The 103,086-nt window shown below is 64.5% G+C and carries 97 protein-coding genes and 1 pseudogene (1 of these 98 cut by a window edge); 48 read left to right on the top strand and 50 right to left on the bottom strand.

What is annotated here, in order from left to right; genetic code table 11:
• Positions 1-980, top strand: a pseudogene (locus I6F24_RS30305) (protease); the annotation flags it as partial.
• Positions 981-1,099: 119 nt separating this feature from the next.
• Here the strand turns inward: I6F24_RS30305 and I6F24_RS30300 are convergent.
• The 11 genes from I6F24_RS30300 to I6F24_RS30250 all read right to left on the bottom strand — a co-directional run bounded on the left by I6F24_RS30300 (position 1,100) and on the right by I6F24_RS30250 (position 12,641).
• The gene (locus I6F24_RS30300; protein ID WP_036007439.1) at positions 1,100-2,062 is read right to left on the bottom strand and encodes a UDP-glucuronic acid decarboxylase family protein; all 963 of its coding nucleotides are present in this window, start codon (positions 2,060-2,062) and stop codon (positions 1,100-1,102) included.
• Between the two features lie 156 nt (positions 2,063-2,218).
• Positions 2,219-2,968 (bottom strand): glycosyltransferase family 2 protein, encoded by a 750-nt coding sequence (locus I6F24_RS30295; protein WP_036007432.1) that lies wholly within the window; start codon positions 2,966-2,968, stop codon positions 2,219-2,221.
• Between the two features lie 11 nt (positions 2,969-2,979).
• Positions 2,980-4,383: a capsule biosynthesis protein gene (locus I6F24_RS30290; RefSeq protein WP_036007430.1), complete on the bottom strand. Its 1,404-nt coding sequence runs from the start codon at positions 4,381-4,383 to the stop codon at positions 2,980-2,982.
• Between the two features lie 4 nt (positions 4,384-4,387).
• Entirely contained in the window at positions 4,388-5,776 is a 1,389-nt protein-coding gene (locus tag I6F24_RS30285; RefSeq protein WP_036029826.1) for a surface carbohydrate biosynthesis protein, read from the bottom strand.
• A 23-nt stretch (positions 5,777-5,799) separates the two neighbouring features.
• Positions 5,800-6,732: a hypothetical protein gene (locus tag I6F24_RS30280; RefSeq protein WP_050996163.1), complete on the bottom strand. Its 933-nt coding sequence runs from the start codon at positions 6,730-6,732 to the stop codon at positions 5,800-5,802.
• Positions 6,729-7,619: a class I SAM-dependent methyltransferase gene (locus I6F24_RS30275; protein WP_036029829.1), complete on the bottom strand. Its 891-nt coding sequence runs from the start codon at positions 7,617-7,619 to the stop codon at positions 6,729-6,731. The genes I6F24_RS30280 and I6F24_RS30275 overlap by 4 nt, the downstream gene beginning before the upstream one ends.
• A complete protein-coding gene (locus tag I6F24_RS30270) occupies positions 7,620-9,143 on the bottom strand; it encodes a hypothetical protein (RefSeq protein ID WP_036029831.1) in 1,524 nt (507 codons plus the stop codon). It abuts the gene before it with no gap.
• 10 nt (positions 9,144-9,153) lie between these two features.
• Positions 9,154-9,975, bottom strand: coding sequence for an SDR family oxidoreductase (locus I6F24_RS30265; RefSeq protein WP_036029832.1), 822 nt, complete (start codon positions 9,973-9,975; stop codon positions 9,154-9,156).
• A 13-nt stretch (positions 9,976-9,988) separates the two neighbouring features.
• Positions 9,989-10,690 carry an acylneuraminate cytidylyltransferase family protein gene (locus tag I6F24_RS30260; RefSeq protein WP_036007421.1) on the bottom strand — a complete coding sequence of 234 codons (702 nt, stop codon included), beginning with the start codon at positions 10,688-10,690 and terminating at the stop codon, positions 9,989-9,991.
• Entirely contained in the window at positions 10,687-11,595 is a 909-nt protein-coding gene (locus I6F24_RS30255) for a Gfo/Idh/MocA family oxidoreductase (RefSeq protein ID WP_036007419.1), read from the bottom strand. Before I6F24_RS30255 ends, I6F24_RS30260 begins: the two co-directional genes overlap by 4 nt.
• Entirely contained in the window at positions 11,592-12,641 is a 1,050-nt protein-coding gene (locus tag I6F24_RS30250; RefSeq protein ID WP_036007417.1) for a nucleotidyltransferase family protein, read from the bottom strand. Before I6F24_RS30250 ends, I6F24_RS30255 begins: the two co-directional genes overlap by 4 nt.
• Before the next feature lie 198 nt (positions 12,642-12,839).
• On the opposite strand from I6F24_RS30250, the gene I6F24_RS30245 reads away from it, so the two are divergent.
• On the top strand, positions 12,840-13,451 hold the full coding sequence (locus I6F24_RS30245) for an acetyltransferase (RefSeq protein ID WP_036029839.1): 612 nt from the start codon (positions 12,840-12,842) through the stop codon (positions 13,449-13,451).
• Here the strand turns inward: I6F24_RS30245 and neuB are convergent.
• The 7 genes from neuB to I6F24_RS30210 form a co-directional block, all read right to left on the bottom strand.
• Positions 13,448-14,518 carry an N-acetylneuraminate synthase gene (gene neuB, locus I6F24_RS30240; RefSeq protein ID WP_225150598.1) on the bottom strand — a complete coding sequence of 357 codons (1,071 nt, stop codon included), beginning with the start codon at positions 14,516-14,518 and terminating at the stop codon, positions 13,448-13,450. The genes I6F24_RS30245 and neuB overlap by 4 nt on opposite strands.
• Entirely contained in the window at positions 14,515-15,693 is a 1,179-nt protein-coding gene (gene neuC, locus I6F24_RS30235; RefSeq protein WP_036029841.1) for a UDP-N-acetylglucosamine 2-epimerase, read from the bottom strand. Before neuC ends, neuB begins: the two co-directional genes overlap by 4 nt.
• Positions 15,686-16,912 carry a LegC family aminotransferase gene (locus tag I6F24_RS30230; RefSeq protein ID WP_057028702.1) on the bottom strand — a complete coding sequence of 409 codons (1,227 nt, stop codon included), beginning with the start codon at positions 16,910-16,912 and terminating at the stop codon, positions 15,686-15,688. Before I6F24_RS30230 ends, neuC begins: the two co-directional genes overlap by 8 nt.
• A complete protein-coding gene (locus I6F24_RS30225; protein ID WP_225150599.1) occupies positions 16,905-17,924 on the bottom strand; it encodes an NAD-dependent 4,6-dehydratase LegB in 1,020 nt (339 codons plus the stop codon). Before I6F24_RS30225 ends, I6F24_RS30230 begins: the two co-directional genes overlap by 8 nt.
• A gap of 134 nt (positions 17,925-18,058) precedes the next feature.
• Positions 18,059-19,261: an HAD-IIIA family hydrolase gene (locus I6F24_RS30220; protein ID WP_225150600.1), complete on the bottom strand. Its 1,203-nt coding sequence runs from the start codon at positions 19,259-19,261 to the stop codon at positions 18,059-18,061.
• On the bottom strand, positions 19,255-19,641 hold the full coding sequence (locus I6F24_RS30215; protein WP_225150601.1) for a hypothetical protein: 387 nt from the start codon (positions 19,639-19,641) through the stop codon (positions 19,255-19,257). Before I6F24_RS30215 ends, I6F24_RS30220 begins: the two co-directional genes overlap by 7 nt.
• Complete coding sequence (locus tag I6F24_RS30210) at positions 19,638-20,522, bottom strand: class I SAM-dependent methyltransferase (protein WP_057028706.1); 885 nt, start codon at positions 20,520-20,522, stop codon at positions 19,638-19,640. The genes I6F24_RS30215 and I6F24_RS30210 overlap by 4 nt, the downstream gene beginning before the upstream one ends.
• Positions 20,523-20,966: 444 nt before the next feature.
• Here I6F24_RS30210 and I6F24_RS30205 point away from each other — a divergent pair, with 444 nt between their 5' ends.
• On the top strand, positions 20,967-21,824 hold the full coding sequence (locus tag I6F24_RS30205) for a hypothetical protein (protein ID WP_157784013.1): 858 nt from the start codon (positions 20,967-20,969) through the stop codon (positions 21,822-21,824).
• A gap of 8 nt (positions 21,825-21,832) precedes the next feature.
• Positions 21,833-23,248 (top strand): DUF6418 domain-containing protein, encoded by a 1,416-nt coding sequence (locus I6F24_RS30200; protein ID WP_225150602.1) that lies wholly within the window; start codon positions 21,833-21,835, stop codon positions 23,246-23,248.
• A gap of 61 nt (positions 23,249-23,309) precedes the next feature.
• Here the strand turns inward: I6F24_RS30200 and I6F24_RS30195 are convergent, their stop codons facing one another.
• The 8 genes from I6F24_RS30195 to I6F24_RS30160 all read right to left on the bottom strand — a co-directional run bounded on the left by I6F24_RS30195 (position 23,310) and on the right by I6F24_RS30160 (position 31,985).
• Entirely contained in the window at positions 23,310-24,149 is an 840-nt protein-coding gene (locus tag I6F24_RS30195; RefSeq protein WP_225150603.1) for an SDR family oxidoreductase, read from the bottom strand.
• A gap of 13 nt (positions 24,150-24,162) precedes the next feature.
• Positions 24,163-24,924 (bottom strand): SDR family NAD(P)-dependent oxidoreductase, encoded by a 762-nt coding sequence (locus I6F24_RS30190; RefSeq protein WP_036029860.1) that lies wholly within the window; start codon positions 24,922-24,924, stop codon positions 24,163-24,165.
• Complete coding sequence (locus I6F24_RS30185) at positions 24,921-25,769, bottom strand: TIM barrel protein (protein WP_225150604.1); 849 nt, start codon at positions 25,767-25,769, stop codon at positions 24,921-24,923. Before I6F24_RS30185 ends, I6F24_RS30190 begins: the two co-directional genes overlap by 4 nt.
• Positions 25,766-26,530 (bottom strand): SDR family oxidoreductase, encoded by a 765-nt coding sequence (locus I6F24_RS30180; protein WP_225150605.1) that lies wholly within the window; start codon positions 26,528-26,530, stop codon positions 25,766-25,768. The genes I6F24_RS30185 and I6F24_RS30180 overlap by 4 nt, the downstream gene beginning before the upstream one ends.
• Complete coding sequence (locus I6F24_RS30175) at positions 26,523-27,212, bottom strand: acylneuraminate cytidylyltransferase family protein (RefSeq protein WP_036007390.1); 690 nt, start codon at positions 27,210-27,212, stop codon at positions 26,523-26,525. Before I6F24_RS30175 ends, I6F24_RS30180 begins: the two co-directional genes overlap by 8 nt.
• On the bottom strand, positions 27,212-29,131 hold the full coding sequence (locus tag I6F24_RS30170; RefSeq protein ID WP_225150607.1) for an N-acetylneuraminate synthase family protein: 1,920 nt from the start codon (positions 29,129-29,131) through the stop codon (positions 27,212-27,214). The genes I6F24_RS30175 and I6F24_RS30170 overlap by 1 nt, the downstream gene beginning before the upstream one ends.
• A 22-nt stretch (positions 29,132-29,153) precedes the next feature.
• Entirely contained in the window at positions 29,154-30,530 is a 1,377-nt protein-coding gene (locus I6F24_RS30165) for a CBS domain-containing protein (protein ID WP_225150609.1), read from the bottom strand.
• Positions 30,531-30,761: 231 nt separating this feature from the next.
• On the bottom strand, positions 30,762-31,985 hold the full coding sequence (locus I6F24_RS30160; protein WP_036029869.1) for an AMP-binding protein: 1,224 nt from the start codon (positions 31,983-31,985) through the stop codon (positions 30,762-30,764).
• A gap of 86 nt (positions 31,986-32,071) precedes the next feature.
• Between I6F24_RS30160 and I6F24_RS30155 the strand changes: the two genes are divergently transcribed.
• Positions 32,072-33,223, top strand: a complete 1,152-nt coding sequence (locus tag I6F24_RS30155; RefSeq protein WP_036029871.1) for an AGE family epimerase/isomerase — start codon at positions 32,072-32,074, stop codon at positions 33,221-33,223.
• A gap of 12 nt (positions 33,224-33,235) precedes the next feature.
• Here I6F24_RS30155 and I6F24_RS30150 read toward each other — a convergent pair whose 3' ends face one another.
• The 6 genes from I6F24_RS30150 to I6F24_RS30125 all read right to left on the bottom strand — a co-directional run bounded on the left by I6F24_RS30150 (position 33,236) and on the right by I6F24_RS30125 (position 40,401).
• Complete coding sequence (locus I6F24_RS30150; protein ID WP_036029872.1) at positions 33,236-34,075, bottom strand: ABC transporter ATP-binding protein; 840 nt, start codon at positions 34,073-34,075, stop codon at positions 33,236-33,238.
• Positions 34,076-34,236: 161 nt separating this feature from the next.
• Positions 34,237-35,520: an ABC transporter substrate-binding protein gene (locus I6F24_RS30145; RefSeq protein WP_036015698.1), complete on the bottom strand. Its 1,284-nt coding sequence runs from the start codon at positions 35,518-35,520 to the stop codon at positions 34,237-34,239.
• Between the two features lie 42 nt (positions 35,521-35,562).
• Entirely contained in the window at positions 35,563-36,636 is a 1,074-nt protein-coding gene (locus I6F24_RS30140) for a branched-chain amino acid ABC transporter permease (RefSeq protein ID WP_036015700.1), read from the bottom strand.
• Positions 36,637-36,639: 3 nt separating this feature from the next.
• A complete protein-coding gene (locus tag I6F24_RS30135; protein WP_036029874.1) occupies positions 36,640-37,533 on the bottom strand; it encodes a branched-chain amino acid ABC transporter permease in 894 nt (297 codons plus the stop codon).
• Positions 37,534-37,651: 118 nt separating this feature from the next.
• The gene (locus I6F24_RS30130) at positions 37,652-39,583 is read right to left on the bottom strand and encodes a long-chain fatty acid--CoA ligase (protein WP_036029876.1); all 1,932 of its coding nucleotides are present in this window, start codon (positions 39,581-39,583) and stop codon (positions 37,652-37,654) included.
• A complete protein-coding gene (locus I6F24_RS30125; RefSeq protein WP_036029911.1) occupies positions 39,580-40,401 on the bottom strand; it encodes an ABC transporter ATP-binding protein in 822 nt (273 codons plus the stop codon). The genes I6F24_RS30130 and I6F24_RS30125 overlap by 4 nt, the downstream gene beginning before the upstream one ends.
• Before the next feature lie 333 nt (positions 40,402-40,734).
• On the opposite strand from I6F24_RS30125, the gene I6F24_RS30120 reads away from it, so the two are divergent.
• The 4 genes from I6F24_RS30120 to I6F24_RS30105 all read left to right on the top strand — a co-directional run bounded on the left by I6F24_RS30120 (position 40,735) and on the right by I6F24_RS30105 (position 42,836).
• Positions 40,735-41,415 (top strand): Crp/Fnr family transcriptional regulator, encoded by a 681-nt coding sequence (locus tag I6F24_RS30120; protein WP_036015705.1) that lies wholly within the window; start codon positions 40,735-40,737, stop codon positions 41,413-41,415.
• A gap of 115 nt (positions 41,416-41,530) precedes the next feature.
• Entirely contained in the window at positions 41,531-42,145 is a 615-nt protein-coding gene (locus I6F24_RS30115) for a helix-turn-helix domain-containing protein (RefSeq protein WP_158644890.1), read from the top strand.
• Positions 42,146-42,206: 61 nt separating this feature from the next.
• Entirely contained in the window at positions 42,207-42,425 is a 219-nt protein-coding gene (locus I6F24_RS30110; RefSeq protein WP_036015710.1) for a DUF4287 domain-containing protein, read from the top strand.
• 3 nt (positions 42,426-42,428) lie between these two features.
• Positions 42,429-42,836 (top strand): DoxX family protein, encoded by a 408-nt coding sequence (locus I6F24_RS30105; RefSeq protein ID WP_036029880.1) that lies wholly within the window; start codon positions 42,429-42,431, stop codon positions 42,834-42,836.
• Between the two features lie 19 nt (positions 42,837-42,855).
• On the opposite strand, the gene I6F24_RS30100 is transcribed toward I6F24_RS30105, so the two are convergent.
• Together I6F24_RS30100 and I6F24_RS30095 are read right to left on the bottom strand one after the other, a co-directional pair.
• Positions 42,856-44,118 carry an MFS transporter gene (locus I6F24_RS30100; RefSeq protein ID WP_036029884.1) on the bottom strand — a complete coding sequence of 421 codons (1,263 nt, stop codon included), beginning with the start codon at positions 44,116-44,118 and terminating at the stop codon, positions 42,856-42,858.
• Positions 44,119-44,242: 124 nt separating this feature from the next.
• Positions 44,243-45,085, bottom strand: coding sequence for a uroporphyrinogen-III synthase (locus I6F24_RS30095; protein WP_036029887.1), 843 nt, complete (start codon positions 45,083-45,085; stop codon positions 44,243-44,245).
• Positions 45,086-45,226: 141 nt separating this feature from the next.
• On the opposite strand from I6F24_RS30095, the gene purU reads away from it, so the two are divergent.
• Complete coding sequence (gene purU, locus I6F24_RS30090) at positions 45,227-46,090, top strand: formyltetrahydrofolate deformylase (RefSeq protein ID WP_036029890.1); 864 nt, start codon at positions 45,227-45,229, stop codon at positions 46,088-46,090.
• 72 nt (positions 46,091-46,162) lie between these two features.
• Here purU and I6F24_RS30085 read toward each other — a convergent pair whose 3' ends face one another.
• Positions 46,163-46,444 carry a hypothetical protein gene (locus I6F24_RS30085; RefSeq protein WP_036043309.1) on the bottom strand — a complete coding sequence of 94 codons (282 nt, stop codon included), beginning with the start codon at positions 46,442-46,444 and terminating at the stop codon, positions 46,163-46,165.
• Positions 46,445-47,020: 576 nt separating this feature from the next.
• Between I6F24_RS30085 and I6F24_RS30080 the strand changes: the two genes are divergently transcribed.
• From I6F24_RS30080 to I6F24_RS30055, 6 genes are all read left to right on the top strand, one after another.
• Positions 47,021-48,199, top strand: coding sequence for an ABC transporter substrate-binding protein (locus tag I6F24_RS30080; protein ID WP_036015725.1), 1,179 nt, complete (start codon positions 47,021-47,023; stop codon positions 48,197-48,199).
• A 203-nt stretch (positions 48,200-48,402) separates the two neighbouring features.
• Positions 48,403-49,272, top strand: coding sequence for a branched-chain amino acid ABC transporter permease (locus I6F24_RS30075; RefSeq protein WP_036015727.1), 870 nt, complete (start codon positions 48,403-48,405; stop codon positions 49,270-49,272).
• An 8-nt stretch (positions 49,273-49,280) separates the two neighbouring features.
• Complete coding sequence (locus tag I6F24_RS30070; protein ID WP_225111898.1) at positions 49,281-50,309, top strand: branched-chain amino acid ABC transporter permease; 1,029 nt, start codon at positions 49,281-49,283, stop codon at positions 50,307-50,309.
• Positions 50,306-51,061, top strand: coding sequence for an ABC transporter ATP-binding protein (locus I6F24_RS30065; protein ID WP_225150611.1), 756 nt, complete (start codon positions 50,306-50,308; stop codon positions 51,059-51,061). The genes I6F24_RS30070 and I6F24_RS30065 overlap by 4 nt, the downstream gene beginning before the upstream one ends.
• Positions 51,054-51,770 carry an ABC transporter ATP-binding protein gene (locus I6F24_RS30060; protein WP_036029900.1) on the top strand — a complete coding sequence of 239 codons (717 nt, stop codon included), beginning with the start codon at positions 51,054-51,056 and terminating at the stop codon, positions 51,768-51,770. The genes I6F24_RS30065 and I6F24_RS30060 overlap by 8 nt, the downstream gene beginning before the upstream one ends.
• Positions 51,771-51,789: 19 nt before the next feature.
• The gene (locus I6F24_RS30055) at positions 51,790-52,908 is read left to right on the top strand and encodes a cobalamin-independent methionine synthase II family protein (protein WP_225150613.1); all 1,119 of its coding nucleotides are present in this window, start codon (positions 51,790-51,792) and stop codon (positions 52,906-52,908) included.
• Between the two features lie 160 nt (positions 52,909-53,068).
• On the opposite strand, the gene I6F24_RS30050 is transcribed toward I6F24_RS30055, so the two are convergent.
• Positions 53,069-53,215 (bottom strand): hypothetical protein, encoded by a 147-nt coding sequence (locus I6F24_RS30050; protein ID WP_157784118.1) that lies wholly within the window; start codon positions 53,213-53,215, stop codon positions 53,069-53,071.
• Between the two features lie 319 nt (positions 53,216-53,534).
• Here I6F24_RS30050 and I6F24_RS30045 point away from each other — a divergent pair, with 319 nt between their 5' ends.
• The 6 genes from I6F24_RS30045 to I6F24_RS30020 all read left to right on the top strand — a co-directional run bounded on the left by I6F24_RS30045 (position 53,535) and on the right by I6F24_RS30020 (position 60,706).
• Positions 53,535-54,890: a hypothetical protein gene (locus I6F24_RS30045; RefSeq protein WP_225150705.1), complete on the top strand. Its 1,356-nt coding sequence runs from the start codon at positions 53,535-53,537 to the stop codon at positions 54,888-54,890.
• Positions 54,891-54,950: 60 nt separating this feature from the next.
• Positions 54,951-56,147, top strand: coding sequence for a methionine adenosyltransferase (gene metK / locus I6F24_RS30040; RefSeq protein WP_128266405.1), 1,197 nt, complete (start codon positions 54,951-54,953; stop codon positions 56,145-56,147).
• A gap of 120 nt (positions 56,148-56,267) precedes the next feature.
• Complete coding sequence (gene ahcY / locus I6F24_RS30035; protein ID WP_036015760.1) at positions 56,268-57,689, top strand: adenosylhomocysteinase; 1,422 nt, start codon at positions 56,268-56,270, stop codon at positions 57,687-57,689.
• Positions 57,690-57,848: 159 nt separating this feature from the next.
• Positions 57,849-59,309, top strand: coding sequence for an NAD(P)/FAD-dependent oxidoreductase (locus I6F24_RS30030; protein ID WP_225150615.1), 1,461 nt, complete (start codon positions 57,849-57,851; stop codon positions 59,307-59,309).
• A 142-nt stretch (positions 59,310-59,451) separates the two neighbouring features.
• Positions 59,452-60,114, top strand: a complete 663-nt coding sequence (locus I6F24_RS30025; protein ID WP_225150617.1) for a ParA family protein — start codon at positions 59,452-59,454, stop codon at positions 60,112-60,114.
• The gene (locus tag I6F24_RS30020) at positions 60,083-60,706 is read left to right on the top strand and encodes a phasin family protein (RefSeq protein WP_225150619.1); all 624 of its coding nucleotides are present in this window, start codon (positions 60,083-60,085) and stop codon (positions 60,704-60,706) included. Before I6F24_RS30025 ends, I6F24_RS30020 begins: the two co-directional genes overlap by 32 nt.
• A 121-nt stretch (positions 60,707-60,827) precedes the next feature.
• On the opposite strand, the gene I6F24_RS30015 is transcribed toward I6F24_RS30020, so the two are convergent.
• Both I6F24_RS30015 and I6F24_RS30010 read right to left on the bottom strand, forming a co-directional pair.
• Positions 60,828-61,064 carry a 4-oxalocrotonate tautomerase family protein gene (locus I6F24_RS30015; RefSeq protein ID WP_192893139.1) on the bottom strand — a complete coding sequence of 79 codons (237 nt, stop codon included), beginning with the start codon at positions 61,062-61,064 and terminating at the stop codon, positions 60,828-60,830.
• A gap of 16 nt (positions 61,065-61,080) precedes the next feature.
• Complete coding sequence (locus I6F24_RS30010) at positions 61,081-61,791, bottom strand: SDR family oxidoreductase (RefSeq protein WP_036015767.1); 711 nt, start codon at positions 61,789-61,791, stop codon at positions 61,081-61,083.
• Positions 61,792-62,003: 212 nt separating this feature from the next.
• On the opposite strand from I6F24_RS30010, the gene I6F24_RS30005 reads away from it, so the two are divergent.
• The 3 genes from I6F24_RS30005 (at position 62,004) to I6F24_RS29995 (ending at position 64,301) form a co-directional block, all read left to right on the top strand.
• Positions 62,004-62,927 carry a LysR family transcriptional regulator gene (locus I6F24_RS30005; protein WP_225150621.1) on the top strand — a complete coding sequence of 308 codons (924 nt, stop codon included), beginning with the start codon at positions 62,004-62,006 and terminating at the stop codon, positions 62,925-62,927.
• A gap of 146 nt (positions 62,928-63,073) precedes the next feature.
• Entirely contained in the window at positions 63,074-63,229 is a 156-nt protein-coding gene (locus tag I6F24_RS30000) for a hypothetical protein (protein ID WP_007612486.1), read from the top strand.
• 142 nt (positions 63,230-63,371) lie between these two features.
• On the top strand, positions 63,372-64,301 hold the full coding sequence (locus tag I6F24_RS29995; RefSeq protein ID WP_036043270.1) for an aspartyl/asparaginyl beta-hydroxylase domain-containing protein: 930 nt from the start codon (positions 63,372-63,374) through the stop codon (positions 64,299-64,301).
• A gap of 93 nt (positions 64,302-64,394) precedes the next feature.
• Here I6F24_RS29995 and I6F24_RS29990 read toward each other — a convergent pair whose 3' ends face one another.
• A complete protein-coding gene (locus I6F24_RS29990; RefSeq protein ID WP_036015773.1) occupies positions 64,395-64,943 on the bottom strand; it encodes a periplasmic heavy metal sensor in 549 nt (182 codons plus the stop codon).
• A gap of 166 nt (positions 64,944-65,109) precedes the next feature.
• Here I6F24_RS29990 and I6F24_RS29985 point away from each other — a divergent pair, with 166 nt between their 5' ends.
• Positions 65,110-65,568 carry a nuclear transport factor 2 family protein gene (locus tag I6F24_RS29985; protein WP_225112031.1) on the top strand — a complete coding sequence of 153 codons (459 nt, stop codon included), beginning with the start codon at positions 65,110-65,112 and terminating at the stop codon, positions 65,566-65,568.
• Between the two features lie 72 nt (positions 65,569-65,640).
• On the opposite strand, the gene I6F24_RS29980 is transcribed toward I6F24_RS29985, so the two are convergent.
• From I6F24_RS29980 to galE, 3 genes are all read right to left on the bottom strand, one after another.
• Positions 65,641-66,342: a fumarylacetoacetate hydrolase family protein gene (locus I6F24_RS29980; protein ID WP_036029941.1), complete on the bottom strand. Its 702-nt coding sequence runs from the start codon at positions 66,340-66,342 to the stop codon at positions 65,641-65,643.
• Positions 66,343-66,375: 33 nt separating this feature from the next.
• Complete coding sequence (locus I6F24_RS29975; RefSeq protein WP_225150624.1) at positions 66,376-68,178, bottom strand: ABC transporter ATP-binding protein; 1,803 nt, start codon at positions 68,176-68,178, stop codon at positions 66,376-66,378.
• Positions 68,179-68,297: 119 nt separating this feature from the next.
• A complete protein-coding gene (galE, locus tag I6F24_RS29970; protein ID WP_036015779.1) occupies positions 68,298-69,311 on the bottom strand; it encodes a UDP-glucose 4-epimerase GalE in 1,014 nt (337 codons plus the stop codon).
• A gap of 126 nt (positions 69,312-69,437) precedes the next feature.
• On the opposite strand from galE, the gene I6F24_RS29965 reads away from it, so the two are divergent.
• Entirely contained in the window at positions 69,438-70,475 is a 1,038-nt protein-coding gene (locus tag I6F24_RS29965; protein ID WP_225150626.1) for a glycosyltransferase family 4 protein, read from the top strand.
• A gap of 185 nt (positions 70,476-70,660) precedes the next feature.
• On the opposite strand, the gene waaF is transcribed toward I6F24_RS29965, so the two are convergent.
• On the bottom strand, positions 70,661-71,722 hold the full coding sequence (gene waaF, locus I6F24_RS29960; RefSeq protein ID WP_036029947.1) for a lipopolysaccharide heptosyltransferase II: 1,062 nt from the start codon (positions 71,720-71,722) through the stop codon (positions 70,661-70,663).
• A gap of 158 nt (positions 71,723-71,880) precedes the next feature.
• Between waaF and rfaD the strand changes: the two genes are divergently transcribed.
• The 5 genes from rfaD to I6F24_RS29935 all read left to right on the top strand — a co-directional run bounded on the left by rfaD (position 71,881) and on the right by I6F24_RS29935 (position 78,623).
• Positions 71,881-72,861, top strand: coding sequence for an ADP-glyceromanno-heptose 6-epimerase (gene rfaD, locus I6F24_RS29955; RefSeq protein ID WP_225142539.1), 981 nt, complete (start codon positions 71,881-71,883; stop codon positions 72,859-72,861).
• Positions 72,862-72,874: 13 nt separating this feature from the next.
• A complete protein-coding gene (gene rfaE1, locus I6F24_RS29950) occupies positions 72,875-74,359 on the top strand; it encodes a D-glycero-beta-D-manno-heptose-7-phosphate kinase (protein WP_225150707.1) in 1,485 nt (494 codons plus the stop codon).
• A complete protein-coding gene (locus I6F24_RS29945) occupies positions 74,356-75,642 on the top strand; it encodes an O-antigen ligase family protein (RefSeq protein ID WP_225150628.1) in 1,287 nt (428 codons plus the stop codon). Before rfaE1 ends, I6F24_RS29945 begins: the two co-directional genes overlap by 4 nt.
• A gap of 84 nt (positions 75,643-75,726) precedes the next feature.
• Complete coding sequence (locus I6F24_RS29940; protein WP_225148280.1) at positions 75,727-77,640, top strand: SDR family NAD(P)-dependent oxidoreductase; 1,914 nt, start codon at positions 75,727-75,729, stop codon at positions 77,638-77,640.
• Between the two features lie 35 nt (positions 77,641-77,675).
• Positions 77,676-78,623 carry an NAD-dependent epimerase/dehydratase family protein gene (locus I6F24_RS29935; RefSeq protein WP_225135849.1) on the top strand — a complete coding sequence of 316 codons (948 nt, stop codon included), beginning with the start codon at positions 77,676-77,678 and terminating at the stop codon, positions 78,621-78,623.
• Here the strand turns inward: I6F24_RS29935 and I6F24_RS29930 are convergent.
• Both I6F24_RS29930 and I6F24_RS29925 read right to left on the bottom strand, forming a co-directional pair.
• Positions 78,611-79,630 carry a glycosyltransferase family 4 protein gene (locus I6F24_RS29930; RefSeq protein ID WP_225135851.1) on the bottom strand — a complete coding sequence of 340 codons (1,020 nt, stop codon included), beginning with the start codon at positions 79,628-79,630 and terminating at the stop codon, positions 78,611-78,613. The genes I6F24_RS29935 and I6F24_RS29930 overlap by 13 nt on opposite strands.
• Positions 79,627-80,586, bottom strand: a complete 960-nt coding sequence (locus I6F24_RS29925) for a lysylphosphatidylglycerol synthase transmembrane domain-containing protein (protein WP_225114168.1) — start codon at positions 80,584-80,586, stop codon at positions 79,627-79,629. The genes I6F24_RS29930 and I6F24_RS29925 overlap by 4 nt, the downstream gene beginning before the upstream one ends.
• A gap of 225 nt (positions 80,587-80,811) precedes the next feature.
• On the opposite strand from I6F24_RS29925, the gene I6F24_RS29920 reads away from it, so the two are divergent.
• From I6F24_RS29920 to I6F24_RS29890, 7 genes are all read left to right on the top strand, one after another.
• The gene (locus I6F24_RS29920; RefSeq protein WP_036029977.1) at positions 80,812-81,801 is read left to right on the top strand and encodes an SDR family NAD(P)-dependent oxidoreductase; all 990 of its coding nucleotides are present in this window, start codon (positions 80,812-80,814) and stop codon (positions 81,799-81,801) included.
• Between the two features lie 7 nt (positions 81,802-81,808).
• Entirely contained in the window at positions 81,809-83,221 is a 1,413-nt protein-coding gene (locus I6F24_RS29915) for a mannose-1-phosphate guanylyltransferase/mannose-6-phosphate isomerase (RefSeq protein WP_225150630.1), read from the top strand.
• Between the two features lie 182 nt (positions 83,222-83,403).
• Positions 83,404-84,408, top strand: coding sequence for a Gfo/Idh/MocA family oxidoreductase (locus I6F24_RS29910; protein WP_225150632.1), 1,005 nt, complete (start codon positions 83,404-83,406; stop codon positions 84,406-84,408).
• 38 nt (positions 84,409-84,446) lie between these two features.
• The gene (locus I6F24_RS29905; RefSeq protein ID WP_225150709.1) at positions 84,447-85,598 is read left to right on the top strand and encodes a DegT/DnrJ/EryC1/StrS family aminotransferase; all 1,152 of its coding nucleotides are present in this window, start codon (positions 84,447-84,449) and stop codon (positions 85,596-85,598) included.
• A gap of 214 nt (positions 85,599-85,812) precedes the next feature.
• Positions 85,813-87,339, top strand: a complete 1,527-nt coding sequence (gene murJ, locus I6F24_RS29900) for a murein biosynthesis integral membrane protein MurJ (protein ID WP_225150634.1) — start codon at positions 85,813-85,815, stop codon at positions 87,337-87,339.
• Positions 87,340-87,595: 256 nt separating this feature from the next.
• A complete protein-coding gene (locus I6F24_RS29895) occupies positions 87,596-87,862 on the top strand; it encodes a hypothetical protein (protein WP_225150636.1) in 267 nt (88 codons plus the stop codon).
• A complete protein-coding gene (locus tag I6F24_RS29890; protein ID WP_225150638.1) occupies positions 87,862-87,990 on the top strand; it encodes a DUF1127 domain-containing protein in 129 nt (42 codons plus the stop codon). Before I6F24_RS29895 ends, I6F24_RS29890 begins: the two co-directional genes overlap by 1 nt.
• 14 nt (positions 87,991-88,004) lie before the next feature.
• Here the strand turns inward: I6F24_RS29890 and I6F24_RS29885 are convergent, their stop codons facing one another.
• Positions 88,005-88,346 (bottom strand): hypothetical protein, encoded by a 342-nt coding sequence (locus I6F24_RS29885; protein ID WP_225150640.1) that lies wholly within the window; start codon positions 88,344-88,346, stop codon positions 88,005-88,007.
• Between the two features lie 370 nt (positions 88,347-88,716).
• On the opposite strand from I6F24_RS29885, the gene I6F24_RS29880 reads away from it, so the two are divergent.
• The 4 genes from I6F24_RS29880 to I6F24_RS29865 all read left to right on the top strand — a co-directional run bounded on the left by I6F24_RS29880 (position 88,717) and on the right by I6F24_RS29865 (position 93,669).
• Positions 88,717-88,998, top strand: coding sequence for a hypothetical protein (locus I6F24_RS29880; protein WP_225150642.1), 282 nt, complete (start codon positions 88,717-88,719; stop codon positions 88,996-88,998).
• 183 nt (positions 88,999-89,181) lie between these two features.
• Complete coding sequence (locus I6F24_RS29875) at positions 89,182-91,491, top strand: xanthine dehydrogenase family protein molybdopterin-binding subunit (protein ID WP_057028750.1); 2,310 nt, start codon at positions 89,182-89,184, stop codon at positions 91,489-91,491.
• A 130-nt stretch (positions 91,492-91,621) separates the two neighbouring features.
• Positions 91,622-92,071, top strand: a complete 450-nt coding sequence (locus I6F24_RS29870) for a cytochrome c (protein WP_057028751.1) — start codon at positions 91,622-91,624, stop codon at positions 92,069-92,071.
• Between the two features lie 314 nt (positions 92,072-92,385).
• Entirely contained in the window at positions 92,386-93,669 is a 1,284-nt protein-coding gene (locus tag I6F24_RS29865; RefSeq protein ID WP_225150643.1) for a cystathionine gamma-synthase family protein, read from the top strand.
• 212 nt (positions 93,670-93,881) lie between these two features.
• Here I6F24_RS29865 and I6F24_RS29860 read toward each other — a convergent pair whose 3' ends face one another.
• On the bottom strand, positions 93,882-94,301 hold the full coding sequence (locus I6F24_RS29860; protein WP_036015536.1) for a CHRD domain-containing protein: 420 nt from the start codon (positions 94,299-94,301) through the stop codon (positions 93,882-93,884).
• A 147-nt stretch (positions 94,302-94,448) separates the two neighbouring features.
• Here I6F24_RS29860 and I6F24_RS29855 point away from each other — a divergent pair, with 147 nt between their 5' ends.
• On the top strand, positions 94,449-95,372 hold the full coding sequence (locus I6F24_RS29855) for a cytochrome c (RefSeq protein ID WP_036015538.1): 924 nt from the start codon (positions 94,449-94,451) through the stop codon (positions 95,370-95,372).
• Positions 95,373-95,509: 137 nt separating this feature from the next.
• Here I6F24_RS29855 and I6F24_RS29850 read toward each other — a convergent pair whose 3' ends face one another.
• Both I6F24_RS29850 and I6F24_RS29845 read right to left on the bottom strand, forming a co-directional pair.
• Positions 95,510-95,755, bottom strand: coding sequence for an Lrp/AsnC family transcriptional regulator (locus I6F24_RS29850; protein WP_018642903.1), 246 nt, complete (start codon positions 95,753-95,755; stop codon positions 95,510-95,512).
• 102 nt (positions 95,756-95,857) lie between these two features.
• Entirely contained in the window at positions 95,858-97,837 is a 1,980-nt protein-coding gene (locus I6F24_RS29845; RefSeq protein ID WP_225150645.1) for a PAS domain-containing sensor histidine kinase, read from the bottom strand.
• A gap of 320 nt (positions 97,838-98,157) precedes the next feature.
• On the opposite strand from I6F24_RS29845, the gene thiD reads away from it, so the two are divergent.
• The 4 genes from thiD to I6F24_RS29825 all read left to right on the top strand — a co-directional run bounded on the left by thiD (position 98,158) and on the right by I6F24_RS29825 (position 102,065).
• A complete protein-coding gene (thiD, locus tag I6F24_RS29840; RefSeq protein ID WP_036030282.1) occupies positions 98,158-98,958 on the top strand; it encodes a bifunctional hydroxymethylpyrimidine kinase/phosphomethylpyrimidine kinase in 801 nt (266 codons plus the stop codon).
• 190 nt (positions 98,959-99,148) lie between these two features.
• The gene (locus tag I6F24_RS29835) at positions 99,149-99,961 is read left to right on the top strand and encodes a UDP-2,3-diacylglucosamine diphosphatase (protein ID WP_109143147.1); all 813 of its coding nucleotides are present in this window, start codon (positions 99,149-99,151) and stop codon (positions 99,959-99,961) included.
• Between the two features lie 13 nt (positions 99,962-99,974).
• A complete protein-coding gene (locus tag I6F24_RS29830) occupies positions 99,975-101,018 on the top strand; it encodes a glycosyltransferase family 1 protein (RefSeq protein ID WP_225150647.1) in 1,044 nt (347 codons plus the stop codon).
• 63 nt (positions 101,019-101,081) lie between these two features.
• Positions 101,082-102,065 (top strand): threonine/serine dehydratase, encoded by a 984-nt coding sequence (locus I6F24_RS29825; RefSeq protein WP_225114178.1) that lies wholly within the window; start codon positions 101,082-101,084, stop codon positions 102,063-102,065.
• A 187-nt stretch (positions 102,066-102,252) separates the two neighbouring features.
• Here I6F24_RS29825 and I6F24_RS29820 read toward each other — a convergent pair whose 3' ends face one another.
• Positions 102,253-103,086, bottom strand: partial view of a caspase family protein gene (locus tag I6F24_RS29820; protein WP_225129391.1) — the 3' portion only. 978 nt of this gene lie beyond the right edge of the window; 834 of the gene's 1,812 nt are visible here — the last part of the coding sequence; its start codon lies beyond the right edge, outside the window — the gene reads right to left on this strand; the stop codon is at positions 102,253-102,255.

Raw genomic sequence — 103,086 nt, 5'->3', positions numbered from 1 at the left:
ATGGCGACGGCACGATCGGAGTGCCGATTGCCAGCCCAGTCACGATCGAGGCGTTGGGATCGACCAGCGTGGTGGTGTCCGGCGGCAATTACTATCTGACCAACATCTCGACCGGCGTCGGCCCAACGCTGAAATACCAAGGCAATGTGGTGGACACGGCCAATTACACGACGTGGTCCGTCATTGCTGCCGAGCAGGTGTCCGGTGGCGGCTACGACGTGGTCTGGAAGAACTCGGCCAATGGGCACTACTCGGTCTGGAGCACCGACAGCAGCGGCAATTTCGTGACGACGCTAGCCGCGGCTCCCGAGGTCCTGGGGAGCGATCCGACCCTGAAAGCACTGGAGCCGACGCTGCAGCAGGATCTCAATGGCGACGGCACGATCGGAGTGCCGATTGCCAGCCCCGTCACGATCGAGGCGTTGGGATCGACCAGCGTGGTGGTGTCCGGCGGCAATTACTATCTGACCAACATCTCGACCGGCGTCGGCCCAACGCTGAAATACCAAGGCAATGTGGTGGACACGGCCAATTACACGACGTGGTCCGTCATTGCTGCCGAGCAGGTGTCCAGTGGCGGCTACGACGTGGTCTGGAAGAACTCGGCCAACGGGCACTACTCGGTCTGGAGCACTGACAGCACGGGCAACTTCCTGACCACCCTTGCCGCGGCTCCGGAAGTGCTCGGGTCCGATCCGTCTCTGAAAGCGTTGGAGCCGACGCTCCAGCAGGACCTCAACGGCGACGGCACGGTGGGCGCTGCGCCGACATCCGGCGATGGTTTCGCGTTCGATTTCACCCAAAGTGGGGCGTCGCTGACTGCTCCATCCGAGCCGCCGGACTTTATCCCGGCACCAGCCGATCCGTGGACCGCGTCGGATCAGTGGACTCCACCGGCGGACAGTCACGGCACGGCTGCAATCGACATTCTGGCCGACTTTCTCCAGGCCCGTCACGATTTCGATTTCCAGCTGACCTGAAGGCGATGTCGTTTCCGCGAGGCTTCTCCGGCAAACATCTCTGTCTTGATTCGCCGATGTCCCATCCTGGCGACTAAATTGCAGCTATCCGCAGTGACGGGAATGGCCCGCGAGCGGGATCAGGCGATTTCGAGCGAGTGCTTGAAGTAAGCGATCGTCTCCTTCAGCCCGTCTTCGAGCGCAACCTTCGGCTCCCAGTTCAGCACGGCCTTCGCCTTGGCGAGGTCGGGCTGGCGCTGACGCGGGTCGTCCTGCGGCAGCGGCTTGAACTCGAGCTTGGAGCGCGAGCCGGTGAGCTCGATGACCTTTTCGGCGAGCTCGCGAATCGTGAACTCGGAATTGTTGCCGAGATTGATCGGGCCGGTGACGTCTTCCCCAGTCACCATCAACCGCATGATGGCCTCGACGAGATCGTCGACATAGCAGAACGAGCGGGTCTGGCCGCCGTCGCCGAACACGCTGATCGGCTCGCCCTTCAGCGCCTGGACGATGAAGGACGAGACCACGCGACCGTCATTTGGCTGCATGCGCGGGCCGTAGGTGTTGAAGATGCGCGCGACCTTGATCGGCAGGCTGTGCTGGCGCCAGTAGTCGAAGAACAGCGTTTCGGCGCAGCGCTTGCCCTCGTCGTAGCAGGAACGGATGCCGATCGGGTTGACGTTGCCCCAGTAATCCTCGGTCTGCGGGTGGATCAGCGGATCGCCATAGACCTCGCTGGTCGAAGCCTGGAAGATGCGCGCCTTGAGGCGCTTGGCGAGTCCCAGCATGTTGATGGCGCCGTGCACCGAGGTCTTGGTGGTCTGCACGGGATCGCGCTGGTAGTGGATCGGTGAGGCCGGACAGGCCAGGTTGAAGATCGCATCGACCTCGATGTAGAGCGGGAAGGTGACGTCGTGCCGGACCGCCTCGAACAGCGGATTTGCGATCAGATGGGCGATGTTGCGTCGGCTGCCGGTGAAATAATTGTCCGCGGACACCACCTCGGCGCCGGCATCCAGCAGCCGCTCGCAGAGGTGCGAACCGATGAACCCGGCGCCCCCGGTCACGAGGATGCGGCTGTTCCTGTAGTTTTCAAACGGCATGATCGGTTCCAGATTGTCCGCGGGGAGCAGGCTGAGTGGTATCGGCAACGGCCGGACTCGCCAATAGCCAAATGGGTTTGGATGGAGGTGTTATAGTACCCCTACAGTGCATGGGGTTGTTTTGGCATTTCTTTCCAGCCGGGTCCCGCCATACCTCTAGAATTCCCGCCGTTTCAGCCAGGCCCGCGCCCCCCAATGGGCAAAGCACCAGGCGGACCGGGGCAAGGAGAGCTGCTCGACGTTGCGATAGATTTGCCAGACCCATTTGGCCGAGCGCAGCGGACGACTGGAGACCGAGGAGCCTCTGACCCGGTAACGGGCCAGATCCTCGTTGAGGCCGTGTGCGGTATGGCCGCGCTTGAGGATCGAGAGCCACAGGCAGAAATCGTCGTAGCCCTCGTTCTTCATAGCGACGGGACCTGCGATCTCGCGGTCGACCATCGCGGTCAGCGTCGCGATCGCAGTGTTCTTCAGGAGCTGCCCATAGGCGAGCGAGGCCGGCACCTCGATCAGCCGGCCAGTCACCGTGTTGGTGTCGTTGATGCGGCGAAAGGCGGTGTAGCTGAGTGCGGCCTGCTTTGCCTTTGCGAAGGCGAGCTGCCGCTCGAGCTTCTCGGGCAGCCACAGATCGTCGCTGTCGAGGAAGGCGAGATAGCGGCCCTTCGCCTGGTCGATCGCGGCCTGTCGCGCCAGCGCCGGGCCGCCATTCTTCGCCTGCCGGATCAGCTTGACGCGCGGATCGCGCTCGCCGATGCCGGCGATGATCTGCGGGGTCTTGTCCGTCGAGCAGTCGTCGGCGATCAAGAGCTCCCAATCTGTGAATGTCTGGCTCTGCACCGAGCGGATCGTCTCCTCGATCAGGCCTTCGACGTTCCAGGATGGAGTGATGATCGAAACGAGCGGCATGACGGGTCCGTTCAGTTCGCGCGGTCAGGCGCGGCGATTGCGGTACGCAAGGAGGCCGCAAAGGTGTCGAGCAGCTTGGTGTCGCTGACATAGAGCTCGCCCGGATAAGACCGTCGCCAGGCCGACTCGAAATAGGGCGCGCCTTTGGCGGGATCGAACGGCCCGGCGGCGAGCGCCGCGCGCAACCGTGCGGGTACGTCGGCCAGACGATCGACCGCATAGACCAGCGGACAGGAGCGGTAGAATGCGTCGCCCATCACCACCACCGGCTTGCCGAGCAGCAGCGCTTCGGCGCCCGACTTGCTGTTGACGGAGACGACGGCAGCGGCGCGATCGAGCACAGTGTAATTGTTGGTCTGCGGCGGCAACAGCACGAAATTGTCGAACCGGCGCGCGAGCTCGAACAGGCGGGCGGCCGAGATTGCCCCGATCTGGGCAGGATGCTCCTTCACCACCAGCACATGCGAATCCGGGATCGTGCGCAGCAGGAAGTCGACGGTCGCAACCTGGTCGAGATAGTCCGGCGAGCGAAGCGTCAGCGCCATATCTGCCGGAACGTGGAACGGATAGTAGACGAAGGGCGTTTGGGGAAGCGGCTGGTAGAGCTTGCGCAACCGCGTCGCGTTAAGCGCCATCGCGGCATGCACCTGAGCGTGACGCAGATTGTGCCCGAATTCCTGGTGCTTGCCGAGCGCGAACTGGTCCCAGAGCTTTTCGACGAGACGATTGGCGTTGCGCAAATTGACGACCTTCTTGAAGGCCGCCGAATAATGATGCTGGTCCTTCTTGGGAATGACGATCGCGCGCTGCGTCAGCGTATCGTCGAGATAGGCGCGGACCTCGGATGACACCGTGTCCGCCGGCGTCGGCATCACGTCGGGCGCGCCGAGCGTGTCGGGCGTGAAATACATGCGGCCGCGAAAGAACGACGGCTCGATGAACCAGTTGCGGATGTTGCGGCGCCTTGCGGCGTAGAAGCTCGCGATCACCGAGAGAAAGCCGCCGAGCTCCTGCACCAGCTCCGAGTGCTTGCCTTGCCGCTCCAGCCGGTCGAGCACCGTCTCCATCGCGTTGGAGTAGATCATGAAGCGGCGGCGCAAGGCGGCGCTATCGCGGATCCCGAAAGTGAAGCGCTCATGGCTGAACAGGAAGTTCGTTCCGTCCAACCCGTAAGATGCGACGCGCGTATCGAAGGCGCCGCGATCGTCGGGCGACGGGCCGGCCTTGAGGCCTTCGCGATACATGTTTGTGACCGGCACGCCCTCGGCTACCGACATCTCGGCACTGCGATCGTCGAAGGCAAGCAGCTCCACGTCATGGCCTGCCGCGCGCAAGCGTTGCGCCACCGGAATCCAGAACCGCGTCTGGTATTCGGCAAGCGTGGTGATGAGAATGGTCTTCGCAGATGCTGTCATGGCTCTATTGGGCGTGTTCGATCGCAATGCTCGCGAGCGGCAAGCCCGTCATCGCGCAATGTGCGCGCCTTGCCGTATATTGCGACGGGCTCGCCTGATCGTGCGCGGCAATGCGCTGAAGCAGGGGCTGGACGATGGACGGTGCGATCCGCTTGTCGCGACGGGCCGGATTGAATTGGCTGCGAAGCCGCTCGGTGACGGCCGAGCCGAGCGCGGCGCTGGCGGCGCCCTTGATGATCTGGCCGATGCTCGGCTTGTCGCGCGTGCCCTTCATGGTGGCAAGCAGCGATACGTAGGGCCGGCGCGCGTTCAGCGCGCGCGTCAGGACGTCGGCGACGCGTTCGGCGGCTTGCCCGTCGTTCAGGTGAAAGAATGCCTCGATATCGGCGGCGTGAACGCGGGCGAAATCGAAGGCCTCGGTCTCGCGCTCGATATGGTCGATGGCGCTAAGCAGCTCGTCGAACGAGGCGACCGGCCGGCTCACGCGTGCGGGCAGCGCGGCATGGCCGGCGGTCGTTGGCGTGTTCAGGTATTCGAGCTGGAGCGGGAGCTTGCCGAGCAGGACCGATTCCACGGCCGTTCCACAATTGAGATGAATGACGGCGGCCGCATTGCGGATGCGGTCGAGCACGCTGCCGGTGCCGTCGATCAGGACGTTGGCGTGGCGCGAGAGCGCGCTGCGGTAGACGTCTTCTCTCTCGAAGGGGTGCGGTCGCACGAGAATGTTGCGGTCGGGGCGCGCTGCGGCAAGCCGGTCGATCTCGCCGAGATAGCTCGCGAAGACCTGCTTCAGGTCCGCGATGAAGCGATCGACATAGGTGCCGTCCCAGCCGGCCCGCACCATCGCTTCGCGCTCGCCGCCCGGCCTGCCGGTGAAGCGTGAATTGACCAGCGGAAAGTTGGCGTTGACGAGCAGGTAGCCGCGCGGCTCGCCGTCGAGCAGCGTGCGCCAGCGTGGGGCTGCAAAGTCGAAGCGCGGGCATCCGGTGAGGTGAAGCTGCTCCGGCTTCATCGTTTCGGCGGCGAGAAAGGCGTCGTGCAGCCGGCTGCCCCAGAAGAAATAGCCCGTCAGGATGTCCGCGTAGCCGCTGCCCTTGATGTGGGCCGCCATAGCCGGTGGCGAATTGCCGCCTTTCTCGGCGAGCACGCCGCCCTCGGTATCGAGCACGTAAAGCGCGAGGCCCGCCTTGGCGAAGCTGCGCATCAGGTCGAGATTGACGGCACGCGCGTAGTTGACGACCAGTGCGTCCAGCCCGAGCCGTGGGACATCGACGGCCTGCTCGTACATCGGCACCAGCACGACCGAGACCCCGCGTCGCGCGAGTTGATAACCGAGCATGACCGCCCCCGGCAAGTCACGCTTGGGGTGATCGACCACCAGGCCTATGCGCAAGATGTGACTCCCGGCCGGCCGCGTCAGAGCCGCATTACTGCGCGCTCGAGCTCCGTCAGCGCGCCGGCCGCTCGGAAGCGCGGCGGCGGCTCGGGGAAGATGCGCGGCTGTTGGATGTAGGTTGCCGTGTAGAGGAGGCGGTTGTGATCCGACTGAATTCGGCTTCCCATGTGCAGGCAGCGGGCCGTGTTCACAATGAAGGAAGACAGGCGCGGCGCGATCATTTCCTTGACCGCGTCAGGACCGGTCTTGGCGAACACCTGTGCGTCGCTCATGTGGCTCTTCAGCGTGTTGCGGAAAGGCCTCGACGGGCCGGCCGGGATGAACGTGAACGGACCGTCGGCCGTGTCCCTTACATCGGTGAGATAGATGAAGAGCTTGCACACGCGCTTGTCGTCGTGATCCAGATGCCACAGCTGAGAGTAACTCAGTGCTTGGTTCGGAGTGGGTTGCGACAGCGTCAGCAATACGTCCGACAATTGTGGCAGATCGTGCATGAAGTCGCCGATGATGCGCAGTGCAGCCGGTTGTAGGGCGTAGCGCACGAAAGGATGGTCGGTCGCGAATGCGCCGTTGACGAGGTCTTCGTCCAGCAGACTGACCCAGAAGGACTTATGCCCGAGCTGCTGCTTGCCGGTAAGTTCGTTCAGCCGGCTCACCTTGGCCTCGCCCACCGCAGCGACCGCTTCAGCGAGGCTGCGGTCCACGAGCTCGGACACGTCGACATACCCGTCCGCCGCCAGCTTGCGGCTCGCCTCGGACCATTCGGGCTTCGAGGGAAGCCGATTGAGGAGCTCGATGCGTTTGGCGCGCGCTGGCAACTGCAAGGTGGTCAGAGCTGCCTTTATCGCCCATCCAAGATCAGTGCGATTGACATGCCACAGGAGGCGACGGAATTGGCTGACCTTTGGCTTGCTCGGGGCGGGCCGATCAGTCGTCGTGTCGATGGCTGTCATGTGGGCTCCCAGCAATACAAAAAACCATCATTGTGGATCGTCGGCGCGAACGGCATTCGTTCGCGCGCCAGGACGCGGAGGCGGCCCTGCCGCTCGTAATCGTCGAGCGTCGAGAACAGCTGCGTCTGGTAGTCGACCGAACGGATGTAGAGGAAGCTGACGATATCTCGGGGGCTCGAGAGATTCAGTAGCTCCGTCGTCGGCTCGATGTTGATGACGCGCTTTGGCCTCGCAGCAATGATGTTGTCCACCACCTTGCGCACGTCATAAGGGATTTGCTCGATGCAGAAGTACGTGAAGACGACCTGATCCTTGATGGCGGAATAGTTCGGGTCGTTGCTGTCGGTCAGGTCGATTTTGTCGAGCGATATCCGGTCCGAAAGGCCAAAATGTGCTGCGATCTCCCGGCCCGCAGCAATGCCGTTCGGCGCGATGTCGAACCCGCGGAGCCTCCAGTCGGGATGACTGAGGTGAAGCGACAGCAGATTGATGCCGCAGCCCGCGCCGAGTTCGATGACCTCCGTGGCGCCGCCAGTATGCCGTGCCAGCAGGTCGGCGAGGGCTCTGGCGCGATAGCGATAGTAGTCGTCAGCCGCGGTCCTGCAAATCTGATTGTCCACCTTGCGAAGACCCAGCGCGGGGTTCTTCTGTATCAGGAACTCGTCGACGTTGGCAGCCTTGGTCCATTTCTTTTCTGACAGCATCCGCTGCCAATGCGTCAGATTATACTCGGAATCGACGATGTCGGCCGTGCGCTTCACGCGGCGCAAGGCAAGACGGCCAATGCTCCTTGCTGCGTCGATAGCATAGCTCATGGCCTTGTCCGACAAAGACGCCGGAGCGAACCCTGGAGTGACCGCTTTCGTATCTGTCGCGTGGATGTTCATTCAACTGCTTTTGGATGTCAGTCCCATCAATTGCCCGACGGCGGGAAATACACTCCGGTGCCGCTTCTCCAGCACCAGGAAGTATTGGAGCACCCAGGTCACCAGACAGAAAACCATGGAACCGAGCGCGAGCTTTAGCACGCTGTCGAACCGAATGTAACCTGCAATTGTTGCTAGAAAAACGCTTGCCAGGAGGAGGATTGCGAACTGGGTTCCGATCATCTTCGCGAACTGATTGCGATCGAGCTCGAGTGCACTGCGCAACTCTCTCAACTGCAAGGGAAGCACGGCGATACTGCCGATGACCTGGCCAAGTATCAGGGCGCGTTCCGCGAACAAATGCAGTGTCGCGGCGGAGATCGCCGCCCAGATCAGAAGCTGAACGGCCACCAGCCGGTTGAGCTTGGCCTGCACCTCGGGCCGCGTCAGGAAGATCAGGCTGCCGGTTGCCACATATTGCGCGCAGATCGGAACCAGGAAGCTGAGGCCCATCCAGAACGCGTAGGGCGCAAGAAGCGGGCCGATCCAGATCTCCATGATTTGAGGCGAAAGGATAGCGGTGCTGGCGAGCGGCGGTACGACGAACATCGGCATCATGACGACGCCGAGGTCGCCGAGGCGCTGGAACGACGCGGCGCTGCCGCGCTCGTCGAGCCGACTGGCAACCGGAAGCAGAGCGGAAGTCAGGAGACTGACCACAACCTTGGAGAGCCGCGACAATCGTACCAGCGCGTCGTAGGTGCCGACGGCCCTGGGGCCGAACAGCAATCCGATCAGGAACGGTTGAAACGGTCCGGAAATGCCGCCCATCAGCTTGCCTTGCAGCAGCAGCAGGCAACGATGCAGAATGTCCTTTCGGATGTCCCGGGTCCAGGGCAGCAATCGCACGTGCTTGTGCCGCAGGGCGACGAAGGCGGCAATACCGATGACGACGGCGCGGGCCACCAGGGTGGCGAGATAGATGTAGGCGACCACCTCGAAGCCTGCCGCCGCCCACGATGCTGCGAATGTCAGGCCGACATAGGCCGCCGTCGACGTGACCTCGGCGGCGCGGAGCAGGTTGTAGCGCTCGAAGCCTTTGACAATGCCTTCCCACACCAGCGCCGGAACGAAGATCAGATTCGCGAGGGCCGTGTAATGCATGATGCGGGCGAACGTATCGAGGTGTGCGGCGTCAACTTTCATCGCGATGACGAACAGCGGCGTCGCGAGCCAGATCGCGGCGCTGAGGATCAAGGCAAGAGCGATGGAGGCCGCGGCCAGGAAGGCGATCTGGCGGCTGGCCTGGGTCCAGTTACGGTGCTCGCGCGCGCGCGCGACGACCTGGGTGGCGACTTCGGACAGGCCGAGGTCCAGCACCGCCATCATGCCACTGGGAAGCAGCAGTCGCGAGATGACGATGAGGCCGAACTCGGTCACCCCCCAGGTACCGATGATCAGCGGAATGACTGCGAGGCCCAGCAAGGCGGCCACGCCGAAGGCAAACGCCGAAATCACCGTGTTCTGGATTAGGCGCTTGATCATCGGTGTTTGGTTACCAGGCGCTCAATCCGCCATCGACGGCGATGTTCTGCCCGGTCACATAGGAGGCCGCGTCGGACACCAGGAACAGCATTGTCCCCACCATCTCATCCGCCCGCGCCATGCGGCCAAGCGGGACGCGAGCACCGTAGCGCGCCTTGAAGGTCTCGTTCTGGCCGCTCTCCACCCCGCCCGGGGTGAGCGTGTTGACCCGAACGCCCTTCGCAGCCCAGTAAGTCGCGAGGTGCTTGGTCAGGCCGATGACGCCGGCTTTGGACGCCGTATAGACCGCCGGCGTGTTGATGGCGCGGCCGAGATATTCGGAGCCGTCGTAGATGCGCTGGTCGGGTGCCATCAGGCCGTAGATCGAGGCGGTCTGCACGATCGCACCATAGCCGCGCTCGGCCATCCGGCCGCCGAGCACCTGCGCGACGGTGAACATACCGTCGAGATTGACCGACATGATCTCGCGCCAGGTATCCTGCGAGAACGTCTCGACCGGGGCGAAGAAGGCGTCCACATCGCGGGTCTTGCTGGCGGCGTTGTTGAGCAGGATCGAGACCACTCCGAGGTCGGATTCGATTGCATCGGCCGTCTTGCGCACCGCATCGGGATTGGTGATGTCGCAACCGTAGCCCTTGGCCCGGACGGCATGGCGTGAGGCGACGTCGGCCGCCGCCGCGTCGGTCGCAGCCTGATCGAGATCCACGATCGCGACATTGGCGCCGAACTCGGCAAGCCCCTCGGCAAATCGACGTCCGAGAATGCCGCAGCCGCCGGTGACGACGGCCGTCCGCCCAGTCAGATCGAACAGAGCCTTGAAGCTCGCGGTCATCGCTTGCGCCTCCTCAGGCCGGCAGCCGCTGGCGGAGCAATAGTTCCACCAATGCAAAATCGAGATCCGAATCGATGTCGATCGAACGCTCTTCCGGCATCTCGAACAGGCGCGTATCCGGATAGAACACCGCGGGGTGCTCCAGGAACGGTGCGACCCGCCAGACATAGATCGACGCGTTCATGTCGAAGCAGCGCGGGGCGTCCTGCCGTCGGGTGATGGGCGGATTGGCGGATTTCGAGAGGCCGACGCTGCCGTCGGTGCGCTGCTCGACGAGGTTGAAATACGGCGAGCGCCGCGCCGGCGCACCGGTGATGACATTGCGCGCGCCGCTCTCGCGCAGCAACGCCACTGCACCGGTGATGTCCGAGGCCAGCCTGAGCGGGGAAGTGACGTCGAGATCGACGAAAATTTCCGGCGTCCGACCCATTTGCGCTATGGCCTGCTCGAGGCAGTGCCGGATCGCCGGCAGCTTCGGCGCGGTGTCGGTCGCCATCTCGTCGGGGCGTTTGACCGCGATATCGGCGCCGGCCTTCACCGCCGCATCGAGCAAGGCGTCCGAATCGCTGCTGAAGGCGATCGCGTCGAACAGGCCGGTCTCGCGCGCCTGCTCGATGCTCCACGCGAGCACGGGCCTACCCAGGAGATCGCGCGCGTTCTTGCCGACGACACCTTTCGAGCCGCCTCGCGCGCAGATGGTACAGACAAGGCTCATGGCGACACCCAGGTCTTGCTGCGCAACGCGCGCTCGCTGGCGTCGATCAGATGCATGACGCCGAGGGCCTCCGGCAGGGAGCAGGCCGGACTGGCGCCTTGCATCGCGGCGACATGCATGTCGCGGTAGGTCTGGTCGCGCTCGCTGGGAATCTCCCTTGCCTTGCCGTTGACGGCGAGGCGGCCGCCGACGAGATCGGCCTCGATGGTGTCGTCCTCGACATTGACGCGAATGCGGCGGACGCCCTGACGGTCGAGATAGTCCATGTGGACGTGGACGGACGGCGCCCGCTGCATATCGAGCAGCAGGTCAAGGTGGTCGTCGACGTCGATGTCGCGCGCACCGGAGGCGCCGCCAAGCGCAGCGACGCGATGCCATGGCCCGAACAGCCAGAGCAGATAGTCCAGCTCGTGGCTGAGATCCCGCAGCACGCCGCCCCCGGCATCAGCCGTGGCGGAGGCGGTTGTGCGGTGATCGCGGTCCGGTCGCCAGTCCCTGATGTCCTGGCCGACATAGGCGCCGACCGTGATCACGTCGCGTCCGCGCAGCGTGTCCGCCAGCGCCGTCATCACTGGGTGAAAGCGCAGATTGTATCCGACGCTGACATGGGCAAACGGATATTTCGGGGGCGGTGCCGGCGTTGCGAAAAGCGGCTTTTCGACGAGGACTTTGCCATGGAAGCCGGTTTGCGCCAGCTCTTGCAGATGGTCCGCATGGCGCGCCGTCTCGGTGGCAATCACCACGTAGTCCGGATGCGCCGCCGCGACGGCCTGCGCGATCGAACCGTAGTCGCCACCTTCGCGCCGGCTGACCGTTGCGACCCGAAGGCCGAGCTCGCGCAGGACGCGCGCATGCCTTGTGCCGATCGAGCCGAGGCCAACCACGACGGCTGTTGTCGAGATCACGGGAAGACCTCGTGAAACTCCGCATGCGCCTGCTCGAAATCCTCCAGCCGGCCGATGTCGAGCCAGTACTCGCGAATTGGATAGACCGCGACGCGTCCCTTGTCGGCGATCACGCGCTCGAGCACGGTCGGCATATCGATGCTGACGCCCCGCGTGACGTGGCGGAAGACCGACCTGCCGATCACATAGATGCCCGCACTGACGAACCAGCTCTCGGTCGGCTTCTCGCGAATGGTCTGGAGAAATCCGTCCGTGGTGGACACCACCCCATAGGGGACGTGCACCTTGTGCTCGCGGACAGCCATCGTCGCTTCTGCCGGCGCTCCGTTGTGGAAGTCGAGAAGCGCTCCGTAGTTGATCGTGGTGAGGATGTCGCCGTTGGTGACGATCATCGGCAGATCCGGCGGTGTTGCAAACAGCCCGAGCGCACCGGCAGTGCCGAGGCGCTCGGTCTCGTGCACGTACTGGATGTTAGCGCCAAAGGCGACGCCATCGGCAAAGTAATCCTTGATCGTCTGGGCCTTGTAATTCACCGAAATGAAGATGTTGCCGAAGCCTTGCTGGACGACGTTGCGGACGATCGTCTCGAGCAGCGGGCGGCCGCCGACATTGAGCATCGGCTTCGGAACGTCGCGCGTCAGCGCACCCAGGCGCTCGCCGAGGCCGCCGGCCATGATCAGCACCGGATTCTGATACTGGCGCGGCTCGAGCAGCTCATCGAGCGTCTCGACCACGACGAGATGGCCGCCCTCGTCGACGAGCGGGAGCTGCTTGATCGACCTCTGCCGCATCAAATGCAGGCGATCCTCACGGGGCAAGGTCGCAGGGGCCGACACCGGCGTCCGGTTCATGATGTCGGTCGCAAGCCCGGTGAGGGCGATGCCGCGCAGCAGTCCGCGTCTGACGTCGCCGTCGGTGACCACGCCGAGCAGCCGGTTCTGGTCGTCGAGCACCAGCGCAATCTGGATGCTTCCGCTCTCGATCGCGGCAATGGCCTCGCCCACACTGGCCTGGGTACCGACGATGGCCTTGCGCCAGGATTTCATGGCAATTCTGCCTCGTACACGCCGGATTTGTGGGCAGCCCACGGCTGAGCCTGCTATATCGCGGCTGCGAGAGGCGGCGTCAACCCCGTCAGGGGACCCGGGCTTGTCCTTGTTAATTCAAGCGTTTTCAGGCGCAATCGGTCGGTTTGAAGCGCCCGGGCCCGGCCGCTAAGATCGGTGCAGCTCAGGGGAATCGCGATGGACGATCTGATCATCATCGGCGGCGGCGAACATGCCTTCATGGTCTACGAGGCAGCGCTTCTGTCGGGCCAGTTCAACGTCATCGGTTTCCTCGATCGCCAGCCGGGAACGTTGGGCGATGCGCGCTATCTCGGAACCGATGATGTTGCGCCGAACTATCCCGATGCCGCCTTCGTGGTCGGGGTCGGAACGATGCAGGCGGGGCCCGCGCGCCGGCAGATGATCGGCCGGCTGCAGCTGACGCGCTGGGCGTCGGTGATCCATCCGCGCGCGTTCGTCTCGCCGTCGGCAACGATCGGTCTGGGCTGCGTCATCATGCCGGGCGCGATCGTCAATGCGCGAAGCATGATCGGCCATCACTGCATCATCAATTCGGGCGCGGTCGTCGAGCACGACGTGCGCATTGGACACTACACCCATCTCTCGCCGGGAACGGTGGTCGGCGGTGGCGCCGAGATCGGCGACAATTGCTTCGTCGGGCTCGGCAGCCGTGTCCGCGATCACATTTCCATCGGCAACGATACGCTGGTCGCGATGGGCTCTGTCGTCACCGGCTCATGGCCGTCCGGCTCGGTGCTGCGCGGGGTTCCTGCCAAGCCTCGCCGCTAGACCGGATCATCCGGCTCGAGCGCCCGCGGTGCCGCGGTCCCGATCAGGGACCAGTACTCGATCGGCGACCGCCCCGTGCCCGGCCGCTTGGCGGTGATGTCGGCCGGGCCGATGATCTCGCCGGCCTTCAGTGCGCGTGCCGCCACGATGCTCTTGCGCGCGACCGGCACATTGCCGACCTCGGACTCCCTCGGTGCCTTAACGCCGTCGCCGAGCGCGGCCTCAACATTGCGGATGGCGCCGACCATCCGCTTGAAATCATCAGGTTCGAGCGAGGCCGCGTGGTCGGGACCGGGCGCGCTGCGATCCAGCGTCAGGTGCTTCTCGATGACCGCCGCGCCGAGCGCGACCGCGGCGACCGAAACCTCGAAACCGTCAGTGTGATCGGAATAGCCGACCGGAAGCTGGAACGCCGACCGCATCGTCGCCATCGCAGCGAGGTTCACATCGGCGATGGGGCAGGGATATTCGGTCGTGCAATGGAGCAGGCTGACGTGCCGCGCCAGCGCGGCGCGCGCTGCCGGATCGCGCCACGCCGCGCGGAAAGATGCGAGGCCCGCAGCATCGTTGCGCTGCGCGTAGCCGTGCGCCAATACGCCGAGGGGTTCCTCGATCTCGCTGAGCGTCGCCATGCCGGTCGAGAGGATCAGCGTCGCACCGGCCCTCGCTGCAGCGTGCAGCAGCGGGGCATTGGTGAGATCGCCCGATCCGATCTTGATGCGCGGCAGTTCGAGCGACAGCAGAAAGGCGAGTGAAGCGTCGTCGAAGGGTGTCGACAGGAACTCGATACCGCGCTCCTCGGCGCGCGCGATCAGTGTGTGATGTGCAGCCTGCGGCAGCTCGAGACGTTCCAGCATGGCGAGCTGGCTCTCGGCGGCGTCCGTCGTGCGCTGCTGGTAGCCGGCCTTCTTCGCCGCTCCGCCCGCCAGCGCCTTTGCATTGAAGGTCTGGAACTTGACGATGTCGGCACCGGCATCGGCCGCAGCATCGACGAGGGCCAGTGCCTTGTCCAGGCTGCCGTCGTGATTGACGCCGGCCTCCGCGATGATCAGCGTGTGTCTCGTCATGGCCGCGCTCCGTTTGCGGGAGCTTCGTAGAAGCCCTTCTTCAGGAGCTGGCCGAAATCCGGGATGGCCGCGATGATGTCGGCAAAGCGCCGGCTGGAATCGCCGTCGCCATAGGGATTGACGGTGTCCTTGCGGCCCCGCTCAAGCGCTTGCGAGATCGCCGCGGCGATCGCGCCGCGCTCGGGCGTGGCGTGAAATACCGAGTCGGCGCGCTCGCGCCCCTTCTGACGGTCGCCGATGTCCACCGTCGGAACACCGAATGACGGCGCTTCGAGGATGCCGCTCGACGAATTGCCGATCACGACGTCCACCTGGCTCATCAGGCTGAGATAGCGGAGCTGCCCGAGCGAGGCGACCGCGATCGTGTTCGGCCGGCCGGCCGCGAAGGCCTTGGTCCGGTCGTTCAGCGCGCGCCCTTCGGCATCGGCATTGGCGAGCGTGAAGATGAGGCGAAAGCCGGGATCGAGCCTCGACAGCGCCGCGAACAGCTCATCCAGCTCGGCCACCGAGCGTCCGGCCTCGACCGTCACCGGATGGAACGTCACGAGCGCATTGCGCTCGCCGAGCGGCATCCCGATCGCGTTGCCGATGTCGTCGCGGTTCATCAGATCGAGATGCTTGATGGCGTCGATGCCGACCGAGCCGATGGTGTGGACACGGGTTGGGTGCTCGCCAAGCTGCATCAAGCGCCGCGTCGAGTCCTGATTGCTGGTGAAATGCAGATGCGACATCTTGCTGATGGCGTGGCGGACGGATTCGTCGACCGCGCCTTCGGTGACGTCGCCGCCGAACAGATGCGCCATCGGCAGCCGCATGAACATCGCGGCCTGGGCGGCCGCAAACATCTCGAAGCGGTCGCCGAGCACGACGACGAGATCCGGTTGCAGCCGCGTGAACGCGTCGGCAAAGCCGATCACGCCGAGCCCGACCGATTTTGCAACGCCCGCGCCGGTGTCGCTGGCAAGCAGCGTCTCGACGCGCTCGTCGACCTCGAAGCCCTCGTCGCGAATGGCGTTGAAGGTGTAGCCGAACTCGGGCGCGAGATGCATACCGGTGGCGATGAGCTGGAGCCTCAAGCCTGACGTCTCGCGGATCGCGCGCATCGGCCAGACCAGCAGCCCGAAATCGGCCCGGCTGCCGGTGACGAAGCAGATCTTTCGCGTGCCGCTATTCATCGCGGGCTCTGATGCTGGCGCTGCTCGGCAGGTTGATCAGGCGGCGCTCGATCGACTCGGCGGTGGCGAGATCGCCGCGCGGGCTGTCCGAGAACATCGGCAGGCGGTGCATCAGGGTCCAGGCCGGTCGCGCGCCGAAGCCGGCTTCGTTCAGCGCCGTCAGCAGGTCGTCCCGCCGTCCGGCATGGGCCTCGTCGAGCAGGATCGCGTTCAGCCAGTAATTGCTCGTGGTGCCCTCGGGCTCGCGCGAGAAGCTCACGCCAGGAACGTCCGCAAAGACGCGCTCATAGGCTGCCGCCAGCCGGCGCTTGCTCGCCAGGAAACCGTCGAGCTGCTCGAGCTGGGCGCAGCCGAGCGCGGCGTTCAGGTTGGGTAGGCGGTAGTTGAAGCCGATCTCGTCGTGCACGAAGGCCCATTTGTGCGGCAGCTTCGCGGTGGTGGTGAGATGCTTGGCGCGGCGTCCGAGCTCCTCGTCGTTGGTGAGGATGGCGCCGCCGCCGCCTGTGGTGACGATCTTGTTGCCGTTGAAACTCAGCGCCGCGAGCCGCGCCTGCGATCCGACGGCGTGACCCTTGTAGGTCGAGCCCAAGGATTCCGCGGCGTCCTCCACCAGTGCGATGCCCCAGTCGCGGGCGATCGCGGCGATCTCGTCGAGCTCGACGGGATGCCCGAACGTGTGCATCGGCGAGATCGCAGCGATGCGGTGTCCGGTCTCGCGATTGACCGCGCCCTTTGGCGTTCGCTCGGCAATTCTCTCGAGCCGCGCGGCGAGGGCGCGCGGGTCCATGCCGAGCGTGGCGAAGGAGCTGTCGACGAAATGCGGCACCGCCCCGCAATAGGCGATCGCGTTCGTGGTCGCGATGAAGGTCAGCGCCGGCGAGATGACCTCGTCGCCGGGCTCGACGCCGGCGAGGCGGAAGCAGGCGTGCAATGCCGCCGTGCCGTTGACGACGGCGACCGCGCGTTTGGCGCCCGTCACCTCCTCCAGCATCCGCTCGAAGCGGTCGACGAACGGGCCGACCGAGGAGACGAAAGTGCTCTTGATGCATTCTTCGAGATAGGCGACCTCGTTGCCGGCAAACACCGGCTCGTGCAGGCCGAGGATGCCGTTGGGCGTGCCTGCGGCGCGCCGGACGGCATCGACCACAGCCTTCGGATCGAAGGTGCGCGTAGAGAGGTCGGATCTGGTCGCGGCCGTTCCCACAATTGCCTCAGACATTGTAGACGTCCGCCTTGTAGCGGCCGAGATTGACGGGATTGGTGAACCAGTTCACCGTCTTCACGATGCCCTGGCGCATGCCTTCGATCCCACCGAATTCCGGGGCCCAGCCGAGCTGCTGGCGCGCCTTGGAATTGTCGGCCCAGAGGCGCTCGACCTCGCTATTGGCGGGGCGCAGGCGCGCCTCGTCGGTCTCGATCTCGATCGTGGTCCCCATCACGTCGGCAATCATCTGCGCGGTGGCGCCGACCGAGATCTCGAAGCCGCTGCCGAGATTGATGGTCTGGCCGACGGTCTGCTCGGCCGGAGCGGTGAGTCCTGCGATCAGGCCGCGCGCGGTGTCGGTGACGAAGGAGAAGTCACGGGTCGGGCTGACGGCGCCGAGACGGATCCTGCGCTTGCCGGTCGCGATCTGGCTGATGATGGTAGGGATCACCGCGCGGGCCGATTGCCGCGGTCCATAGGTGTTGAACGGCCTGATCACCACGACCGGCAGGTCGAACGAGGCGTGGAACGATAGCGCCATCTGATCGGAGGCGATCTTCGAGGCCGAGTAGGGCGACTGGCCGACCAGCGGATGGCTCTCCTTGATCGGAACGGTCTGCGCCGTGCCATAGACCTCGCTGGTCGAGGTCTGCACGAAGCGCCGCACGCCGGCCATGCGCGCGGCCTGGAGCACGTTCACGGTGCCGCGCACATTGGTCTCGACATAGGAATCGGGCGCGACATAGGAGAAGGGAATCGCGATCAGCGCCGCCAGGTGCAGCACGTCGGTGCAGCCGCTTGCGGCTGCGATCGTGAAATGCGGATCGCGGATGTCCCCGGCGACCACCTCCACGCACTTCATGATGTCGGCAGGAACGGTGTCCAGCCAGCCCCACGAGTTGAAGGAGTTGTAATAGACGATCGCCTTGACGCAGGCCCCGGCTTTCACCAGCTCCTCGACGACATGCGAACCGATGAAGCCGTCGCTGCCGGTAACGAGGACGCGGGCGTCCCTCAGATCTGCCATGCCGGACCCCAAAAGGCGATTAAGCCAGTCTTCGCAACAAGATGGCGCTATAGCATACTGGCGGTCGCGCGCAACATAGCAGCGGTGCGAAAGCTGACAAATGCCCGGGAATGCAGCAGTTTTTGACGCGCCATCTAAGTGTTGCCGGCCGCGTTCAGGCGCGCTCTTACGAACGCCTCGAGATTGCCGCCCTGGAACAAATGGCCGGGAAGTCCGGCAGCCTGCGCGGCCTCGAGGTCGCTCGGCTTGTCGCCGATCACCATGCTGCGCGCCATGTCGATGGGGAAACGCTGCGCCAGGTCGGCGATCATGCCCGGCGCCGGCTTGCGACGGTCGCTGACGCGGCAATAGCGGGCCACGGTTCCCTCGGGATGATCGGGGCAATATTCGAAGGCGTCGATATGCGCGCCGACCAGCGCCATCTGCTCCGCCATCCAGCGGTGCAGGGTGACGACGTGATGCTCCTCGTAATAGCCGCGCGCGACGCCGGATTGATTGGTGATGACGAAGGCGAAATAGCCGGCGTCGTTGACGGTCTTCACGGCCTCGCGTGCCCCGTCGATCCATTCGAGCTTGTGCGTCTCGAATGTGTAGCCGGAATCATGGTTGAGCACGCCGTCGCGATCGAAGAACACGGCGGGACGCCGCAGCTTCTCGCGCAGCTCGCGGTCGGCGCGCGCGAAATCGTCGGGGATGCCGATGTCGATGAAATAGCCGCGATAGGCGGTGCCGCGCAGCTCGCCGCGCGCGGCAAGGCCGGGAAACACGTCCTGTTCGAGGGAGGCGGGAAGCTTCGCGATATCGGCGAGAACGGACTTGTCGACGACGTAGATCCCGGCATTGACCGGCCCCGTGGCGCCCGCACCCGGGGCGATGAAATCGCGCACCACGCCGCCCTCGAGCGCGACGCGCCCGTAGCGGTCCCCGACGACGCCGTCGCGCAATGCCATGTGAATCCGACCGTCCCGCGCACGCGCGATCAGATCAAGCAGGTTGAAGTCGAACAGCGAGTCGCCGTTGAGCAGCAGGAAGCGGTCGTGCAGCAGATCCCGTGCGTTCACGAGCGCGCCGCCGGTGCCGAGCGGCTCGGTTTCGCGCGACACGACGATCTTTGCCCGGCCCCGCGCCGCTCCGGCGTAGTGGCTCTCGACGATGTCGGCCTTGTGGCCGGCAAGCAACAGGATCTCATCGAAGGCCTGATAGCGGGCGAGTTCATCGATCAGCGTGTCGAGAAACGGCCGGCCGCCGATCTCGAGCATCGGCTTCGGCACGGATTTGGTGCGTTCGCCAAGGCGGGTGCCGAGCCCACCGACGAGGATGACGGCTTGTCTCAGCATGATTTGTCCCTCCGATGGCATGAGTGATGCAACACGACGCGCACCAGAGGGGCGATCAGCCTGCAAGTATTTGCAAGCCGCTGATCTCCTTCAGCCGGCTGCAGAATCGTGCGTACGACCGGTTTTGCACCTGTTGCGATCATTTCGTTCACGGTGTCCAGATCGGAGAACAGATAGGCGGCCGGCGCGCCGATGGTCGCCTGGACGATGCCGATCGTATACGGGTCCGAGAGGATGATTCCTTTTCGTAGGTTCTGGCGGAGCCAACTGTGCCGAGCTGGATCAGGAAGAACAGCAAGGTCAGGACAAATGTGATCGTGCACATCGCGAGATCTCTTGGATGGGGCCCGTCGCAGCAGCCGAGAATTGGCGATCTTCAATTTCCTTTCGGCAGGTCAGTCGGGCGGCCAACGATCAGGGAGCCTAGCGTGAACAGATCCTCCGGAGAGAAATTTCGAAAGCGCGGTGCCAACCGTTCCAGGATCTGCTGCTCAGGTGGCCGGCGGTCTGGTTGGTCGCTGAGAAGTTCAAACCCGGCCTCTCTGAACAGCTGCAGATATTCGCTATGGCGCAAACGATTGACGTATTGGAAGCGAGACTGGAAGGGCGCCCAATCCTCGTCGGAATAGGTCAGGAAATTGAATGAGCTGATGGACGGATCGAAGCCTTTGAAGTGGTCGCCGTAGTCGATTTGCATGAGGATAAGCCCGTCAGGGCGCATGATGCGTCGCAACTCCTTCAGGATCGCCGCGATGTCGCTCTTGGGAATGTGCTCGAGCGTTTCGACCGAGACCGCGCAGTCGATCGAACCGGCTGGCAGGCCTGTCGTTCGGGCATCGGCCGGTGCGCGGTAGTCGATGTGCCAGTAACGTTCGAGGTCCTCTACGGACTTCAAGTCGGGGTGGTCGGTCCCGCTCAGTCGAGAAATCACGGCTGCGTTGGCGCGGATCAGTTCCAGCTTGGCCAAGCGCTCGATGTCGACGGTGATGAAACGTCGCGCCCCATGTGCACTGAAGGCGAGAGGAATGATCAGATCCCGCCCGGCGCCGAACTCGTAAAAAGTCGAATCCCGTAACGGTCGGATGCTGTACCTGTCGTGGACGCCCAGCAGCCGCTGCGCAAGCGTATAGATGGACCTGACCTGTCGTTCGGGGCGCGGCAGCCGTCGTGTGACGTAGCGCTGCAGGGCGTAATGCAGGTCTTCGCCCCAGGGAATGTTCGACAATACGGAGAACGCCCGCGCCTTTGTTTGCCAGCGCACGTCAGCATTTCCTCGCCGGAATGGCCACGATCGGAGTGATGCTGACGAGCGGTGGTTGAAGCACGGTGTAGGTCCAAGAAAGGCCGATGTTCTGCCTGTTTGAGGCAGATACCAACTCACATAGCTAGTTTCGGTCATACGGGAGCCGCAGCCCCAATGCAAGGACTGGAGCACAGAGATGGCGGCACTCGTTCCGGTAGCAAGAGCGCCCTCATGTCCAGCGGCCGCTTGGGCGACCAAGGCTTGAGCCTGACGAAAGTCGCGGGTCACCTTTGGTGGATCAGACGGCAGGACGGACCGAGGGCGGCCAGGGCCACAATGGTTCCTCGAGAATTTGGCACAGGAGCCGATTAATCAACCATAGATTGCTTAGTATGATGTCGACCGGGCGCCCCATTCACGGTATGGAGCTTTCCGTTCATATTGTGTCCGGGACAAGAGTACATGCCCATGATCGAGCGTGCGCCCCAAGCTTCAGTCCGTCCGCAGCTTGCGAGGTGGTCCGATGTCGCTATCCGAACAGTACGGAAGCATTGGGTTCTTTCGCTCGCCATCGGAGCCATGTTGTTGGCTGCTCTAGGTTCCCTGGACGTCGGCCGAAAGGTGGAATCCTGGACCGCAAGCGCGACGATTGCACTTGGTACAATGCCCAGCCTTGACGGCCTTCTCGGCCGGTCTGCGATGACCGTCGAACGCGTAGAGAGTGCCCGTGAGCTGGTGACACGGATCGGAGGGATTCAGTTCCAAGACAGTGTACTTGCCGATGCTCGCAAGGCACTTCACGACCGCCGGGGGGCGTTCGCCGGAGCTTCGTTGCGCGGGATCGTCATAGACGATTCCATCATCCGTCTGGAGGCAAGTTCCGCCTCGAAGGAGGAGGCGCTGATCCTGCTTCAACAGGCCGTTGCCGCAATCCAAGCCGTTCATCAGAAATTGCTTGAACCCAGAATGGAATTGTTGCGTTCCGTGCGCGACAGCCTTCAAGATGCAAAGGTGCGCCTGAGCGATTCGCTCAAGAAGGGCGACATATACGTTACTCCGGCTCGGCCGGATGGCACGGCCTTGATGTCGAGCCCCGGGGGCTCAGTTGATGGAATTCTCAACGTCGAAACGCGCATTGCGTTACTGACCTATAGCGAGCGCACTGTGAGGATGACAGGCCTGCAGGATGGATCATCTCCTGTGATGGAAGGCCCCAGGGAGGTCAATCTCGTGCAAAGAGCCATTCTGGCGGGCTTGGGCATCGTCCTTTTCATTGGCCTTTTGACTTTCCTTCTGAAGCGATCGGTCCGCGTAGGGTAGAGCTGGCCATGACCCTTTTGGCTGGTGTCTCGATACTGCTCTTCATCGTTTGGTTGTTGCGCTTCAGATCGACAATTTTCCTGTGCCTCGCCTTTCTTTTGTTTACCTTCGTGTGGCGGACGATCTCCTCGTTCTACATCGATCTCTCGGGGCCAATCCTTTCGTCCCAGCTTCAGCTGTTCATTGGTCCCGGCGTCATGACTGTGTTCCAGTCGATCGCCTATTTTCTGACGCTTCTTCCATTCCTCTGGGTTTTCAATGCGCAGGCGCTGGATGATTGGGCTCGGTCGGCTCCAGTTCCCGAGCCGCATCCGAGCCAATCTCAACTGACTCTGTCGGACGTCACATTCTACGTGTCGGTCCTTTTCTTGATCCTGCTTTTCGGCGCTCTGATACAGGGGGGCGTCATTCCACTGTTCGCCAAGATCGAGCGTTGGACCTTCAACGAGCAGGCCAATTTTCTTCATCGCTTTGTGATCGAGCGAGGCGACATGGTCTGCTTCTGGTGGGGGACCATGTTCGTCGCTGAGTGGTTGCGACGGCGGCGATACGATTATCGCTTTCTGGTTTTGCTGGCTGCAATGATCTTCTACATGTTTCTCGTAGGCGGGCGCTTCTCGCCCTTCTACCGATATTGTGGATTCTTTATCATACCGTTCTCGGCGGCTTTGCTCGTTCAGGCGCGAGGCTTTGCAGGCGGACGTTCGTTAAGCTTGCTGCCTCGGATCGCCGATCGCCGCATCGTGCTGGCGGGCACCGGCATCATAGCGGCGACGGTCGCGATGATTGCATTCGCGCTCTACTGGAATCTGACCAGGGTCAGAGGATACGAAGGAGAGGCCGCGCGGGGCGCTTTCGTGGAGCGCGCTCTCGTGCAGCCGTCAGAGATAGGATGGGCGTCCTATCAGCGTGTTCTGGTCAACGGAGATTGGGATGCACGCCGTGCCTTCGATGCCCTGTTCGGGCGTCCCATCGTTGCGGGACGAAACACGACACCGCAGTTCCTGATGTCCGAAACGATCGGTGAGCCACGGACGACGGAGCACATCACGGGCGGGTTTCAATTCGCAGGTGGATTTCCTGAAATCTTTTTCGAGCTGTTTGGTCCCTATTTGAGCTGGTTCTTTCTGCTGGGAGCCGGCTGGCTCACGGCGCTCATTTCCGCGATCATGATCCGCTCAATCGTTGCCGGGCGATATCTGACGGCAATGCTGTCGTTCTATGTGCTGTATGGCTTCTACGTCATGTACATCGGGGGCATGCTGAACTTTGCGGCGACGCCGACATATTGGATTAAAATTGCCGCGCTGTTCGCCGCGATCATTCTGGAGGAGCGTTGGCAGATGTTGGGCCGTCCCGTTCTCCCGTGGGTGCTCGCCGACAAAACTCGCTTGTTTCGCCGCTCTGCGGTTTCCAAAGTTTAGGAGCTACGTCCGGCGAGCAGCGCAGAGCGGTGTCGCTCTCGTCGTGAGCGGCGCGCCGCGGCTACCACACGCTTCGACCGCCATCCATCACCAGGTTCTGCCCGGTCATGTAGCTCGAGGCATCCGAGCACAGGAACTGCACCGCGGCGCGGTACTCGTCGACCTCGGCCATGCGGCCCATCGGGATCAGGCGCGTCAGTCGCTCGACGAAGGCCGGATCCTGGTTGTTGAAGACCCCGCCCGGCGAGATCGCGTTGACGCGGACGCCGTGATCGGCCCAGTACGTCGCCAGATACTTCGTCAGCCCGATCAAGCCGTGCTTGATCACGGAGTAGGTCACCGGCTTCACCGGCTGCTCCTCCTCGCGCGTCACCTGCGGTTGGCGATAGAGCCGCTGGTCCGGCGCGATCACGCCGAGATCGGAGGCGATGTTGAGGATCACACCGCGGCCCCGCGATGCCATCGCGCCGCCGAACACCTGCGCGCACAGCATCGCGCCGGTGAGGCCCACGGCGATCTCGGTCTGCCATTGCGGTACCGGAAACGCCTCGAAGCGGGAGGAATGCATCACGCCCGGTGCGGAGGTCACCTTGGGATCGATGGCCGCGTTGTTGACGAGGATGTCGACGGAGACGCCGCGGCCGGAAAGCTGCTCGTGCGCAGCGCGCACCGAATCGAGTGTGGTGACGTCGATCGCAAGCGCGATCAGGTCGGCGGACGGCGCATTCTGCTTGAGCGTGGCAACGGCGGCTTCGGCCTGCGCAAGCCCGACGTCGGTCACGACGACGCGCGCCCCCGCCTCGGAGAGCGCGGCGACATGCTGCCGGCCGAGCAGGCCGCCTGCACCGGTCACGAGAGCGGTACGGCCGGTCAGGTCATAGCGTGAGGACGGGCTTGCCATCGGGAGCTCCTGTTCAGCCGCGCAATTGGCCGCCGTCGGCGACCATGACGCTGCCGGTAATGAACGCCGCGCGCGGCGAGGCGAGGAATGCGACGAGGTCGGCGACCTCTTCCGGCTTGCCGAGCCGGCGCAGCGCCACCTCGCGAACAAGCATGTCCTCGACCGCGGCCCTGTTCTCGGCGAGCTTGCGCGCCCAGGTGCCGTCGGCGGCGAGGATGTTGCCGGGCGCGACCGCATTGATGCGGATGCCTTCGAGCGCCAGCGGGCGTGCCAGCCCGCGCACGGTGGCGTTCAGCGCCGCCTTCGCGGCATAGTAGGTGACGGGTGCGCCCAGCGCCGCCATGCCGGCGATCGAGGAGATACAGACGATCGACCGGTCGCCGCTGCCGCGCGCCATCAGCGGCCGTGCGGCCTCGATCATGTTGGTCGTGGCGAAGAAATTGAGATCCATCACCCGCGACCATTCCGCTGCATTCTCCTGCCCGGGCGGCACGGAAGCGCCGCTGCCGACGTTGCAAACGAGAATGTCGAGGCGTCCCCACTGCCGTTCGACCTCGTTCAGCAGCCCCGCTGCGGCAGCCGGATCGGTGACATCGGCCACGTGAACCGACGTGCTGCCGCCCACCGTAGCCCGCGCGGCATCGAGCGCATCTGCGCCGCGCGCCGCGAGCGCGACCCTGGCGCCTTCTGCGGCGAGCGTCGTCGCGATCGCGAGCCCGATGCCGCGGCTGGCGCCGGTGACGAGCGCGACGCGATCATCCAGCTCGAGCCTCATCGCGCGGCATCCTCGATCCAGCGAACCGTCATGTCGCGATATGTCGCCAGCGCGCCGGCGTGATCGCCGTCGCCGGCCCGCGCAGTTTGCAGGATGTACTGTCCCTTGTAGCCTGAGTGTTCGATCAGCCGGATCGTCTTGGCGAGATCAGCGTTGCCGGTGCCGAGCGGCACGGTGGTGCCGCCGCGCACGCGGTCCTTGACATGGACGTTGAGAATGCGGGGCGCGTAGGCCTCGATCTCCTCGGCGCTGTCGTAGCCCAGCGAGGCGCTGTTGCCGCTGTCGTAGTTGATGCCGAAGACCTCCGCCGGAAACGCCTCCATGAAGCGGGCGAGGTCGCGCGGCGGCAGATCGGACTCGAAGACGATCTTGACGTTCTGTCTCACGAGCTGCTCGCGGCGGGCGATCAGCACCCGCTTGAGCGTGTCGCTCTCGCTCTCGCGCTCGATCTTGCCGTTGTCGACCAGCGGGACCACGATGAACGCGATGCCGATGCGGCTGCAGGCGGCAATCAGGAGATCGAGATCGTTGACGAGGGCATCGCGCACGACCGCATCGACCTTCCAGAACGGCGCTTGCATGAAGCAATCGCCGGTCAGGCTCGGGATGCGCACGCCATTTTCGCGTGCCAGCGTCAGAATCTCCTGTTGTCCCGGCTCGGTCATCAGCGGGTTCTCGCGCAGCCGCTCCTGGTCGATGGTCCATTCCATCCGCGTCAGGCCGAGCGCCTTGGCGCGGGGAAATTCCTCGCGCCATTCGTTCCACGGGAACGCCTGGATCTTGCCGTCGACCAGGGCCGACAGGCGTCCCTGCATGAAGCCGATGCGTTCGAGCGTTGCGGTCACGATGTGCTATCCGAACTGATGGCGAGGCCCTTGGCGATCCAGCCGCCGTCGACAAAGATCTCCTGGCCGGTCACATAGGCGGAGGCTTCCGACGCGAGAAAGACGGCGGCACCCACCATGTCGGCGGGTTGCCCCCAGCGGCCGAGCATGGTGTGGCGGCGCCGATCCTCGTGCATGACGGGGTCGGCATAGCTCTTCGCGGTCATCTCGGTCGCGACGTAGCCCGGCGCAAGTGCGTTGACGCGGATGCCGTCCGGTGCGTAGTCGGCGGCGAGTGCGCGGGTCAAGCCGGCAAGCCCCGCCTTTGCCGCGACGTAACCGGGATTGCCGGGAAAGCCACGCACCGAATTGATGCTGGTGACGTTGACGATCGCCGCCGAGCCCGCGTTCTTCAGGAGCGGATAGGCGGCGAGGATGGTGGCGTAGACGCCGGTGAGATCGGTTGCGACCGTGGCACGGAAGCGTGCGAGCTCGCTTTCGCCGCCTTGGGCCGGAAGACTGATGCCGGCGGCGTTCACGAGTGCGTCGATCCGATTGCCTTTTGCCGCAATGGCGCGGAATGCGCCTTCGATCGCGCTGTCGTCGGAGAGGTCGCAGGCCATGGCGGTGACGCCCTGCGGCGCGGTTCCGGACCGGCTGAGGCCGAACACGGTGGCTCCGGCATCCTTGAGGCCGCTCGCGATCGCCGCGCCAATGCCGCGCGAGGCGCCGGTGACCACCGCGATCTTGCCTGCGAGCGAGAAGGCGCTGAGATCAGGCATAGCCGTAACTGCGCATGATGGCGGCGCAAAGCTTGACGTCCTCGGGCCGGTCGATCTGGAACATCTTGTGACGATCCATGACGTGGAAGCCGATCTTGCCGCCGAGACGATTGTTCTGCTCGCGCAGGAGGGATGGGATCAGGACGTAGAACGAGCCGTTCTCGAGGTAGCGCTTCTCGATCTGCTGGCGCATGCGGCGGTTGCGATAGTCGTAATTGATCGGCTCCGGGCCGTTCGCGCCGATCCGCCAGTTGAAGTAGTCCTCGACCTCGCAAACCGACAGCAGGCTGTCGAGATGGTCGCGATCGAAGGTCTCAAGTGCGTTCTCGATGTCGCCGGGCTCGCGGATCGGCGATGTGGCCTGAAGCGCGACCACGCGCTCGAACCGGCCCAGTCGCGCCTCGGTCGCATCGAGGGCATGCAGCCAGGCGGATTCGGAGGAGGCGAGGTCGCCCGAAATGTCGTCCGGACGCCGCACGCCGACGGCGCCGGCGGCCTCGGCCGCGGCGAGGATCGCCTCGCTGTCCGACGAGACCGCCACGACGTCGACGCCGCGCGCCGCGCGGGCCTGTTCGACCGTCCAGGCGATCAGGGGCTTGCCGCAGAGATCGAGCAGGTTCTTGTGCGGGATGCCCTTGGAGCCGCCGCGCGCGGCGATCACGGCCAGCGTCTTGCGCGCCATCAGATGTGTCCCTCCAGACGCTCGAGCGCGGTCCAGAAGCCTTCGCCCATGTTCTTGTGACCCTGCCATATTTCGGGAATGAACGATGCCGTCGGTGCATGCTTGCGCAACACCTGTCCGATCTCGTCGAAATCGATCTCGCCTTCGCCGATCTGAAGACCTTCGCCGTCGAGGCCCTTGGCGTCGCCGAAATGCAGATGCGCGGTGTGCGGCCCGAGCTGGGCGAGGCCCTGCGCGAAGTCGAAGCCGAAATGATTGGCGGCGAGCTTGGTGTGGGAGATATCGACGCACATGCGCAAATCATGCTTGGCGCAGAACGCGGCCGATTCCTCCGGGAAGATGAAGATGTTCTGGTGGCGCTGGCCGCCGAAATGCCAGGGAAACGGCGCCATGGTCTGCGGCGTCAGCTCGACACCCTCCATGTCGAGCTCGGTCAAGCTCTGCGCAAAGATGCGGTAGCGCTCGGCTTTCTCCTCCGGCGGCAGCGGCTCGTCCATGGTGAAGCCGCCGATATTGGCGACGATGGGCGGACGCTTGGTCTTGGGGAAGAATTTCTTCAGGCCGCGGGTGATGTCGATCACCGCCTGAGTCTGCTCCAGCGAGTAGCGCCGCAGCGCCTCGTCGGGCGTTGCGAGGTCCATCAGCTTGGAGCCGGCAAACAGCTCCGGCGCATGCACCACGAAACCGAGATCATAGGTGCCCGACAGATAGGCCGCCGGATCGCGCTCCATGTCGCTGTAGCTGAGATGGAATTCGATGATGTCGGGCTCGCAGATTTCCAAGAAGCGTTCGGTATCGTGATAGCGCACCGGCACGCCCCAGGGGCGGTCGAAGTGGTAGCGCCGCGCCTTCGCGGCGCCTTCATTGAGGTCGCTCTGGAAGAAATAGTCGTCGGCCGCCATCGTTCGCGTCAGCTTGCGGCCGAGCAGCGCCGGCATCTTCAGCGGCGACAGGCCCTGTCCCGGGCTCTTCACGGCGATGTCGCTTTCGGAGATCACGGTGCCGGCCGACAGGTCGCGCGCGGCCACCAGGCTCTTGGCGAGGTTTTCGCGGTTGATCAGCTCACCCTGGCTCAGCGCGCGCTCGGCGAGCTTCTCGCCGCGGGCCGCTTCCACCTCGCGAATGCCGGAGACGAGTGCCTTGAATTCCTCCGGCTCGAGACTTGCGGCATGGTCCGGACCTTCCATCTCGCGATCGAGCGTGATGTGGCGTTCGATGACGACGGCGCCGAGCGCGACGGCGGCCGTCGAAACGGCAATGCCGCGCTCGTGGCCGGAATAGCCGACGACCGGATGGATCTCGCGCAGCGTTTCCATGAAACGCAAATGAATGTTGTGGAGCGCGGCCGGGTAGGTGCTCTGGCAATGCAGCAGCACGTAGCTGGCATTCCGGTCGTCGAGGAACTTCGCCGCGGCCTTGATCTCGTCCGTCGTGCTCATGCCGGTCGAGACGATCAACGTCTTGCCGGTGGCGGTGAGGCGGGCGAGCAGCGGCAGATTGGTGAGGTCGGCGGACGCGACCTTGTAGGCCTCCACGCCGAAGCCTTCGAGCACGGCGACGCTCTTGGCGTCCCAGGGCGTGCAGAGGTACTCGATGCCCTTGGCTGCGCAATATTCGGCGATCTTCTTCTGCTGTGCGGTCGGCAGCTCGAAGCGGCGCAGAAGATCGAGCGTATATTCGACGGCGAGGTCGTCGTCTTTCCCGGACAGGCTCGAGGCGCGATAGACCTCGTCGAGCTTGCGCATCTGGAATTTGGCGCAATCGGCTCCGGCGGCGACCGCGGCATCGACCAGCGCAATGGCGCGGTCGAAGTCGCCATTATGGTTGTTGCCGATCTCGGCGATGACGTAGCAGGGTTCGCCATCGCCCAGAAGACGGTTGCCGATGCGGACCGGAGCAGGCTGTTTGGGCGATGTCATCAACATTCTCGTCTCATATGCGTCATGCTAGCTGGGTGGGAACACGGGACTTCCACGTCCGCAGCCCGTTCTCCTCGAACATGATGCGCGAACAGCTGTGCCCCTGCTGTTCCAGCGCCGCGATCAGCTGATAGCGCTCGAACGGGCGGACGAAGAACATGAAGTAACCGCCGCCGCCCGCGCCAAGCAACTTGCCGCCGACCGCGCCATGCTGCTTGGCAAAATCATAGATCGCGTCGATCGCGTCCGACGAGATCTTGGAGCTCAGCTTCCGCTTGGCGTGCCAGGCCTCGTCGATCAGCCGGCCGCATTCCAGCAGTTGACCGCGCAGCAGATGCCGCCTGATTTCGCGCGTCACTTCCTTCTGCTTGGCAGCTGCGGCCACCGCGTCGCTGGTCTCGTGCTGAGCCTTCTGGTCGCGATGAATGGCGCCGGAATCGCGCCCCGAGCCGACGTAGCAGAGCACCAGGCTCTCCTCGAGCTCGGCGATGATGTTGGGATCGAGGCGAAGCGGCACGATGGTGTTCTGGTCGGAGAAGAATTCCATGTGATTGAATCCGCCGAACACGGTGGCGTACTGATCCTGCCAGCCGCCGGGGATGTTGAGCATCAGCCGCTCGGCCTGGAAGGCCATCTCCGCGATCTCGTGGCGGTCCCACTGGTCGCTGCGAAATTCGTTGAAGCAGCCGATGATCGCCGACGAAACCACCGCGGAGCCGCCGAGGCCGGAACCGACCGGGAAGTCGGCGGACACTTCGAGCTCGAAGCCGTAAGTCGGCTTGATCAGGCGCACGACCGACTTGATCAGTGCGAGATCTCCGCCCGTTCCGAGCTCGGTGAGATTGTCGGCCTCGACCGTGCGGCGGAAGTCGTGCGAGTAGATACGGATGCTGGGATCGCTCCGGCGCCGCAACGTCGCGTGAGCGTACATCTTGATCGTGGCGCTGATGACCGCGCCGCCGTCATTCGCCACGAAGTAGTGCGTCAGGTCGGTGCCGCCGCCGGAGAAGCTGATCCGCACCGGCGAGCGGGCGCGCGCGAACACCTCGCTCTCTTCCGACAGGTTGAACAGTTCGCGGCTGAACACGTCGACCAGCCGTCCCTCGCCATCGAGGATCGGCACGACGTGGACGCGCTGGTCGAGCAGCTTGAGGATCTGCTCGCGTGGCCCGCCGGTCGGTGCCCAGACGAATTTGCGGTTGATGCAGGACACAACCCGGTCTTGGATCGTGATACCGGTGAGCATGCGCCTGCGGATGTCGCCGTCCGTTACGGCGCCGACGATTCGCCCACTCGCGTCTTGCGCGAACAGGATGCCGAGCATGTTCGCGTTCAGGCGCCGGAAGGCTTCCTCAATGGTCTCCGTCTCGGCGATCGTGACGAGGGTTCGGTCAAGCACGTTTGGGGTCCAGAAAGGGCCGATTCCGGCCATATCGCAGCGTGGTCTGGTAATACGGGAGCAGCCCGGACGATGCAAGGTTCCTGCGCCCGGCGGCATCGCAGCCATGGCCCGAAGGTCGGGCTCTACGCTCGTCATCTTCGTCGTGCCGCGAGTTCGTTCCGCGCTCCCGCATTCGCGGAGGGATGTGCTCAGCCCCGGCAATGACCTGCTGTCGAAATCGAGCTGAAGTTAGCGCTCGTCCACGATGACCTTGCCGTCATTCGGCAGCGTGCCGGGACCGACCAGCTCGACGGCTCCTCCGAGCTTCGTTATCGCGCGCAAGCTGGCCGCGATGTCGTCGCGTAGCGAGTCGCTAGGGGGCGCAGCTTCCGCTCTCAACGTCATGGCGTCGGTCTCGCCTTGGCGCGTGACGATGAGGCGAAGTCTTCCGAGCCCCGCGTGGCGCTTGCCGATCTCGGCGATCTGCTCGGGCCGGACGAACATGCCCTTGATCTTGGTGGTCTGGTCGGCGCGGCCCATCCAGCCTTTGATGCGCATGTTGGTGCGCCCGCACGGGCTCGTGCCGGACAGGGCCGCGGTGAGGTCGCCGAGCGCGAGCCGAATCCAGGGATGGTGCGGGTCGAGCGAAGTCACGACAATCTCGCCGACGTCACCTGGTGCGACCGGATCGCCAGTGCCGGGCTTGACGATCTCCAGGATCAGGTCCTCGTTCACGACCATGCCTTCGCGGGCCTCGGTCTCGAAGGCGATGAGGCCGAGATCGGCGGTACCGAAGGCCTGGTAGGCATCGATGCCGCGCCCCTTGATCTCGGCCTGGAGCGAGGGCGGAAACGCTGCGCCCGAGACCAGCGCGCGCTTGATCGAGGAAACGTCACGCCCCGAGCTTGCCGCGGCATCGAGCAGAATCTTCAAGAAGTCCGGCGTGCCGCTGTAGCCGACCGGCCGGTAGGCCTCGATCAGCTCGAACTGCTGTTCTGTGTTGCCGGGGCCGGCCGGGATCACCGCGCAGCCGAGCGCGCGCGCCGACGCATCGAAGATGAACCCACCGGGGGTGAGATGGTAGCTGAAGGTATTGAGGACGATGTCGTCGGGGCGGAACCCGGCTGCGAACAGCGCCCTTGCGCCGCGCCAGGGATCGGCTTGTCGCCCTTCCGGCTCGAAGATTGGACCGGGGGAGGTGAACAGGCGGGCGAACGAGCCAGGCGCCGCCGCCACGAAGCCTCCGAAGGGCGCGGAGGCCTTGTGCAGGGCGGGCAGTTCCGACTTGCGCAACACCGGCAAATCCGCCAGAGCCGCCCTGGAGGTCACGGCGGCGGGATCGAAGCCTTTCAGCCGCTCGGCATAGGCCGGGGCGGCCATCGCGGCTCGCAGCACCTCCGGGAGGCGGGCGAACAGGTCGGCCTCGCGCGCGGCTTGCTCACGCGTCTCGCGGGCGTCGTAATGGGCGGTCATGGCTGTTCTTTCCGTGTTGGCATCCGTTGCGCGCCGCCACCGGCATGGCTATCAGACCGCCAGTGGCGAGGCTTGAAAGGGACCCGATGGCGGACGAAGGAATCATTGCGGCGGACGAGGCGTCGAACGTCGTTGCGCGCCTGAAGCGCCGTATGATCGACGAGGCGCTGCCGCTGTGGTCGACGGTCGGCTGGGATCACGCCGCAGGCGGCTTCATCGACCGGCTGCACCGCGACGGTGCGGCGGATGCCGCCGCGCCCCGGCGCGTGTTCGTGCAGGCCCGCCAGATCTGGTGCTACGCCAAGGCGGCACAGATGGGCTGGTATCCTGAGGGGCGCGCGATTGCGCTGAAGGGGCTGGAGCACCTGCTGGCCAAAGCGAAGGCGCCCGATGGCCGGCCTGGCTATGTGCACCGGCTGACGCCGGACGGATCGGTGCTGGATGCCCGGCGTGATGCTTATGACCACGCCTTCATCCTGTTTGCGCTCGCCAGCGTCTATGCGCTCGACCAGGATACGCAGGTCCGCGCCGAGATCGATGCGCTGCTCGCCTTCCTCGACGGACACCTGCGCTCGCCGCATGGCGGCGTTCACGAAGGCCTTCCGGTCTCGCTGCCGCGCCGGCAGAACCCGCATATGCATCTGTTCGAGGCGATGATCGCGTGCTTCGAGGCGACCCACGATCTGTCGTTCCAGAACCGTGCCGGAGAATTCTTCGCATTGTTCCTCGCCAACCTCTACGACAAGCAGAGGCACGTATTGTCGGAATATTTCGAGGAGGACTGGTCGAAGATCGAGCCGGTCAGCGTCGAGCCGGGTCACCAGGCGGAATGGGTCTGGCTGCTGAAGAGTTTTGAACGCATCACGGGATGCCCGACCAGCCAGCGGCGTGCGGAATTGCTGGAGACCTCGCTGCGCTATCGCGACGAGGCGACGGGCTGCCTCGTCGACGAGGGCGATGCAAGCGGCAGCATCCGCCGCAGCACGCGCCGGCTGTGGCCGCAAACCGAGATCGCGAAGGCGTGGATCGCGCAGGCCGAATCCGGCGAGCCGGGTGCGGCGGACGAGGCGCGCGCGGCGCTGGTGCGGCTCGAACGGCATTATCTCAGCCATCCCGTCAAGGGCGGCTGGTACGACCAGTTCGATCGCGACGGCAAATCGCTGATCGACACCATTCCTGCGTCGTCGTTCTATCATGTTCTCTGCGCGGTCACGGAAGCCGAGCAGGTGCTCGGCTAGGCTCCTTGTGGATCACAGCCAGCGCTTGCGCCGCTTGAAGCTCTTGAGGTTCTTGAAGCTCTTGCGCTGGTCGCCGGCGCCGCCGAGGTAGAATTCCTTGACGTCCTCGTTGTCGCGCAATGCGTCGGCGCTGCCGTCGAGCACGACCTTGCCCTGCTCCATGATGTAGCCGTGGCTCGCCACGGAGAGCGCCGCGCGCGCATTCTGCTCGACCAGGAGGATGGTGACGCCGAGATCGCGGTTGATCTTCTGGATGATCGAGAACACCTCTTTCACCAGCAGCGGCGAGAGGCCCATCGAAGGCTCGTCCATCAGGATCATTTTCGGGCGCGCCATCAGCGCGCGGCCGATTGCGAGCATCTGCTGCTCTCCGCCGGAGAGATAACCGGCAAGGCCGGTGCGCTCCTTCAAGCGCGGGAAATAGCTGAAGACCATGTCGAGGTCGGCGTCGACCTCGCGGTCCCGGCGCGTGAAGGCGCCGAGCTTGAGATTCTCGAGCGAGGTCATGTCGGCGACGATGCGCCGGCCCTCCATCACCTGGAAGATGCCGCGGCGGACGATCTTGTCGGGATCGATGCCGTTGATCCGCTCGCCCTCGAACAGGATCTCGCCGCGCGTCACCTCGCCGTCCTCGGTCTTGAGCAGCCCCGAGATCGCCTTGAGCGTCGTGGACTTGCCGGCGCCGTTGGCCCCGAGCAGCGCCACGATCGCGCCCTTGGGCACGTCGAGGCTGAGGCCGCGCAGCACCAGGATCACATCGTCATAGACGACCTCGATGTTGCGCACGGCGAGGAGGGGAGCGGACTCCACGGCGGTTGGCCTGGCGCGGGATGCTTCGAGGGTGTCGGTCATGCTTCAAAACTCCGCTGTCATCGCCCGGCTTGACCGGGCGACCCAGTATTCCAGAGGCGCCTGAGATTCATCGAGAAGCCGCAGCGTACTGGATCCCCCGCCCAGGTGCGCAATTGCGCACAACGCGAGGGATGACAGTGTTCGCGTGGTGAAAGCAGGGCTCACCACCCCAGCCATTCCGGCTTGCGCGGCAGCTCGACGGTCTTGACCTTCTCGAGCTTGATCGTGCCGTTGGCCATCAGGTCGTTCAGGTCGGCATTGGTCGAACCGGAGACCTTGGTGCGATAGAGATCGACCTTGAGGGTGCCGCGATGGTCCTTGTTGGTCCAGGTCGAGGGATTGCAGACGCCGTCCATGCCGGCCGGCACCCAGTCCTTCTTCTGGTAGAAGCCCTTGGCGACGTTCTCACCGGTGGCACCTCCGTTCTTGGCGGCCCAGTCGAGCGCTTCCCTGGCGTAGAGAGCGCTACAGACGCCTGCGATATAGTGCACCGGTCGATAGGCCTTGCCGCTTGCATCCGATATTTTCGAGATTTCCATCACCGTCTTCATGCCTGGCGCGTTGCCGCCCCAGGTTACGGCCGTGCGTAGCGGGAAGACGACGCCGTCGGCGGCGTCAGCCGCAGTCTTGGCGGCGTTCTCGTCCATGCCCCAGACATTGCCGAGGAACTGCACGTCCACGCCGGCGGTCTTGCAGGCCTTGAGCACGGAGATGTTCGAGGCTGCGGTGTTGCCGAGATAGGCGTAGTTGGCGCCGGAGCTCTTCAGGCTGAGGCATTGCGCGGAGTAATCGCCGGGCGTCAGCGCGAACACGATCGGCGGCAGCACTTCGAAGCCGAGCTCATTGGCGATCGCCTCGCCGGCGGCCTTCGGCGCGTTCGGGTACGGATGATTGCCGCCCATATGGACGAATTTCGGCTTACCGCTCTTGCCCTTGGCCTTCCAGTCTTCCGCCGCCCAGGTCACCAATGCCCGCATCGCGTCCGAATAGCTCGGGCCGTAGAAGAAGTTGTAGGGCGCGGGTTTGGCCTTGCCGCTCACGCCTTCCGGATCGGTCAGCGCCGCCGCGTAGGAGGCGGAGATATAGGGAATCTTGTCCTGCGCGACAAAGCCGGTCAGCGCTTCCGTATCGGCGGTACCCCAGCCCATGATCGTTGCAACCTTGCCGTCCGGCGCCGACCACTTCTTGTAGAGCGCGATCGCGCGCGGCACCTGATAGCCGTAGTCGTTGGTATCGAGGTTGACCTGCTTGCCGCCGATACCGCCGTTCTTGTTGATCCAGGCAAAGGTGTCGGCGACGGCCTGGCCGTAGGGCGTGCCAACGTCCGACGTCGCACCGGAGTAGTCGGCGAGATGGCCGACGGCGATCTGGGCCTGCGCACTGGCCGCAAAACCAGCGATCGCAAACGCGAGCGACGCGGTGCTTAAAAGCGATTTGGTCTTCATGGGTTGGTTCCTCCTGTTATCGTTTAAGTGAAGTAGCCGTGCTCAATGCGAGAACGGGTAGAGTTTCCAATACGCCTTGATCTGTCGCCAGCGATGCGCGAGCCCATCGGGCTCGAACATCAGGAATGCGATGATGATCACCCCGATCGCGATCTCTCGCAGAAAGGTGATGTTGGTGTTAAGCGAGAGCGCCTTGTCGATCGCGCCGCCCTTCAAATGATGGCTGATGAACTCCATCGCCTCGGGCAGCAGCACCACGAAGGCGGTGCCCATCAGCGTGCCCATGATCGAGCCGGTGCCGCCGATGATGATCATGGCCAGGAACAGTATTGAGCGCTCGATGCCGAAGCCTTCCTGGGAGACCACGAGCTGATAGTGCGCGTAGAGCGCGCCCGCGATGCCGGCGAAGAAGGCGGCGAGACCGAACGACAGCGTGCGGTACCTGGTGAGGTTGATGCCCATGATCTCGGCGGAGAGATAATGGTCGCGGATCGCCACCAGCGCGCGGCCATCGCGCGTGCGCATCAGGTTGGTGACGAGGATGTAGCTCAAGAGCACATAGGCCAGCACGACGTAGAAATATTGCCGGTCGCCCCGCAGCGTGTAGCCGAAGATCGAGAACGGCTCGGCGCTCGCCGGCACCGAGCCGCCGGAGAACCACTCGGCGCGCGAGAAGAAGTCGAGCAGGATGTATTGCGCGGCCAGCGTTGCAATGACGAGGTAGAGTCCCTTCAGCCGCGCCGCGGGGATGCCGAAGATCAACCCAACCAGCGCCGTCACGAGTCCCGCGAGCGGGATCGCGAAGAACACCGGGATCGGCGCATTATTGGAGATGTAGGCCGAGGTGAAGGCGCCGAGCAGGAAGAAGGCCGCGTGTCCGATCGAGATCTGGCCGGTGAAGCCGACCAGGATATTGAGGCCGAGCGCCGCGATCGAGAAGATGCCGATCTGGATCAAAATGCTGAGCCAGTAGCCGCTGAAGAGTTGCGGCGCGAGGCAGAGCAGCGCGACGCCCAGAATCGCGAAGTTGCGGCTGGTGGTGGTCGGGAAGATCGTGGTGTCCGCGGCGTAAGTGGTGCGGAAATCACCAGCGGGAATGAGGGCAGGGCCGGCCATGGATCAGATCCGCTCGATGTCGTGGGTGCCGAACAGGCCGTAGGGCTTGATCATCAGCACGATGATGAGAACGTAGAACGGCGCGATCTCGTAGAGATTGCCCCAGTGCAGATACTCGCTGTCGACATATTGGGCGACGTTCTCCAAAAGCCCGATGATGATGCCGCCGAGCACCGCGCCGCCGACGGAATCGAGCCCGCCGAGGATCGCCGCCGGAAACACCTTGATGCCGTAGGCAGCAAGGCCCGAGGACACGCCATTGACGACGGCGACGACGACGCCGGCGACCGCCGAGACGGTCGCCGAGATTGCCCAGGCCATCGCGAACACGCTCTTGACGGAAATGCCGAGCGACTGCGCCACCTGCTGGTTGAACGCGGTGGCGCGCATCGCAAGGCCGTACTTCGACGCGCGGAAGAACCAGGCCATGCCGATCATCATCGCGACCGACACCACGAGGCTCATGACGTAGACGGTCTGGATCTGCAGTCCGAACAGGTCGACCGACTGGCTCTCGAACACGCGCGGGAACGGCTGCGGATTGACGCCGAACATCCATTTCAGCGTCGCCTGCAGCACGGTGGAGAGGCCGATCGTCACCATGATCACCGAGATGATGGGCTCGCCGATCATCGGCCGCAGGATCAGCACCTGCACCGCGATGCCGAACACGAACATGAACACCAGCGTGATCGGCATGCCGATCCAGAACGGCACCTGGTATTTCGCCAGCAAGGCCCAGCACACCCAGGCGCCGACCAGCAGCAATTCACCTTGCGCGAAGTTGACGACCTGCGTCGCCTTGTAGATCAGCACGAACGACATCGCGACTACGCCATAGAGCGTGCCGACCACGAGGCCGTTGACCAGGAGCTGGATGAGGAAGGCGGTGTTCATGTTGGGTGACTCAGCCCGTCATTGCCGGGCTTGACCCGGCAATCCATCGATGAGGAAGGAAGACTGTTCGGAAGAGGATGGATGTGCGGGTCAAGCCCGCGCATGACGAGGATCTGTATCACTCCGCAGCCTCCGCCATGTGCCCGTGCCCGCCGAGGTCCACCACGCGCAGCGTCGTTCGCACCCGCTGCGTGGTGCCGTCCTGGAAGCGGATCACGGTGTCGACGGGGATGTCGGAATCGCCGCGGTAGATGGCGTCGATGATGCCGGCGTATTTCTCGTTGATGACGCCGCGGCGCACCTTTCGCGTCCGGGTGAGCTCGCCGTCGTCGGCGTCGAGCTCCTTGTAGAGCAGCAGGAAGCGCGAGATGCGCTGGGCCGGCGGCAGCGTGGCGTTGACGGTCTCGACCTCCTTCTGCAGCAGCGCGTAGACCTCCGGCCGTGAGGCGAGGTCGCTGTAGGTCGTGAAGGAGAGGCGGTTCTTTTCCGCCCATTTCGAGATGATGGAGTAGCGGATGCAGATCATTGCCGCGAGCGCGTCACGGCCGGCCCCAAGCACCACGGCTTCGGCGATATAGGGCGAGAATTTCAGCTTGTTCTCGATGAATTGCGGCGAGAAGCGCTCGCCGCGGGAGGTCTCGGCGAGATCCTTGATGCGGTCGATCACGACGAGCTGGTGGTTGGCGTTGAAATAGCCGGCGTCGCCCGAGCACATCCAGCCGTCCTTGATATCGGCGACGCTGGCCTCGGGGTTCTTGTAGTAGCCGAGGAACATGTTGGGGTGCCGCACCACGATCTCGCCGACGCCGTGGACGTCGGCATTGTCGATACGGATCTCGACATTATCGGCCATCGGTACGCCGGTGGTATCAGGATCGACCTTGCCCTCGGGATGCAGCGTGTAGGCCCCGAGCAGCTCGGTCTGACCGTAGAGCGTGCGCAGCGGCACGCCCATGGCCTGGAAGAACTTGAAGGTGTCAGGCCCGAGCGCCGCACCGCCGGTCGCGGCCGAGCGCAACCGGGTGAAGCCGAGGCGATCGCGCAGTGCGCGGAACAGGATCGTGTCGGCAAAGCCCGAGCGCTTGCCCTGTTCGAGCGCGGCAAGGCCCGACTTCATGCCGATGTCGAACAGGCGCTGCTTGAAGGGCGTTGCGTCCATCACCTTGGCACGGACGTCGGCGGCAATCGATTCCCAGACGCGGGGCGCGAACAGAACGAAGGTCGGTGCGATCTCGCGCAGATCGTTCATCAGCGTGTCCGGCTCTTCGACGAAGTTGATCTTCATCCGGCAGAGCAGACCTTTGCCGAGCACGTAGACCTGTTCCATGATCCAGGGCAGCGGCAGCACCGACACGTATTCGTCATCGGGACCCTTGGGGTCGAAGGCGAGATAAGTGGCGCAATGGCCGAGCACGCGTCCGGCGGCGAGCATCGCGAGCTTCGGATGCGAGGTGGTGCCCGACGTCGTGCAGAGAATCGCGACGTCCTCGCCCTCGGTGGCATCGACCAATCTGTCGTAGAGTTCCGGCTCGCGTGCTGCCCGCGCGCGGCCGAGCTCGGCGAATTTCTCCGCCGGCATCAGGCGCGGGTCGTCGTATTTCCGCATCCCGCGCGGATCGGAATAGATGATGTGCTTCAGCTTCGGCACGCGCTCGGCAAGGATGAGCAGCTTGTCGACCTGCTCCTCGTCCTCGGCGAAGACCAACTGCGCCTCGCCGTAGTTGAGGAGATAGGAAGCTTCCTCGTCCAGGACGTCGCGATAGAGCCCGAGGCTGAGGCCGCCAATGGCATGCGTCGCAACTTCTGCCGCGACCCAGTCGGGCCGGTTGTCGCCGATGATGCCGATGACATCACCGCGGCCCAGGCCGAGCTCGATGAGGCCGAGCGCGAAATCGCGCACGCGGGCCTGATAGTCGTTCCAGGTGAAGATGCGCCAGAGCCCGAGATCCTTCTCGCGCATTGCGATCTCGTTGCCGTGCTCCCTGGCATTGAGCCGGAGCATCTTCGGATAGGTGTCGGCCTGCGCGACGCGGCCCGCATAATCCATCATGCCGCGCTCTCCTGCGCCGGAGAGGCATCATCGGGATCGACAAGCACCTCGTCCTCTTCGCCGAGATAGGCACGCCTGACGTGCGGATCGGCGAGCACGGTGGCCGGATCGCCCTCGGCGATCTTCTTGCCGAAATCCAGCACCATGACGCGGTGGGAGATGTCCATCACCACGCCCATGTCGTGCTCGATCATCACCACCGTCATCCCGAACTCCTCGTTGAGATCGACGATGTAGCGGGCCATGTCCTCCTTCTCCTCGAAATTCATGCCGGCCATGGGCTCGTCGAGAAGGATCAGGCGCGGCTCCAGCGCCATGGCGCGGGCGAGCTCCACGCGCTTGCGCAGGCCGTAGGGGAGGGTGCCGGCGGTGGCCTTGCGCACCGGCTGCAGATCGAGGAAGTCGATGATCTCTTCCACCTTGCGACGGTGCTCGAGCTCCTCCTTGCGCGCGCCGGTGAGCCAGTACAGCGAGCCCGTGAGGAAATTGTTCCTCAGCAGGTGATGGCGGCCGACCATGATGTTGTCGAGCACGCTCATGTGGTGGAATAGTGCGAGATTCTGGAAGGTACGGCCGATGCCGAGTGAGGCGCGGGCATTCGGCGTCAAGCCGGTGATGTCGCGGTCCCGATAGAACAGCTGGCCTTCGGTCGGCTTGTAGCGACCGGAAATACAGTTCACGATCGAGGTCTTGCCGGCGCCGTTGGGGCCGATGATCGAGAACAGCTCGCCTTCCCTGATGGCGAAGCTGACGTCGGTCAGCGCGCGGACGCCGCCGAATCGTAAGGACACGCCGCGCACTTCGAGACTGGTAGCCACCAAACGAATCCCTCCCGGTGATGGCGCTTGATTGGCGCTCTTCCGTTCCTGTCAGGCGATCCTAGTACGGTCGTGCCGGCCAGACCATGCAGCTATTGGTCTCGACCGCACCGGCGCCACCTTCGTTCCCGTGAGGGATCAAAAGCCGCATCGCCCGAGGTGGTCCTCAATAGGGGAAAGCGCTATTTTGAAATGTCTCCGGCCTGACAATTCTGCGACAAAGTTGTCGGGCCGAGCGGGTCTTCATCTTTCGTCGGATGGATGGCCGAAGCGATTCTGTTGCAGTGCAACAGGAGCATGGGGTGACTGAACGGTGCGGCTGGCTTCGAGATCATGATTTCAGAGGATCATCTGAAGCGCATTGCCGCCTGGTCGCGTGAGCTCACACCAGCCGAGATCGAGGTCGCGCGCGCCGGAATTACGGAACGGTCCTACGGCACCGGCGAGAGCGTGTTCATGCGCGGTGATATTTTTGCCTATTGGGCCGGCATGGTGGGCGGCCTTGCCCGTATGGGCGGGGTCTCGCGCGACGGCAAGGAGACCAGCCTTGCCGGGCTGACGGCAGGGGCCTGGTTCGGCGAGGGCAGCGTGCTCAAGAACGAGCCGCGCCGCTACGACGTGGTCGCGCTGCGCGACAGCCGCATCGCGCTGATGGAACGCAGCGCCTTCATGTGGCTGTTCGAGAACAGCGTCGGCTTCAACCGCTTCCTGGTGCGCCAGCTCAACGAGCGGCTGGGCCAGTTCATCGGCATGCTCGAGGTCAACCGCACGCTCGATGCCACCGCGCGCCTCGCCCGCAGCATCGCCTCGCTGTTCAACCCGATCCTCTATCCGGAATCGACCGCGCATCTGGAGATCACCCAGGAGGAGATCGGCGCGCTCTCCGGCATGTCCCGCCAGAACGCCAACCGCGCGCTGAACCGGCTGGAGAAGGAGGGGCTGCTGCGGCTGGAATATGGCGGGGTCACGATCCTCGATATCGCGCGGCTCGGGAGCTACGGGGAGGAGCGATGATCTGCGCATTCCCGGTGCTTCCGTGCTCATAGAGTTCGACCATCGCGCGTCGGACTCGCCTTACGTCGAGCGGGTATGGCGCAGCCGGAGCCGGCGTGGCGGCTCGTTCCTGTCGATGGCCGAGGGAAATATCGAGCTTGTGGTCACCAGGCTCCCGGAGCTTCTGGCGGTGACGCTCCGAGGGCCGGTCACCCGCGGGACACTCGTCGAATGTCCCGCGAGCGGCGAATGGCTCGCGATCCGGTTTCGGCTGGGAACCTACCTGCCGGAGATACCGACGAGCGCACTGATCGACCATCAAAACATGCAGTTGCCGGTGCTGCCCAACGGCCGTTTTCTGTTTTCGGGTCTGAGCTGGGACATTCCAGGCTATGACGATGCGGAAAGTCTCGTCGCTCGCATGGCGCGCGCGGGTGTCATCGCACGCAGCCACGCGACCGATGCTGCGATCGACGGCGACGTCGACTGGATGAGCCGGCGTTCGGTTCAGCGCCACTTTCGCCGCGTTACGGGCATGACGTTCAGCAGCCATCAGCAGATCGAGCGGGCGCGTCGCGCCGCGGCCTTGCTGGTGAGCGGCAGCTCCGTTCTGGACGCGACATCGGGCGCTGGCTATTTCGATCAGGCCCATCTTACCCGCTCGGTCAGGCAACTGATCGGCATGACGCCTGCGCGCCTCTCGCGCGAGCGGCCGCAATTGTCGTTTTCATACAAGACGACTACGTCCTGATCGCAATATGCCTGGATCGCTCCGGCCGCGCTGGTGGAGCAAACATCGGAGGAGCGCTGCGGTGAGTTTTAAGGCCTATCTCGACAATATCCAGGCCAAGACCGGCAAGAGCCCGGACCAGTTTCGCAAATGGGGCAAGGACCGGGGTTTTTCGACCGGGGCGGGATTGGCCGCCGGCGTGAAAGCGGGTGCCATCGTGGCCGCGCTCAAGGACGAGTTCGGCCTTGGCCACGGCCATGCGATGGCCATCGTCGCCCTTCTCAAGGGGAAGGCGTCGTAGGTGATGACGATTTCCAAGTCGAGACATGTGGCCGGCTGGGTCATGAGCGGGCTCGTGATTGCCTTCATGCTGTTTGATGCCGGGATGAAGCTCGTCCCGCTGGACGTCGTGATCAACGCGACCGCCGAGCTCGGCTATCCCCCCTCGGCCGATCTGGCGCGCGCGCTGGGCGTGGTGGCGCTGGCCTGCACCGCGCTCTACGGCTTCCCGCGAACAGCCGTGCTCGGTGCGATCCTGCTGACCGCCTATATGGGCGGCACGGTGGCGGTTCACTTGCGGGTCGGCAACCCGCTCTTCAGCCATATGCTGTTCGGCGTCTATCTTGCTGGTCTTGCCTGGGGCGGTCTCTATTTGCGCGATTCGCGGGTGGCGGCGTTGCTTCCTCTGAGATCGCCGCCGGTGGAGGTCTGACGTCGTTACGGGGACGCCGTCATCGCGCATTGGCCGGCGCGTGCGCCGGCCACAGATCGGCGCGCCAGCGGATCGCGATTGCCACCATCGCGACGAATCCTGCGCCGGCATAAAGCGAGCCCGTCGCGGAATAGCCGATGACGTCGATCAGGCTGCCGGCCGCGAGCAGTCCGAGCGGCAAGCCATAGATCACCATCATGCGCACGCCCATGACACGGCCGCGCAGATGTGCGCTCGCGGTGCGCATCAGGATGACGGCAGCCGAGATCATCGACATGCTCTGGGCGATACCGGCGAGGACGAGGCAGGCCATCGCCACCGGCATCGTCCTGACCTCGACGAACACCAGCAGCATTGCGTACCAGGCCAGCGTTGCGCCGATCAGGAGCCGGGCAATGCGTACGCCACTGACCAGGCTGAGCGTGATGGAGCCGATTAGCGAGCCGACGGCGAAGCTCGCCGAAAGATATCCGAGGCCGGTCTGATCAGTGTGAAAGATCTCCCGCGCGATGTAGGGCAACAATCCGCCCGTGAAAGGAAATGCGGTGAGATTCGCCAGAAAAGCGACGCACAGCGCCGCGCGCATTGCCGGCCCGTTCCAGGCATAGACGATCCCCTCTTTGAGGTCGCCAAGCAGCCGCGAAACGGTGTGGCTGCTTGCGGGAAGATCGCTCGTGGTGACGGTCCTTTTCGGCTGGGTCAGGCAGAGCATGAGAAGCGCTGCCGTGAAGTAAAGGCAGGCGATCGCCACATAAACGAGGCCGATACCGAGCACGGCGAACAGCCCGGCCCCCGTCAACGCTCCGGCAATGCGCGCGCTGTCCTGGGTCGTGCGCGCAACACTGATGGCGCCCACCAGCTGCTCGGCCGGCATGATATCGGCGAGCAGCGCGCCGCGAACGCCGAGATCGGAGGGGCGGATCAAGCCCATGATCGTGACGATGATCATGACGCTCAGCGGCGTCAGATGACCGCTCAGCGCGAGGACCATGATGGTCGACGACAGCGCCGCATAGGCAAGGCGCATGACAACCAGGAGATCGCGATGGCCGATCCGGTCGCCGATCATGCCGAACACGGGCGCGACCAATGTTCCGACGAACTGGAGTGAAGCCAGCAGCGTGAGCAGCAGCACCGAGCCGGTCTCGACGATGACGTACCAGCCGAGCACCAGCGTCTCGACCTCGAAGGCCCAGGAGGTGAGCAGATCGGACGGCCACTGGAAGCGGTAGTTGCGGATGCGGAATGGCGCGAGCGCCGAAGGTCGTGCAGTGGCGCTCACGACGCGATGACGCGTGTCACGGCGATTTCCTTAACCTTGTTGTTTCTTCTTGCTGTGGCGCAACCTAACGCTGGCGATGCCGGTGTCAATCGCAGTCGCCGCAGGCCGCCCCCGCGCTCGGCTCTTACCTCGCGGCGCTGGCCGCTTTCCTGTCGGCTAACGCACTTGCCATGGCCGAGATCAGAGGACGCATGAAATAGGCTTCGTCGGCGGGCGAGACGTCCGTGCGCAAGCCATGCGCTGCGAGCTCGCCGGAAACGGCCGGGCCGACCGATGCGATCAGCGTGCGTTCGAGACCTGCGCGCAGCTTCGTCTCGCTGCCGCGCGCCTTGGCAACCTCGATCAGCCGGCGGACCTGGCCGAGATTGGTCAGGGCGATCGAGTCGATGCGTCCCTCTGCCATGTCGTCAATGGCGGCGACGATGTTGGCATCGGCAGCCTTGGAATCGTAGACGTAGGGCAGCACCGTATCGACGTCGGCGCCTTGCGCGGCCAGCGCGCCGGTCAGCGCGCTATGATCCTTGTCGGGATAGAGCTGCAGACCGAGGCGCCGCCCCTTCAGGTCGAGTCTGGCCAGCATCTCGATCACGCCTTCGGTGGTCGGCTTCTCCGTGGTCTGCTGCGTCTCGAGGCCGATCTCGCGCAACGCCTTGCCCGGCTTCGGGCCTCGGGTGAACTTGCGCGCCTGGGCGAGCGCCGCGACAAGGGCAGCGTCGAGCCCGCGGGCGCGGGCGAGCTTCATGATGCGGCGCAGGCCTTCGCCGGTCATCAGCACGAGATCGTCGAAGGGCTTGTCGATGGCGCGGCGGATCCAGGCCTCGACTGGAGCCGGGTCCGGCGCATCATGGATGGTGAACATCGGGCATTGCACGACCTCGGCGCCTTGCTCGGCCAGAAGCTTGGAAAACTGCGCCTCCTCGCGCGTTTCCAGGATCAGGATGCGGTAGCCGTTCAAGCGGTCGGCCATGGGTATGCTCCGTTGAGAATTCGCAATTGTCCGTTCATCCTGACTCCGCGGTTGGGATTGGCGCAAGGGCGGGTCGGTGCTAGAGCAGGGCGCAATCCGCTGGATCGTTCCGCTGCACAAACCTTCATCAAGAGCCGAGCCTTGCCCGACCATCAATACGTCCTGACCCTGTCCTGTCCGGATCGCCCAGGCATCGTCTCGGCGGTCTCGACGTTTCTCGCTCATAACGGACAGAACATCCTCGACGCCCAGCAGTTCGACGACATCGAGACCAAGAAGTTCTTCATGCGGGTGGTTTTCACAGCGGCCGATCTTGCCGTGGAACTCGCGGCACTGCAGACCGGCTTCGCCGCGATCGCCGAGCGTTTCGGCATGGAATGGCAGATGCGCGACCGCGCTGCGCATCGCAAGGTGATGCTGCTGGTGTCGAAGTCCGATCACTGCCTGGTCGACATCCTCTATCGCTGGCGAACCGGCGAATTGCCGATGATTCCGACCGCGATCGTCTCCAATCACCCGCGCGAGGTCTATGCCGGGCTCGATTTCGGCGGCATCCCCTTCCACCATTTGCCCGTCACCAAGGAGACCAAGCGCGAGCAGGAGACACAGATCATGGACCTCGTCGGCAAGACGAAGACCGATCTGGTGGTGCTCGCCCGTTACATGCAGATCCTGTCCGACGATCTCTCGGCAAAGCTGTCGGGGCGCTGCATCAACATCCACCACTCATTCCTGCCGGGCTTCAAGGGTGCCAAGCCCTATCACCAGGCCCATGAGCGCGGCGTCAAGCTGATCGGCGCCACCGCGCATTACGTCACGCGCGACCTCGACGAGGGCCCGATCATCGACCAGGACGTCGAGCGCATCAGCCATCGCGACACGCCGGAAGATCTCGTCCGCAAAGGCCGTGACATCGAGCGCCGCGTGTTGGCCCGGGCCATCCGCTACCATCTCGACGACCGCGTCATCCTAAACGGCCGCAAGACCGTGGTGTTCGTGGATTAGCGAATGGGGGACGAATGGTGAGTGGAGGGGGAGCGCGCCCTATTAGCTACTCCCTGTTCGCCATTCGCTTCCTCAGCGCCCCGCGCCGGCCGACGTCGTCCCCGTCGCGCCCTTCTGGGCCTGTTCTTCCTTCTCGCGATCGGCCGCCGGCATCAGCCGCTTGCGCTCGCGCTCCTTCATGTAGGCATCGTATTGCGGCGTGCCGGGCCGCGGCGGCGCATCAGCGGGCAGGCCGCCGGCCCATTGCGGGACGTAGTCGCCCATCCCGGCGGAGAGCTTCTCGTTGACCGTCCCGCAGCCTGCGAGATTGAGCAGGGCGAGTGCGGCGGCGATCGAAAGCGAGCGAGAACGCATGAATATCTCTGGTCGTGCCCCCGACGGGGCGCGGATGGTGGAGCGCCATAGGCGTTAGCGGCAACCATATCTCTCAATAGGTAAAATTGGCCTATTCGAGGGAGGGAAAAGCTGTATACAGAGAAGGTATTATAATAGGCATATTTTGTACTTGATGAGGTCGCCGCCGTTGGTACGGTATACACCGGGTATTTGTGATTGGACGGATCGTAGGACGAGGCATGCCACGGACGCACTTAAGATGTCCGGATTCTGCAAATGAGAGACTGAATCCTCCATCCCCGGTGTGGTGCGGCCCTCGTAGGGTGGCAAAGCCATCGCCCTCCGGCCCAGTGTCACAGGGCTTTTTCGTTGACAGGACCATTTCATTTGTACAATCGTACAAATAGCTCTCCGCCGTTGTTGAGGCAGATTGCGCGGCTTGCGCCGAATGGTCGCCCAACGTTCGATTGACAACGGGGTTACAGAGGACGCCATGTGGCCGCACGGCATGGCTTGTCCGTGAGTGAAGCGCGGCAAGGACCGGGTACTCGGTCCGCCGCACAAGAGGTGAGGAATGAAGGGGAGGGACATCTGATGTTCGAACGCAGGATTTTTTTACGCACCGCAGCGGTCGTTGCGATCGCGGGCCTCGCGGCCGTCGCGCCTGCCAAGGCGCAAGACACGGTCAAGATCGGGCTGATCCTGCCGATGACCGGCGGCCAGGCCTCGACCGGCAAGCAGATCGAGAACGCGATCAAGCTCTACATGCAGCAGAAGGGCGACACCGTCGCCGGCAAGAAGATCGAAATCATCGTCAAGGACGACGCGGCGATCCCGGATAAGACCAAGACTGCCGCGCAGGAGCTGATCGTCAACGACAAGGTCAACTTCATCGCCGGCTTCGGCGTGACGCCGGCCGCGCTCGCCGCCGCGCCGCTGGCTACCCAGGCCAAGATTCCTGAAGTCGTGATGGCGGCCGGCACCTCCATTATCACCGAACGTTCGCCCTATATCGTGCGCACCAGCTTCACGCTGGCGCAGTCCTCGACCATCATCGGCGATTGGGCGGTGAAGAACGGCATCAAGAAGGTCGCGACGCTGACCTCGGACTACGCGCCGGGCAATGACGCCCTCAACTTCTTCAAGCAGCATTTCACGGCCGGCGGCGGTGAGGTGGTCGAAGAAGTCAAGGTGCCGCTGCAGAACCCCGACTTCGCTCCGTTCCTGCAGCGCATGAAGGACGCAAAGCCGGACGCGATCTTCGTGTTCGTGCCGGCGGGCCAGGGCGGCAACTTCATGAAGCAATATGCCGAGCGTGGCCTCGACAAGGCCGGCATCAAGGTGATCGGGCCGGGCGACGTCACCGACGACGATCTGCTCAACAACATGGGCGACGCCGTGCTCGGCACGGTCACCGCGCATCTCTATTCCGCGGCGCACCCCTCGCAGATGAACAAGGATTTCGTCGCGGCCTACAAGAAGGCCTTCGGCAACCGTCCGGGCTTCATGGCCGTGGGCGGCTATGACGGCATCCACCTGATCTACGAGGCGCTGAAGAAGACAGGTGGCGACACCAACGGCGACAAGCTGATCGAGGCCATGAAGGGCCAGAAGTGGGAGAGCCCGCGCGGTCCGATCTCGATCGACCCCGAGACCCGCGACATCGTGCAGAACATCTACATCCGCAAGGTCGAGAAAGTGGATGGCGAACTCTACAATGTCGAGTTCGCGACCTTCGAGGCTGTCAAAGATCTCGGCAAGACCAAGAAGTGACGCGCGAAAGCGCGTCATCCCGGGGCTCTCCTCACCTCTCCCGCCTGCCCTGCGGGAGAGGTCGACGCGGAGCGCCGGGTGAGGGTTCTCTCGTCGTCGGGAATCCTCCAAGTGGAAAGACCCTCTCCCCAACCCTCTCCTGCAAGCGGGAGAGGGAGTGCAGCACGGCCCTTGGCCACACTTGAGATGACCCTCGACTGCTGATGACCGCAATCCTCACCAACCTGTTCGATGGCGTCGCTTACGGCATGCTGCTGTTCGTGCTCGCCTGCGGGCTCGCGGTCACGCTGGGCCTGATGAACTTCGTCAATCTCGCCCACGGCGCCTTCGCGATGGCGGGGGGCTATATCTGCATGGTGCTGGTCAACCGGATGGGTTGGCCGTTCTTCGCCGCTTTGCCGCTCGCTTTCGTCTCCTCGGCTGCAATCGGCATCGCGCTCGAACGGACGCTGTACCGTCATCTCTACGCCCGCAGCCATCTCGACCAGGTGCTGTTCACGATCGGCCTGACCTTCATGTCGGTGGCAGCCGTCGATTACATCCAGGGATCCTCGCGGGTCTTCATCAATTTGCCCGCCGCGCTCCAAGGCCAGTTCGATCTGTTCGGCGTCGGCATCGGCCGCTACCGGCTGATGATCATCGTGATCTGCGGCCTGCTGACCATCGCGCTTCAAATGGTTCTGGCGAAGACGCGTTTCGGCAGCCGCCTGCGGGCGGCGGTCGATGACCCCCGCGCCGCGAGCGGTCTCGGCATCAACGTGCCGCAGGTGTTCGCTTTCACCTTTGCCTTCGGTTGCGGGCTCGCCGGCCTCGGCGGCGCGCTCAGCGCCGAGATCCTCGGCCTCGATCCGTATTTCCCGCTGAAGTTCATGATCTACTTCCTGATCGTGGTCACCGTCGGCGGCTCCTCCTCGATAACGGGCCCGTTCCTCGCCTCGCTACTGCTCGGCATCGGCGACGTCGCCGGCAAATATTACGTGCCGAAGATGGGCCCCTTCGTGATCTACACCATCATGATCGTGATCCTGATCTGGCGCCCGAACGGCCTGTTCGGCCGAACGGCCGCGCGTTGAGTTCACCGATGAGCGCTGCTTCCGACGTCGGCTACCATGCCCAGCGCCAGGCGCGCTGGCACTACGGCGAAATCGCCTTCTGGCTGATCGTGCTGGCCTGCGGCTTCGCATTTCCGTCGCGCTATCTGATCATGACTGACATCCTGCGCCTCGCGCTGTTCGCGATGTCGCTCGATCTCATCCTCGGCTATGCCGGCATCGTTTCGCTGGGCCATGCCGCCTTCTTCGGCGTCGGCGCCTATGCCGCGGGGCTGCTGGCGCTGCACGGCATCGTCAAGGAGCCCGTGCTGGCGCTGATCGTCGCCGGCCTTGCCGCCATGGTGCTCGGCTTTGCCACCAGCTTTCTGGTGATCCGCGGCGTCGACCTGACGCGCCTGATGGTGACGCTCGGCATTGCGTTGCTGCTGGAAGCGCTCGCCGAGCGCTTCTCCAATATCACCGGTGGGACCGACGGCCTGCAGGGCATCGAGATGCAGCCGATCTTCGGCGAGATCCCGTTCGACATGTTCGGCAAGGCCGGCTTCTTCTATTCGCTCGCCGTGTTGTTCCTGCTGTTCCTGTTGGCCCGCCGCGTCGTAAATTCCCCGTTCGGCCTGTCGCTGCGCGCCATCAAGAACAATCCTCTCCGCGCCGCCGCCATTGGCATTCCGGTCAACCGCCGCCTGGTCGCGATCTATACGCTGGCTGCGTTCTATGCCGGCATTGCGGGCGCGCTGTTCACCCAGACGACCGCGATCGCCTCGCTCGACGTGTTCGCCTTCGAGCGCTCCGCGGACCTGATGCTGGTGCTGGTGATCGGCGGTACCGGCTATCTCTACGGCGGGCTGGTCGGCGCGGTGATCTTCCGCCTGCTCCAGGAATTGTTCTCGACCATCACGCCGCAATACTGGCAGTTCTGGATCGGCCTCGTGCTGGTCGTGATCGTGCTGGTCGGCCGCCAGCGCCTGCATCGCTGGGTGCTGTATGTGCCGAACCTGATCATCAGGCAGATTGCGGGCCGCAAGGCGATCGTCGCCGTGCCGGAGAGCGATTCATGACCATCGCGCTCGAAACCCAAAATCTCGAAAAGCAGTTCGGCGGCCTGCGCGTCACCCGCGATCTGTCCCTGAAGGTCGAGCAGGGCGCCCGCCACGCGCTGATCGGTCCGAACGGTGCCGGCAAGACCACGGTCATCAACCAGCTCACCGGCGTGCTGAAGCCGAACGCAGGCCGCATCCTGCTCGAAGGTCAGGACATCACCGATCTGCCGGTGCACAAGCGCGTGCTGCGCGGGTTGTCGCGCACGTTCCAGATCAACCAGCTCTACCCGGACCTGACTCCCCTGGAGACCATCGGGCTCGCGGTCTCCGAGCGCCTCGGCCATGGCGGCGACTGGTGGCGACGGATGGGCACGCGCAGTGACGTCAATGGCGAGACCGCCGATCTGCTCTCCCGCTTCCATCTGCTCGACGTCATGAACGAAGAGACCGTGACGCTGCCCTACGGTAAGCAGCGCCTGCTCGAGATCGCGGTGGCCATTGCGGCCAAGCCGCGCGTGCTGCTGCTCGACGAGCCCGCCGCCGGCGTGCCCGAGAGCGAGCGCCACGACATTCTCGCCGTCGTGGGCAGCCTGCCGCGGGACGTCACCGTGCTCCTGATCGAGCACGACATGGACCTCGTGTTCTCCTTTGCCGATCGCATCTCGGTGCTGGTCTCCGGCGCGCTGCTGACTGAAGGCCGGCCCGAAGAGGTCGCGCGCGATCCGCAGGTGAAGGCGGTCTATCTCGGCGAGGGGGCGGTCGATGTCTGACCTGCTCGCGATCGATTCACTTCGCGCCGGCTACGGCGAGGCGGTGGTGCTGCCGAAGATGACGCTCCGCCTCGCCGAAGGACAGGTGCTGGCGCTGCTCGGGCGGAACGGCACCGGCAAGACCACGCTGATCAACTCCATCGTCGGCGTCACGCGCCGCTTCGCAGGCTCCATTGCGCTGGCCGGCACCGATGTCACGGCGATGCGGCCCGACCAGCGGGCGCGCGCCGGCATCGGCTGGGTGCCGCAGGAGCGCAACATCTTCCGCTCGCTGACGGTGGAAGAGAACATGACCGCCGTAGCGCAGCCCGGTCCCTGGACGGTCGAGAAGGTGTACGAGATGTTCCCGCGGCTGAAGGAGCGGCGGAGCAATTTCGGCAACCAGCTCTCCGGCGGCGAGCAGCAGATGCTGGCGATCGGTCGCGCACTTACCCTCAATCCGAAAGTCCTGCTGCTGGACGAGCCGATGGAGGGCCTTGCGCCCATCATCGTCGAGGAACTCTTGAAGGCGATCGGGACCATCACCCGGTCCGGAGGTATCTGCTCGATCATCGTAGAGCAGAATGCCCAAAAGATTCTGGGGCTCGCCGATCGCGTTGTGATATTGGAGCGCGGAACGATCGTCCACGACGCTCCGAGCGCCGCGCTGAAGACCGACCCCTCTGTCCTGGAGCGCCATCTCGGCGTCGCCGGGGCGGCGGCCCACTAAGATGTCCAGGGAGTAACACATGCAGCGAACCACAGCCCCCTTCCGCGCCGACGAGGTCGGCAGCCTCCTGCGTCCGCTCAAGATCAAGGAAGCCCGTAGCCGGCTGGAGAAGGGCGAGATCTCGGCCGACGATCTGCGCAAGATCGAGGACATGGAGATCGAGAAGGTCGTGCACAAGCAGGCCTCGATCGGGCTGAAGCTCGCGACCGACGGCGAATTCCGCCGCTCCTGGTGGCATTTCGACTTCCTGGCCAAGCTCACCGGCTGCGAGCTGTTTCACCCCGACACCGGCATCCAGTTCACGGGCGTGCAGACCCGTCACGATGCGGTCCGCGTCATCGGCAAGCTCGACTTTCCAGACAGCCACCCGATGCTGAACCACTTCCGCTTCCTGAAGAAGGTCGCCGACCAGGCTCACGTCACCGCCAAGATGACGATCCCTTCGCCGGCAGTGCTCCACTTCCGCGGCGGACGCAAGTCGATCTCCAAGGACGTCTATCCCGATCTCGACGCCTTCTACGAAGATCTCGGCAAGACCTACCGCAAGGCCGTGAAGGCGTTCTACGACGCCGGCTGCCGCTATCTCCAGTTCGACGACACCGTCTGGGCCTATCTCTGCTCGCAGGACGAATTGCAGAAGGCACGCGAGCGCGGCGATAATCCGGATGGGCTGCAACAGATCTATGCGCGCATGATCAACTACGCGCTGGCGGAGAAGCCGGCCGACATGGTGGTGACGACCCACGTCTGCCGCGGTAATTTCCGCTCGACCTGGATTTCCTCGGGTGGCTACGAGCCGGTGGCCGAGACCATGCTCGCCGGCACCAATTACGACGGCTACTTCCTGGAGTACGACAGCGACCGCGCCGGCGGTTTCGAGCCGCTGCGCTTCCTGCCCAAGGGCAACAAGGTCGTCGTGGTCGGCGTCATCACCTCGAAGTTCGGCGAGCTCGAGAAGAAGGACGACATCAAGCGCCGCCTGGAAGAAGCCGCCAAGTTCGCGCCCTTGGAGCAGCTCGCGCTGTCGCCGCAATGTGGCTTTGCCTCTACGGAAGAGGGCAACATCCTCTCCGAGGAGGAGCAGTGGGCCAAGCTCAGCCTCGCGGTCGAGATCGCGAAGGAAGTGTGGGGGCAGTAAGGCTCCGCCGTTAAGGCTCACCCGTGTCCCGGACGCGCAGCAACGCTCCAGCGTTGCTGCGCAGAGCCGGGACCCATGCTGCTCGACTTGCTGCGCGGAGCTATAGGCCTCACCTCTGCAGCGCACCGCTGAGAAGCGCTGCGCTGCGTCCGGGCACGAGTCACTTCTCCGCCAGATAGACCCCCACAGAGAGGAGTTCGACCATGGGCACGTGCTTGTTCTTCGGGGTCGAGATCACCTTGCCGCGCCTGGCTTTGCCGCGATTGAGCTCGTGCCGCTCGGCGGGCCGTGCCCCTGCACCTCCCACGTGATGATTCCTTCGCAGGCATTGATCATCTTGTCTGCCGGCGTCGTGTCCGCCGTGCAGCTCGGCTCGAGCTGATTGCGCGTGCCTGCGCGACCGCGGGCGGACCACAGGATCGCGGCGAGCAGGGCGACCGGGCAGGCGCGCACGGTAAGGAGGCGATCAGAGGAGAAGCGCCAGTTGTTGCTCGGCGGGGCCAGAGTGGGGCGCGGCTCGCGGCCGGAGCAAACTGTGAAGGAGGCGCTTGGATCCGCTATTCCCTCAGTGGGCAGATTTTGCTAGGAGATTGGTCCCAATCCGTCTGCCCACCGATTTCCCACTCATGAAGAACGACGAAATCCTGAGCCAGATCACCGACTTCTGCCGCAAGGCGGACATGGCGGAATCGACGTTCGGCCGGCGCGCGGTGAACGATGGGAAGCTGGTGCACCGCCTGCGCGAGGGAAAGCGCATCACCATCGACACGCTGGAGCGGATCCAGGCCTATATGGCGGCGTCGATGGCCGGCGGCGTGCCGCCGCCGCGGGGACTTCAGGTGCCGCCCGAGAAGCGCGATCCACGCGGCAATTTCCGCTTCTTCGAGAACCGCCAGAAATACCTGCTGTTCGTCCACACCTGCAGCGAAAAGCGGGTGATCGCGGACCGCGTCGCGCTGGAGCTTGCCTCCATCCATCCGCGCCCGCCGGCGCTGCGCCTGTTCGACGCCGGCGTCGGCGACGGAACGGTGCTGGCGCGGGTGCTGCGCGCCACGCACCAGCGCTTTCCGCACATGCCGTTCTACGTCGCGGGCAAGGAACTCAGCCTGGAGGATTTGCGCCTGACGCTGGAGAAGGTGCCGGACCGCATTTTCGAGCACCCGGCATCGGTGTTCGTGTTCACCAACATGTTCTACGCCGAGGCGCCCTGGCTGACGCCAGCGTCGCCCGCGGCGGCGGCCGCCACCGTCTGGCACGAGGTGCCGCTCCGCGGCGCTTCGTCGGGCGAGTTCGAGCAGCAGATCGCGGAGCTGAGGCCGTTTCTGGAGCAGAACTGGCGCGCTGCGATCAGCCCACGCACGGCCATGCCGCTCTACGAGCGGCCGGTCGTCCTCGTGCTCTATCGCGAGGACCACAGGTTCCTGCTCGATTCGACCATTCCGCGGCCAGGCCAGACTGAGGCCAATTTCGACCTCGTCATCGCATCCCAGCCGTACCGGGCCCTGTCATCGGTCAATTTCCGGGCGAAGCGGATCATTGCACCTCTGGCGCGGGCGCTGCGGCCGGGCGGCAGGCTGATCGGTATCCACTCCCATGGGCAGGATCCGGGCATGGAAATGATCCGGGCGATCTGGCCGGGAGAAAATCCTTTCTCAGTCAGCCGTCATGAGCTACTGCGTGCCGTTAAGTATGAACTTGGATCGGTGGGCCGCGACTTAAATTTTAATGCATACGCGGACAATCGTTCGATCTTCAGGTATGATATGGAAGCTCTGCCCAACGAGGTCACCGGCACCATCGGAACCTCGACGGCCTTTGCAGCGTGGAATGCGGCGGTGTATGTCGCTCAGATTGAGGACGACCGATTGACAGAAATGACTCAAAACGGCCGCACTCTGGATGCCGCCAGGGATGTGCTGCGGAAGTACAACGGGCTCTGGTTTCTCGACGAATCCTACGTCATCTCGCGCCGGCGTGATTGACATCATCAAAAGTAAACATCGCAAACGCCCGCCAGCTAGCGGCGGAACAAGGGGTTACTGATGCGCGCGTCCTATCTCTTCACCAGCGAGTCCGTGTCCGAGGGCCATCCGGACAAGGTCTGTGACCGGATCTCCGATGAGATCGTCGACCTGTTCTACCGTGAAGGGCCTAAGGCGGGCATCGACCCCTGGCAAATCCGCGCCGCCTGCGAGACGCTCGCGACCACCAACAAGGTGGTGATCGCCGGCGAGACCCGCGGCCCGAAGTCGGTGACCAACGAGCAGATCGAGAGCGTCGTGCGCGGCGCGATCAAGGACATCGGCTACGAGCAGGAAGGCTTCCACTGGAAGACCTGCGACATCGAGATCCTCCTGCATCCGCAATCGGCCGACATCGCCCAGGGCGTCGATGCGCTGCAGCCGGGCGAGGTCAAGGAAGAAGGCGCGGGCGACCAGGGCATCATGTTCGGCTACGCCACCAACGAGACGCCCGATCTGATGCCGGCGCCGATCTTCTACGCCCACAAGATCCTGCGCCTGATCTCGGAAGCCCGCCACTCCGGCAAGGAGAAGGTGCTGGGTCCGGACTCCAAGAGCCAGGTCACCGTGCAGTACGAGAACGGCAAGCCGGTCGGCGTGCGCGAGATCGTCGTGTCGCACCAGCATCTGGTTCCCGACCTCAGCTCGAACCAGGTTCGCGAGATCGTCGAGCCCTATGTGCGCGAGGCGCTGCCGAAGGACTGGATCACCGCGAAGACGATCTGGCACATCAACCCCACCGGCAAGTTCTACATCGGCGGTCCCGACGGCGATTCCGGCCTGACCGGCCGCAAGATCATCGTCGACACCTATGGCGGTGCGGCCCCGCACGGCGGCGGCGCGTTCTCCGGCAAGGATCCGACCAAGGTCGACCGCTCCGCGGCCTATGCTGCGCGCTACGTCGCCAAGAACATCGTCGCCGCCGGCCTTGCCGACCGCTGCACGCTGCAGCTGGCCTATGCCATCGGCGTGGCACGTCCGCTGTCGATCTACATCGACACCCACGGCACCGGTAAGGTTTCGGAAGATCAGCTCGAGAAGGCCGCCGCCAAGGCGATGGACCTCACCCCGCGCGGCATCCGCACTCATCTCGATCTCAACCGGCCGATCTACGCGCGCACCTCGGCCTACGGCCATTTCGGCCGCACGCCCGACAATGAGGGCGGCTTCTCCTGGGAGAAGACCGACCTCGTCGAGCAGCTCAAGCGCGCGCTCTAGTTCTCTTGCATTCCGGGGCGCCGCGACGGCGGCGAATCCGGAATCTCGAACCTCCGAATTCCGGGTTCGCTCGTGTCACGAGCGCCCCGGAATGACGGGCCAAACAAACAGGAACCTCTCATGAACGCGAAGCCCGGCTTCACCGATTACATCGTCAAGGACATTTCGCTCGCCGATTTCGGCCGCAAGGAGCTCTCGCTGGCCGAGACCGAGATGCCTGGCCTGATGGCCACCCGCGAGGAGTACGGCCCGAAGCAGCCGCTGAAGGGCGCGCGCATCGCCGGCTCGCTGCACATGACGATCCAGACCGGCGTGTTGATCGAGACGCTCGCCGCGCTCGGCGCCGACATCCGCTGGGTCTCCTGCAACATCTATTCGACGCAGGATCACGCTGCCGCTGCGATCGCCGCCGCCGGCATTCCCGTCTTCGCCGTCAAAGGCGAGACGCTGACCGAGTACTGGGACTACACCGCCAAGCTGTTCGACTGGCACGGCGGCGGTCACCCGAACATGATCCTCGATGACGGCGGTGACGCCACCATGTATGTCCATCTCGGTCTGCGCGCCGAGAACGGCGACACCGCTTTCCTCGACAAGCCCGGCTCCGAGGAAGAGGAAGTGTTCTTCGCGCTTCTGAAGAAGCAGCTCAAGGAAAAGCCGAAGGGCTACTTCGCCGGGATCGCCAACAGCATCAAGGGCGTTTCCGAGGAGACCACGACGGGCGTGCATCGTCTCTATGACATGCAGAAGGCAGGCACGCTGCTGTGGCCGGCCATCAACGTCAACGACAGCGTCACCAAGTCGAAGTTCGACAACCTCTATGGCTGCCGTGAATCGCTGGTCGACGGCATCCGCCGCGGCACCGACGTGATGCTGTCGGGCAAGGTCGCGATGGTCGCCGGCTTCGGCGACGTCGGCAAGGGCTCGGCCGCCTCGCTGCGCCAGGCCGGCTGCCGCGTCATGGTCTCCGAGGTCGATCCGATCTGCGCGCTGCAGGCGGCGATGGAAGGCTACGAGGTCGTGACCATGGAAGACGCCGCGCCGCGGGCCGACATCTTCGTCACCGCCACCGGCAACAAGGACATCATCACCATCGAGCACATGCGCGCGATGAAGGATCGCGCCATCGTCTGCAACATCGGCCACTTTGACAACGAGATCCAGATCGCGTCTCTGCGCAATCTGAAGTGGACCAACATCAAGCCGCAGGTCGACGAGATCGAGTTCCCCGACAAGCACCGCATCATCCTGCTGTCGGAGGGCCGCCTCGTGAACCTCGGCAACGCGATGGGCCATCCGTCCTTCGTGATGTCGGCGTCCTTCACCAACCAGACGCTGGCGCAGATCGAGCTGTTCGCCAACAACAAGGACGGCAAGTACGAGAAGAAGGTCTACGTGCTGCCCAAGACGCTCGACGAGAAGGTCGCCCGCCTGCACCTCTCCAAGATCGGCGTCAAGCTCACCGAGCTCCGCAAGGACCAGGCCGACTATATCGGCGTGAAGCAGGAAGGCCCGTACAAATCGGACCACTACCGCTACTAAGCCACCGGTTCGACAAACCATCGACGCAAAGCCCCGGAGCGATCCGGGGCTTTGTTGTTTCGGGGCATGGAATTCAACTCGCTTTGCAGTTGCGGCACGTTGATTGCCGATTGACGGCCAGCAGCGGCAGGCGGACAATCCGCCCCGGCGGAGGAAACCATGCAACAAGAACATTTCGACGTGCTGATCGTCGGCGCCGGGCTATCCGGCATCGGCGCCGGCTATCATCTGCAGACCAAGTGTCCGGCCAAGAGCTACGTCATCCTCGAGGGACGCGATTGCATCGGCGGCACCTGGGACCTCTTCCGCTATCCCGGCATCCGCTCTGACAGCGACATGTTCACCCTCGGCTATTCGTTCAAGCCGTGGACCGATCCGAAGGCGATCGCCGACGGGCCGCAGATCCTGAACTACGTGCGCGAGACTGCGGCCGAGAACGGCATCGACAAGCACATCCGCTTCCACCACCGCGTCAAGCGCGCGGCGTGGTCGACGCCGGATGCGCGCTGGACCGTCGAGGCCGAGCGCATCACGGGCGAGGGCGCGACCGAGCTGGTGCGCTTCACCTGCAACTTCCTGTTCATGTGCTCAGGCTATTACAAATACGAAGCGGGCTATACGCCGGAGTTCAAGGGCGCCGCTGATTTCGCCGGCCGCATCGTGCATCCGCAGAAATGGACCGAGGACATCGACTACGCGGGCAAGCGTGTCGTCGTGATCGGCTCGGGCGCGACAGCGGTAACGCTGGTGCCGGAGCTCGCCAAGCAGGCGGAGCAGGTCACCATGCTGCAGCGCTCGCCGACCTATGTGGTGTCGCGGCCGGCGCAGGATCCCGTCGCCAACAAGCTGCGCCGCAACCTGCCGGCGAAGTTCGCCTATCACCTGATCCGCTGGCGCAACGTGATGTGGGGGATGTTCTTCTTCCAGCTCAGCCGGCGCAGACCGGCGAAGGTGAAGGATCTCATCCTCAAGGGCGTGAGGATCGCGCTCGGCCCGGACTACGACGTCGCGACCCACTTCACGCCGCGCTACAATCCCTGGGACCAGCGGCTGTGCCTCGTGCCCGACGGCGACCTCTTCAAAGCGATCCGCGAGCAGCGCGCCAGCGTCGTCACCAGCGAGATCGACACCTTCACGCATGACGGCATCCGCCTGAAGGACGGCCGCGAGCTGGCGGCCGACATCATCGTGACGGCGACCGGGCTGGTGCTCCAGGTCGCCGGTGGCCTCGAGGTCAGCGTCGACGGCCGCTCCGTCGATTTCGCCAACACGCTGACCTACAAGGGCATGATGTATGCCGACGTGCCGAACATGGCCTCGGCCTTCGGCTACACCAACGCGTCCTGGACGCTGAAATGCGACCTCACCTGCGAATATGTCTGCCGCCTCATCAATTACATGGACCGGCACAATTTCCGCCAGTGCATGCCGCACAACGATGATCCCACTATCACCGCGCAGCCTTCGCTCGATTTCACCTCGGGCTACGTGCAGCGCTCGATCGCCAAGATGCCGAAGCAGGGCTCGAAGCGGCCCTGGCGGCTCCACCAGAACTACGCGCTCGACATCGTCTCGTTGCGCTTCGGTCGGATCGACGATGGCGTGATGCAGTATTCCTGATCTTGCTACGTAGGATACCGGGATAGCCCCGCGTTCGCTTGAGACGAATCGCGACTTGCGGTAGTATTTTTGCGCTGCAAGAAGTTAAGTTCCGACAACGTCTGAGTTTCGCGTCGTCGCCGTCTTAAGGGGAGCGCAGGACATGCACGTCCTTGCCCTGGTCACGCAAAAAGGCGGAAGCGGCAAGAGTACGCTGTCCGTTGGACTGGCGGTGGCAGCAATGCAGCGAGCTGAGCGCGTCGCTCTCATTGAGGCGGACGCGCAAGGTACGATCTCGAAATGGAAAGAGCGCCGCGATCATCCCTATCCTCGCGTCGAGCGCGTTGCCGATCCTGCCGAGATCGAACCGTTGATCGCGCGGCTGAAGGCCGAAGGCGTCTGGCTTGCCATCGTCGACACAGCTGCCACGACCAACAGCCTGGCGCTGCGCGTCATCGCCTGCGCCGATCTCTGTCTCATCCCGGCGCGCCCGAGCCCGGCCGATATCGAAGCCGCAATTCCTACACTGATCGCCATTCGCAGGCTCAACCGCCGATTTGCCTTTATCCTCAATCAGACACCGTCGCGAGGGTGCCGGCTGAGCGAAGCTGCCACATCGCTAAGCTCGCTCGGCGTGCTTGCACTCCCGTTTATTGCGCAGCGTAACGATCACCAGGATGCACTCGGAGCAGGGTTGGGCGTGACGGAGTTCGCACCGGCGGGCAAAGCTTCGGACGAAATTGTAAGTTTGTCGGGTTGGATCGCGGCGCACTTGGCCGAGGAGTCGGGTGATTATGGGAAAGGCGCGCTCAAAGCTGCCTGCTGACGTTGCACGCAGGGGGCGTCGCTCGCTGCTGGAACTGGCGGAGGAAGTGAGCCGTGCGGTCGACGAGGGCTTGGCCATGCCGCAGGGCTCAGTCGCCGTCTTCCCCCTAGATGCGCCGCAGATTGCGCAAGAAGCGCCTGCTCCGATGACTGTTCCGGTACAAGAAGCGGCCAGCGTCATCGTTGCAAGACCTGAACCTTCGAGCAGCACTGATCTCATCGTGGACATGGCCAAGGAGTATCAAGCCCGCGCTTTGGACGGCATGAGCGCTACGCTCAACTACGCCAACGACCTCGCAAAGTCACGGCTGGCCAGTGTGACATCAGAGGCCAATGAAACCGTCGTCGTGGAAAGCGATCTCATCGACGCGATTGGGACGGCAGCCGAGTGTCGCACCGTCGTGCTCGAACTGATGAAGGTTAATGCGGGCGCGACCTTGGAGTATGCGCGGGAGCTAGGGCGTGCAAAGACTCTGGCAGAGTTGGTTGAGCTGTCGGGCACGCATGCGCGAAAGCAATGTGAGTTGGTCCTGAAGCAAACCGAGTTGCTGAGGTCGCTTGCTCAAAGCATGACAAAGCCCAGTGCCAGGTGATGCAGCTCGCCTGCGCGAAGGGCGGGACCAAAACCCGAGCGGTCGCCGAGATGGTCGGCGACGAGCGGGCCGACGATCGTGCCGAGGTCATGTCATCCTCTTGCGCGCGACGGCGTGCAGATCATCCTGTCTGCGTGGCGCGGCGGCGGCGGAATTCCTGCACGGGCACGCCGCCCCAGCCCCAATTGTCGGTGTCGACTTCCTCGATCACGACGAAGGTGGACTCGAGCGGCTTGCCGAGCACGTCGCGCAGCAGCTCGCTCGACCCCTTGATCAGTGCGGCCTTCTCCTCCGCCGTGAGCGACGCCGCACCCGGCGCCGTTCCCTCGCGGGTCACTTGAATGGTGACGATGGGCATCGTGGTTCTCCTCCTCTCAGTGGCCGGCGCTCTGGCCGCCGTCGACATGCAGAATTTCGCCGGTGACAAAGGAGGCGCCCTCGAGATAGAGCACGGCATCGACGATGTCAGACATCTCCCCCATATGGCCGACCGGGTGCAGTGCGTCGAGCTGGGCATGCGTCGCGACCGGGTGCATCGGCGACTTGATGATGCCGGGCGACACCGCATTCACGCGGATGCCGCGCCTGGCGTATTCGATCGCGAGCGACTTGGTCGCGGCGTTCAGCCCACCCTTGCTCAGCGAGGCCAGCACCGAGGGCACATTCGAATTGGCCTGATCGACCAGCGTCGTCGTGATTTGGACGACGTGGCCAGACCCCTGCTTCTCCATTTCGGCGATGGCAAGCTGCGTGATGTTGAAGAAGCCCGCGACATTGGTGCCCATAACTGCGGCATAGTCCTCGGCCGTGTACTGGGTGAACGGTTTTGCGACGAAGATGCCCGCGTTGTTGACCAGCGTGTCGACTCGGCCGAAGCGGGCGATCGCTTGCGACACCACGCGCTCTGCGGTGGACCGCTCGGCGATGTCGCCTGCAACGGCGAGGACGTCGTCGTCACCCGACGGCTTGATGGAGCGCGCCGTTGCGACGACGCGATAGTTGCGATCGCGAAAACCCTGGACCAGGGCGGCGCCGATACCCTGCGATGCACCGGTGATGATGGCGACCTTCTGCTCGATACCCATGACGGGCTCCTGTTGTTGACTTGAAAACCTGCGCCAGCGGCGGCTGGCTTGGGCGTTGAGGTACGCTGCAGCGGCTTGCTTGCGAATATCCGCTGCCCGGCAGACACTCTTTCGCGACGCGAACGAATGCCGGATCGATCCTTGCGGAGGTTGTCGCAGCCGGCGCAAACGCCTAGCTTTCAGCCGAAATCTCAGGGGGCTGCGGCGAGCGCATGGATCGTCTGGACGCGATGAAGCTGTTTGTCCTTGCGGTGGACGAGGGCAGCTTGGCTGCCGCAGGACGCAAGCTCGGCCGATCGCCGGCTGCGGTGAGCCGCGCCATCGCCTTTCTGGAGCAGCGGGTCGGCGCCGAGCTGCTGCACCGGACGACACGCTCGATCAAGCTGAGCGAGGAAGGCGAGCGTTATGTCGCGATCTGCCGCCGCGTGCTCACCGATCTGGAGGAGGCCGAGGACATCGCGGCCGGACCGCGCACGGCTCCGCGTGGTCTGCTCACGATCACCGCTCCGGTGGTCTCCGGCGAGATGGTACTGCGGCCGATCCTCGACGCGTTTCTCGACGCCTATCCGACCGTATCGGCAAAACTCCTGCTGTTCGACCGTGCGGTCAATCTGATCGAGGAAGGCGTCGATATCGCGCTTCGCATCGGTCCGCTGGCGGATTCGGCGATGGTGGCGATGCGGGTCGGCGGGATCAGCCGCGTCGTGGTGGCAGCTCCCCGCTACCTGAAACAACATCCGCGCATCACCGAGCCGGGCGATCTCGCCAAACACCAGATCGTCGCGATGGCGCATCTGCCCAATTCCTGGACCTTTGCGCCGCAGCCGGGCTCATCGGCGCCGCGCACCGTGCAGTTCACCCCGCGGCTCGTCGTCAACAGCACCTATGCGGCAGTGGCCTCCACTGTGGCCGGGCGCGGCGTGGCGCGGATGTATTCGTACCAAGTGGCCGAGCAGGTCGCGCGCCGCGAGCTCGAGATCGTGCTGGCGGACGACGAGGATCCGGAGATGCCGGCGCATCTGATCTGCCCGCAGGGCCGGCTTTCGGTGCCCAAGGTGCGCGCCTTCACCGACTTCGCCGTGCCCCGGCTGAAGAAGCAGTTTGCGCTGCTGAAGCAGAGCACCAAGGCGCGTTGAGCCGCTTCATGCCTCCGCAATGCGCGTTTTCGCGTATACGGCGGGGCGGCTGAATCGGCGATGGTTCCTGAACGGTTAACGCCGATTTAACGGGTGAGTCCTACCCTGTCTCGGCCGGGGTTACTCGCAAGGCCGAGGTGAGCCCAATGGAAGCCCAGAGAATAGCGGTCGACGCCGTCGTCGCGCTGACCGATTGCGACCGCGACGCCGTCATCGCCTTCATCCGCCGCCTCTATCTCGCCGGCGTCACCGACCCCAAGCGCCTGACCTTCAAGGGCCTGCAGGCGCTGTCGCGGGCTTGATTCGGCTCGTTTCGGCCGGTTTAGACCCCAGTCCATCCCCTTGCTCTCCCCGGCGTGATTGCAACCCAGCGGTGAATATCTTGCCGCTCCGGCCGGGTCGGGCTACACGACACCCCGGCTGGGTCACTTGGGGATTGGGGAAATGTTGAAACAGCTTTTTGCGCCGCAGCTCGTCATTTTGTACGTGCTTGCGGCTTCGACGATTTACGTCCACTTCCGCGGCAAGCAGCGGCTGCGCTTCGCGCGCCAGCTCGGCGATCACTCGACCTATCTCGCACCTTACAATGTGCTGATGTATGCGGGCTCGGCGGTGCCGAACAAGCCGGTGATCTCGGTCGATCAGTTTCCGGAGCTGAAGCCCCTCCGCGAGAACTGGGAGACCATCCGCGACGAAGCTGTGCGCCTGTTCGATGAAGGTTTTATCCGCGCGGCGGCGAAGAACAACGATTGGGGCTTCTACTCGTTCTTCAAGAGCGGCTGGAAGCGGTTCTACCTGAAATGGTACGACGACTTCTTGCCGTCGGCGAACACGCTGTGCCCGAAGACGGTGGAGCTACTCAAATCGATCCCGAGCGTGCATGGCGCGATGTTCGCGATGCTGCCGCCCGGCGGCAAGCTCGGCGCTCACCGTGATCCCTTCGCCGGCTCTCTGCGCTATCACCTCGGCCTGGTCACGCCGAACTCGAACAAGTGCCGGATCCTCGTCGATGGCGTCGAATGCGTCTGGCGTGATGGCGAGGCCTTCATGTTCGACGAGACCTTCATCCACAGCGCCGAGAATGCGACCGACGTCAACCGCATCATCCTGTTCTGCGATGTCGAGCGCCCGATGAAATACGGCTTCATGACCGCGATCAACCGCTGGGTTAGCCATCACATCGTCAAGGCGTCGGCGACCCAGAATGTCGACGGTGAGCACGTCGGCGTGCTCAACAAGGTGTTCGGCAAGCTCTACGAGATCCACCTTGCCAGCCGCAAGGTGAAGGAGTGGAACCGCAACGTCTACTACACGCTCAAATACTCGCTGACGGCCTTGATCCTCGGCCTGATCGTGTATTCGGCACTGAATTGAGGCAAATGCGCGGGGCGGATCAGCGAAGCTTGGTCGGCCGTTGCCTCATCTCGATCCGCCCTAGCGCGATCGTCTGATCTCGGTCGGCATTGTCTAGTGATGGTGCTTGTGCTTGTGCCCTGCGGAGCCGTCGGGACGCTGATAGCCCCGTAACTCTGCATATCGCTGCATCTGGCTCTGATCGAGCACGGCAGCGGTTGAGAGGTGGTATTTGAGGTGGCTCTCGCGGAGCTGCCCCTGAGTTTCGGCAATGGCGCCAATGCTGGTCTTGAGCGCTTCCGATGTGACCCTGCGGGAAGAGAAGAGGTCTTCCAGCGCTCTCTCTTGCTCGACGAGCTTGTTACCCAGCGGAACGGCTTCCTGTTTCATGGCATCGAACAGCCGTTGAACCTCGGCGCGCTGATCGGCGGTCAGGCCGAGACGATCACTGAGCTCGAGGACGTGGCTGGGACCGGGATATCCATTGAGCTCCGCAGCGAGAGCCAGGCCCATACCGCGTCCGGCGCGGAGATCGTCGATCTGTTGCTGTGACAGCGCCTTGATGGGGCGCTTCTCAAGGCCGGCATAGGGTTGACTGGACTGCGCGCCGGCTGTGCTGCCCGTGAGGAGGAGGGAGGCTGCAAGCAGAAGGACGCGGTTCATGAATCTGGCTCCCACAAAATGGAGCCGGCCGATGTCGAAGCATCGAACCCGGCTGTGACGTGACACCTGTCGCGATCGAGTGATCCCGGAGCACAAATCTTGCTGGATCGTCCGGCCCATGGCAACAAAGATCGCCGTGATTGAGTTGCCGAATGTGGAGCAGGTGATGACCTCTTTGCCGACCGCGAATACTGAGATCACGCAGTTCTTCCGCCGATGGCTGGACACCTTCGCGGGTTATGTCCGAGAGGTCGATTACGCCTCGGCGCGGCCGCTCTTCGATCCGGACGTGCTCGCCTTCGGCACCCATAGCGACGTCATCCCCGGCCTCGATCAATGGGTCAAAACCCAATGGGACAATGTCTGGCCGAAGACGACCGACTTCCGTTTCGTCCTCGATCAGACCTCCGTTCTGGCATCACCGGACGGTATGATGGCAACCGTCGTCGCGCCGTGGACGAGCACGGGCTATCATCCCGATGGCAGCACGTTCGCGCGCCCAGGCCGCGCGACGATGGTGTTTTCGAGGAACGGCGATGGCTGGCTGTGCGTGCATTCGCACATGTCGCTCAATCGCGGTGTGCCGCAGGCGAGCCACGCCAATCGGCCGGTAAAGGCCTGGTAGCTCGACCGCGTGCACGATCGACATGCAAAAGGCCCCATTCCGGGGCCTTTTGAGTTCGAGCTGCAGCGAGCCTTATTCCGGTTGGCCGATGCTGACCTTCAGCGTGCCGATGCCGTCGACGCCGCATTCGAGCTTGTCGCCAGGCTGGAGCTGCGACACGCCGGCGGGCGTGCCGGTCATGATGATGTCGCCGGCGGCGAGCTTCACCTGCTGGGAGAGCTGCCAGATGATCTCGGGCACGTTCCAGATCAACTCGGTGAGGTCGCCCTTCTGCGCTTCCTTGCCGTTGACCGTCAGCCAGATCTTGCCCTTGGAGGGATGGCCGATCTTCGAGGCCGGCTGCAGCGCGGAGCAGGGCGCCGAATAGTCGAACGACTTGCCGATCTCCCACGGGCGCTCCTTCTTGCGCGAGGCGATCTGGAGATCGCGCCGGGTGAGGTCGATGCCGACGGCGTAGCCGTAGACGTGGTCCAGAGCCTTGTCGGCGGGAATGTTCAGTCCACCGCTCTTCATCGCGACGACCAGCTCGACCTCGTGATGCAGATCCTTGGTCAGAGGCGGATAGGGAATGGTGGCGCCGTCGGGCACCAGCATGTCGGCATGCTTGGCGAAGAAGAACGGCGGGGCGCGCTCGTCATTGCCCATCTCGCGGATGTGCTCGAGATAGTTGCGGCCGACGCACCAGATGCGGCGTACCGGATAACGGCCGCTCTCGCCGACGACGGGAAGCGAAGCCTGGGGCGGAAGCGGGATGACGTAGGAGGCGGCGTTCATGCGGGTCTCGCTGCTCTTGAGGTGGAACGAACTCTATGCGGTTGCGCTGATCGGCGCCAGAGCGCCGGCGTCGTGATGCTGCAGGCGGAAGAACGAGGCATAGCGGCCGCCGCGACGGAGCAGCTCGTCATGGCGGCCCTGCTCGACGATCTCGCCGCCTTCGACCACCAGGATGCTGTCTGCGTGCATGATGGTGTGCAGGCGGTGCGCGATCACGATGGTGGTGCGGTTCTGGCAGAGATGCTCGATCGCCTCCTGCACCTGCCGCTCGGATTCGGAATCGAGCGCGGCAGTGGCTTCGTCCAGGAGGATGATCGGCGCGTTCTTGAGCAGCGCGCGCGCGACCGCAATGCGCTGGCGCTGTCCGCCCGAGAGCTGGGTGCCGTGCTCGCCGACGGGCGTGTCGTAGCCGAGCGGAAAGCCGGTGATGAAGTCGTGCGCGCAGGCCGCCTTCGCCGCCTCGACGATCTCGTCCTCGCTGGCGTCCGGCTTGCCAAAGGCGATGTTGTTGCGGATGGTGTCGCGGAACAGATAGACGTCCTGGCCGACATAGGCGGTCTGGGCGCGCAGCGATTTGCGCGAGACCGACGAGATCGGCTGGCCGTCGATCACGATATCGCCCTGCGTCACCTCGTAGAAGCGCAGGAGCAGGCCCAGCACGGTCGACTTGCCGCCGCCGGAGGGGCCGACCAGCGCAGTCACCTTGCCGGGCTCCGCGACGAAGCTCATCCGGTTGAGCACCGTCTCGCCCGAGCGATACCAGAAGCTGACGTCGCGCAACTCGATGCGGGCATCTGTCAGCTTCAGCGCCGGCTTGTCATCGTCGGACTGCTCGCTCGCGGGGCTGTCGACGACCTCGAGCAGCATGCGGGCGCCGACCAGCTGGCTGTTGAGATCGATGTTGAGCCGGGCCAGCCGCTTGGCTGGCTCGGTCGCCATCAGGAATGCGGTCATGAAGGAGAAGAACGCGCCGGGCGTGGCGTTGAGCGCGACCACGGCATAGCCGCCATACATCAGGCAGCCCGCGACGGCGAAGCCGCCCAGCATCTCCATCAGCGGGTTGGAGCGGTTGGCGACGCGGGCCATCTTGTTGGCGTTGCGTTCGACGACCGCGATGTTCTCGTCGATGCGCCTCTGCATCGTCTCTTCGAGCGTGAACGCCTTGACGGTGCGGATGCCCTGAAGCGATTCCTGCATCGTCTCCATGATGTCGGCGGTGCCGGTGAACTGGTTGAAGGCGAGGCCCTTGATGCGCTTGACTAGCTTGCGCAGCACCAGCATCGCCGGGGGCACTGCGACGAGGCCGATGAACGACATCAGCGGATCCTGCCACACCATCACGCCGATCATGGCGAGCAGCATCAGGAGGTCGCGCCCGACGGCGTTGACCAGCATGTTGAGGACGTCGGTGATCGACTTGGCGCCGGCGGTCAGCCGCGCCAGGAATTCGGAGGAGTGCCGCTCGGAAAAGAAGCCGACGCTCTCGCGCATCAGCTTGGCGAACAGCTGGCGCTGGTTGGTGGCGAGGATGGCGTTGCTGATCTTGGTCAGGATCACCATGTGGCCGTAGGTCGCCACGCCTTTGATGAAGAGCAGAACGACCGTGATCCCCGAAAACATCGCGATGCCCGGGATGTTCTTGTCGACATAGGCCTGGTTGATGACCTGGCCGAGCACGTAGGTCGCGCCTGCGGTCGCACCGGCCGCGAGCGCCATCAGCGCGAAGGCCACGAGGTAGCGCCGCCAGTAGACGATTCCCTGTTCCGTGATCAGGCGGCGAATCAGGACCGCTGCCGCGTAGGGATCGTCGGTGATTTTCTTTGGAAACTGGGCCATCCGGTGTCCATTGACGGCGCAGGACAAAAGCCTGCCCGCGCGTCAGGGATCGATGGGCCTCTGTGCCCGCTCAAGCCGGGTTTTTCAAGCCCAATTAAGGGCTTGCGCTTAGGATGATTCTAGGCGGAGGCCGCGTGGCGGAGCTCGCCGTGGCGCTCGCGGAACAACTTGTCCTCCCAGGCCAGCGCATGGGCTGCGATGGTCTCGAGGTCGTCGTATTGCGGCCGCCAGTCGAGCAGGCTGCGGATGCGGCTGGTGTCGGCGACCATGGTCATGATGTCGCCGGGCCGGCGCGGGGCGTATTGCACGGCGAAGCTGCGGCCCGAAACCCGGCGCACCGCGTCGATGGTCTCCAGCACCGAATAGCCGCGGCCATAGCCGCAATTGAGCGTGGACGAGGCGCCGCCATTGCGCAGATAAGCGAGTGCCGAGCGATGGGCCTGCGACAGGTCCGTGACGTGGATGAAGTCGCGGATGCAGCTGCCGTCCGGGGTCGGATAGTCGGTGCCGAACACGTCGATCTTGGCGCGCTGGCCGGTGGCGGCTTCCACCGCGATCTTGAGCAGGTGCGTGGCGCCGACGGTGGCTAGCCCAATGCGCGCCTGGGGATCGGCGCCGGCGACATTGAAGTAACGCAAGGTCACGTATTGCATGCCGTAGGCGGCAGCGACGTCGTGCAGCATGATCTCGGTCATCAGCTTCGAGGAGCCGTAAGGCGACAGCGGCCGCGTCGGCGCATGCTCGGGCACCGGCACCTGATCCGGATTGCCGTAGACCGCAGCGGTCGAGGAAAAGATGAAGCGGCCGATGCCGCGCTTGACCGCCACGTTGAGCAGGTTACGCGCAGTGGTGAAGTTGTTGCGGTAATAGCCGAGCGGATCGCGCATCGAATCCGGCACGACGACCGAGCCTGCGAAATGGATGATGCTCTCGATGTCGTGCTGGGCGATCACGCCTTCGAGCAGGTTCTCGTCGCCGGCATCGCCGATGAACAGCGGCACGCCTTCGGGCAGGTAGGCCGAGAAACCGGTGGAGAGATCGTCGATCACGACGACGTCCTCGCCGGCTTCCGCCAGCGCGAGAACCGTATGACTTCCGATATAGCCGGCGCCGCCGGTGACTAGCACAGTCATGATCTCACCCGTCTTCGATCAACGCGCAAGGCTAGCGCTTGCGTGGTGAAGAGGGGGTATCGGAGCGGCTGAACTGGTCACTATGCTTAATGTTGCGTATAGGGACTTTGCGAAATGGAGTGTGACGTGGCGGGTTTCCCCGGCGATCTCGAATTGATCGTGCCAAATCTGCACAGGCGCTATTCCGGGGTCACCGCGACCAACCGGATGGTGGCGCCGCGGCTGGCAAAGCTGTACCGCGCCGCCTGGTTCGGCTCGGACGCGCCGGCGGGGATCGCGCGCCTGAGCATCGGAGATCTCCTCAAGCTCTGGCGCCGCAAGCGGCCTGTGATCTGGCATGCGCGCCGCAACAACGAGATGATCGCGGGCGTTGGCTTGCGCGCGCTCGGCTGGCCGCTCAAGCTCGTGTTCACCTCGGCGGCGCAGCGGCATCACAGCTGGATCACGCGCTGGCTGATCCGGCGCATGGACGCGATCATCGCAACGTCAGATCTCTCGGCCTCGTTCCTGAAGGTGAAGGCGACGGTGATCCCGCACGGCGTCGACACCGACGTCTACGCGCCGCCGGCCGATCGCACTGCTGCCTTCGCCGAAGCCGCGCTGCCGGGCCGCTACGCCATCGGCTGCTTCGGTCGCGTGCGGGCGCAGAAGGGCACCGATCTGTTCGTCGATGCGATGTGCCGTCTGCTGCCGCGTTATCCGGATTTCACTGCTGTCATCGTCGGGCAGGTCACGGCCGAGCAGACGCCCTTTGCCAACGACCTGAAGAAGCGCATCGAAGCAGCAAACCTGCAATCGCGCGTCGTCATCACCGGCGAGCTGCCGATCGAAGCGGTGCAGCGCTGGTATCAGCGCCTGACCATCTACGCCTTCACTTCGCGCAACGAAGGCTTTGGTCTGACGCTGATCGAGGCGATGGCGGCGGGCAGCGCGCTCGTGGCCGCGCGCGCCGGCGCGGCGGAGCTCGTCGTCGAGGATGGTGTCACCGGCGTGCTGATCCCGACGGGAGATGCCGACGCGCTCGCTGCGGCGCTCGAGCCGCTGATGCGTGATGTGGCCGTGGCGACCGCGATGGGCGAGCGCGGGCGGGCGCGGGTGCTCGAGAAGTTCAGCCTCGATGCCGAGGCGGCGCGGATCGGCGCGGTCTATCGGCCGCTGCTCTGAGGCCGTTTTCGCCTGTCGCAAACAAAACCGCGAAAACAACCCCATGCACAGTAGCCTGGGTCAGCAAAATCAAGGAGTTGGCGGAGAGTTCGAGAGATTGCGGATTTTTCGAACGAATTTTGACTCGTCGGGCAAAACAGTGGCAGGATGTCATCATCGGCCCGAGCCACGATCGCCTCAGTTCGTCACCCGCTTCCCGCTTCCCCCAGCACCCTCTCCGCAATCCCCACCACCTCGCTTGCCGCAATATTCCGCATGCAGCGGTGGTCGTTCACCTTGCAGACCGTGCTCTGGCAGGGCTGGCAGGACAGCTTTTCCTTGTCCTGCACCAGTGTCGCGGCGAGGCCGTTCAGCGGGGCCCAGAGATAGGGGCTGGTGGGACCGAAGATGCCCATGGTCGGCGTGCCCAGGGCGGCTGCGATGTGCATCAGGCCGGAATCGTTGGAGATGGCAACGCCGGCGGCGGCCATGGCGAGGATGCCGTTGCGCAAGTCCGAGCCGGTGAGATCGCGGACGCCCGGGCCGCCGGCGGCGACGATCTCCTGGGCGAGCTCCTTTTCGGCGGGACCGCCGACCACCCAGACCTCGAGGCCGCGCTCGACCAGCAGGCGGGCGGCTTCGGGATAAGAGGTCCAGCGCTTGGAGACGCCGACCGAGCCCGGGGCGAGTGCCACCGCGGCGCCGGCACCGAGACCATTGGCCTCGCGCCACCGGGCGATCTCCTCGGCCGGGACGCGCAGTTGCGGTACCGGCCATTCCGCGGGCAGGGGCGCGCCGTCGGGCTGGGCGAGGGCGGCGTTCTTGTCGATGAAGCGGGGCAGCTTCTTCTCACCCCAGCGCCAGCGGTTGAGCAGGCCGAACCGGAACTCGCCGACGAAGCCAATCCGTTCAGGAATACCGGCGAGTGCCGGCGCGATGGCCGCTTTCCAGGTCCGGGGCAGCACCAGGGCAGTGCCGTAATTCTGTTTCCGCAGCAGCCCTGCCAAGCCGAACTGGCGTGCGACGGCCAGCCGGCTGCGCGGCATATCCCAGACGATGCCGGCGCGCACCCCGGGCATGTAGTCCACCAGCGGGGCGCACAGGGAGGTGGTGAGGAGATCGACCGGCCGGTTCGGCCAGCGCTCCTTCAGGACCCGCACGACGGTGTGATTCCGCACGAAATCGCCGATCCACATGTAGGGGACGATCAGGATCGGGCGTGTGTCGCTCCGATCTGCATCACTACCAAGTTGCGAATCAATATTCATTCGTTATGAGGGCCGAACACGTGCCGATATGGCGGCTCGGTTAGCCGCTCCGGGCCGGCAGGTAAAGGCGGCAGAAGAGCAATCCCAAAACAGCTTACACTTTGGCGGATCATGCGCTAGGGCAGGATCGGGCACCTAAAATCGGGCAGGTAGGTGGAATGTTGCTGGTGACCGGCGGGGCCGGTTTTATCGGATCGAATGTCGTGGCCGCGCTGAACGAGGCCGGTCGCAGCGACGTCGTGATCTGCGATCTCCTCGGAACCGAAGGCAAATGGCGCAATCTCGCCAAGCGGCAGCTTGTGGATATCGTTCCCCCGACCGAGCTGATGGACTGGCTGAAGGGCCGCAAGCTGGAGGCCATGATCCATCTCGGGGCGATTTCCGCGACCACGGCGACCGACGGTGATCTCGTCGTCGAGACCAATTTCCGCCTGTCGATGCGCCTGCTGGACTGGTGCACGATGAATGCCGTGCCGTTCATCTACGCGTCCTCGGCGGCGACCTATGGCGACGGCACGGAAGGCTTCGACGACGATTCCTCGCTGCCGGCGCTGAAGAAGTTGCGGCCTATGAATCTCTACGGCTGGAGCAAGCACCTGTTCGATCTCGCTGTCGCCGAACGTGTGGCGCGCGGCGATCGGCTCCCGCCGCAATGGGCCGGCCTGAAATTCTTCAACGTGTTCGGGCCGAACGAATATCACAAAGGCTCGATGATGAGCGTGCTGGCGCGGCGCTTCGACGACGTCAGGGCAGGCCGCGTCGTGCAGCTGTTCAAGTCGCATCGCGAGGGCATCGAGGACGGCGATCAGCGTCGCGATTTCATCTATGTCGACGATGTCGTGCGCGTGGTCCTTTGGCTGCTCGCGACGCCGTCGGCGTCCGGCCTGTTCAACGTCGGCACCGGCAAGGCGCGCAGCTTCAAGGACCTCATGCTGGCTGCCTATGCGGCGCTCGGCACCAGGCCCAACATCGAATACATCGACATGCCCGAGCAGATCCGGGACAGCTACCAGTATTTCACCCAGAGCGAGGTCGATCGTCTGCTCCGCGCCGGCTATAACGGCGGCTTCACGACGCTCGAGGACGCGGTGAAGGCCTATGTCGGGGATTATCTCGACCGGCCCGACCGCTTTCGCTGAGGCCCTTTCGACCATGCCGACGCCCATTCTCGATTTCGATGCCCTCGCGCAAGCCATCTCAGGCCGTACGGTGCTGTGCATCGGCGACATCATGCTGGACGAGTTCGTCTACGGCGAGGTGTCGCGGATCTCGCCGGAAGCGCCGGCGCCCGTCATCGCCGCCCAGCGCAGCGAGATCCACGTCGGCGGCGCCGGCAACGTCGCGCGCAACGTCGCTTCGCTCGGCGCGCGCTGCATCTTCGTCGGCCTGATCGGCGAGGACGACGCCGGCACGCGGCTCGAGGCCGCGCTCAATGATCAAGCCGGCATCGAGAGCGTGCTGGTGCGCGACGCCTCGCGGCCGACCACGCGAAAGGTCCGCTTCGTCTCCGAACATTTTTCCACGCACATGCTGCGCGCGGATTGGGAGCAGGCGCTGGCTGCGTCCGACGAGATCGAAACGAAGTTGATCGACGCGATCCTGCCGCAGATCGCGCGCGCCGATATCGTGCTGCTGTCCGACTATGCCAAGGGCGTGCTGACGGCGCGCGTGATCCGCCACACCATCGATGCCGCGCGCAAGCTCGGCAAGCCCGTCATCGTCGATCCCAAGAGCCTGAACTGGGCGATCTATCGCGGCGCCACGCTGCTCACGCCCAACCGCAAGGAATTCTCGGAAGCGACCCGCAGCCGCGCCGACACGGTGCAGAGCATCGTCGAGGCCAGCGAGGACGTGATGCGGCTCGCCGATTGCGAGGCGATCCTGGTCACCCAGGGCGAGCACGGCATGACCTTGGTGCCGCGGAATGGCGGGGCCGTCCACGTGCCGGCCGTCCCGGTGAAGGTGCGCGACGTCTCGGGCGCCGGTGACACCGTCGCCGCTGCGGTTGCGGTGTCGCTCGCGGCCGGCGCGGACTGGGACACGGCATTGCGCATGGCCAACGCCGCCGCCGCCGTCGCGGTCGGCAAGCAGGGCACCGCCAGCGTCAGCGCGGCCGAGCTGCGACGCAAGATCCTGCCGCATGCCACGCTCGCGGCCGAAGAGAAGATCGTGCTCGACCCGGCAGCACTCGACGCGCAGCTCGCCGAATGGAAAAGGCAGGGCCTGCGCGTAGGCTTCACCAACGGCTGTTTCGACATCCTTCATCCCGGCCACGTCAAGGTGCTGACCGCGGCGCGCGCCGCCTGCGACCGCCTGATCGTGGGGCTCAACAGCGACGCCTCGGTGCGGCGGCTGAAAGGTGCCGATCGTCCGGTCCAGGACGAGCGCGCGCGTGCCGAGGTGCTCGCCGCACTGGAGGCCGTCGATCTCGTCGTCATCTTCACGGAAGACACGCCGATCGACCTGATCACCAGGATCACGCCCGGCGTGCTGGTGAAGGGCGGCGACTACACACGCGAACAGGTCGTCGGCCATGAGGTGGTCGAGGCCGCGGGCGGGGCGGTCGTGCTGGTCGACATCCTCCAGGGCTTCAGCACGACGGCGCTGGTGCATCGCGCCCGGGGAGGGGGCAAGTGACGGCGCTCGCACGCGAGACCCCCGGCCAGATGTTGCGGCGGCGCCTGCGCAGTCCGGCGGCCTGGCGTGAAACAGTCGATCTGTTTGCGATCCTGACCGCGGCCTCGCTGCCCTGGTCGACATCGCTTGCGGGGATCTTCAACGCGCTGATGCTGATCTGCATGGTGCCGTTCCTCGATCTACGCGACTTCCTGCAGTCCTTGAAGCGTCCGATCTGCATTGCGCCGATCGCGCTCGTCTTTCTCGCGCTGCTGGGGACGCTATGGTCGGACGCGGCCTGGGGTGCGCGCTTCTACGCGGTCAATCCGACCGTCAAGCTGCTCGTGCTGCCGGTCCTGCTCTATCATTTCGAGCGCTCGCCGCGTGGCCACTGGATATTCATCGCCTTCCTGGTGTCCTGCGCCTTGCTGTCGGTGATGTCCTGGCTGGTCGCCTTCTACCCGAACCTCGCGCTCAAGACCGATCCGCCCGAGCGCGGCATCTTCGTCAAGAACTACATTGACCAGAGCCAGGAATTCGCGCTTTGCGCGGTGGCGCTCGCCTATCCGATCGTGATGCTGTTGCGCGAGAAGCGATACTGGTTCGCCGCGTTGCTGACGGCGCTGGCGCTTAGCTTCTTCATCAATATGACCTTCGTGGTGGTGTCGCGCACCGCGCTCGTCACCATTCCGATCATGTTCGGCGTGTTTGCACTGCTTCACCTCAAATGGCGCAGCATCGCGATCATCTCCGGGGCGCTGCTCGTCGGCGCCGTTCTCGCCTGGCAGGCCTCGCCGCAATTGCGCCACACCGCCGAGAGGTTTACCACCGATTACACCGGCTATGTGGAACGGGGCGAGGCAACCTCCATGGGCATGCGGCTCGAGTTCTGGCGGAAGTCGCTCGGCTTCTTCGCGGAGGCGCCGATCCTGGGGCACGGCACCGGTTCGACCCGCGGGTTGTTCGAACGCGTCGCGACGCCCGCCGGTCAGCGGCGGGCGTCAGCCGAGGTGATCGGCAACCCGCACAACCAGACGCTGAACGTTGCGGTGCAATGGGGCGCGATCGGCGTCGCCATTCTCTACGCGATTTGGATATTGCATCTGCGGTTGTTTCGCGGCGACGGGATTGCCAATTGGATCGGACTCCTAGTCGTGGTGCAGAACGTCTTTACCTCGCTGTTCAACTCGCATCTGTTCGACTTCCACGAGGGCTGGATGTACGTCATCGGAGTCGGCGTTGCCGGAGGCATGGTGATCCGGGCACAACAGCTTCGGACCAAGACGGCGGAAGCGGGTTCCTGAGCGGTCGCGCGGCTGGCAAGTCTTGTCGAGATGGGCTATCAGCGCGGTCAGGTTGCATCTAACTGGGTTTTCATCGGTCGGCGGATGACGCGACTTACGCATCTCACCTCGCGCAATTTCCTGATCGCGCTCCACGACCTGCTGGCGACCACGGCGGCGCTTTTTGCCGCCTTCTATCTGCGATTCGAGGGTGGCGACGATTTCTACGCTCGATTACCGCTGCTGTTCCAGATCCTGCCCTACTTCCTCGCCTTCAGCGTGGTCGTGTTCTTCTTCTGCAATCTGACCACGACGAAATGGCGTTTCATCTCGCTGCCTGATGCGCTGAACATCATTCGCGCGGCGACCGTGCTCACGGTTGCGCTGCTCGTGCTCGACTACATCCTCGTTGCCCCCAACGTTCGCGGCGCCTTCTTTCTCGGCAAGGTGACGATCGTCCTCTACTGGTTTCTCGAGATCTTCTTCCTCAGCGCGCTGCGCATGGCGTACCGCTACTTCCGCTATACGCGGGTGCGGCGTCACGCGAGGGGCGGGGAGGCCGCGCCGACGCTGCTGATCGGCCGCGCCGCGGATGCCGAAGTGCTGCTGCGCGGCATCGAGAGCGGAGCGATCAAGCGCATCTGGCCGATCGGCGTCTTGTCACCATCGCCTGCCGATCGGGGCCAGCTCATTCGCAACGTGCCGGTGCTGGGCGGCATCGACGACGTCGAGGATGTGATCTCGGATTTCGCCAAGCGCGACAAGCCCATCGCGCGCCTCATCATGACACCATCGGCTTTCGAGCCGGAGTCGCATCCGGAATCGATCCTGATGCGGGCGCGCAAACTGGGTGTGATCGTGAGCCGGATGCCCTCGCTGGAGAGCGGCGATACGCCAAGGCTCACGGCGGTTGCGGTCGAGGACCTCCTGCTGCGTCCGAGCGAGAAGATCGACTATGCGCGCCTGGAGGCCTTGATCAGGAGCAAGGCCGTGATCGTCACCGGCGGCGGCGGCTCGATCGGATCCGAGATCTGCGAGCGTGTGGTCGCCTTCGGCGCGGCACGTCTCTTGATCGTGGAAAATTCCGAGCCGGCTCTCTACGCGGTCACCGAGGCGCTGGCCGCGCGTGGTGCCACCGCACAGATCGAAGGCCGGATTGCCGACATTCGCGACCGCGAGCGCGTCATGCGCCTGATGGCCGAGTTCAAGCCCGACATCGTCTTCCATGCCGCGGCGCTCAAGCACGTGCCGATCCTCGAGCGCGATTGGAGTGAGGGCGTCAAAACCAACATCTTCGGTTCCATCAACGTCGCGGACGCCGCCGTTGCCGCCGGCGCCGAGGCGATGGTGATGATCTCTACCGACAAGGCAATCGAGCCGGTGTCGATGCTCGGCCTCACCAAGCGCTTTGCCGAAATGTACTGCCAGGCGCTCGATCGCGACCTCGCAGCCGGAGCGAACGGCAGCAAGCCGCCGATGCGGCTGATCTCGGTCCGGTTTGGCAACGTGCTGGCCTCGAACGGGTCGGTGGTGCCGAAGTTCAAGGCCCAGATCGAGGCCGGCGGGCCGGTGACGGTAACTCATCCCGACATGGTCCGTTACTTCATGACCATCCGCGAGGCCTGCGATCTCGTCATCACCGCGGCGACGCATGCGCTTGGGACGCAGCGTCCCGACGTCTCGGTCTACGTGCTCAACATGGGCCAGCCGGTGAAGATCGTCGATCTCGCCGAGCGCATGATCCGCCTGTCCGGGCTGCAGCCGGGCTACGACATCGAGATCGTGTTCACCGGCATGCGGCCGGGCGAGCGCCTGCACGAGATCCTGTTTGCCTCGGAGGAGCCGACCCGCGAGATCGGCGTGCCCGGCATCATGGCCGCGCAGCCGAACGAGCCGCCGATGCAGACGCTGCGCAAATGGAATGCGGCGCTTGAGCAGGCGATCGCGCGCGACGATCGCGCCACCATCAGGACCATCCTGAAGGATGCCGTGCCGGAATTTGGATCCACGGCGGCCTGACCATTGTTGCGCAATCCAGCGCTCGGGGAGCGACGATGAGCGAACGCAAACCGGTCGTGCTGGTGACAGGAGCGAGCGGCTTCATCGGCCGTCACCTCGGGCAGGCGCTGGTGCGCAAGGGATGGTCGGTCCGCCCCGTCGTCCGCAAGCGGCAGGGCATCGACGGCGAGGTCGTGATCGAATCGATCGGCCGCGACACCGACTGGCGGGCCGCGCTCGAGGGGGTGGAGGCGGTGGTTCACCTTGCCGCGCGCGTGCATCACAGGCGCGAGGAGCATGCAGCCCAGCTCTACCAGGACGTCAACACCGCCGGCACGGTGCACCTGGCGCGCTGCGCGGCGAGGGCGGGCGTGCGCCATTTCATCTTCATCAGCACCGTGCTGGTGCATGGCCGCAGCAACGAGGGCAGGGCCCCGTTCAGCGAGAACGACGTCCCGACGCCGCGCGGCCTCTACGGGACGTCCAAGGCGGCGGCCGAGGCGGGCCTGAGGACGCTCGCGGGCGAGAGCGATATGAAGATCTCCGTGATCAGGCCGCCCATGGTCTATGGCGCGAGCGCCAAGGGAAGTTTCGCTCTGTTGACGCGCGCGATGAACCTTGGGGTGCCGTTGCCGTTCGCCGCGATCCGCAATCGCCGCGCCTTCCTTGCCGTGCAGAACCTGTCCTCCTTCATCCTGCACCGGCTCGCTCATCCAGATGCGGCCGGCCATTTCGAGATATTCCTGCTCGCCGACAGCGAGCAGTTCTCGACGCCCGAATTCATCGCGCGTCTGGCGAAGGCCTCCGGCAAGCGCCCGCGACTGTTCGGCGTGCCGCCGGGCCTGCTCAGCGCGCTTTTCCGAATGATCGGCCGGCAGGACATGCATGACAGCCTGATCGGCTCGCTCGAGCTCGACGTCTCGAAGGCGCTCGCGACCGGGTGGCGGCCGGAGGTTTCGCTCGATGAGGGGCTGCGGCTCGCCGTGTCGGCTCAGGACGCCTGAGGGCGGGAGAAGCGGCGCAGCAGGAGGGCGACCGCGATCGCGCCGGCGATCAGCGCGGGCAGCGTGACGGCCACCGTCGCGGCGCGAACGGCGAGGATCGCCAGCCCTGCGAGCACGAGGTTAAGCAGGAAGACTTCGCCGCTCACCCGGGACACCGAGAAACCGTTGTCGGTCGCGCGCTGATAGAAATGCGAACGGTGCGCCGACCAGAACGGCTCGCGGCGCGCGATGCGCCGAAACAGCGTGATGGTGGCATCGGCGAGGTAGTAGGCCGGCAGCAGCAGCGCCGCAGCCGCTTGTCCGTGCCAGGCGAGCTCGAGCAGGCACCAGCCGAGCAGGAGGCCGATCGGCAGGCTGCCGACATCGCCCAGGAAGACTTTTGCGACAGGACGGTTGAACGGCGCGAAGCCGAGCATGGCGCCGCACAGCGCGGTGGCGATCAGCACGGCCGGCCATGGGAGATCCCCGAGCATTCCCAGCAGCAGCAGCGCAGCGGTGACCGGAACGACTTCCGCCACCGTCATCAGGTCGAGCCCGTCCATGAAGTTGACGAGGTTCACGAACCAGACGCCGGCAAGGACGATGAGGCCGCGCTCCAGCGCGAGCGGGAGCGCCGGCACGATGCGCGCGGTGTCGGGGGCGGTGAACACCACGGCGCCGACGCAGGCGGCCTGCAGCACCAGGCGCACGAGCACGGGCAGCGATACGATGTCGTCGACGAAGCCGACCAGCGCGATCACGATTGTCGCAGCGACCAGCGCCGGCGGGATCGCGACATTGGCGGAGACCCCCCACAGCGAGGCAACGATCAGCGTCGCGGCGATCACCGCGATGCCGGCGCCCTGCGGGGTCGGGACGCGATGGGAGGACCGCGCATTCGGCCGCGCCAGCGCGTAGCGCTGCAGCAGGGGGCGGCTGGTCCAGGTCACGAGCGCCGAGATCAGCGCGGCCGCCGCAACGGCAAGCAGCAGGGCCGCGCCGGCGAGCGCATCGGCAGCCGAATTCACTCCGGCACTCCGATCGGGGCCGACCCTTGCGCGGCTTTCTCGGCGCTGAGGATCCAGACCAGGCCGCCGACTGCCCCGACCAGGAAGAACACGGCGCCGAACAGCAGCGAGACGTTGACGCCCTCGTTGGCGGAAAGTCCCGCGAAGCCGAACGCAAGGCTCATCGTGGCCTCACGCACGCCCCAGCCGGCGATCGAGATCGGCATCATCGTGATCAGCATCACCGGCGGCACGAGCAGAAAGACGTCGCTGAAGCGAACCGGGGCCCCAATCGACTGCACGACGCACCAGGCGATGACGACGGCGAGCACGTGAACGAGGACCGACAGGATCGCGACGACGGGGCCGCTTGTGCCGCTGAAGATCACGCGATTGGCGATGACGGCGCAGGCGTGGATGTGATGCGTTGCCCACCAGGTCTTCAGCCAGCGCCATTTCAGCGCGCCGAAGATCAGGAAGCCGAGGCCGCCGGCGAGCGCCAGGAGGTCGATGAGCAGCAGCGCCGAGCGACCGTGCGGATCGGTGATGAGGGTGTAGCTCCAGGGCAGGCTGGCGACGATTAAGATCGCGAGCGCGACCAGGCCGATGGCGCGGTCGACGAAGATCGAGTAGGTCGCCGTGCGCCAGCCGGCGCCGGCGCGGGCGACCAGCCACAGGCGCACGGCATCGCCGCCGATCGCCGACGGCAGCGTCTGGTTGAAGAACGAGCCGATCACGTTGTATCGCATGGCGCGGCCGAGCTCGAGCGGCGCGCCGCAGGCGGCGCTGATCTCGCGCCAGCGCAGCACGCCGACGAAGATCTGCAGGAACGTGACCGCGATCGCCACACCGAGCCAGAACAGGCTGGTCAGGGTGAATCGGGAAAACAGCTCGGACAGGTCGACCTTGCGCAGCGCCAGATAGAGCAGCGCCGCGGAAATCAGGATCTTGGCCGTCGACAACAGGATTCGGCGCATCTCGTCCGCATGAACAGGGTTTGCTAAGATTGGAGGCAACCCGACGCGAGGCGCCGAATTCGGCCGCTTTGGTATGGTTTTGGCGCCGATCTTGCAATAGCTCTCGTCGAGGAGCCGTCGTTAAGGACGCCATGAGGAGACCGCGTGAAGGAGCGGGGAGCCTATTGCGACCCCGTCGAGGTGGCGGCTAGACAGGATCGGGCGAGGGATCACCCAGGGAACAGGATGACGGATCGGGCGATTTTGGTCACGGGTGCGGCCGGCTTCATCGGCTTCCACGTCGCCCGGCAGCTCCTGGGCGAAGGTCGCGCCGTCGTCGGGCTCGACAATCTCAACAGCTATTACGATCCGGCGCTGAAGAAAGCGCGCCTTGCTCTGCTCCGGGACCAACCGCGTTTCTCGTTCGTCGAGGCCGATCTCGCCGACCGCGAGACCATGGCGGCGCTGTTCGCGCAGCATCGTTTTGCCAAAGTCGTGCATCTGGCCGCGCAGGCCGGCGTGCGCTACTCGATCGAGCAGCCGCAGACCTACGCCGATTCCAATCTCGTCGGCTTTCTCAACGTGCTGGAGGGCTGCCGCAACAATGGCTGCGGTCATCTGGTCTACGCCTCGTCATCCTCCGTTTACGGCGCCAACACAAAACTGCCATTTGCGGTTGCGGACCGCACCGACCATCCGGTCAGCCTCTACGCCGCGACCAAGAAGGCGAACGAGGTGATGGCGCAGTCCTACAGCCATCTTTATCGCCTGCCGGTCACGGGGCTGCGGTTCTTCACCATCTACGGGCCATGGGGCCGCCCCGACATGGCCATGTTTCTGTTCGCGAGCGCCATCATGGCCGGCAAGCCGATCCGGCTCTTTAACCATGGCAAAATGCGCCGCGATTTCACCTATATCGACGATGTGACGCGCGTCGTGTCCAAGCTGATCGATCTCGTGCCTGCGGACGATCCGGCTGCCGCAAATGCGCCGTCAAAGCTCTACAATGTCGGCAATCATCATCCGGAGGAACTGATGCACGTCGTCGGTCTTCTGGAGCGGGAGCTGGGCCGGACGGCGATCAAAGAATTGCTGCCGATGCAGCCGGGAGATGTGCTGGAAACGTTCGCGGATGTCGAGGATCTCTCGCGCGACACCGGCTTTGCACCGTCAACGCCGATCGAGCATGGGGTTCATAACTTCGTCACCTGGTATCGGGACCATTTCAAGGTTTGAGATCACGATGGACAAACGCATAATCCCCCTGATCATGTGCGGCGGTGCCGGCACGCGGCTGTGGCCCGCTTCGCGCGAGGTTCGGCCCAAGCAGTTCCTGCCGCTGTTCGGCACGCGCTCGACGTTCCAGGACACGCTGCTGCGCGTGTCCGATCCCTCTTTGTTCGACCGGCCGATCGTCATCACCAACGCCTCCTACCGCTTCATGGTGCTGGAGCAGCTCGCCGAGATCGGCATTGAGGCCGACGTGATCCTCGAGCCGATGCGGCGCGATTCCGGCCCTGCCATCGCGGCCGGCGCGGTGTTCGCGCAGAACCGCGCCAGCGAGGCGATCGTGCTCGCGCTCGCCGCCGATCACGTCGTGCAGAATAATGCTGCCTTCGTCGCCGCCTGTCGCGAGGGCCTCACCGCCGCGAATGCCGGGCGCATCGTCACCTTCGGCGTCAAGCCGGAACGGCCGGCAACGGAATATGGCTACATCAATCCGGGCGACGTGATCGCGGGCGAGGTGCAGGCGGTTGCGCGCTTCGTCGAGAAGCCGGACGCGGTGAAGGCCTCCGACTACGTCAATTCCGGCTATCTCTGGAACAGCGGCAACTTCATGTTCCCGGCGAGCGTGCTGCTCGACGAATATCGCAGGGTCGATGCGGCAAGCGTCGAGGCCGTCACCAATGCCGTCAACAATGCCGGCCGCGATCTCGGCTTCGTCACGCTGGAGCCCGAGGCGTTCGGCGCGGCCAAGGCGATCTCAATCGACTATGCGGTGATGGAGAAGACCTCGCGCGCCGCCGTCGTGCCGGTGTCGTGCGGCTGGTCCGACGTCGGCTCATGGCATGCGGTGTGGGAGCTGTCGGAGAAGGACGCGCAAGGCAATGCCGCGCACGGCACCGCCGTGTTCGAGGATTCCCGCAATTGCAACGTCACCACGGATTCCGCGCTGGTCGCGCTCGAAGGCGTCGACGATCTCGTCGTCGTCGCGACCGCGGACGCGGTGCTGGTCTCGCGGCAGAAGGATGCCAACGGGCTGAAGCGCCTGGTGACGAAATTGAAGTCGGTCGCGCCGAAAGTCACCGAAGAGCATCTCAAGGTGCACCGGCCCTGGGGCAGCTATCAATCCGTCGACAATGGCGAGCGCCACCAGGTCAAGCGCATCGTGGTGAAGCCGGGCGGGCGGCTGTCGCTGCAGAAGCACCATCATCGTGCCGAGCACTGGATCGTGGTCCGCGGCACGGCGCAGGTGACCGTCAACGAGACGGTGAAGACGGTGCACGAGAACGAGTCGATCTACATCCCGATGGGCGCCGTCCACCGGATGGAGAATCCCGGCAAGATCCAGCTGGATCTGATCGAGGTCCAGACTGGAAGCTATCTGGGGGAAGACGACATCATCCGGATTGAAGACGACTATCAAAGGTCGTAACCAGCAAACTCCGAATCACGCGACCCGGGCCGAGAAGCGGTATCTTTTTCGGCCTAAGGCCCGGGGAACGTGTAACTTTTTGAATCAAATCGTGTCCGGCCCGCCAGGGCGGCATTCGCCACAAATGTGGCGTCCGTGCTAGAAGCGGCCCGGGGATTTGCGTTGAATCGGGGTTTGCTCAGATGACTTCCAGGGGATCTGCACCGGCAAAGGCCGGCTTGCGCGTCGGTGTCATTGGCGCCGGCGTGATGGGCAGCAACCATGCGCGCGTGCTCAGCGGCCTGCCCGGCGTCAGCCTCGTCGGCGTCGTCGATCCCTCGCCGGCACATCGTGCGCGGGCCACGGAGCTCGCCAATTGCGAAAGCTTCGAGACGCTCGACCAGCTGTTCGCCGAAGGCGTCGATGCCGTCACCATCGCGGCACCGACCCATCTGCATCACGAGGTCGCGCTCGCATGCATCGCCAAGAACATCCATGTGCTGGTCGAAAAGCCGATCGCATCCACGGTGGCAGAGGGCCGCGAGATCGTCGCCGCCGCGCACAAGGCGGGCGTCACGCTGATGATCGGCCATGTCGAGCGCTTCAATCCGGCGGTCGCCGCGGTTAAGCAGGCGATCGCGGGCGAGGACATTCTCTCCATCGCGATCACCCGCGTCGGCCCGTTCCCGCCGCGCATGTCCAATGTCGGCGTCGTCATCGACCTTGCCGTGCACGACATCGATTTGATCCGCTGGTTCACCGAATCCGACATCGTCGAGGTGCAGCCGCAATTGTCGAGCGCGGTCGCCCAGCGCGAGGACATCGCGCTCTTGCAGTTCCGCACCGAGAGCGGCGTGCTCGCCCACATCAACACCAACTGGCTGACGCCGTTCAAGGCGCGCAGCGTCACGGTCGCAACGCGCGGCAAATACGTGATGGGCGATCTCTTGACGCGCCAGGTCACCGAATGCTTCGGCTTCAAGCCGGACGGCAGCTACTCGATGCGGCATCTGCCGGTCGGCCATGACGAGCCGCTTCGCGCCGAGCTGATCGCGTTCCTCAAGGCGGTGCGCAACGGCGAGACGCCGGCAGTGACGGGCGACGAGGGCGTCGCCAGCCTCGAGATCGCCACGCAATGCCTGGAGAGGCCCTCGCGTCCTGCGGCGACGTCACCCGCGCGCAAGGGGCCGCGCCGCGTCGCCGGCTGATCCCTTCCATGTCGACCGCTCAAACGTCACAAGGCGTCATGAACCAGCACTTACGTTCCGAACCCATTCCCTTCATCGACGTCGCCTCGCAGCGCCGCCGGCTCGGCGCCTCGCTCGATGCCGCCGTGAAGCGCGTGATGGACCATTGCCAGTTCGTCAACGGGCCGGAGGTCTTCGAGCTCGAGAAGCAGCTTGCGGCCTACTCAGGCGCCAAGCACGTGATCGGCTGCGCCAGCGGCACCGACGCCATCCTGATGGTGATGATGGCCAGGAATGTCGGGCCCGGCGATGCCGTGCTGTGTCCGTCCTTCACCTTCATCGCGACCGCTTCGCCCGTGGCGCGGACCGGCGCGACGCCGGTCTATGTCGACGTCGACGAGACCACCTTCAACATGAGCCCGGAATCGCTCAAGCGCGGCATCGCCACCGCTCGCAAGGCCGGTCTCAAGCCCGTCGCGGTGATTCCGGTCGATTTGTTCGGCCAGCCCGCCGATCACGATGCCATCGCCGAGATCGCCAGGGCCGAGGGCCTGTTCGTGCTCGACGACGCCGCGCAAGGCTTTGGCGCGAGCTACAAGGGGCGCAAGCTCGGCACCCTCGGCCACGCCACTGCGACCAGCTTCTTCCCGGCAAAGCCGCTCGGCTGCTTCGGCGACGGCGGCGCGATCTTCACCGATGACGACGAGCTCGCCGCCACCTTGCGCAGCATCCGCGTGCACGGGCAGGGCGTCGACAAATACGACAACGTCCGCCTCGGCCTCACCGGCCGGCTCGACACCATGCAGGCCGCGGTCCTGATCGAGAAGCTGAAGATCTTCGATGACGAGATCGCCGCTCGCAACAGGGTCGCGGAGCGCTATGCGCGCGGCCTGTCCAATGTCGTCACCGTGCCGCGCCTCGCGCCCGGCAAGACCTCGGTCTGGGCGCAGTACACCATCCGCCTGCCCAAAGGCACCGATCGCGACGGTTTCGCTGCCGCGCTAAAAGCCCAGGGCGTGCCGACCGCGATCTATTACGGCAAGTCGATGCACCAGCAGACCGCCTACAAGCAGTACCCGGTCGCCGAGGGCGGATTGCCGGGTTGCGAGAGCCTGTCGCAGGACGTCATCAGCCTGCCGATGCATGCCTACCTGACCGAGGCCGATCAGGAGCGAATCATCGCCGCCGTCCGCGGCGCGCTGGCGGGCTGAGTTCTTCCCTCTCCCCTTGCGGGAGAGGTTGGCTTCGCGAAGCGAAGCCGGGTGAGGGGTCTCTCTCCGTACGGCATGCGCTGAGAGATATCCCTCACCCGATTGAGTCTGTATCTGCCTGCGGTGCTGCCCTCTCCCGCAAGGGGAGAGGGCGCAGTAATGCGCATCGCAAGATGCATCGACCTCCGTCCGATAAGTCTCTACAACAATCCGCATGCTCGGACGCATCTTCACGGTCGGTGGTTACACGCTGCTGTCGCGGCTGACGGGGTTTGCCCGCGACATCATGCTCGCGGCGATCCTCGGTGCCGGGCCGGTGGCCGACGCCTTTTTCGTGGCGCTGCGGCTTCCCAACCATTTCCGCGCGATCTTCGCCGAGGGCGCCTTCAACGCCGCCTGGGTGCCGGCCTATGCCCATGTCCATGGCGAGAAGGGGGAGGCGGCCGCACATTTGTTCGCCGACCGCATCTTCACGCTGCTCCTGGCCTCGCAGGTGGTGCTGCTGATCGCCGCCTGGCTGTTCATGCCGCAGGCCATGAGCATCCTGGCGCCGGGCTTTTCCGAGGATGCCGAGCAGCGCAAGCTCGCGATCGAGCTGACCCGGATCACCTTTCCCTATCTGCTCTTGATCACGCTGGTGACGCTCTATGGCGGCATGCTCAACGTGATGCAGCGCTTTGCCAGCGCCGCGGCCGCTTCGATCTTCCTCAACGTCGCCATGATGATGACGCTGGCGGTTGCCGTCTGGTTTCCGACCGCAGGCCATGCCGCGGCCTGGGGCGTCCTGATCTCCGGCTTCCTGCAATATTTCCTGCTCGCCGGAGATCTCGCCCGCCATGGCGGCCTGCCGCGCTTTGCCCCGCTCAAGCTCGACGAAGACGTCCGCGGCTTCTTCAAGGCGCTGGGGCCGGCGACATTGGGCTCGATGGGCACGCAGGTCGCGCTGTTCGCCGATACCATCATCGCGACCTTCCTGCCCGCGGGCGCGCTGTCCGCGCTCTATTATGCCGACCGGCTCAACCAGCTGCCGATCGGCGTCATCGGCATCGCCATCGGCACGGTGCTGCTGCCGGAGATGTCGCGGCGGATCACCGCAAACGACCACGATGGCGCGCTGAGGGCGCAGCGCCGCGCCTTCGATTTCACGCTGCTGTTCTCGATCCCGTTCGTGGCCGCCTTCATCACCGTGCCCGATGCGATCATGCGCGCGCTGTTCGCGCGCGGTGCGTTCTCCAAGGCCGATGCCGCCGCCGCCGGTGCGACGCTCGCGGCCTATGCCATCGGCTTGATCCCGTTCGTGCTGATCCGCAGCGCGGTCGCGACCTTCTATGCCCGCAAGGACACCGCAACGCCAGTGCGGGCGTCGCTGACCGGTATCGCGGTCAATGTCGCGCTGAAGGTCGCCTTGATGGGATCGCTGGCCCAGATCGGCCTCGCGCTGGCCACCGCCATCGGCGTCTGGACCAATCTCTTGCTGGTGCTGTACTTCGCCGTGCGGCGCGGCTTTCTCGTGCTCGACCGCGCCTGGCTGCTGTCGCTCGCCAAGTTCTTGCTGACCGGCCTCATCCTCGCCGCCGCGTTCTGGCTGATTGCGCACTTCAGCGGCCCTTGGCTGGGCGCGATGCACTTCCGGGATGAATTGATGCTGATCCTGCTCGCCGTCGGCGGCACGATCGTCTACGCGCTCGCGATCCTCGTCTTGTTCGGCCGCAAATGGCTGGTCTCGCTGGTGCGTGGCTAGAGAGCACGGCATTCGCCTCCAAGCTGCAGCCAACATCGGCACATCTCTTGATTTTGCGCGATTGCGGTGGTAGGAGTCGCTCATGATCAAGTGCTCGCGCAAAGTCTCCCGCAACCACATCACCCGCTTCGGCTGGGCGGTGGGAGGAGTCGTGCGCTAGGATTTCGACGACATCTTTTCCACCAGGCCCCGCCGGCATCGGACGGGGCCTTTTGTTTGGCCACGCTCCCTGCCGGCTCAACAGCAGGAGCGTCCGATGCCACCACAACTGACGAGCATTTCATCCGAGGCCGAGCACGATGCGGCGGTGCTTCGCCTCGACCAATCCATTGCGCTCGCGAAGCAGGCCATGGACGAGGTTCGGCGGCAGCGGCTCGTCTCAACGTGTCCGTTGCAACGCCGGGCCAAGCCTTGTCGGGGAGAGAAGCTGCCGCAGCCGCGCCGGCGCAAAGTCTCCTGGGCCTGCTCAAGCGATATTGGTCTGCTTTTGGGACGTGGCGCCTGCACCCGCGGGTCAGTTTGATGGATCTGAGCGACAGGGAGCTGACCGACATCGGCCTGACGCGCGCCGAGATCAACTATCTCGCACCTGGGCGGGCGATCGATGCGCTCAGAGATAGTACGAGGTATCTGTTGAGCCGCGGGATGTGAGTAATCGACGATCCTCACGCTGGCATATGACCTGACGCGCGCGGCTTGAACTCGGCAAGGTCTGGCTCAATCCAGCCGTGCCGCGCCTCCCGCGAGAACAGCGCTTCGCGGCTCCAGAAACGCAACAGTGCATCCTTTTCGGTTGCCGGGGACGCAAGCACCGCGTTGCAGGCGGCGACAATGTCGCGGCGGCCGACCTCCGCAAGAATTCCTTCGATGATCATCAAGAAGGCCATCGTCATCGTGTGGTGATAGCCACGCACATCGTCGTTCACGCCGCCAGCGGCAACATTGTAGGCGCGGATCATCTCGGGGAGTTCGACCCGCCAGTCCCGAGCCGGATCAGTGGCGAGCAAGTAGCTCGTCACGATCAGATGTTCACGATGGCTGAAACGTGCCCCCGGAAGTGTACGCGCGAGGAAGCCCTCGCTCAGTTCGGCGACCTCTGCAGCATCCGTGCAGCTACGTCTATGTTACCTTGGTACCAAGGTAACATTCTAGAACGGGAAAGGCAAATTGGGATCGGTCAACTCGGCCGCCCAGGCTCTGCCTGTGTGACAACAATGGTTCCGCGATCAGACCGTCGACCCCGCAGGCGTCCGAACGAATCCAAGATTCACCTGGTCTCTGAGGACGTGAGTTGCAGGGCTGGAGACCGATGCCCGAGCAAGTCCGGCAATGGCATGATGCGACTAAACGCCCGCCTTCCGATCGAGGTCACACATCATGAGTTCAGAAACCCACAAGCATTCAGTCCAACGCGTACAGACGGGAGTTCGGATCGAGAAGCGCATTCTCAAGGTCGCGAAAGGCCTCGCCGAATACCTGGATATGAGCCTCGGTGATTTGCTGGAGGGCGTTCTCCTGCATTCGTTCGAAGGCAAGACTCCGTTCGAGCCTGCGACGCTGCAACGCATTTCGACGCTGAAAGATTTGTACGGGCTGACGCTCACGGCCTCCGATGCTCATCAGCTATTTGAAGCTCGGGGTGAGCACGAGAACAGCTAAGTGGGAGCGCTTGGCTCTCGCCGTCAACGTCACACGATCACGCTGGGACCTTGCCGAGCATTCCCGTGAGGCACGCGTGGCGCGATTGAACCTGCGACCCCTGCGCCCGCCTAAACCCGTTTGCCTTGCCAGTTTTTCCACGGCAATATGCCCACAAAACAACCATGAGAACGGGAAGATAAAATGGCGGCTCCCATCAAGTTCGGCGTTGGCCAAAGCGTGCTGCGCAAGGAGGATGACGCGCTCATCCGCGGCAAGGGCCGCTATACCGACGATTACGCGCCGCAGGCCGCGCTCCGCTGCCTGGTGCTGCGCTCGCCGCATGCGCATGCCAAATACAGCATCGATGCGAGCCGCGCGCGCGGCCTGCCGGGCGTTGCGCTGATCCTGACGGCCGACGACGTCGGGGATCTCGGCAATCTGCCCTGCCTGTTCAACCTCGAGACCGATCCGTTCACCGGCCCGCCTTACCCGATCCTGGCCAAGGACGAGGTGCGCCACGTCGGCGATGCCGTCGCCTTCGTGGTCGCCGAGACCATCGACCAGGCTCGCGATGCGATCGAGGCGATCGAGGTCCAATGGTCGCCGCTGCCCGCGGTGACTGGCGTCGTCAACGCCGTGAAGAAGGGCGCAGCCTTGGTCTGGCCCGACAAGCCGGGCAACGTGCTGTTCGACGTCTCGATCGGCGACAAAGCGGCGACGGAAGCTGCCTTCGCGAAAGCACATGCGGTCGCCGAGATCTCCATCGTCAATCCGCGCGTGGTTGCAAGCTTCTTGGAGACCCGCGCGGCGGTCTGCGAATACGATTCCAAGCGCGACCATCTGACGCTGACGGTCGGCAGCCAGGGCAGCCACCGTCTGCGCGACATCCTCTGCCAGAACGTGCTCAACATCCCTACCGACAAGATGCGGGTGATCTGCCCCGACGTCGGCGGCGGGTTCGGCACAAAACTGTTTCCGTATCGGGAATATGCCCTGATGGCCGTCGCTGCGCGCAAACTGAAGAAGGCGGTGAAGTGGGCGGCCGACCGCTCCGAGCATTTCATGGGCGATGCGCAGGGCCGCGACAACGTCACCACTGCCAAGATGGCGCTGGCTGAAGACGGCAAGTTCCTCGCGATGGATTGCGACCTCATGGGCGACATGGGCGCGTATCTGTCGACCTTCGGGCCCTACATCCCGCATGGCGGCGCCGGCATGCTGCCCGGCCTCTACGACATCCAGGCCTTCCATTGCCGGGTGCGCACGATCTTCACCCACAGCGTGCCGGTCGACGCCTATCGCGGCGCGGGCCGGCCCGAAGCCGCCTATGTCATCGAGCGCCTCGTCGATGCCTGCGCGCGAAAGCTCGACATGACGCCGGATGCCATCCGCCGCAAGAATTTCATCCCTCCGAAGGCGCTGCCCTACAAGACCGCGACCGGCAAGGTCTACGATTCCGGCGACTTCGCCGCGCACCTGAAGCGCGCGATGGAGATCGCGGAATGGAAGGAATTCCCCAAGCGCGCCAAGGCGGCCAAGAAGGGCGGCCTGATCCGCGGCATCGGGCTTGCGAGCTATGTCGAGATTTGCGGCGTGATGGGTGAAGAGACGGCCAACGTCCGCCTCGATGCCAATGGCGACGTCACCGTGCTGATCGGCACGCAATCGAGCGGGCAGGGCCATCAGACCGCCTATGCGCAGATCGTCGCCGAACAGTTCGGCGTGGCGCCCGAGCGCGTGCATGTCCGGCAGGGCGACACAGACGAGATCGCGACCGGCCTCGGCACCGGCGGCTCGGCCTCGATCCCCTCCGGCGGCGTCAGCGTCGAGCGCGCCACGCGCGAGCTCGGTTCGAGGCTGAAGGAGATCGCGGCACAGGCGCTGGAAGCCAGCGCGGGCGACCTCGAAATCTCCGAAGGCGTGGTGCGGATCGCCGGCACCGACCGCTCGATCTCGTTTGCCGACCTGGCCAAGCGGCCCGGCGTCGATCCATCGAAGCTGAACGGTAGCGCGACCTTTGCCAGCGCCGACGGCACTTATCCCAACGGCACCCATGTTGCGGAGGTCGAGATCGATCCGGCGACCGGCATCATCAAAATCGTCAACTACGTGATCGTCGACGATTTCGGCAAGACGCTCAATCCGCTGCTCTTGGCCGGCCAGGTGCATGGCGGCGCCATGCAGGGCATCGGCCAGGCCTTGATGGAGCAGGTGGTGTATGGACCGACCGACGGCCAGCTCATCACCGCGACCTTCATGGACTATGCGCTGCCGCGCGCGGCGGACGGGCCGGCCTTCGTGTTCGAGACCCACAACGTGCCCTGCAAGACCAATCCGATGGGCGTGAAGGGGGCCGGCGAGGCCGGCGCGATCGGCTCCTGTCCGGCCGTGGTCAACGCCATCGTCGATGCGCTCTGGCGCGAGTACAAGATCGACCACATCGACATGCCGGCAACGCCCGAGCGGGTGTGGGTTGCGATCAGCGAGCATCACCGCCGTCACAGCTTGTGAAGCCGCGCTCCCCCGCGCGCACGGGAATAAACGCGCCGCGCGGGGTTCTACCTATGATGGGTCCCGGCTTCACCAGAAGCCGGTGACAGTCTCATTCCCCGAACGTCTCGAGAGCCGGAGAAACGAACCAATGAAACGGACGATGATTGTCGCGGGCGCCCTCGTGCTGGGCGCGGGCGCCGTCATGGCGCAACAGGAGATTGCCGTCCAGCAGGACAATCTGATGCGAGCGATCGCCAAGAATCAGTATGGCGTGCTTCAGAAGATGAGCAAGGGCGATATTCCCTTCGACAAGAAGGCTGCCGATGAGGCCATCGCCAGCATCGAGGCCGATGTTGCCAAGATCGCCAAGACCTTCGAGATCAATCCCAAGCAGGATGTCGTCAACGCGACCTATGGTTCCTCGCCGAAGGTCTGGCAGAACAAGGCCGATTTCGATGCCAAGATCCCGCCGGTGCAGAAGGCGATCGCCGACGCCAAAGGCAAGATCACCAATGTCGCGGGCCTGAAGGCGGCCTACACGGCGATCAACGACCGCTGCAATGATTGTCACGAAACCTATCGCGTGAAATTGAAATAGCGGGGCGGTCGTCGTTTGTAGCCCGGATGGAGCGCAGCGCAATCCGGGAAGACGGCGTGACTTGATGGACTTGTCCCGGATTGCGCTGCGCTCCATCCGGGCTACCAAGGACTTCGGAAAGGGCGGTTGCGAAAGCAACCGCCTTTTTCTTGACCGCGGCCTGCAGGAACTTCCGTCCGCAAGGCCTGACGGATTGCCGCGAGAGCGGCTATCCTTGCGCCAACGGCCGTGCGCTCACACGAGTCTCCTCCCGGCATCCTCACGTCGGGATTCCCAGCGCGCGGCGAGCACCTCGATCAACAGCGAGACAGGCCATGGCAAAACCGTTCCCCTCCAAGACCCATATCGGCAATCATATGCTGCATCCGGAAACCCTGATGCTGACCTATGGCTATGATCCGCAATTGTCCGAGGGCGCCATCAAGCCGCCGGTGTTCCTGACCTCCACCTTCGTGTTCAAGACCGCCGAGGACGGGCAGGACTTCTTCGACTACGTCGCCGGACGGCGCGAGCCGCCGGAAGGCATGGGCGCCGGCCTGGTCTATTCGCGCTTCAATCATCCCAACAGCGAGATCGTCGAGGACAGGCTCGCGATCTACGAGCGCACGGAGAGTTGCGCGCTGTTCTCGTCCGGCATGGCGGCTATCGCCACCACGATCCTGGCCTTCGTTCGCCCCGGCGATGTCATCCTGCACTCGCAGCCGCTCTATGGCGGGACGGAGACGCTGCTGACGAACACGCTCGCGCGCCTGTCGATCGGCGCCGTCGGCTTTGCCGACGGCATCGACGAGACGGCAGTCAGGCAGGCCTCGGAGCAGGCCATGGGCAAGGGGCGGGTGTCGATGATCCTGATCGAGACGCCCGCCAATCCGACCAACGGCCTCGTCGACATCGCAATGATCCGCCGCATCGCCGATTCCATCGGCAAGGCCCAGGGACACACGCCCGTCATCGCCTGCGACAACACGCTGCTCGGGCCGGTGTTTCAGCGGCCGATCGAACACGGCGCGGATCTGTCGCTGTATTCGCTGACAAAGTATGTCGGCGGTCATTCCGACCTGATCGCGGGCGCCGCGCTCGGATCGAAGGCGATCATGAAAGGCATCAAGGCGCTGCGCGGCGCCATCGGCACCCAGCTCGATCCGCATTCGTGCTGGATGATCAACCGCTCGCTCGAGACGCTCAGCCTGCGGATGGAGAAGGCCGATGCGAATGCGCGGCTCGTGGCGGACTTCCTGCGCGACCATCCGAAGGTCGCCAGGGTGCACTATCTCGGTCACCACGAGCAGGGCTCGCTGTCCGGCCGTGTGTTCGCGCGGCAATGCCTGGGCGCGGGCTCGACGTTCTCGTTCGACATCGTCGGCGGCAAGGAGGCGGCGGTGAAATTCCTCAACGCGCTGCAGATCCTCAAGCTGGCGGTGAGCCTTGGCGGCACGGAATCGCTCGCAAGCCTGCCGGCAACGATGACCCATTCCGGCGTTCCCGCCGACATCCGCCGAAAGATCGGCGTGCTCGATTCCACGATCCGGCTGTCGATCGGCATCGAGAACCCGTCGGACCTGATCGCAGACCTCGCGCAGGCGCTGAACGCGGCTTGAGCACGGTCAGAGTCGTAGCGTCGTAGCCTGGATGGGGCGCAGCGAAATCCGGGGACCTGTCCGCAACGCGCAGGGCTCCCGGATTGCACCAACGGGCGGCGCTTCGCGCCGACCGTTGGCTCCATCCGGGCTACGAAGTTGCTTGGAATCGAAAAGGCCGGACGCTCCCTCCTTGCGTCCGGCCTTTCCGCGACGAAGCCCGCGTTTTCGCTTTACTTCGTCACCTGACCGCGGATCTCGCCGGCCGGGTTCGCCGCGGTATGGATGTTGATGTAGTACTTGCCGCCGAGCAGATCGGCGGCCTGCGCGTCGGTGAGCGTGGCTTCGCCCTTGACCGGGCTCGAGGCTGCATTCGGGATCGGGACCGCGACGCCGGCGTTCTTGCCGGCTTCGGCAGGCCCGTGGAAATGCGCGGCGGTGGCGGGGCCCGAGAGGCCGGAATAGGTGACGGTCCAGGACAGCTTCTTGCTGGCAGCGTCGTAGTCCAGATCGGCCGTTCCGGTCGCGCTGCTGGTGTTGGCGGGGACTTCGGATTTGCCGTCCAGCGTCGCCTTCAGTTTCTCCGCGCTGGCCGGGGCGGCGAACGCAACGGCGGCTCCGAGTACCAGTGTGGCAAAAACGGCTTTGGTCATGGCTTTCTCCTGTTGACGCCTGATTGCTTTTCAAACAGTGCGTCATGCGGTTTATTCCGGCATTACATCCGGGCCGTCTAAAATATTCGTGGTTGGATCGAGCGCGGCATGACCCTTAAGTTCGCGCGTTCACGATGGAATGATCGAATGTTGCGACGAACGCTCCTTGCCGCCCTGATCGCCGCCGCCGCGGCGTTCGCACTCTATTGGTGGTTGACCGCCCCGGCCGTGCTGGCCTTGCCGGCGCCGACACGCAACCCCGATCTCGCCAACGGGCAGGAGCTGTTCAACGCCGGCGGCTGCTCGTCCTGTCATGCCACCCCCAATCAGCCCGATCGCCTGCGGCTCGGCGGCGGGCTGGCGCTGGGCTCGCCGTTCGGGACGTTCTACGTCCCCAATATTTCCCCCGATCCCGCCTACGGGATCGGCCGCTGGAGCGAGGCCGATTTCGTCAACGCCGTGATGCGCGGCATCTCGCCCACGGGCACGCACTATTTCCCCGCCTTTCCCTACACGTCCTATCATCTGGCCAGTGTCGACGACGTCCGCGATCTCTTTGCCTATCTGAAGACGCTTCCGTCGGTGTCCGGCACAGTGGGCGACCACGCGCTGCCGTTTCCGTTCAACATCCGCCGCAATGTCGGCATCTGGAAGCTGCTGTTCATGGACACCGCGCCGTTCGTCGCGGACGCCGCGCGCTCGCCGCAATGGAATCGCGGAGCCTATCTCGTGAACGCTTTCGGCCATTGCGCCGAATGCCACAGCCCGCGCAATGCGCTCGGCGGCATCATCGCCAGCCAGCGCTTTGCCGGTGGGCCCAATCCCGAAGGGGAGGGCTGGGTGCCCAACATCACGCAGCAGGGCATCGGCAACTGGAGCGAGAAGGATATCGCGGATTTTCTCGAGACCGGCGACCTGCCCGAGGGCGACAGCGCTTCGGGCGCGATGCGGGCGGTGATCAAGAATCTGGCGCAACTTACCGCGGAAGACCGCGCCGCGATGGCCGCCTATCTGAAGTCGCTGCCGCCGGTGCAGGGACCGACACCGCCCAAGCGCAAGGAGGGCGGCTAGCGCTGCCGGCGCTTCGGCCGTTGTTTTGCGCGTGATCTAAAGCGCGATGAGATTGGGATGAATCATCATCGCGCTTTAGGTTGTTGTTTACGCATGATCTTTCCGGAAAACCGCTTCGCACTTTTCCGGATCATGCTTTAGCCGGTGCCGAACGCCTTGAAGGTGATGATGGTGAGAGTGTCCTGGATGCCCGGCAGCACCTGCACCTTCTCATTCACGAAGTGGCCGATGTCGGTGTCCTTGTCGACGTAGAACTTCACCAGGAGGTCGTATTGGCCGGCCGTGGAGTAGATCTCGGAGGCGATCTCGGCTTCGGCAAGCGCATTGGCCACCGTATAGGACTGGCCGAGCTTGCACTTGATCTGAACGAAAAAAGGAACCATCGCGGGCACTCCGAAAGCGTATTCTTCCGGCTAATAGGCCAAAACCGGCTGGATTTAGCAAGCGAACTTGCTGGATCATCCGAGGTGCATTCGGGCGCGATGCTAGGATGGGACCACTGCGGCGGCCAATGCATCCCTCAGGCGCTGGGCGAGCTCGACCTTGCGGTAGGGCTTGGTCAGCACGACCGCTCGCGCCTGCGCGCGGCCCTGCTCGACCAAGGTCTCCAGCGCGTAGCCCGAGGTGAACAGGACCGGCAGGCCGGGACGCACCCGCCGCGCCTGATCGGCGAGCTCCCAGCCGCTCATGCCGCCCGGCATCACGATATCGGTGAACAGCAAGTCGATGCCGGGATCGCCCTGCAGCTGCTGCAAGGCATCCTTGCCGTTGACCGCGGCGACGACGCGATATCCGAGCGCTTCCACCCTGCGAATGACGGAGGAGCGGACGAACGGATCGTCCTCGACGATCAGGATCGTCTCGTAGCCTCGCGGCGCCGTGTCCTCGCCGTCGGGAAGATCGGCTTGCGACCTACCGGTGCTCGCGCGCGGCAGGTAGATCCTGGCCGTGGTCCCAAGGCCAGCCTCGCTGTAGATCGAGACATGGCCGCCTGATTGCTTGGCAAAGCCATAGACCATGCTGAGGCCGAGGCCCGAGCCCTTGCCGACCTCCTTGGTGGTGAAGAACGGCTCGAACGCGCGTGCGGCGACCTCGGGCGTCATGCCTTCGCCGTCATCGGTAACCGCGATCAGGACGTAGCTGCCGGGTGCGACCTCCCGGTGAACGGCACCGTCATCATCCTCGATCGTGATCAGCTCCGTGGCCAGCGTGAGGTGGCCTCCCGATGGCATGGCATCCTGCGCGTTGAGCGCGAGATTGAGCACGGCGGATTCGAGCTGGGCGCGGTCGGCAAAGGCCAGGATCGTGCCGGGCCCGGAGGTCGTCCTGATCTCGATGTCTTCGCGCAAGGTGCGCTTGAGCAGCTTGAACATGGAATCGAGCAGGCTCCGGCAATCGATCGTCTGAGGCCGCAGCAATTGGCGGCGGCTGAAGGCGAGCAGGCGCTGCGTCAGCTCGGCACCCCGTTCGCCCGATTGGCAGATGTCGTCGGCAAAGCGCCCGAGGTCGGGCCTCGCCTTTAGCTGCTCGCTCAGGTGCTCGGCATTGCCGATGATGACGGTCAGCAGATTGTTGAAGTCATGCGCGATGCCGCCGGAGAGCTGACCGACCGTCTCCATCTTCTGCGCCTGCTGAAGCTGCTGCTCGGTCAGCTTGCGCGCGGTGAGGTCGTGGACGATGCCGACGAAGATCAATTCGCCGTCCTGCCGCGCCTGGCCGACCGACAGCTCCATCGGAAACGTCGTGCCGTCCTTGCGCAGGCCGACGGCCTCGCCGCCGGTCGCGAAATGCCGCGCCTGGCGCTCGGATGCTGCATCCGCCTCGGGCATCAGCATGCCGACGTTGCGGTTCATCACCTCGTCGGCACGGTAGCCGAACAAGCGCTCGCAGGCCGGATTGAACAGCAGGATGCGGTCCTGCGCATCGAGCAGGATGACGCCGTCGACCGCGGTCTCGACGATCGCGGTGAGGCGCGCCACGCTCTCGCGCATCGCGCGCTGGGCGTCGCGGACCTGCTGCAGCAGCAGCGTGGCGTCGCGGCTCTTGATTTCCTCCTCCTCGAGCGCGGCCTGGACCTGTCGCAGCTCGAACGGCGAGGGGATCGTGAGGATCTTCGGCAGCAGCGGCCAGAGCGCGGCGGCGGTGAAGACCGACGCGACCGCCGTGGCGGCCTTGAGCATGCCCTCGATGCCGTAGATCGGAACCCAGAGCGTATAGATCGACAGCACGTGGGTCAGGCCGCACGCCATGATGAAGATCGCGAACGCCCAGTAGACCCAGCCGAACTTGAGGTCGCGCCGCTTGGTGACGAGGATAGCGAGGGCGAACGGGATCGAGAAATAGGCAGCGGCAATGCTGGCGTCGGAAACGACGTGAAGCCAGATCAGCTGAGGCTCCCACAACAGGCAGATGCCGTGCGGCGACAGCATGGACGAGTCGAGGAGACGTTCGAAGAAGGCCCACATCGTTCCACCCCAAGGAGTCTTGTTCAGGTGGCTTGCAGGGCCGGCGGCCCGCAACATGGGGGCGCTGGACGGTTCCACCACCTGACGTCTCGCGTAACCGGCGAAGCACGCTAAGGTACGCGACTATAGCAAGGGTCCGGCGCCGTTGCATTTTCAAGCCCGCATCATTGCGGGCCTTGGTCCGCGCGGTGTCCGACTGATTCGCAAGGCGCGCAATCGGTTCGCGAATCACGCCTGGCGGCGGCCCGGCGCGCTTGCTGACGTTCCACGGTCGCGCTACGAGAGGCCATGGCGGCCTCCTCAAGCACATGTCTCCCGCGATGACGACCCCGGTCGCACTCACCATCGCCGGTTCCGATTCGAGCGGCGGCGCCGGCATCCAGGCGGACCTGAAGACCTTTGCCGCGCTCGGCGTCTATGGCGCCTCCGTGATCACGGCGCTGACGGCGCAGAACACGCGCGGCGTGACCGGCATTCACGCGGTGCCGGCCGGGTTCGTCACCGAGCAGATCGACGCGGTGTTCTCCGACCTCGACATCGGTGCGGTGAAGATCGGCATGGTGGCCCAGGCCGCCAGCATCGATGCCATCGCGGCCGCGCTTTCGCGCTGGGCGCCGCGGCATGTCGTGCTCGATCCCGTCATGGTGGCGACCTCCGGCGACCGCCTGCTCGCCACTGAAGCCGTCGACGCCCTGCGCACCAGGCTGATGCCGCTGGCTGCCGTGATCACGCCGAACCTGCCGGAGGCTGCGGCCCTGCTCGATGCGCCGGTGGCGGCGAGCGAGGCCGAGATCGAAAGCCAAGGACGCCGCCTGCTGGCGCTGGGCTGCCGCGCCGTCCTGATCAAGGGCGGGCACGGCGAGGGCGCCGAGAGCACCGACTATCTCGTCACTGCCGAGACCGCGATCGCGCTCGCCGCGCCGCGTGTGGCCACCCGCAACACCCATGGCACCGGCTGCTCGCTGTCCTCCGCCATCGCGGCAGGGCTGGCCAGGGGCGAGGACCTCGAGGCCGCCGTGCGCAACGCCAAGGCCTGGATCAGCGCCGCGATCGCCGCCGCCGACCGCTTCAGCGTCGGCCACGGCCATGGGCCGATCCATCATTTCCACAAGTTCTACTGAGGCGGGCTTGCTTCGCCTCCCCCGCAAGCGGGGGAGGGAGCGCCCCCACCCTGCGGCGCCATGTCGCCTGATTGTCGCATGCGACTGATATTCGCGGGGAGGGCGAGGCAAGGCGTGATTCGTATTTGAAGGTGCCTCAAGGGTTCAATCGGTCATCCCCCTGTCACGGGACATTGTTACAGGCTGGCGCATGGGAAGTTACGATGTGAGTGACGAGAGCCCGGAGCGGCGCTTTCGCACGTTGTTCATCTCCGACGTCCATCTCGGGGCCCGCGGTTCACAAGCCGATCTTCTGCTCGACTTCCTGCGCTACCATGATGCCGATACGATCTATCTCGTCGGCGACATCGTCGACGGCTGGGCGCTGAAATCGAGCTGGCACTGGCCACAATCGCATAATGATCTGGTCCAGAAGCTTTTGCGCAAGGCGCGCAAGGGCGCCAAGGTCATCTACATTCCTGGCAATCACGACGAGTTCCTGCGCAACTATTACGGCACGCATTTCGGCGGCATCGACGTGGTCGAGAACACGGTTCACACCGGCGCCGACGGCAAGCGCTATCTCGTCATTCACGGCGACATCTTCGATCTCGTGGTGCAGAACGCGCGCTGGCTCGCCCATCTCGGAGACAAGGCCTACGACTTCGCGATCCAGATGAACCGCCTGGTCAACTTCTTCCGCCGCCTGTTCGGCGTGCCCTATTGGTCGCTGTCGCAATGGGCCAAGCAGAAGGTCAAGAACGCCGTCAACTATATCGGCGCCTTCGAGCAGGCGCTCGCCGCCGAGGCGCGGCGTCACCAGGCCGACGGCGTGATCTGCGGCCACATCCACTACGCCGTGATCCGCGACGAGGCCGGCATCCGCTACATGAATTGCGGCGACTGGGTGGAGAGCTGCACCGCCCTGGTCGAGCATGACGACGGCCATTTCGAGATCATCACCTGGGCGGATCAGTTGCGGAAGCCGGAGCAGGTGCCACAGGTCGCAGCCAGAGCTGCATAACAAGGACCACTTGATGCGCATCCTGGTCGCGACCGACGCCTGGCACCCGCAAGTCAACGGTGTGGTTCGGACGCTGACCAAGCTCTCTGACGCTGCAAAAGCGCTCGGCGTCGAGTTCACGTTCCTGACGCCGCAATCGTTCCGCACCTTCGCGATGCCGAGCTATCGCGACGTGCGCCTCGCCATGCCGCGCCCGGCCCGGATCGCAAGGCTGATCGAGGAGGCGCGTCCCGACAGCATCCACATCGCGACCGAAGGGCCGATCGGCCTGATGGTCCGCCGCTATTGCCGCCAGCGCAAGCTGCCGTTCACGACCAGCTTCCATACCCGCTTTCCCGAATATGTCCGCGCCCGCGTGCCAGTGCCGGGCTCGCTGATCTGGCGGGCGCTGCGGCGCTTCCACAGCGCCAGCCGCGCCGTGATGGCGGCGACGCCGGCGCTCGCGCGCGAACTGACCGAGCGCGGCTTCGACAATGTCGTGCTGTGGCCGCGCGGCGTGGACACCACGCTGTTCCACCCGCGCGTCATCGATCTCTGCCTGCCGGCACCCGTGTTCCTGTCGGTCGGCCGCGTCGCAGTCGAGAAGAATCTCGAGGCGTTCCTCGACCTCGACCTACCCGGCACCAAGGTGGTCGTCGGCGACGGCCCGGCGCGCGCCTCGCTGGAAGAGGTCTACCCCGATGCGATCTTCCTCGGCGAGAAGCACGGCGAGGAACTGGCGGATATCTACGCGGCCGCCGACGTGTTCGTGTTCCCGAGCAAGACCGACACCTTCGGCCTAGTCCTGCTGGAGGCGCTCGCGAGCGGCCTGCCGGTCGCGGCCTTCCCCGTGAAGGGTCCCCGCGACGTGATTGGCGATGCGCCGGTCGGCGCGCTCGATCACGATCTGCGCAATGCCTGCTTCGCGGCGCTCGATATCTCCCGGCAGGACTGCGTCGCGTTCGCCGCCAACTACACCTGGGAGGCCTCGGCAACGGTCTTTATCGACAGCATTTTGGCGGTCGGGGCGGTGCTGCCCGGCCGGACCGGCGCGGAACAGCCGCGTTTCGTGGCTTGAGGCAAGAAATCCTCTCGCGGAGGTGTCTTGCCCGGGCCTGAGCGGCCGCGATAACATTCCGCCATGACCGAACAGGCCCTTCCGGTCGGCCCTGCCGACATCGATGCCGCAGCGCGTGTGATCGCGCCTTACGCCATCCGCACCCCGCTGTTGTCCTTCCCCGTGCTCAACGAGCGCGTCGGTGCGAAAGTGTTCCTGAAGCCGGAGATGCTTCAGCGCACCGGCTCGTTCAAGTTCCGCGGTGCGTTCAACAAGGTGTTCTCGATCCCGCAGGACAAGCGCGCCGGCGGCGTCGTCGCGTTCTCCTCCGGCAACCACGCCCAAGGCGTGGCGGCGGCGGCAAAGATCCTCGACATGCAGGCCACCATCGTGATGCCAGCGGACGCCCCGCTGTCGAAGCGCGAGCGCACCAAATCCTACGGCGCCGAGGTCGTGCTGTACGACCGCGACAAGGACGACCGCGAGGCGATCTCGCGCGGCATTGCCGAGAAGCGCGGCGCGACGCTGGTCAAACCCTACGACGATCCGTTCGTGATCGCAGGGCAGGGCACCGCCGGCCGCGAGATCGCCGAGGACATGGCAACGCTCGGGCTCGGCCCCGACATCGTGGTGGCGCCGGCCTCCGGCGGCGGCTTGATCGCGGGTGTCGCGACCGCCGTGAAGGCGCGCTATCCGCAAGCCGAGATCGTGGTCGCCGAGCCCGAGGCCTTCGACGATCACGGCATTTCACTCAGCGCAGGCCATCGCGAGCCGCATCCGCCGGCCGGCCGCACCATCTGCGATGCGCTGATGGCCCTGATGCCGGGCGAGATGACGTTTGCTATCAACAGCAAGCTCTTGGCGCGCGGCGTCACGGCGTCGGACAAGGAAGTCGGCGCGGCGGTCGCCTTTGCCTATCGCGAGCTGAAGCTGGTGGTGGAGCCCGGCGGCGCGGTGGGGCTTGCTGCGCTACTCGCGGGCCGCCTTGATGTGGCCGGCAAGAACGTCGTCATCGTGCTGTCAGGCGGCAATGTCGATGCGGAACTGTTCGCGGAGCTGGTGGCCTGATCGTCATTCCGGGGCTCGCGCAGCGAGAGCTATGATGCGCAATTGCGCATCTGAGAATCCATAACCACGATCGGGAGTATGGATTCCGGGCCTGCGCCTTACGGCGCATCCCGGAATGACCAAGAACAGACATGAAGAAGGGGCAGAGCGTTTCCGCTCTGCCCCTCTGTCGTCTCGCTCGCCGCAATCAGCGCGTGAAGCCGCCGCGACGGTTGCCGCCATTGTTCATGCTCGGCGCTTGGTTCATCGACTGCCGGAAGTTGTTGTTGCTGCTGACCATGCGGCTCGGCATCGTGTTGATCTGCGGGCGGGTGTTCTGCACGTTGGTCTGCACCTGCACCTTATTCACCGGGTTATTGTTGAGCTTGACGATGCCGGTGTTGCCGTTGTTGAGCCGGATCGGGCGGTTCGGAGTCTGCACGTTGACCGGCTTCGACTCGATGTTCGGGCCACCCTTGCCGACATTCACCGGCATGGTCACGATCTTGCCCGGCTTGATGGTGCCGCCATTCGGCATGGTGCTGGTCGCAGGCAGGGTCACGATCTTGCCGATGCCGACCTTGCCGTTGACCGTATTGGTCGGCGCAGGCAGCGTGACGATCTTGCTCGGGGTCTGCGGCGGCGTGCCGTTCTGCGGGTTCGGCTGGTTGTTGCCCGCAGGCAGGGTGACGATCTGTCCGCCATTGCCGAGCTTGCCGACGACATTGCCGTCGAGCGGCTTCTGCACGACCGGCAGATTGCCGTTCACCTGCGCGCCATTGCCCTGCTGCATCAGCGGCATGTATTTGGGCTGGCCGAGATTGCCGATCTTGATCGTCGGAGCAATGGTCTGCGGCGCCAGGAACTTGGTCGCCTGCATCAGGGGGATCTGCTTCGGCTGCGTCTGCAGCTTCAGCGCGACCTGCGCATAGGGGCTGTTGCCGTAGCTGTCATAGAAGCTCTTGTAGGCGAGCGGCGAGTTGGCGAGCACCGCCTTGTGCCAGGCCTGCGAGATCAGGATGTTGTTGAGCAGCCAGCGGAT

The sequence above is a fragment of the Bradyrhizobium sp. BRP23 genome (assembly GCF_020194135.1).
GTDB classification, from domain to species: Bacteria; Pseudomonadota; Alphaproteobacteria; order Rhizobiales; family Xanthobacteraceae; genus Bradyrhizobium; species Bradyrhizobium yuanmingense.
The sequence above is the reverse complement of the archived record's forward strand: the minus strand, read 5'-3'. Positions and strand labels throughout refer to the sequence as shown.

Bases quoted from the DNA above. Each gene is read 5' to 3' on its own strand.
- I6F24_RS30300 (WP_036007439.1), bottom strand. From the start codon at position 2,062: ATGCCGTTTGAAAACTACAGGAACAGCCGCATCCTCGTGACCGGGGGC.
- I6F24_RS30295 (WP_036007432.1), bottom strand. From the start codon at position 2,968: ATGCCGCTCGTTTCGATCATCACTCCATCCTGGAACGTCGAAGGCCTG.
- I6F24_RS30290 (WP_036007430.1), bottom strand. From the start codon at position 4,383: ATGACAGCATCTGCGAAGACCATTCTCATCACCACGCTTGCCGAATAC.
- I6F24_RS30280 (WP_050996163.1), bottom strand. From the start codon at position 6,732: ATGACAGCCATCGACACGACGACTGATCGGCCCGCCCCGAGCAAGCCA.
- I6F24_RS30275 (WP_036029829.1), bottom strand. From the start codon at position 7,619: ATGAACATCCACGCGACAGATACGAAAGCGGTCACTCCAGGGTTCGCT.
- I6F24_RS30270 (WP_036029831.1), bottom strand. From the start codon at position 9,143: ATGATCAAGCGCCTAATCCAGAACACGGTGATTTCGGCGTTTGCCTTC.
- I6F24_RS30265 (WP_036029832.1), bottom strand. From the start codon at position 9,975: ATGACCGCGAGCTTCAAGGCTCTGTTCGATCTGACTGGGCGGACGGCC.
- I6F24_RS30260 (WP_036007421.1), bottom strand. From the start codon at position 10,690: ATGAGCCTTGTCTGTACCATCTGCGCGCGAGGCGGCTCGAAAGGTGTC.
- I6F24_RS30250 (WP_036007417.1), bottom strand. From the start codon at position 12,641: ATGAAATCCTGGCGCAAGGCCATCGTCGGTACCCAGGCCAGTGTGGGC.
- I6F24_RS30245 (WP_036029839.1), top strand. From the start codon at position 12,840: ATGGACGATCTGATCATCATCGGCGGCGGCGAACATGCCTTCATGGTC.
- neuB (WP_225150598.1), bottom strand. From the start codon at position 14,518: ATGACGAGACACACGCTGATCATCGCGGAGGCCGGCGTCAATCACGAC.
- neuC (WP_036029841.1), bottom strand. From the start codon at position 15,693: ATGAATAGCGGCACGCGAAAGATCTGCTTCGTCACCGGCAGCCGGGCC.
- I6F24_RS30230 (WP_057028702.1), bottom strand. From the start codon at position 16,912: ATGTCTGAGGCAATTGTGGGAACGGCCGCGACCAGATCCGACCTCTCT.
- I6F24_RS30225 (WP_225150599.1), bottom strand. From the start codon at position 17,924: ATGGCAGATCTGAGGGACGCCCGCGTCCTCGTTACCGGCAGCGACGGC.
- I6F24_RS30220 (WP_225150600.1), bottom strand. From the start codon at position 19,261: ATGCTGAGACAAGCCGTCATCCTCGTCGGTGGGCTCGGCACCCGCCTT.
- I6F24_RS30205 (WP_157784013.1), top strand. From the start codon at position 20,967: ATGCCCATGATCGAGCGTGCGCCCCAAGCTTCAGTCCGTCCGCAGCTT.
- I6F24_RS30200 (WP_225150602.1), top strand. From the start codon at position 21,833: ATGACCCTTTTGGCTGGTGTCTCGATACTGCTCTTCATCGTTTGGTTG.
- I6F24_RS30195 (WP_225150603.1), bottom strand. From the start codon at position 24,149: ATGGCAAGCCCGTCCTCACGCTATGACCTGACCGGCCGTACCGCTCTC.
- I6F24_RS30190 (WP_036029860.1), bottom strand. From the start codon at position 24,924: ATGAGGCTCGAGCTGGATGATCGCGTCGCGCTCGTCACCGGCGCCAGC.
- I6F24_RS30180 (WP_225150605.1), bottom strand. From the start codon at position 26,530: ATGCCTGATCTCAGCGCCTTCTCGCTCGCAGGCAAGATCGCGGTGGTC.
- I6F24_RS30175 (WP_036007390.1), bottom strand. From the start codon at position 27,212: ATGGCGCGCAAGACGCTGGCCGTGATCGCCGCGCGCGGCGGCTCCAAG.
- I6F24_RS30170 (WP_225150607.1), bottom strand. From the start codon at position 29,131: ATGACATCGCCCAAACAGCCTGCTCCGGTCCGCATCGGCAACCGTCTT.
- I6F24_RS30160 (WP_036029869.1), bottom strand. From the start codon at position 31,985: ATGACCGCCCATTACGACGCCCGCGAGACGCGTGAGCAAGCCGCGCGC.
- I6F24_RS30155 (WP_036029871.1), top strand. From the start codon at position 32,072: ATGGCGGACGAAGGAATCATTGCGGCGGACGAGGCGTCGAACGTCGTT.
- I6F24_RS30150 (WP_036029872.1), bottom strand. From the start codon at position 34,075: ATGACCGACACCCTCGAAGCATCCCGCGCCAGGCCAACCGCCGTGGAG.
- I6F24_RS30145 (WP_036015698.1), bottom strand. From the start codon at position 35,520: ATGAAGACCAAATCGCTTTTAAGCACCGCGTCGCTCGCGTTTGCGATC.
- I6F24_RS30140 (WP_036015700.1), bottom strand. From the start codon at position 36,636: ATGGCCGGCCCTGCCCTCATTCCCGCTGGTGATTTCCGCACCACTTAC.
- I6F24_RS30135 (WP_036029874.1), bottom strand. From the start codon at position 37,533: ATGAACACCGCCTTCCTCATCCAGCTCCTGGTCAACGGCCTCGTGGTC.
- I6F24_RS30130 (WP_036029876.1), bottom strand. From the start codon at position 39,583: ATGATGGATTATGCGGGCCGCGTCGCGCAGGCCGACACCTATCCGAAG.
- I6F24_RS30120 (WP_036015705.1), top strand. From the start codon at position 40,735: ATGATTTCAGAGGATCATCTGAAGCGCATTGCCGCCTGGTCGCGTGAG.
- I6F24_RS30115 (WP_158644890.1), top strand. From the start codon at position 41,531: ATGGCCGAGGGAAATATCGAGCTTGTGGTCACCAGGCTCCCGGAGCTT.
- I6F24_RS30105 (WP_036029880.1), top strand. From the start codon at position 42,429: ATGACGATTTCCAAGTCGAGACATGTGGCCGGCTGGGTCATGAGCGGG.
- I6F24_RS30095 (WP_036029887.1), bottom strand. From the start codon at position 45,085: ATGGCCGACCGCTTGAACGGCTACCGCATCCTGATCCTGGAAACGCGC.
- I6F24_RS30085 (WP_036043309.1), bottom strand. From the start codon at position 46,444: ATGCGTTCTCGCTCGCTTTCGATCGCCGCCGCACTCGCCCTGCTCAAT.
- I6F24_RS30080 (WP_036015725.1), top strand. From the start codon at position 47,021: ATGTTCGAACGCAGGATTTTTTTACGCACCGCAGCGGTCGTTGCGATC.
- I6F24_RS30075 (WP_036015727.1), top strand. From the start codon at position 48,403: ATGACCGCAATCCTCACCAACCTGTTCGATGGCGTCGCTTACGGCATG.
- I6F24_RS30070 (WP_225111898.1), top strand. From the start codon at position 49,281: ATGAGCGCTGCTTCCGACGTCGGCTACCATGCCCAGCGCCAGGCGCGC.
- I6F24_RS30065 (WP_225150611.1), top strand. From the start codon at position 50,306: ATGACCATCGCGCTCGAAACCCAAAATCTCGAAAAGCAGTTCGGCGGC.
- I6F24_RS30060 (WP_036029900.1), top strand. From the start codon at position 51,054: ATGTCTGACCTGCTCGCGATCGATTCACTTCGCGCCGGCTACGGCGAG.
- I6F24_RS30055 (WP_225150613.1), top strand. From the start codon at position 51,790: ATGCAGCGAACCACAGCCCCCTTCCGCGCCGACGAGGTCGGCAGCCTC.
- I6F24_RS30045 (WP_225150705.1), top strand. From the start codon at position 53,535: ATGAAGAACGACGAAATCCTGAGCCAGATCACCGACTTCTGCCGCAAG.
- metK (WP_128266405.1), top strand. From the start codon at position 54,951: ATGCGCGCGTCCTATCTCTTCACCAGCGAGTCCGTGTCCGAGGGCCAT.
- ahcY (WP_036015760.1), top strand. From the start codon at position 56,268: ATGAACGCGAAGCCCGGCTTCACCGATTACATCGTCAAGGACATTTCG.
- I6F24_RS30030 (WP_225150615.1), top strand. From the start codon at position 57,849: ATGCAACAAGAACATTTCGACGTGCTGATCGTCGGCGCCGGGCTATCC.
- I6F24_RS30025 (WP_225150617.1), top strand. From the start codon at position 59,452: ATGCACGTCCTTGCCCTGGTCACGCAAAAAGGCGGAAGCGGCAAGAGT.
- I6F24_RS30020 (WP_225150619.1), top strand. From the start codon at position 60,083: ATGGGAAAGGCGCGCTCAAAGCTGCCTGCTGACGTTGCACGCAGGGGG.
- I6F24_RS30015 (WP_192893139.1), bottom strand. From the start codon at position 61,064: ATGCCCATCGTCACCATTCAAGTGACCCGCGAGGGAACGGCGCCGGGT.
- I6F24_RS30010 (WP_036015767.1), bottom strand. From the start codon at position 61,791: ATGGGTATCGAGCAGAAGGTCGCCATCATCACCGGTGCATCGCAGGGT.
- I6F24_RS30005 (WP_225150621.1), top strand. From the start codon at position 62,004: ATGGATCGTCTGGACGCGATGAAGCTGTTTGTCCTTGCGGTGGACGAG.
- I6F24_RS30000 (WP_007612486.1), top strand. From the start codon at position 63,074: ATGGAAGCCCAGAGAATAGCGGTCGACGCCGTCGTCGCGCTGACCGAT.
- I6F24_RS29995 (WP_036043270.1), top strand. From the start codon at position 63,372: ATGTTGAAACAGCTTTTTGCGCCGCAGCTCGTCATTTTGTACGTGCTT.
- I6F24_RS29990 (WP_036015773.1), bottom strand. From the start codon at position 64,943: ATGAACCGCGTCCTTCTGCTTGCAGCCTCCCTCCTCCTCACGGGCAGC.
- I6F24_RS29985 (WP_225112031.1), top strand. From the start codon at position 65,110: ATGACCTCTTTGCCGACCGCGAATACTGAGATCACGCAGTTCTTCCGC.
- I6F24_RS29980 (WP_036029941.1), bottom strand. From the start codon at position 66,342: ATGAACGCCGCCTCCTACGTCATCCCGCTTCCGCCCCAGGCTTCGCTT.
- I6F24_RS29975 (WP_225150624.1), bottom strand. From the start codon at position 68,178: ATGGCCCAGTTTCCAAAGAAAATCACCGACGATCCCTACGCGGCAGCG.
- galE (WP_036015779.1), bottom strand. From the start codon at position 69,311: ATGACTGTGCTAGTCACCGGCGGCGCCGGCTATATCGGAAGTCATACG.
- waaF (WP_036029947.1), bottom strand. From the start codon at position 71,722: ATGAATATTGATTCGCAACTTGGTAGTGATGCAGATCGGAGCGACACA.
- rfaD (WP_225142539.1), top strand. From the start codon at position 71,881: ATGTTGCTGGTGACCGGCGGGGCCGGTTTTATCGGATCGAATGTCGTG.
- rfaE1 (WP_225150707.1), top strand. From the start codon at position 72,875: ATGCCGACGCCCATTCTCGATTTCGATGCCCTCGCGCAAGCCATCTCA.
- I6F24_RS29940 (WP_225148280.1), top strand. From the start codon at position 75,727: ATGACGCGACTTACGCATCTCACCTCGCGCAATTTCCTGATCGCGCTC.
- I6F24_RS29935 (WP_225135849.1), top strand. From the start codon at position 77,676: ATGAGCGAACGCAAACCGGTCGTGCTGGTGACAGGAGCGAGCGGCTTC.
- I6F24_RS29925 (WP_225114168.1), bottom strand. From the start codon at position 80,586: ATGCGCCGAATCCTGTTGTCGACGGCCAAGATCCTGATTTCCGCGGCG.
- I6F24_RS29920 (WP_036029977.1), top strand. From the start codon at position 80,812: ATGACGGATCGGGCGATTTTGGTCACGGGTGCGGCCGGCTTCATCGGC.
- I6F24_RS29915 (WP_225150630.1), top strand. From the start codon at position 81,809: ATGGACAAACGCATAATCCCCCTGATCATGTGCGGCGGTGCCGGCACG.
- I6F24_RS29910 (WP_225150632.1), top strand. From the start codon at position 83,404: ATGACTTCCAGGGGATCTGCACCGGCAAAGGCCGGCTTGCGCGTCGGT.
- I6F24_RS29905 (WP_225150709.1), top strand. From the start codon at position 84,447: ATGAACCAGCACTTACGTTCCGAACCCATTCCCTTCATCGACGTCGCC.
- murJ (WP_225150634.1), top strand. From the start codon at position 85,813: ATGCTCGGACGCATCTTCACGGTCGGTGGTTACACGCTGCTGTCGCGG.
- I6F24_RS29895 (WP_225150636.1), top strand. From the start codon at position 87,596: ATGCCACCACAACTGACGAGCATTTCATCCGAGGCCGAGCACGATGCG.
- I6F24_RS29890 (WP_225150638.1), top strand. From the start codon at position 87,862: ATGGATCTGAGCGACAGGGAGCTGACCGACATCGGCCTGACGCGCGCC.
- I6F24_RS29880 (WP_225150642.1), top strand. From the start codon at position 88,717: ATGAGTTCAGAAACCCACAAGCATTCAGTCCAACGCGTACAGACGGGA.
- I6F24_RS29875 (WP_057028750.1), top strand. From the start codon at position 89,182: ATGGCGGCTCCCATCAAGTTCGGCGTTGGCCAAAGCGTGCTGCGCAAG.
- I6F24_RS29870 (WP_057028751.1), top strand. From the start codon at position 91,622: ATGAAACGGACGATGATTGTCGCGGGCGCCCTCGTGCTGGGCGCGGGC.
- I6F24_RS29865 (WP_225150643.1), top strand. From the start codon at position 92,386: ATGGCAAAACCGTTCCCCTCCAAGACCCATATCGGCAATCATATGCTG.
- I6F24_RS29860 (WP_036015536.1), bottom strand. From the start codon at position 94,301: ATGACCAAAGCCGTTTTTGCCACACTGGTACTCGGAGCCGCCGTTGCG.
- I6F24_RS29855 (WP_036015538.1), top strand. From the start codon at position 94,449: ATGTTGCGACGAACGCTCCTTGCCGCCCTGATCGCCGCCGCCGCGGCG.
- I6F24_RS29850 (WP_018642903.1), bottom strand. From the start codon at position 95,755: ATGGTTCCTTTTTTCGTTCAGATCAAGTGCAAGCTCGGCCAGTCCTAT.
- I6F24_RS29845 (WP_225150645.1), bottom strand. From the start codon at position 97,837: ATGTGGGCCTTCTTCGAACGTCTCCTCGACTCGTCCATGCTGTCGCCG.
- thiD (WP_036030282.1), top strand. From the start codon at position 98,158: ATGACGACCCCGGTCGCACTCACCATCGCCGGTTCCGATTCGAGCGGC.
- I6F24_RS29835 (WP_109143147.1), top strand. From the start codon at position 99,149: ATGGGAAGTTACGATGTGAGTGACGAGAGCCCGGAGCGGCGCTTTCGC.
- I6F24_RS29830 (WP_225150647.1), top strand. From the start codon at position 99,975: ATGCGCATCCTGGTCGCGACCGACGCCTGGCACCCGCAAGTCAACGGT.
- I6F24_RS29825 (WP_225114178.1), top strand. From the start codon at position 101,082: ATGACCGAACAGGCCCTTCCGGTCGGCCCTGCCGACATCGATGCCGCA.